Below are 115,343 nucleotides of genomic sequence, written 5' to 3' on the forward strand. Positions count from 1 at the left end.
ATTCTAGTAGATCAGGATCATCAACCATATCAACTTTGTTTAAGAACACTACCATTTTAGGTACGCCAACTTGCTTTGCTAATAATATATGTTCTCTAGTTTGTGGCATTGGACCATCAGCAGCAGAAACAACTAGTATAGCACCGTCCATTTGAGCAGCACCTGTGATCATGTTCTTTACATAGTCAGCATGTCCTGGGCAGTCTACGTGTGCATAGTGCCTACTCTTAGTCTCATATTCTACGTGAGCAGTTGATATTGTTATACCTCTTTCCTTTTCCTCAGGAGCGGCATCAATTTCATCATATTTTTTAACTTTGATATCTTTATTATCTTTTCCAAGCACCATTGTTATTGCTGCTGTCAAAGAAGTTTTCCCATGATCCACGTGACCGATAGTACCGATATTAACATGCGGTTTGGTTCTTTCAAACTTTGCTTTTGCCATATTTTTACTCTCTTACAATTTTTTAAGTTTAATACAAGTTAATTTAAAGTGCGTTTTTTGCTAAATTTATTTGTCACCACTATATTTAATGGAGCGGGTGATGGGAATCGAACCCACACAGCCAGCTTGGAAGGCTGGAACTCTACCATTGAGCTACACCCGCAACTAACACCAATTTTATTCAGACTTACAATTATACACGATTATATTTTATTTTTAAATATAATTTATAATATAAAATGATAAGTTTAAAAAATGATATGCTTCCCTGAACCATTCAAGTGGTGGAGGGAGAAGGATTCGAACCTTCGAACGCTTACGCGGGCAGATTTACAGTCTGCTGCCATTGACCACTCGACCACCCCTCCTAAAGAACTTTACTGTATTAAATAGACTAATTCACTTTAAAAGACAATATAAATTAGTATTAGGACTTAATAAAACTTCTCGCCGAATCATCAAATAAACAAATAGCAGCTTGCACATTTATTTAGTTGTAACTTTCTATAATAAATAGTAGTTTCTGTCAAGAACAAATTACCAAAGGTTTTCAATAACATGCAAAATAAAAAGCTGGATTCTAAAAATTACTACTATATTTATGGCAAACATCCTGTATTTTCAGCTCTTAACAATCCAAAACGTCAAATTGAGGATATTTTATGCACTCAAATGATCTTTGATACAAATAAAAAATTAATAAGCTCCAAGCCTTATAAAATTGTTAATAATGATGTTTTATCTAAATTGTTAGAAAACCAAACCCATCAAGGAATAGCTGCTAAAGTTAAGCCAATTTTTTCCTATAATATAGAAGATATCAACATAAAAAATCCAAAATGTAAGATTGCAATTCTTGATCAAATAACTGATCCACAAAATATTGGGGCAATTATTCGAAGTGCAGCAGCTTTTAATATAGATGCTATAATCTTACCACTAGATAATTCACCTAATGAAAATGGCACTATAGCTAAAGCAGCTTGTGGAACTTTAGAATTAATAAAAATTATTAAAGTAACCAATCTAAACTCTTGTATAAATTACCTAAAAAAACATGGTTTTTGGGTTATAGGGCTAACTGGGGAAGCCAATGATTATTTTACCGATAAATTAATTTCAGATAAAATAGCTTTAATATTCGGCTCGGAAGATAAAGGCATGCGAAGATTGGTTCAAGAAAATTGTGATCATTTAGCCAAAATTCCTATTTCTGATAAAGTAGAAAGCCTTAATGTATCAAATGCCGCTTCTATAATTTTTCACTCACTATGGGATCATTAACAAAGTTGAAATATTTTTAACAAATCAAATATTGTTTTTTATTTACTTCCTTATAAATATTTAGTCTACTTAAATATATGTTTATTAAAATGATAACGTAAACTACTATTTGCGTTATCATTGTTCTTTATTTTTTCAGTATTAGATAAGATTTATTCTATCACGTTACTATTATTAATTTAGTTCTAATCGGTAGCGTTATGTCACAAAATATATTACAAAACAAACAAATTATTAAGAGCTTTGAAAAGCAACTTAATATATTCTTAGATGAGTATAAAGAAAGAGAAATTACAAATATTGTTCTAAGTAATTTTCTCGACAAAGTAATTAATAATTTAAAACATGAAAAATTAATTAGTGATACACTATTTGAAGTATATCAAGGCAAAGCAGTAATTGCTAAACCGTTACATACAGATTACCCTCAATCACCCGAACAAGCACATGACGAAAATTGGCAAAAATTTTATAGTTTTAATCATGATAGAAAACACAATCGGTTTTATTGCCAAAAATTTAAAAAAAGCTTCCATTAAAGACAAATTATACTATAGTTTTGCTAAATTATCCGAGCAATTAGATTTAAATGCCATCAGTGATCATTTTATGAATAAAATAAATAATTATATAACATTTAACGATTTATGACAAACTATAGAACAGAAAGCGACTCTTTTGGGGAAATTCAAATAGAAGACAAATTTTATTGGGGAGCACAAACACAAAGATCATTAGAAAATTTCAAAATAGGCAAACAAAAAATGCCAGAAATTCTAATCCGCTCCCTTGCTATATTAAAAAAATGTGCTGCAAAAGTTAACCTCGAATTTGGTGATCTAGAACCTAAAATAGCTGAAAGTATAGATAAAGCTGCAAGCAGAATTTTGAATGGTGAATTTAGCAATAATTTTCCTTTAGTAGTTTGGCAAACAGGCTCTGGAACGCAAACAAATATGAATATGAATGAGGTAATCGCCTCTATTGCAAATGAGGAGTTAACCGGCATGAAAGGTGGTAAATCTCCTGTACATCCTAATGATCATGTCAATAAAGGACAATCATCAAATGATTCATTCCCAACGGCTATGCATATAGCAACCGTGCTTGCAACTAAAGAAAAGCTAATACCGGCTTTAAATAATTTACTCACAGCTTTACAAGATAAATCGAAAGATTGGGACAGCATTATAAAAATTGGACGCACCCATTTACAAGACGCAACTCCTCTAACACTTAAGCAAGAATTTTCCGGATATATTACACAAATAGAATATGCTTTAGAAAGAATAGAAGACGCATTAAAAAAAGTTTATCTACTTGCCCAAGGAGGAACAGCAGTTGGAACAGGCATCAATTCACGTAAAGGATTCGATATAAAATTTGCTGAAAAAGTAGCAGAATTTACAAAACAACCTTTTAAAACAGCACCTAATAAATTTGAAAGCTTGGCTAGCCATGATGCACTTGTAGAATTTTCTGGCACTCTTAATACTATAGCCGTTAGTTTGATGAAAATAGCCAATGATATAAGATTGCTCGGATCAGGTCCAAGATGTGGTCTTGGTGAGTTGCATTTACCAGAAAATGAGCCTGGTTCTTCAATTATGCCAGGTAAGGTAAACCCTACACAAGTCGAAGCTTTAACAATGGTTTGCACTCAAGTTATGGGAAATCATGTTACAGTTACTATTGCCGGCTCAAACGGACATCTTGAACTTAACGTCTTTAAACCAGTAATAATATATAATATTTTGCAATCTATCGAGCTACTATCGGATGCCGCAAATAGCTTTGTCACTCACTGTGTGGACGGGATAGAGCCTAATATAACCCGTATTAACGATTTACGTGATAAATCTTTAATGCTTGTCACCGCTCTTAATCCGCATATTGGCTATGATAATGCCGCCAAAATTGCTAAAGAAGCTCATAAGCACGAAATTACTTTAAAAGAAGCCGCAAAAAAACTTAATCTTTTATCGGAAGAAGAATTTAACAAAATAGTAGTACCTGAAAAAATGGTTAGACAATCTTAGGTTGTATAAACAACATTAATTTCTCTTTACAAGGTATCATAAATAGGCTAGTATAAGCTAGTCTATTTATAATATCACTTATATGAAGCAAAATTTATCTAATCAAATTAATCTGTTAGAAGCAAAAACACATTTTTCTAATCTAATACAACGTGTATACTCGTTTTATTTGAAAAATTGGCTGAGTCGTCTTTGTAGCCCTTTCGGTACTCATGTACTTTTGTACACTCCGTTCCTCAGTCTACAGACTCCTAGCTCTTTTTCAAATAAAACTTCGTCTATTAACTTTTCATTTACTAGAAATATAAAAGGAAGAGAACAAATTACTATTTGTAAGCATAATACACCGGTTGCTGTACTTTCACCAATAACTAAAAAACCCAAAATAAAAACAGAAGATATAGTTGAACAAATAATGGAATTTAATAAAGATAAAACACTAGCACTATATACTATAAAAGAACTTAGAGACGAAAGTAGAAGATGAATTAAAAAAACTCAGAATATACTACAATAATGGTTATCTTTTTTATGGATCGAGAGTCGGCATTACAGCCCTGTCATCCCGTGATTTATTCACGGGATCCAGTTAAAAATATCAATAATATTGATATTTTTAGTTATTTTTCTGGACCTAGTTCCCAAGCCACGGCAGGCATTGTTGCGTGGATCGAGAGTCGTCATTGCGAGGAAATTACGAAGTAATTGACGAAGCAAGGAAGTAAAAAAATGCTAACTTTATAACATTTTTTATTATTTTTTCTGGATTGTCACGCTCCTTGCAGTCGCGTAGCTCAGACGATTTGGTATCCACGCAAGCAAGACTCACTCTGGAATGACATAGTGGGTATTTTTCAAGCCATACAACAACGCTAAATTGAAGACGACTTTCGATCCACACAATAACATCATAATGGTGTTCCACCATTAAACATTTCAAACAAAAGTTGCTAATCTAAATAAAACCTATTACATTAAAGATATAATGTTATATGGAGTTAATTAATGACAGATCCTTATGTTGAATATGCGATAGCTATCTTACCAAGCTCTGAAGTAGCACAAAAATTTACAGATATAAATACAAAACTTGCTAAACAACTAGGACCGCAAGGTCTTGAGCATAAACATAATAAATGCCATGTTACATTGTACCATGGTGTATATAACTTTCTGGATTTACCAAAAATCTCCGCTAAATTAGCAGATATAGCTTATAACACAAAAAATATCACATTAAATTTTAAGAATGAAATAGTAGTTACCGGACCTGATAGATGGATTGATATAAATATTAAGCGTTTTGATGAAAATGATAAGGTCAAGAAAGATTATGAAGCAATATGTGATTTGCACAATAAAGTAGTTGATACATTTAATGAATATCACAAGCATCCACTTGAAAGAGCAAGCAATACTCTCGAAACACTTAAGCCCAAAATTGAAGCACAAGACGAAAATGCCTTGAAAATAGCTAAGCAAATTGAAAAATATGGCGTTTCAGGTGTTAAAGAATTATATAACCCACATACTACAATATGGTATCAATGGCCTACAAATCTCGCCCTTAACGATGCTGCGAATAGCGTAAAAGGTGAGGCTAGTGATTTTTCTTGTGATGCATCAGCTTTAGTTTTAGGAGAACTAGGATTTAACGGAAATATAGAAAATCCTTATGCTGTTTTTCCTTTAGGTCAAGATTTTACTATAGAACAAGCGATAGAACTTGCTGCAAAAACTAATCTTGACTGGTAGCATTCATAAATTTTCTTAAAAGATTATGGAAATTTCTAAATCTTCTATTATACTTAAATCATAATAATATAAATAAACGATTATCATGGCTTTAATAAACATAAAAGCACCAGAAAATATAATATTAAAACCGCGTATTACAGTTTTTGGCGTTGGGGGTGCAGGTAGTAATGCAGTAAATAATATGATTGGTGCTAACCTACAAGGAGCTAATTTTGTAGTAGCTAATACTGATGCACAATCATTAGAATATTCTCGCTGTGAAAACAAAATACAGCTGGGCGTCTCCACAACTAGAGGTCTTGGTGCTGGAGCTGCCCCTGAAGTTGGAGCAGCAGCTGCACAAGAATCAGAAAACGAAATTCGCAATTATCTAGAAAATAGTAACATGGTGTTTATTACGGCAGGTATGGGCGGCGGTACTGGTACTGGCTCTGCACCAGTTATTGCACGAATTGCTAAGGAACTTGGAATTTTAACAGTTGGAGTAGTAACTAAGCCTTTTCATTTTGAGGGCGGGCATCGTATGAAAACTGCCGATAAAGGAATTATAGATTTACAACAATTTGTTGATACTTTAATCGTGATACCAAATCAAAACTTATTTCGTATTGCCAACGAGCAAACTACTTTTGCTGATGCTTTTAAAATGGCAGATGATGTACTGCACGCAGGGGTCAGAGGTGTCACGGATTTAATGATTATGCCAGGTCTTATCAACCTTGACTTTGCTGATATTAAAGCTGTTATGAGTGAAATGGGCAAAGCTATGATGGGTACAGGCGAGGCTAGTGGTGAAGATAGAGCTACTAAAGCAGCAGAATCTGCAATCTCTAATCCATTACTTGATCATAGTTCAATGTGCGGTGCTAGAGGTGTATTAATTAATATTACAGGCGGACCAGATATGACTTTATTTGAAGTCGATAACGCTGCTAATAGAATTAGAGAAGAAGTAAATAATAAAGATGCTAATATTATTTTTGGTTCAACATTTAATCCTGAGCTAAAAGGGATTATTAGAGTTTCAGTTGTTGCAACAGGCATTGATGCAGATAAAATACCACTTTATAAACCTGTTAATTCTAGTGCTACCGATTTATCTACCGAAGAAGATGAGGATACAAAACTTAGAGCTCAATCTACTCAAGGAGATCAACCTGTTCATATTGAAGAAATTCCTAATTTTAACAGCTATAGTAACGACGAAGCAGAAATTGCTGACTCTCTAGACCAAAATCCTAATCCAACCAACGATGATATGGAACCAAGGGTAAGTCTTACTAATGATGTTGGAGAAACTCCTAAATCATCTTTCTTTGTAAGGATGTGGGGATCTCTGCGAACACAGAATAATAATCAAATCCCGGAACGAAAAAATGTTGTAGTTGGTATGTCCGATGAAGAGACTAAAGAATCTGACATTCACGATATACCAGCTTTCCTAAGAAAGAAAAGGGATTAAAACTAAAACTAATTGGAATGAAAGGTACATCTAATTTTACATTAATTTCATTATTTGCAGGTGCGGGTGGGATGGATATAGGCTTTAAAACTATTTGGGCAAATGAATATGATAAAACTATTACTCCGTCTTATCAAAACTATTTTCCTGATACTCAACTTGACAAACGTTCTATTTTAAATGTACCAAACCAAGAAATACCTAATAAAATCACAGGAGTGATCGGTGGTCCACCTTGTCAATCATGGTCAGAAGCAGGAGCAAAACGTGGATTACAAGATCCCAGAGGCATGTTATTTCATGAACAAATTATAGTCATCCGTCATACAAGACCTAAATTCTTTGTGGCAGAAAATGTTCACGGCATAATTCATTCAAGAAATATAAAATCTTTTATGAATATAATAGAAATGTTCCAAAAAGAAGGGTATGAAATAAGCTGGAAATTATTAAAAGCAAGTGATTATGGAGTACCACAAGATCGGGAACGAGTTTTTATTGTTGGTTATCATCAATCATTAAATAAAAAATTTCAATTTCCCGAAACTCTAAAAACTAAAATTACGTTAGATCAAGCTATAGGTGATTTAGCTCATTTAGAAATTGGAGCGGTTAATACAATAGATAATCATGAATTTTTAGAACTAGGTTACTCTCCTATTTTTATGTCAAGAAACCGTATTAGAAATTGGGACGAGCAATCTTTTACAATTCTTGCTACTTATAGACATATTCCTTTTCATCCACAAGCACCAAAAATGATTAAAATTGCCGGTCAAGAAAAACGAGAATTTGTTAAAGGACAAGAACATAAATATCGTCGTTTGACCATACGTGAATGTGCAAGAATCCAAACATTCCCTGATGATTATAAATTTATTTATACTAATATTAAAGATGGTTATAAGATGATAGGCAATGCTGTTCCGGTTGAACTTGCATATCATATAGCTAAAGCAATAAAAAAAGATTTAGTTACTATTAGAAACGATTAAACTTTGAGTTGTATTTTTGTATTATCTTTGTAATATAATTATTTACTTTAAATAATTATATATAATTGATGTCAATACAAACTAATAATGGATTAGCCTTTGAATGGGCAGTTATATCTGAAATATCTAAATTAACAGGATTTACAATTAAAAATGATACTGCTTCAAATGTCGCTCAAAAAGCTTATAATTCCATTAGCTTTAAAAAACAATTAGAGTTTATCAAAGCAGCTCAAATATCTATTGATCACATTATAAAAAAGAAACAAAGTCTTTAACAATTGAATATGGTGGAATAATTGAATTTAATAATGGTTCAGCGGGAGCAAAAGGAGATGTTAGAGATATTCTGATTAAAGCTAAAAATATTACTATAGGAATATCTTGTAAAACAAACCATCAAGCATTAAAGCATTCTAGACTTTCTGGTTCAATTGACTTTGTAAAAAGATGGGGTCTTGATGATAATGGATGTAGTACTGAATATTGGAAAATTATAAAGCCGTTGTTTGAAGATTTAAGGCAAATTAGAACTTTTTCAAATAAGACTGCTTTATGGGAAGATTTACCTGATAAGGTTGACAAATATTATTGGCCTATACTTAACGCTTGGTCTAATGAGATCATAAGGCTTTGCTCTATTAATGAAGAAAAAACTAGAAATGTTTGTAAAGATTTAGTATCTTATTTAATAGGACGATATGATTTTTATAAAATAATATCTTACAACTCAAATAAAACTATTATTCAAGCATATAATTTTAATAATACCCTTAGCACTAAAAAAACTAACTATCCTAGTTGTATTAATACTATAAATACTAAAAATGGAGGAATTTATTCTAAAACTATAGTGTTTAATCGGGGTTTCAGTATTAATTTTAGAATTCATAATGCAAGCAGTAAAGTTGAACCGTCACTTAAATTTGATATTAATGCTATAGGTCTCCCAATTAATGAAATTTATCAGCATACTTTTGACATCATAGATTGAGGTACTAACCATGACAAATAAAATTGCACTATTCTTTATATTATGTTTTTTCAGCATTAATTTATTAGCCGATAATAATAGATCACTAAAGGATATTGTACCCTACCCTGAACCTCTCAGCGATCAAAAACGTTATGTAATTCATTTACCTAACAAGTCTAATGAGGAAAATTTAAAAGTAAAATTACAAGCTACAAAAGAGGCAATGAAAGATTGTAATAATATGAGGTTTGGCGGTAAGCTAGAGGAAAAAACTTTAGATGGATGGGGATATAATTATTACGTAATAGATCAAGTTGGTGACCATCCTATTACTACATTAATGGGATGCCCGGGTGTGTAAAAGCAACTATGCAGCCTGTAAATGTATATTTGGGTGATAAAGCATTTATAAGGTATAACAGCAAATTACCTATCGTAGTTTATGCTCCAAAAGATGTTAAGTTACAGTACGTTATTTGGAGTCAAGATGATACAATTAATAACGCAAAAGAAGAATAGATAAAACTAAATTTATATTCAAGGTGGGAACCGCTTTCCACCTTGAATATTCATTATTTTAAAGTTTCTTTGAAGAATCGTATAAATACGATTCTTCAAAGAAAAGAAATTTACTCCTCTTCAACAGCTTCAACTTCTATAACTTCCGGTACGAAATGTTTCAGCATCGATTCAATACCGTTTTTTAAGGTAATAGTAGAGCTAGGGCAGCCAAGACATGCACCACGTAATGCTAACTTTACTACACCATTTTCAAAACCTTTATAAATTATATCACCCCCATCTTGTGCAACAGAGGGACGAACTCTTGTCTCAATAATCTCGATAATTTGCTTCTCTATGTCTGAAAACCCCTCAAGGTTTACATCATCTACTTTAGCACTTTCTTCAAATACTGGAAAGCCCGCAACGAAATGATCCATAATAACCATTAAAACTTCTGGCTTTATCACTTGCCAATCACTTTCAGCTTCTTTAGTAACAGTTATAAAATCACTACCAAAAAATATTGATTTAACATTATTGATATTAAATAGCGATTCTGCAAGTTTGCTTTTTCCTTTTACTTCAGCACGCTCACTAAAAAATATAGGCTGAGTACTTATTTCCTGTCCAGGAAAAAACTTTATCGCATCAGGATTTGGGGTATCTTCAGTTTGAATAAACATAGTAAAATTACTTTAATAAATTTGCTTGTTATTATAACTTACTAGGGCTATTTTTACAATATAATATGTGAGCAATAAATTTTAAGTATTGACAAAGTATTTACATAATATAAAATGATAATATATATAAGTAGGGTAAATATATGAGCAGTAAATTAGATTCTTACGAACAAGATATTGAAGATAATTTTGAAAAGCATCAAAAATTTGATGATAAAAATGAAATAGCTTTGCTTCGAAAAGCTGCAAAGGCACATCTTAATAACAAGCGATCTATTACTATTAGGGTTGCAGAACATGATATCGAAGCAATAAAAATCAAAGCTTCTAAGCACGGCTTGCCTTATCAAACTTATCTTAACATGCTAATTCACTCAGACGCTACTAAACTCTAAAATACTATGCCCAAATTTAGATATAATCATGAAAAAAATGCTAAATTATTACTTGAGCGGAATATAGGTTTTGACGAGATAATTCAGTCACTTAATGACGGTAACCTGTTAGGAATTAGATTACATTATAATCAAGCTAAATATAAGGGACAAAAAATTTTCTATGTTAGAATAACTGATCAAGTATATGTAGTACCTTATGTAAAAGAAGATGACGGTACTATTTTCCTTAAAACTTTATACCCTAGTAGAAAAGCAAAAAAAGAATTTTTAACAAAGTTATACTCTAGGTAAATATCTGATTAGAATATATGCCGGTATAAAGCAGAAGCCTGCAATAGCAAAAAAGTATCCCCAACCTAAATAAGTAGCGGCGTAACCGGAAATACTACCAAACAATACAGTGCTAATATAAGCAATAGAAGTAATCAAGGCGAACTGCGTTATGCAATATTTAGAGCTACAACATCTTAATTGGTAAGAAAAAAACGGCGACATAGTTAACCCTTTGGTAAATTCCTGAAGAAACACTGCTATATAAAGAGTTGTAATAGTTTGACTATAAGAATAGAGCAATAAAAAAGTTATACTAGATAAAGCATGATAAACTAATACTCTTCTAAAGATATAAGCATATTCATATTTTCGGATAGAAAACCACCTATAAATCCTCCAGCTATAGTAGCACACATACCAAAAGCCTTATATCCAAGAGCTAAATCTTTTTTCGTATAGCCGATATCAAGATAAAACATATTTGGCATAACCGAAAGAAAGTTATCCTGCAAGCGATATAGAAGCATAAAGCCAACAATTATTAGCCATTTAGGTTTTTTGATAAAATCATAAAAAGCGTGCCAAAATCTATCAAAATCATTAACGGCTATTTTTTCTTTAAACTTTAGCGGATAGAAAATAATTAGTAATAATGATGGTACACATAAAATCGCCATTACACGATAAACTTCTTGCCAAGATATGATAGTTGATAAATATAATGCACCAGAACCTGATATGAGTATGCCGATTCTGAACCCACTAGTGCAAGCTGCCTCACTTATTCCCCAATTTTTATTATTAATAAGTAGCATTTGGGAAGATTGTAAAAGCATGTCATAAATAGAGGAAAAAAATGCCAGAATTATCAAACACAAAGAGAAAGATATAAAATTAGTAGTGAGATTAAAGCCAGTTAGAATATATACGCAACAAATACAGCTAAGCAGTGAAAAGATTAAACAATATTTATATCCACGACTATTTGAGGGTATAAAGCTTATTTTTTCAAGTAGCGGTCTCCATAGAAATTTAAATATGTGAATGAAGTTAACCAGACTAAAAAGACCGATGGTAATTTTATCAAAACCGGATTCTCGAAGCCAAAAAGAAAGCGTCGAACCGGTAAGTAAATAAATTAAACCACCAGGGAGCGAAATAAATAATATAAATAAAATACTATATATATTTTGTAATCGTGAAAAATTAGAAATTATGAATTTATCCTCCTATAATTATGTGCCATTGCATTGATTGGAAACGTCATGCTCATTCCTTGATCACAGCATCTCATGGTCTGCAAGATCCCGCAAACAAGTCGCGGGATGACATACTTTCCTCTTAAGATACTTTACTTCTTTTTTGACTGTAATTATTACTATTACTCTCAGAACTTCTTTTATTGCCAGCACCGAATCTTTTATTAGAGTTATCGCCTCTTCTATTATTACCAAATGATCTTTTACGATTATTTTTGTTACTTCTAAAGCTTTCTCTAGTAGTAGATTCGCCTTGATTTATTAAACGATCAATAGCACGCCATCTAACAACATCATCAGGTGAAATAAATGATAATGCATTACCTTTAGCACCAGCTCTACCAGTTCTACCTATTCTGTGCAGGTAATCTTCCGGACACATCGGTAAATCATAATTAATTACGTGTTGAGTATGCGGAATATCAAGCCCACGAGCAGCCACATCAGTTGCTACCATTATTCTATGGTTTGACTTACGGAATGATAAAATTACTCTATCACGTTGACGCTGACTTAAATCGCCATGTATAGCTTCTGCTTTATGATTTTCATATCTTAACATTTTAGCTAATTGATCAGCAGAACGTTTTGTTTTTACAAAAATAATTACCGATCCCTCTCTATCACCAAGCTGCTTATTTAATTCAGTAAATTTTTCTTTATCTGTAATATGTACTGACTCTTGTTTTATTTCTGCTGCTGCTTTATTAGTAGCACCAACTGTAATACGTACAGGATTATTTAAATATTTTTGTGAAAGAGAAATAATATGTTTTGGCATAGTAGCAGAAAACATTAAAACTTGTCTTTTTTCGGGCAAGAATTTATTGATTTCTTCTAACTGCTCTTTCATGCCCATGTCTAGCATTCTATCCATTTCGTCAAGCACAGTTATACCTATACGATCAATTTTTAAGCTTCCACGATTTAAATGATCAATAATACGCCCAGGAGTTCCTATAATTACTTTAGGATTTTTCTTTAATTGCGTAAATTGCTTAGGCATAGGTTCACCACCTATCAAAACTGCATTATTTATTTTGAAAGATGTAGTTACTTTATTTAAGGTAGAACAGATTTGTGTTGCAAGCTCTCTTGTCGGTACTAATATTAAAGTAGTAGTTTTATCTTTAATAAATGCATTAATTACTGGTAACAAGTAAGCTAAAGTCTTGCCTGAACCAGTTTGGCTAGAAGCAAGTATATCAGAACCTGCAATAGCAACCGGAATCGATTGCTTTTGTATTTCGGTTGGCTCTGTTATCTTCATCGCTTCAAGCGTAGTAGTTAATTCTTCAGGTAAATTAAAATTTTTCATTATATAATCCAATAAAGTTTAAGTTAAAATATGCACATTATTGATTGTATAAAAATAACTCACAGCAAAAAATAATGACTTTACTATTTTTGTATTATAAGAATACACTAATAGCAGCCATTAAATTATCTATAGCATATTAACAAAATAGCCTTAATTGATTTGAAGTAATAGCGAACCTATTTCAAAAAAATCTTATAATTTACAGCAAATAAAGATTTTAATTAGCTTTAAAATTATTTGTTAATATTACCATAATTATGATATTTTTTTACTTTTAAGCATTAAACCATTCCAATGCTTAAGACATGTATAAGGTTATTATAAGACAAAACAAAATATCTAATATTTTGTTGTAAAAGGTGACGAGGCTATCCAAAATTTGAAAACTTTGGATAGCTGTTTTTGGTACAAATATATTTATTTAATTCTGAGGTTAACTGCAGAAATTTTACCATTCTTGTCTTCAAGATCAAAAATTACATCTTGTCCTTCGTTAAGACCTGCAAGACCTGCTGCATCTACGGCAGATCTGTGTACAAACACATCTTTGCCGCCATTTTCCTGTTCAATAAATCCAAAATTTTTCGTCGGATTAAACCATTTAACTTTACCTACTATATTTGTAGTCATAAAAACCTTTTTAGATAGAAATTGCTTATTGGAATTTAAATTATGCTTAATAAAAAATTCACTATGCAAAACTATCTTACCTTGCGGCATTTGTCAATAACATGCAAAAGAAAGTATTACTTTCTAAGGTTAATTATATCATATTATTACTATTTTGTCACTATTTTAGTTAATATATTATAGGCAGAATTTGATTTGCCTACATTAGACTTTTATTATTATGTAATTAATAAATAAAAGTGCTTGCTTTTTTTTCTTTTTTTCATTAATCTGTCCACTTAGCAAAATACAGTATTGTATTTTTAATTGCCCGCGTGATGGAATGGTAGACATAACGGACTTAAAATCCGTGGAGCGTAAGCTCTTGCCGGTTCAAGTCCGGCCGCGGGTACCACATATTAAAGTATATAGAAGATCTCCACTTTTAACTTGTAAACTTCCCCCTAAATTCTTTATTTGTAAGTCTTTTTTAGTTTCCTGTTTTATCTCACTATTTATAAGATAATTTATAATTTTTGATATTCTATTCAACTGTAAACCAAAAGTAGAAAAAATTATATTAATATCATTGCAAATACAATATAAATAGCTATAATAGCTTCAAGAATAGGAATTTAACGGATGCAATTTAAAATTTAAATTAATAACAAAAAAGATGTAAATATAATAATATAACTCAAAATATATGGATAATTTAATAAAGTTTTTAGAAGAAAAAGATTTTACAGAAGAAGCAATAAATTTAAAAAAAGGCGGTGATATTCTTAATCTTTCGAAAAAAATATTAACTGATAAAGATGTTAAAGAAATCTCTAAATTGCTAGCAAGCGATAATAATATTATCCAGCTCGATTTGTTTGGTAATAATATAAGTACAGACGGAGCTATAGAGCTTGCGAAACTGCTTAAGCTTAATAAAACTCTTATTGGTCTTGACCTTGGGAATAACGATATAGATAAAACAGGAGCAAGCGAGATTGAGAAAGCTTTAAAAGCAAATACAACTCTTATTTTTCTTAATTTGACATGGAATTCAGTAGAATCAGCAAAATATAAAAATATCAAAAAATATTTAGTTAGAAATGCCAATTTAACAAACGAGCAAGAATTAGTAAAAATGGCAAAAAAATTTAATGAAATAGACGAAGAAAAATTATTAAAGAAATTAGATATAATCTAAAAGGCAATATTCCCCTTAAATTTATGCCGCTTGTTGCATAAAAAAAATATTACTATCTATTTTCTAAGGCTTGTTAAAGTTACTAATTTAGATATTTGGGAATATTACATTTAAAGTGTGCAGACCTCTACTTTCAATTGTAATCCCAAAACACTCAATAAAGTTCCAACATTATCAAAACTTGGGTTTCCTTTACTAGATAACATTTTATATAAATGCTGCCTATTTATATGAGCCTCTCTAGATATTTTGGCGACTCCTCCTTTTGCTATAATAGCTTCTTTTAAAGTAACAAGAAATAACTCCTTATTATGGTCTAGAGAATATTGCTCTAAAGCCTCATTAATATAAGCTACCAATGTTTCTTCATTTTGTAATTTTTCTTTTAAATAATCTGTAAATTTTTCCATCTAAACCCTTTATTTATAAATCTCTTCCATTATTTCTAAGGCTTTTTTAATATCTTTACTTTGTGTATCTTTATCACCTGCATTTAACAAAAGTATAATTTCGTTATTTTTTTCAGTAAAATATATTCTATAACCCCTGCCAAAGAAAAATCTTAGCTCATATAATTTTCCTTGTATATTTTTATAATCACCATAAATTCCATATTCTAAACGAACTAATCTATTAATAACTCTACTGTATGTTTTGATATCTAACTTTTCTAACTAATTTTTAATATAAGATTTACCGTTTTTTGTGATAAAAAATTGTACTTGTTTAGTTTTTTGCATGATAAGAAAAAATAGGTGATTATATTGTCGCATAAATACGACTTAAAGTCTAGAGAAAATTATTTCTAGAATAGCTTTATATCATAAATTTTTATATTATTCTACTTTTAATTGAAAAGATACTTATTTCTATATATTAATATATTATTGATGGGATTAGAACTATTAAGGCAAAACATAGACCTATTTAGATATTTTTATAATGGCATGAAAGCCTATATATTAATAATGATTTTTATAGCAAGTTAAAAGATATATTACAAAATAGTAAACATTAATTGTAGAATATATTTACTATTTCTACTACTCTTGACAAAACATATTCCTTTCATTTATAAGTTAATATATTAAAAAAAAATAAGATTATGTTTAAAAAATATTTCCTGGGTTTATTTATTCTTCTAATTTTATCAGCTGCAATGTATGGCACTGAAGGAAATTTAAAATTAAAAGAGCTGTTAGACGTGATGCCGCAAATAGCAAATTCTACCTCCTCTTCTTCTGCTCATCCTGAAATTTGCAGCTCGAAAGTAACTATTAACAGTGTTAATTATGAAGTTAGGTATTTTAGTTTTGAAGATACTAGCAAAAAATTACCTCCAAATATGACTTTCAAAGAATATGCTGAAAAGAATAATTTATTAGACATAAAAAGCAGTCATTCAAACCCCCTACCCCCAATAGATTTTGAGTCTTTTGATTTCCGTAGCGTAAATCTCGGTGACGGGGTATATTTTAGTATGGCTTTAAGGAAAATTGAATAATATGAAAAATATAATGCAATTTGTAATACATTGTGTTACAATAAAGCTAATATTATAAAATAGTAGTAACATGGCAAAAAGTATTACAACCAGTATACGTTTAGAATTAAGTTTAAATAAAAAACTAGAAAAAGCAGCTTATGATTTACATCGTGGTAAAAACTGGTTAATTACTGAAGCAATACTTATGTATCTTAAACAATTAGAAAATTCAAGCCTAGCTGAAGAAGCTAAACAGCAATCTTTGTTAGTTAGTAAAATGGAAAAGTCTGATAATGATTTATGGGAAACAAATAGCGATCAAACAAATTGGACTTTTTAATGGAAAAGGGAGATATTATAATTTGTGTATTAAGTGGTGATTATGGTAAGCCAAGACTTGCAGTTATTGTTCAATCTGATTTATTTAATGAAACTCATGCAAGTATAACAATCTGCCCTATAACAACATATTTGTTAGAAGCTCCATTATTTCGCCTTTCATTAATACCTTCAAAGCTAACAGGTCTTATTTCAGAATCTCAAATTATGATTGATAAAATCGTTACTATTAAGTCTGAAAAAATTGACAGAAAAATTGGAAAATTATCATCTAATGAGATGATTAAATTGGATAATGCTCTTAAGTTATGGTTAAACTTAAGTTAAGGAAAATATAAGAAATATTAAAGGTATATTTTCCTCACTATAAAATTGAACCATAATTTATCTTTACTTGCGGAGATTCTACCGTCTTCGCTTGTCCACATTTTAATTATATCAAAAAGTCCATCAAAATAAGGCTTTACTATATCTTCATTCATATTATAAAAATCTCGGTCATCAGCTTGCACTAAATCATCCCCATGAGTATAACAAGCATAAAAAATTCCATCTGGTTTTAATGCACGGTGAATTTTTTTATAAATATCTTTTGTTTCACTATAAGGAACATGGAGTAACGAGGCTTGAGCCAAAACTCCATCAAATATATTTTCAAAATCCATATCCTGAAAACTTAAATGCAGAATATCAATTCCAGTTGCTTTTGAAGCTAATTTTACCATTTCGCTTGAGCCATCAAAAGCAGTTACTTGATAATTTTGACTTAGAAAATATTTTGTATCACGCCCTGCTCCGCACCCTGCATCTAGAATATGAGCTTTCTCAGGTAAATAACTAATAAACTCTTTATAGCTATCAGATAAATCTAGATTAATCGTTTTATCATAAAACGACTGTGCATTATTATCATAATATTGTATATTTTTTGTTATCATAATTTCATATATTGAATACAACTAATAGTATAGTTATACTTATCAAACAACAAAATACAAGTAGGAATATGAATATATAAACATTATAGCGAACGCTAAACAATTTTTAACGAATCAGTCGCTGTAGATAGATATCAAGTGCCACGTTTTAGCTTTTTAAGTTAGAAAACTTAGTTAACACTATTTTTTTGATTATCATCATCGATGATTAATTAAAAATATTACTTCAATGCTTGCCCTACAACTTGCTAAAGTCTTAATTAAACAATTTGAATCTCTACAACTAACTCCTTATTATTGCCCAGCAGGACTTAAAACAATTGGTTATGGTCATGTAATAAAACCTCATGAAATGTCATATTTAGATAATAAAATAACCCTAGAAGATGCTGAAAAATTACTTAATGCAGATATAGCAGAAGTAAATTGTGTTTTATATAAATACTGCCACAGTTCTTTAAACATTAATCAACAAGTAGCATTAATTTCTTTCATCTTCAATTGTGGTAGCACAGCATTTAAAAATTCTACATTGCTTAAAAAACTCAACCAAAATAAGTATCTAGAAGCTGCCGATGAATTCCTTAAATGGATTCATGTTAAAGGTAAAAAATTGAAAGGTCTTGTTAAACGTAGACAAATTGAGAGAGCTATATTCTTAGGTAAAAATACAACCAAAAATTAAAATTATTGACTTATTTTAATTCTTGCTATAGCTTTTTCATGATCGTTTAAACTAAATTACTAAAGGATTAGCATATGAACAATACAGAAGAAGAGCAAATTTTAACGTCTGAGTATCAGTTTGATGAAGAAGAAGAAAAACGATTAAAGTCTGAAAATTCAAAAAAAGAGCTTAAACTAATATTATTAACTTTTGCAATAATTTTAACCAGTTTTTTAACTTTCTGTTATTTCTTTTTCAGCTATGTAGAAGAAAAAGCAGCAGAGTATAAATTACAATAAGAAGCAGAATCTAAGGAAGCTAATAACAAAATATAATAAATATAACGCATTGTTTAGAATAAGATTTTTTGTAGAATCTTATTCTAAATTGGTATTATAGTAAAACACGTTGAATTATGGTATACTTCTGACAAATAAAGAATTGGTAGACAAGTTTTATTTGGAAAAGAGGAATCGATCTTGAAGCTTATACTAGCTGCGTATATACTATATTATTTCAGGATACTTACCTATTACTTCTGGCATATATTTTTCTCTCATATCTACAGAAATATATGTAGGATTTGGTTCGACACTTAAAGTTCCCTCTAAGGCACTTACTACCTTAAATAACATATTCTGTTTTTTACAAGGCGTAGACTCTACGCTCAGGGCTAAAATATATTGATATGCAGCCTCTTCATCTTGTTTTTGAGAAATTAGATAATCTCCTTTTTGACGATATGGAGTTACATTATCAATATCATCATTTGAAATACTATCTAAGGTTTTTAATATGTGAAAAAACTTGTTATTGGGTTTATAAAATTCAACAGCTGCTTGTTTTTTTCCTAATTTATGTAATATATCAGCCATTTCATTATATATTGTTTTACAATTCTCATTATATTTAAGAGCATAATGATAATTAACCAATGCTTCCTCATAATTTTCTGCTTTACTAAGAAGATTAGCGATTTTTAAGTAACATGTAGCTTTAGTTTTTTCAATTTCTTTAGGTTCATTATATCTATTCAGCCATTTTATGGCTTCTCTATAATATTCTATAGATTTATTATCTTGAGGCTGAATATTTTTTATGGAAGAAAGATAATTATCTTTTATAAATGACTTACAGATTTCTAATTTATAAGATTTATTAGAATTTAATGCTTCTTTGAAAAATAGTACTTCTCTAATTTGCTGATCTAATACATAATAATAATCCTCCATTTTATCATGTATTGCTTTATCATTAACAAATTTTTTTAAAATACTTAAAACTTTAAGCCCTGTCGGTAGTTTATCATTATCTTGTTGATTTAAAACTTCTTCAAGTTCAAATAATTGCTGTAATCCTGGAAAATGAGATGGATTTGTTTCCAAAGCTGGATAATTTAATTTTTTGGAAAATGGTTGAATAAAATTACTATACTTAAACGGATCACAAAATTTTGAGCAATCAAGCGTTGTATATATATTAAAGCCTTTTTCCGTAAAAATTAATCTAATAACATCATATATTCTAGATATATTTGACTCTCTACTATCATATAAATTTTGTACTAATTGTAAATGAGCTGCATTATCATGATCTATTGTAAAAAGTGAATTTAATTTCTTTATATTTATTTTTTTCTCACTGTTGTTAATATTTTCTAATTTTAAAGTTATCTCTTCATTTTGTGTGTTAGAAGCATATAAATAATATAAATCTTCAAATAATTGCGGAAAATATTCTAATATAACTTCTTGATTTTCTAATAATTGTACAAATGATTCTTGGGTATTTTTATTAAATTTTGTTACTACGAATGTAACATTTTCTTTTAAATTTTCACGATTTGCTTCATGGAATATATCTATAAAATCGTCTATAATTGCAATAAAGTTCTCAACAGTTTCATTAACTGTTGTTTTTTGTGGTGCTACTACAATAAACCCTACTTTATCTGAATTTTGCAATATATTTTTTAAGAAAAATCTATTAACTAGTGCTTGAAGAATAGACTCTTTATCAGTTGTATTAGTCTTTATTTTATTAGAACATTCCCAAAGTACTTTATCATTAACTTTTAAACCTTTTGGTAAATTTATGTTTGATGCATATTGCGAACTGAATTGTTCAGAATTTTCATTAGCTAGAGTTTTTAAAACATCAACCCTACCACTATCAGACGGTCCTATTACTATAACATTTTCTTTACCTGCTTTTTTAAGTAAATAATTAACTTCAGGAAGAAGCTTTAAAGCTTGTTCTTTTAAAAAATTAAAATTATGAACATCATCTGATAAAGGTTCAAAATACTCTTCTTCATCCTCACTTTCGCTTTCTATTATGACTTCTATTGTTTTTGACATTGAAGTTACCATTTAATATTTGATATAAATTTTTACGCTATCACTTTGACCACTATCATTAATGGCTCTAATAACAAACTCGCCAATTTTTGCTTTCCACTTTACTGCTTCATTTGGCTTAGCAACTGCTATTAGTTCATTATTAACAAACCAGAAAATATTATTAGTTTTATTATCACCAATTGCGTTTAAAATTATATTATCACTATTTTTGATTGAGTATATGGAATTTTTTAACGGATGCGTAATTTTAGGTTTCTGATGATACCAATTTATCAAACTATTACAATAATTCGCTGGCACAGGCTTTGGTAATATATGTATACCGGCTTTTTGGTAAACCGATAATACATCAGTTGGCCATAAATTTACGATTTTATATTCTGTCTGTCCTTCGATAAAATTACAAGCCGGCATACCAGTTTTTAAATCTATCAACATTTTTCTATAAATGCCTGATTGTTTTATCGGCGATTTACCTTTAATAAATAAGGTCTCGGTTTTTACCGGACACATATCATTATCAAGATCACCCGTATCAGCACAAACTTTTACCTTAGTAATATTTAAATCATTTATCTTGGCAACTATTAAATCTTTGTCTTTATTTGGATCAATTATTGATTCTATAATATTAAAAAATAAAGGTGCAGCAGAACCATTACCAGTAAATGATCCATGAGTTTGACCTTTAAAATCTCCAACCCAAACAGCAAGTACATATTTCCCAAATATTCCAACACTAACCCCATCTCTAAACGAGCTGGAAGTTCCCGTTTTCCAATAAACCGGTATATTTATTTTTGTATTATAATTAAGCGGTCTTGTAGTATCTTTGATAATATCAAGCGTTAAGTAACTTGCTTCAGGTGATAAAGTCATTGCGAGCATTTGCTCGGAGCGTGGCAATCTATTTTCTAAGTTAACTTGTTCTAGATTGCCGCGTCGAGGCTTTGCCTCTCCTCGCAATGACGTAGCCTCGGATAGCACTTTCCTAACTGGCTCGTAAACCCCCAAATTAGCCAGCATAGCATAAAGAGTAGTAAGTTCTTCAAGCGTAACTTCTACAGTGCCAAGTACTATAGACAAGCCATAAGTTTCAGGTTTTCTTAAGTTACTGATTTTAGTTTGTTGTAAGAATTCATAAAAATTCGGATTCTTTAATTTAGATGCTAGGAATATAACGGGTACATTACGGCTTTTTATTAATGACTCTCTAGCACTTAAACCACCAGCAAATCTACTATCAAAATTTTCTGGTTTATAATTATCATAGTAAGTAGGAGTATCTTTTAGCAAGGTTAATGGGTGTATTAATGATTGATCAAAACTAAGTGCATATACAAAAGGCTTTAAGCTAGAACCAGGAGACCGAGAGCTTTTAACACCATTAATCTGCCCGCAAATATCGTTATTAAAAAAATTGCTAGAGCCAACACTTGCAAGCACCTCCATTGTGGTAAAATCAACAAGCATAACAGCAGCATTATTTATGCCGTATTTTTTCTGATCATTAACATATAGCTGCACCTGCTTTTCTAAAATAGTCTGTAGGCTTTTATCAATAGTGGTATAAATTACTGGACTATCATTATTTGCTAATATATCTAAAGTAAAATGTGGTGCAATAAAAGGTAGGTTTTTACTTTGACTAAACTTAATAGGTAAATTTATCAATTCTTTATAAATAATATCTTGCGGATGAGTTTCCAGCCATTTAGTAAATAAATATTTTTGCATCTCTAAAATATTTAGATTATTACCACCTCGTTTCAGCGGATTTTGCGGGATAACAGCTAAACTTAATATATCAATTAAGTTTAAACTTTTTAGGTCACGATTAAAATAAATATAGCTACTCGCCGATATCCCTTCAATATTACCACCATAAGGTACTAAATTTAGATAAGCCGTTAAAATCTCATCTTTTGAATAATGTAATTCTATATGAATAGCTTTGATAATTTGATAAATTTTACCAAAAAGTAGTAGAGGAATTTATCCCATATTTTAGACGAGCTACCTGCATTGTTATAGTAGAGCCGCCTATTTTACGATTATTTTTTAGATAAGTAGAGTAAAAAGCTTTGATTAAAGAGCTGGGATTAATACCGAAATGTTTATAAAAATGCTTATCCTCATATAATAAAACTGCTTCTATAAAGCTTTGCGGTACTTCACCAAGCGGAGTAAATATCCGATATTTATCATCTTTAGAAAGCGAGATACGCATTAATTCGCCATTTCTATCAAATACTCTTTGCGAGAAACTCACCTTTTCAAGCAGAGGAGTAGGAGGAATAGCAAAGTATAATATTATACTGCTGATTATTGTAATAAGGAATAACTTAATTTTAAGGGACAAGGTGATAGCCTATATAAAAATACGTCATTGTAAGGATTTGTAAGATTTGCCACATGGATCGAGAGTCGTCATTGCGAGGAAAAACTGTAAGTTTTGACGAAGCAATCCAGTTGAAAAATGCTAACTTTTAGCATTTTTATTATTTTTTCTGGATTGCCACGCTCCTTACAGTCGCTCGCAATGACGCCCCTCGATCCACGCAACAAAGCCGCCACGGGAATGACACCGAGGATGCTTTTCGACCTATACAAACAAATCTTAAGCAAGGATGACATAACAATAACTATACAACACTATAAAGCATTTTTTCAAGTTCCTCTAAACGTTGTTCTATTCTTTCAATATCTTTTTCTGTTGCGGGGTTTTCTAATAAATATGCAATTTCGTCTCTTAGCTTATTTACTTCTTTTTCAGTAAAGTCTAATACGATCTCATAAGTAGATTTTCTGTTTTGATTTGACATTTGATGACTCCCGATTAATTAAAACCACCAAACTATATAATTTTGGTGGTCGGGGCGTTCAAAAAACTGCCTAAGATCAGTCATAATAGCTTTTAGGTTTAAGGTTTACACCTTAAACCTTGAACATGACTATTATCACCCCGACCATAGAAGCCGAGGTTTGTATCATTTTATGGTTGATACTGTCCATCTTAAGTTTGGATTTTTGAAGTCCCAGAATAGCATTAACTATTCCGGTTACGATTCTATATATGACTATTAAAAAGTCAATAAGTTTATAGGTTGAATGTAATTTCTGCTTCTGTCATACTGTGGCTTGGGAACTAGGTTGTTGCACCCTTTATGTCATTCCTGCGTGAGGCTTTGCCTGCGTGGATCATTTTCTCCTGTCATCCCGTGGCTTGTCCACGGTATCCAGAAAAACAACTTTTAATACTAATAATTTTAGTATTTTAAGCTGGATCCCGCGATCAAGTCACGGGATGACAGTATTAGTTATTATTTAGCTCTTCTTCCTGCTGTTTATACCATAGTTCTGCATAATAGCCTTTTTGTTTCAGCAAGGTTTTATGGTTGCCACGCTCGACTATATAGCCATTATCTAAAACAATAATCTCATCAGCGTCGATTATTGTTGATAAACGATGAGCAATAATTAAGGTGGTATAATGCTCTGATATTTCTTTAAGACTTGCCTGAATTAGCTTTTCAGTTTTAGTATCAAGTGAGCTTGTTGCTTCATCAAACACATATATAGATGGATTTTTGAGTAACGTCCTTGCTATGGCAATGCGTTGTTTCTCGCCGCCTGAAAGCTTTAAACCACGCTCACCTACTTGGGTTTCATACCCCTCCGGCAGGCTAGTAATAAACTCATGAATATGGGCGTTCTTTGAAGCAGCTATAACCTCATCATAGCTAGCCGAATTATCACCATAAGCGATATTGTAATATATCGTATCATTGAACAAGACAGTATCTTGCGGTACGATTCCAATAGCTTTGCGAAGCGAGCTTTGCGTGACCTTTCTTATGTCCTGCCCGTCTATAGTAATACTGCCACTATTAATATCATAAAACCTAAAAAGCAAACGTGAGATGGTTGACTTACCGGCCCCGCTACTCCCGACTATCGCAAGCGTCTTACCACTATCTATAGTAAAGCTGATATTATGTAAAATTGGACGTTCTTGATTATAAGCAAAATTCACCTCTTTAAAAGCGACTTCGCCTTTTAATATAGTAAGCTCTTTAGCGTCTTTAGCATCCTCTACTTCTTCTGGTATGTCTAAAAGATTAAACATATCCTCCATACCAACTAAGGCATTCTTAATTTCCCTATAAGCAAATCCAAGTATTGAAAGTGGGATTGATAGCTGGAAAAGATAAGTATTAACCATGATTAAATCGCCGACAGTCATTTTACCTTGATTTATTTTAGTCGCCGATAGTATCATAAGAGCGACAAGCCCAAGGGATATTATAACATCCTGCCCTATATTTAAAATGGATAGGCTATTAGTTGTCTTCGTTGCTGATTTTTCATAAATTTGTAGTGCCTCATTAAATTTAGAGGCTTCATATTCCTCATTACTAAAATATTTAACAGTCTCAAAATTCAGCAGGCTATCGATTGCCCTATTATTTGCGGTATTGTCGCTTTGATTCATCTCTCGTGCAAACGAAATCCGCCAGGTACTAATTAGAAAAGTGTACAGAACGTAAATTGACATGGTTACTAAAATAGTGAAAGAAAACCAAATGCCATATACATACCATAATATCCCGCTTACAAGTATGATTTCTACACTTGTCGGAAGAATATTAAATAGTGAATAACGCAGCACCGCTTCTATGCCTTTAGTGCCACGCTCTATTGACCTACTTAAGCCGCCGGTTTTTCGTGTAATATGAAAACGCATGCTTAAATTATGCATATGTTTAAAGACATTAAGAGCAATAAGCCTAGTTGCCTGATGCCCTACTTTAGAGAAAATAATATTGCGTAACTCATTAAATATCTGAACAAATATTTTAGTCCCACCATATACCATAATCATGCCGATAATAACCGAAATGGCTAGATTTTTATTCAAGCCATCTATTACGTATTTATAAACTATTGGTACGAAAATATTTATTACTTTAGCAAGCAACAAACAAATAAGCGAAGTAACAATCCGCAAGCGTATGTTAAACTCTTTCGACCATAAATAAGGCAGAAGTGAATAGAATGAATTTTTATGTTGATTTTGATTAGGCATTGTTTGATGTATTGTTACGTGGATTAGTTTTGTTCTTGTCATCTCGCGAGCTTGTCCAGCAGTGTTTCATGACTTTTATGTCATTCCCGCGTAGGCGGGAATCCAGAAATACATTCGCCTAAATCGTTCCATTTAGGATTAATACTTTCTATCAATTTTATTTTCCAGCTACGATTCCATTTTTTTAAAGCTTTTTCTCTAGCAAGAGCTTCTTTGATATCAGCAAATTCTTCTGTATAAACAAGTTTTATAATATTATATTTTGATGTAAATCTTTTAATCACTTTTTGCTTATGTTCATAAGCACGACGCAATATATTATTAGTAACACCAATATATAAAGTACCATTGCGATCGGAACACAATATATATACCCAATACATTTTTATTGCTATAGTTTTATTTTTTTCTGGATTCCCGCCTACAGGCTTTGTTGCATGGCTTAAAAAGCAAGTACAATGTCATCCCTAGCTAAAGGCGGGGATCCAGCATAAAGCGAGACAAAGCGAGCTTTTAGCTTTAGAAACTTGCTGCTTTTATGTTTATTTTTCTGGATTCCCGCCTACGCGGGAATGACATAAATGATCGGTGCAGTAGAGTCGACGCTACGCCTCTCCTCGCAATGACGATAGGTTTTAAGCACCGGCAGCAGCTGAATCTTTCTTGGGCTGTCCTTCTAGCAACTTATCTAATCTTCCCTCTTTGTCAAGATCATATAAATCATCACAACCACCTATATGCATATTATCTATAAATATCTGCGGAAATGTTAATCTATCAGGATTATTTAACTTCTTTCTTAATTCTGCTACGTTTGGATCTTGAGAGTTTTGAACTTCGATTTCTTCATAAGCAACTTCTTTTTTATCAAGTAGTGCTTTAGCTTTCATGCAATAGGGACAACCAGCAAGGGTATAAATAATAATAGCGTGTAATATAGCTTTATTCATAATGTTGTACTCTTTTATTTAATTTTAATATATTATCTTAAACTATAATTATTAAAGCAAGAAAAAAGCGATGAGTAACTTTTCTATTATATCAGATTATAAACCAGCGGGTGATCAGCCAAAAGCAATTGATGAAATTATCAAAGGCTTAAACAACAAAAAGCGTTCGCAGATGTTACTTGGTATTACAGGCTCAGGTAAAACCTTTACTATGGCAAATATCATAGAAAGAACCAACCGACCGACGCTTATTATGGCACATAATAAAACACTAGCTGCACAAATTTATTCCGAAATGAAATCGATTTTTCCCAAAAATGCAGTTGAATATTTTGTCTCATATTATGATTATTACCAACCAGAAGCTTATATCCTGAAAACCGATGTTTTTATAGAAAAAGACTCCTCAATTAACGAGCAGATTGACTTAATGAGGCACTCAGCTACAAGATCGTTATTAGAGCGACGTGATGTTATAGTCGTGTCCTCTGTTTCTTGCATTTATGGTCTTGGTTCGCCGGATTTATACTATCAAATGACAGTCAATTTAGAGCCTGGTAAAAGCTACCCTCGTGATAAGCTACTTAATGATTTAGTGAATTTACAATATGAGCGTAATGATATTGGTTTTGAACGTGGTTGCTTTCGGGTTAAGGGGGATAATGTTGATGTTTTTCCATCACACTATAGCGATAAGGCTTGGCGTTTGTCATTTTTCGGTAACGAACTTGAGTATATTCACGAATTCGATCCGCTAACCGGTGAAAAGCTTGCTAAACTTGATAAAGCTATAATATATGGTAATTCTCATTTCGTAATGCCAAAAGAAACAGTAAATAAAGCAATATCGGAAATTGAAGAGGAATTGCAAAAACGTATTGCATTCTTAAAATCGCAAGACAAATTACTGGAAACACAAAGGATCAATCAACGCACTCAATACGATCTTGAAATGCTAACCGAAACAGGCAGCTGTAAAGGTGTAGAAAATTACTCCCGCTTTTTCACAGGTCGTAAAGCTGGAGAGCCACCACCCACTTTATTTGAATATCTCCCAAAAGATGCGTTATTATTTGTTGATGAAAGCCACGTATCCGTACCGCAAATTAGAGCTATGTATAACGGTGATAGAGCAAGGAAAGAAGTGCTGGTAGAGCATGGATTTCGTCTACCGTCAGCTCTTGATAACAGACCACTAAAATTTGAAGAATGGGAGAATTTTAGACCGCAAACTGTTTTCGTATCAGCAACTCCATCACCTTTTGAGTTAAATGAAACTGGCGGCGAAGTTGTAGAGTTAATAATTAGACCTACTGGGCTGCTTGATCCAGAATGTATTATTAAGCCTGCTACTAATCAGGTTGAGGATTTAGTAGGCGAAATCCAAAGCACGATTGCCAAAGGTTTCCGTGTGTTAGTTACAACTCTTACCAAAAAAATGGCAGAAGATTTAACCAATTATTTACAGGAACTTAAATATAAAACCTCTTATTTGCATTCTAACGTTCATACATTAGAGCGTATCGAAATATTAAGGGATTTAAGGCAAGGAACAATTGATATTTTAGTCGGAATTAACTTGCTACGTGAGGGTTTAGACATTCCCGAATGCGGTTTAGTTGCCATACTTGATGCTGACAAAGAAGGGTTTTTGCATTCGGAAGTATCGCTGATACAAACAATTGGTAGAGCTGCAAGAAATAGCGAGGGAAGAGTTATTCTCTATGCCGATAAAATGACTAAGTCCATTGACAAAGCTATTAGCGAAACGATGCGTAGACGGACAATTCAGCAAGAACATAACGAAAAATATGGCATAATTTCAAAAACCATCAACCGTACTATCCATGCTTTAGCAGAGCTTGAGAAAGTAGATAGTAAGCTTGATAAAAAACAAACGCATAATTTATTTGAAAATCCAGCTAAGCTAAAAGCTCATATTGATAAACTAAGAAAAGAAATACTTAAAGCTGCAAGCAATCTTGAATTTGAACAAGCAGCAAAACTTCGTGATCAACTAAAAACTTTAGAAGAGGCAGCATTAGAATTGAGCTAAATTTATGACAAGTAAACCTCTTTATCTAATGTCCCTTCGCTATTATCAACAAGCATAGTAATTGTTGCATCACCTGTTATATTAATGGTAGTGCGTAACATATCAAGAATTCTATCTATTCCGGCAATAATTGCTACACCCTCAATCGGTAAATGTACAGATGAAAGCACCATAGGCAGCATGATTAACGAAGCTCCAGGAATACCAGCACCGCCAATTGAGCCAAGGGTTGAGGTTAAGATAATCACTAAATAATCATGCGGAGCAAGCGTTACGCCCATCATTTGAGCAAAAAAGATAGTAGTAAGCGATAAATTTATAGCAAACCCATCCATATTAATTGAAGCACCTATCGGCAATACAAACGAGGTACTAGACTCTGAGATCCCAAGTTTCTCACGACAAACTTGCATAGTAGTTGAAAGAGTTGCTTTGCTACTTGAGGTAGAAAAAGCAAGTATTTGATACTCAAAGCTTTTCTTATAAAAAGGTATAGGAGATACACGACAAAATATATATATAAGCAAACCGAATACTAGATATTGAAATGTCATTGCCACAACAACTGCTATAACAAGCTTTGAAAGGCTTATCATTACTTCTATACCTTGCGTGCCTATAATCCAAGCTGTTAAAGCAAAAGCACCATAAGGTGATAATTGAATAACAAAAGATATCATTTTTAGTACTAATTTTGACATTAAATGTACTAAATCAGTAATAGGTTCTGCTGCTGCTTTCATTTTATTTAAGGTAATACCAACAAAGACGGCAAAAAATACTACTTGCAAAACATCACCATTTGCAAAAGCACCGACAGCATTATCAGGTACTATATTTACAAAGAAATCTATTATATTAAAGGATGTTCTCTCAACCTTGCCAGAGCCAGAAGGAGAAAAATCTATATGCATGCCTACGCCAGGTTTCAATATTGCAGCAACAGCAAGACCAAAAACCGTAGCAAAAAAAGTAGTTCCTAAAAAGGCTACTACCGCTTTCATGCCTACCCTGCCAAGTGCAGAAGTATCATTCATACTAGTAATGCCTGAAACCAAGCTAAAGAAAATTAGTGGTGCAATGATCATTTTTATCAAACGTAAAAATATGTCACCGACTGGCTTAATATAATCAACATATTGCGGTAGGTAAATACCGAATATAATACCGAAGATTAGACCTAAGGTAACTTTTTGCCATAATTTCATTTTTTACTCCACGTATACTTACTTTATTTTTCGATTTAAATTATTCAACCATAGGTTTACTTGCTATTTTGATTAATCCATTCTAAGTATTTTTGAAGACCGCAGTCAATATTTATTTTTATTATTTGTGGTAATTCATAATTATGAACTTCAAGGATTTTATTTTCAATCTTTTTATAATTAGAAGATTTTGCTTTAATTATAATTCTGTATTCTTTTTCAAAGTTTACTTTTTTTTCCCATTTAAAGTAACTTTTCACATCATCAATTTGTATGCAAGCAGCAAGATCTAGCTCTAATAATAGAAAGGCTATTTTTTCAGCAATTTGTAAATCATTAGTCGTAGTTAAGATCAAGGCATAATCCTGCATGCTTAGACCTCAATAAAGCAATTAGGTGTCTCGAATAGTTTTATGCTAGTAACAAAGAATTTTTGACTTTCAAAAAGCTTAGGGAAAATCTCATTTTTTAAATGCAGAACAATATTTTCTGCCGTCGGATTATTCTTTAAATAATATACTTTCTGACCTGTGTGACTTTCAATTTTCTGCCCGATTTCTTTATCATCCTGATGCAAGATTAGGCTATGGTCAAAATTTTTATCAACCCAGCCTTTAGCTAAATCTTTAATCAAGCCAAAATCCACTACCATACCAAGTTCATCAGTATTTTTTGCTGCTATAGTTATCTCGAGAACATAACGATGACCGTGCAGATATTGACATTTATTTTTATGACCGATAATTCTATGCCCTGCATCGAACTCAATACGACGAGTACATTTTATCATTAATTATAACTCCAAGCAAACTATAAGTTTAGCAGTAGCTTTTCAGGACTTTCTATTAGCTCTTTAATTTTTACTAAGAATGAAACAGCTTCCTTTCCATCAATTATGCGGTGATCGTATGATAGAGCTATATACATCATCGGACGTATTTCAATTTTACCATCTATAGCCACTACTCTTTCCTCAGTTTTATGTAGTCCTAAAATACCAGATTGAGGCGGATTAATAATAGGAGTAGATAAAAGCGAACCATATACACCACCATTAGAAATCGAGAATGTGCCACCTGATAAATCAGCCATAGAAAGCTTACCATCTCTTGCTTTTTTAGCGAGTCCCCCTATTGTCTTTTCAATATCAGCAAATCCCATTTTGTCAGCATCTCTAACAACCGGTACGACAAGACCTTGCTCTGTTCCAACTGCTACACCTATATCGTAATAATTTTTATATACTAAATCATCACCATCTATCTCAGCATTTACTGACGGAATAAGCTTTAACGCTTCGATAGTTGCTCTAACAAAGAATGACATAAAGCCAAGCTTTACGCCGTGCTTTTTCTCAAACTCATCTTTATACTTACCACGCAGAGCTATCACTTTTGACATATCAATTTCATTAAAGGTAGTCAAAATAGCAGCTGTATTTTGCGAGTCTTTTAAACGCTGTGCAATGGTTTTACGCAAACGTGACATACGCACACGCTCTACTCTTTCTTCACTAGTTTTAGCTGAAGAAGTGGTAGGAGTAGTGGCAGGAATAGGAGCGTTCATAGTCTCTAATACATCGCCTTTGGTAATTCTACCATCTTTGCCTGTTCCTTTTATATTATTTGGATCAAGCTTATTTTCAGTAACTAATTTCTGCACAGATGGAGCAAGGGTATTATTAGCAACTGCTGGCTTTTCTGGTACTTTTTCTGGAACAGGCTGGGAAGCTGTTTGAGGTTTTGCTGCTTCGTTACTATTTGTTGCTACAGCTTCCCCCTCATTTATATCGCCTATTTCTTCACCAACTGCAACATTTGCTCCGTCAGCTTTTATTATTTTACCTATAGTACCATTGCACGGGGAATTAACTTCTAATGTTACTTTCTCAGTTTCAATTTCCAATAATAATTCATCGGTTTTAACAGCGTCGCCCTCTTTCTTATACCATTTGGCAATAGTAGCTTCTGTTACCGATTCACCGAGAGACGGCACTATAATTTTAACACCCATATTTGTTTCCTTATTTTTATCCTAAATTATTATATAGTTTATGACTTTGGTGCGTGGCTTCAATGTCGTCATTGCGAGTGACTGCAAGGAACGTGGCAATCTCAGGACTTTTTTACTAGATTGCTTCGTCAATTACTTCGTAATTTCCTCGCAATGACGGTAAAACTGATACACACTGGTAAAATCGCCACGGAATGACACCAAATTTCAAAGCTATCTCTTAATTTAATGCTTTTTTTAGTATTTCTTCTTGTTGCTTATTATGTGCTTGTAATGAGCCAACTGCTGGAGATGCTGATTCTTCTCTACCTATATATTTGAATTCATTATTAATTCCTGCTTCTTTTAAAGCATTATTTAGGTGAGAGGTTATATATCTCCAAGCTCCCATATTCATTGGCTCTTCCTGACACCAAATAAATTCACTTGCTTTATTATATTTTTTTAACAGCTCTACTACAACCTTTTTTTCAAATGGGTATAATTGTTCAAGCCTAATAATTGCTATATTACTATTACTGCCACGCATTTCGAATAAATCATAATATACCTTACCACTGCATAAAATTACTTTAGTAACATTGCTTGCTTCCAGTTTATTTACTTCATCTAAAACCGGCGAAAAAGTAGTATTACCACCTAATTCATCAAGTTTAGAAACCACATTCTTATGACGCAACAAGGATTTCGGCGACATCACGATCAATGGTTTTCTAACATTATCAATTATTTGACGACGAAGCAGATGGAAAATTGAAGCAGGCGTAGTAGGATATGTAATATACATATTATCCTCTGCTGCTAGCTGCAGGAATCTCTCAAGCCTTGCTGAACTATGTTCCGGTCCTTGACCCTCAAAGCCATGCGGTAGTAAAACTACTAGTCCGCTCATGCGAAGCCATTTTGTTTCACTGCTTGAAATGAATTGATCGAAAATAATCTGAGCTCCGTTAGCAAAATCACCAAATTGAGCTTCCCATAAAACTAGATTTTTTGGGTTTGCGAGTGAATAACCATATTCAAAACCAAGCACAGCATATTCGGATAAATTACTATCTGCTACTTCATATGTTGCTTGCTCTTTGGACAAGTTATTTAAAGGTATATAGGTAGTATCATCAACTTGGCTATGTAACACTGAATGACGATGTGAGAAAGTACCACGTCCGCAGTCTTGCCCTGTTAATCTTATATTAGTACCGGATGTAAGCAGGCTTGCAAAAGCGAGCTGCTCAGCTGTTGCCCAGTCAATAGGCTGATCTGCTGTTAAAGCAACTTTTCTAGCATCAAATAACTTAACCAATTTTGGATTAACAGCAAAATTTTTCGGCATTTCGCATAGCTTAATCCCTAGATTTTGCAAAGTCTTTTTATCTACCCCAGTTACTGCTGCTTGTGTGCGAGTGCGGGTAATACCTTGCCATAAACCACCTAAGAAATGAGCCTCTGCCTTATAATTTTTAGCCTGCTCATATTCCTTATCCAGTTTTGCTTTAAACTGTTCTTTTAATTTAGCAAAATAATTATTATCGATTACGCCATTTTTCACTAGCTCATTTGCATAAATATTTCCAGGCGTTAGCTTACTCTTGATGATGTTATACATTTTACCTTGTGTATACATCGGCTCATCACCCTCATTATGCCCATATTTTCGGTAGCAAATGATTTCCACAATAACATCTTTACCGAATTTCTGCCTATATTCCACCGCAATATTTGTAGCTTTTAAGACTGCTTCTATATCATCACCATTAACATGCAAAATCGGTGCTGCTATTATTTTTGCAAATTCTGTAGAATATCTGCTGGCTCTGGTATCGGCAGCATTCGCTGTAAAACCTAGTTGGTTGTTAATTACGAAATGTAGAACTCCACCAATATTATAAGCAGCTAGGGGTGACATAGATAAGCTTTCTGCCACAACTCCTTGACCGCAAAAAGCAGCATCACCATGGACTAAAATAGCTTTGACTTTACTGCGTTTAGGATCTTTAAGTATGTCCTGTTTTGCTCTTACTTTACCTGCAACTATTGGGTTTACAGCTTCTAAATGTGACGGGTTATCAGCTAGCGACAAATGTATCTTCTTATCACCTATGACCCTGTCCGATGAATAGCCTAAATGATATTTTACGTCACCTGAAACATTTAGCTCGTCAGGGAATACGCTACCACTTATAAAGCCTGCGATAACCGCTCTATAAGGTTTACCGACTACTTTAGTTAGCGTGTTTAATCTTCCACGATGAGCCATTCCTATGACGATCTCTTCCACACCTTGATGCAGAGATAAATCAATAGCTTTATTCATGGCAACTATGGAAGCATCACCGCCCTCTACCGAGAAACGCTTAGCCCCTGGGAATTTTGTATGTAGATATTGCTCAAATCCTTCTACTTCCACTAAGTCATTTAGGATATTTTTCTTTTCTTCCGAGGAAAATGAAATAACACCTGATTCTAATTTAGAATATAACCAATTTTTTTCCTCTTCATTTTCTACCTGCTCAAATTCAGTTCCAATAGAACCTGCATAAGTTTTATCAAGAAAATTAACCAACTCACCTAAGCTATACGTTTTATCTAAAAATTTATGCTCTATTACTTTACCAAGCTGATCATTTGTAAAACCAAAATTCTCTATACCAAGCTTTAAATCCTCTTTAGTTTTAGTAACTTCAAGCCCTAGAGGGTCTAGCTTTGCAAGATAATGGGCATATTTACGATAATTTTTTATCATCGCACCGACATTAAAATTATTTGGGGTGGATGTAGGATTTTCTGAAGTTTTGGACTCTTCTGCGGCAACGGCTTTTAAAATTATTTTAGCAGTACTTTTATTAAGAAGCTGATTGCTATCCTTAACGCCTACAAAAAACTCTTGCCAAGTTTGATCAACTGAAGCAGGATTTTCTAAATATTGTTTATATAGTTCTTCAATAAAAACAGCGTTCCCACCGAATAAAAAACCTGTCTTTTTTAAATTTTCTTCCATATTATTTTTATGATAATTTAATTTTTTAACGTCATTGCGAGTAGATGTTCTATGTCATTTCCACATAGGCATCGTTGCGTGAATACTAAGTCGTCATTGCGAGCGAATGAAATGAGCGTGGCAATCCAGAAAAAATAATAAAAAATGCTATAAGTTAGCATTTTTTTTACTAGATTGCTTCGTCAATTACCTCGTAATTTCCTCGCAATGACGGAAAAACTAATCCACGCAACAATGCCGCCACGGCATGACACCTCATTTATTACAAATACTTCTCTTCCAAGTACTTAATAAACACTTCAGGATTTATATTCTCCTCACCGCTAGCACTTTTTAGCAAATCAGGCGAATTTTTTAGTGAACCGAAACTTCTGAAATTTTTATTCAAATAATTATTTAAGTTACTAAAGTCACCTTTTAAAATATCATCTTTTACGTTTTTGTTTATCTCTTTTACTTTCTTCATTACCATTGATGCAATAATTGCCCCGTTTGTGTAAGCTGGAAAGTAACCGAACCATCCGCTAGACCAATGAATATCTTGCAAACATCCTTCGCTAAAACTTCTAGGTTTTATTCCTAAATATTCCTGCATCTTACTATCCCAAAAATTTGGCAATTCATCAAGATTTAATTCACCGCTAATAAGCAATTCTTCTATTTCAAAACGCAATATTACATGCATTGGGTAAGTTACCTCATCAGCGTTAACTCTGATAAAATCCGGCTCAACTTTCGTAATTGCCCTATATAAATTATCTGCCGAATATTCTTCCGACTTAAGGTTAAATTCATCACGAAGTAATTTTGCTAAAAACTCCGTAAACTCTCTTGACCTACCTACTTGCATCTCCATAAATAAAGACTGACTTTCGTGAAAAGCCATGCCTTTAGCACGTCCGACCGGCTGCCCCCCCTTGTACATTTCTGGTAAGTTCTGCTCATATAAAGCATGTCCAGTTTCGTGAATAATCCCCATTAAGCCGCTTATGAAATTATCTTTATCATATCTGGTAGTTAAGCGTATATCATTTGGTGTTCCACCGCAAAAAGGATGAGTAGATTCATCAAGCCGCCCTCTGCTCCCATCAAACTGCATAATTTCCATTATACGCTTGCCGATATTTTTTTGTATTTCAGGGCTTAATTCAGTACTTTTTACCAGTTCTTTTTGACTTTTCTGCTTTTCTAAAACCTTACCAATAAGCTCAGAAAGATTTTCTTTAACATATGAAAAAACTTTTTTAATCTCGCTGCTTGTTCTACTTGGATCATACATATCAATTAATGCATCGTAAGGACTGCAATTAAATACACCTGCACGTACTTTAGCAACTTCTCTTGTATAATCTAAAACTTTCTGCAAATGAGGCTTAAATAAATTATAATCATTAGTCTTTCTCACTTTTCGCCAAACAAGTTCAGATTTAGTAGTTGCAGCTACTAATCTCTTTTGTAGCTCCTCATCGATACAATTTGCATCTAATATCTTCCGCTCAATTTCTCTTATATTAGCATTCTGCCATTCATCAAGATTTTTTGCCTCTTCCTTTGCTCTGCTAACTAACTCTTTAAGCAACGGGGATTTAACCAGAGAATGAACTAGCGAAGTTAAAGATACCATCTCGTTTGTCCTACTTTCCCCTGATCCTATAGGCATATTTACCGCTATATCCCAATATAATATGCTTAAGATATTTTCAAAATTTGAGATGGTTGAAAGTTCATTTTCTAGTTTTTTGTAATTGTTCATATATTCCTTGTTTTTTGTCATTGCGAGCGAATGAAGCAATAAAAAAACTCCTGAGATTGCTTCGTCAAATTACTTTGTAATTCTCCTCGCAATGACGTTTGTCATGAACGCAGTAGTTCCTTAGCCGCCTTTAAGCTTGCCTCAGTAATTGTTTTGCCTGAAATCATGCGGGCAAGTTCCTGCTGTCTTTCGGCTAAATTTAAAGCTTTTACTGTTACCTTTGTTTCTTTTTCTAATTGCATTTTCTCAATTTTTATATGCAAATCTGCTTTTCCCGCTACTTGAGGCTGGTGCGTTATAACTATCACTTGCGTAGCTGAGCTAAGCTTTTTGAGCCTTTCACCAACTTTATCTGCAACCTCACCGCCAATTCCCACATCTATTTCATCGAATATAATAGCAGGTTTAACCATTTTATTAAATAAGGAAGTTTTTAAAGCAAGCATAAATCTTGATAATTCACCGCCCGAAGCGATTTTATTAATTGCCTCTGGAGACATCCCCGGGTTGGTGGAAGCTTTAAAAACTATATCATCTATGCCATATGCTGCCGCTTCTTTTCTTTCTGCTATATTAACATGAAAAGTAGCTTTTTCCATTTTTAATTGCTTTAATTCATAGTGCAGCACCTCTTCTAAACGCTTTGCTGCCGCAAGACGTTTGCCCGATAAATCCTTACCAAGCTTATAATATTCTGTACTTAATTTTGCTTCTTGCACTTGCAATTCTGCTTGATTTGCTATTTTCCCTTTCAAGCTATTTAGCTGATTTAAAGATTCCTCTAAAAATGTCTTAAGTGTGTCAGCAGAAACATTATATTTCCGACTAATCGCTTTTATTGCAAATAATCTTTCTTCTATTTCTTCAAGGTTATAATCTAACTTGTTAAAATTTTCTAGAAGATTCGATAAATTTTGTCTCGCCTCTTCCAAATTATTATAAGCTTCTTCAAGATTTGTCGAAATATTTACGAATTCTTCATTTTGACTTTGCTTTGCTAATAGTTTCTCCGCTTTACTAATTGAGCTATTTATTTCAGGATTATTAACCTGCTCTAGAATATCTTTGATTAGCTGCAAATCCTTATCTTTATTTTGCAAATCTTTTCGTATATTTGTTAGCTGCTCTTCTTCACCTATTTGAACATTAAGCTTAGTCAGCTCTTCGGTTACGAAGTTTAAATAATCAATTTCTTGTTCTATAGAATTTTGTTTAAGTGCTATTTCGGCTATTTCATTACGGATATTCTGCCACGCTTGATAACACTTGGCAAGCTGCATACGAAGTTCTAAAAGATCTCCAAAATTATCTAAAATATCACGCTGCGTATTGATTTCTAAAAGGGAAATATTATTGTTTTGTCCGTGAAGTTCAAATAAATAAGTAGCTAATTGTTGCATAATAGCTTTATTAACTACTTGATTATTGATAAAGAAATTTTTGCGTCCCTCTGCTTTTTGGACGCATTTTATAAACAGTGATTCTTCTAATTCAATAAAATTTTGAGTTAGGAAATTTTTTATTTCATCATTTAATGAAAAGACTATATTAACGGCTGCATAATCTTTTCCATGCTTTATTATACCGGCACTTGAAGTTTTATAGCCTAAACAAAATAAAATAGCATCAAGTAAAATAGACTTACCGGCACCGGTTTCGCCGGTAATAACGCATAAACCATTAATAAATTCGATTTCTAACTCGTCTATCAGGATAAAGTTTCTAACTGAAAGACTATGAAACATAGTCTACTCGATGAATTTCAAAAATTGGCTTCGTCGTCCTACAAGTACTCCGGTACTCACGTATTAATATACGCTCCGTTCCTCGTCTTGTGGATTCCTTGCTCTTTTTGAAATTGATCTTCGTATACATACTATTTATTTACCAATATTGTATCCTTTAATTAATTTATAAGCATAGCTATACCATTTACTATCTGGATAGTTATGACCAAGAACCGAAGCATATTTCATTGCCTCATCCGGTAATCCAAGCATCATATAGCTTTCTGTCAAACGATATAAAGCTTCTACGCAATGAGAGGTAGTTTGATAATTTTCGACTACTTCTTCAAATCGATTAATTGCTGCCATTGGATTCTTTTTCTTTAAATAGAATCTACCAATTGTTAACTCTTTACCAGCTAAATGATCATTTACTAAATCAATTTTTAAAGAGGAATCAATAGCATATTTAGTATTTGGGAATTTTGTAATTAGATCTTCAAAACTATCTTTAGCCAAGAAAGTTCTAGATTGATCATGATTCACATCAGAAATTAGCATATAATATGAAAGAGCTTTAAGGTAATATGCATAAGCAATATCAACATTTGCAGGATGTAGATTAATGAAAATATCGAGTACATCAACTGCCTCTTCATATTGAGCAGCAAGGAATAATGAGTAAGCCTGCATCAACTCTGCTTGCGGCGTAAATTCATTACCCGGATGCTGATAAAATATTTTTCCAAATTCTTCAGCAGCATTTTTATACTTCTTTTTCTCAAGCAGAGTAACACCCTCATTATAAAGAGTAGAAATAGGAGTAACTAAATCATCGTTACTTTTTTTGCTTTTACATCCGTTTAGAATTAGCCCTAGGCATAAAAGGGCACTTAATATTTTTGCTAATTTCATAAGAACTTAAATTCAGTTAATACCTAAATATACATATAGGTTTAAAGGATTTCAAGAATTCAATTTCTAAAATTTTGTAAACTTATATATTTTTGCTAGGTTTTGTGTGTTTTTGATAAGGGTTTTTATTATTTTAATAGAAACTAGAATTTATAATGTTTGAGCTTTTAAATCTTAAAAAAAGAAAAAGTACCCATAAGAGCAAATCTTATGAGTACTTTATCTTTAGAACTTAAATGTTAACAATTACGAAGTAACGCTGGTGGTACCACAATTAGCATTACCAGTACTACCTGATACCATAGATACTATGTCTGGAGCTTTAAATAATATTATAATTGCCGCAACTATAACTAAAGCTACTTCCCATTGTAGTTTTCCTCTAAGTGTTTGAATACCTAACACGATTATACCAACAACAGCTATACCTCTTGCTGTATTACCTCTAAATATTAAAATTACATTACATAATGCCGCACCTACTGGATCACCAACGCTACCTGTAGCTAAACTATCCATGGACATTGTTATAATAGCTAAACCAAGTACCATAAATAATAGACGTAGCGACATGTTGTAATCAATTAATTCTTCATTTAATTTACGCAAATTCATATTTTTTACCTCAATTATGATTAGTTATTTAAAGATTAATGTATATTCTATTTACATATAAATCAACCTATAAATATATGTAATTTAGATTAATATACCAAAATATTGCAAAAATACTTGTTTTAAGTAACATTATAATCACATATTATGGTCTATAGTCTATGACTAACTACCAAATATATATACAAAAGTAAATAAAAATAACCATACTACATCAACAAAATGCCAATACCATGCTGCAAATTCAAATCCTAAATGCCCATTATTTTTAATAGCAAAGTCACCTCTTCTCGCCCTGAAATAGCATACTATTAAAAATATAGTACCTATAATTACATGTGCACCATGAAAGCCAGTTGCTAAATAAAAATTAGACGGATATATACCATTAGTAAATTTAAAAGCAGCATGGTAATATTCATATGCTTGCATACAAGTGAAGAATATTCCAAGAATTATAGTAAGACCAAGAGCCGTTACACAATCTTTTTGATTACGTTCTTCTAAGGCATAATGAGCCCAAGTAACAGTAGTACCAGATAAAAGTAATATTAAAGTATTAATAAAAGGAATATCAAATGGATCAAAAACTTTAATGTTAGGTGGCGGCCATACGCCTTGTTTTATTACCCATACACCATCTAAAAGACCAACAGGTGATAAACTTGATTTAAAGAAAGATGCAAAAAATACTCCAAAAAACATTATTTCAGTTAAAATAAATAAAGCCATCCCAATTCTTAGACCATGTCTAACAGGCTCGGTATGACTATGATCTATTATTCCCTCTTTTATTACATCTCTCCACCAAGAATATAAGCAATAAGCTACTGAAATAACTCCAAAAGCTAGTATGTAATGGTTAAATTTATAGCTATGCATAAATGAAACGCCACCCGCAACTAAAATAAGTAAAGCAAATGAAGTTAAAATAGGCCAAGGGCTTGGATCAACTATATGAAATAAATGAGATTTAGTATTAGGATGAGAGTTATTCATTTTTATTTTTTTATTTCTGATTACACATGTAAATATAAATTATTATTTATTTAAAAGCAAATTTTACTACAAAATATCACCCAAAAAATATAAAAAATAGTACTTATTAACTGAAAATTACATTTTTTATCAATATAACAACTAAAACCTCTTGACTATTTATATTATTCAACTAATATATGAAACGCTAATGATGTTTAAGCTCCATTGTTGCAAGACCAATCTGTCAAAAACTTATAAGTCAAGTTTATGCCAGGGGTCTGTTATTATAAGTGAGTAAAATCATGAAGTATAATGGAGGTTGTTATATTGTAACAACGGAGCTTAACCCCTGGCACCCTATTTTTTCTTAATTCCTAATACATGAAAAGTAAAAAACACGATTTAAGCAATTTAGAGTCATATACTGATGAAGATGCTAACGTAATTTTAGGCTTAACTCTACAAGAAATTGAAATAATTAAATTTTTTGGTAGCGATAACTATTGCTGCGATATGAAAGAAGCTCTCTCTAAGATTGGGTATTGCTATAAAAAACTTGGGAATATTGAAGAAAGTAAGAAATATTTTGAACAAGCAGAGTTGTATAAACAGCCTACCCAAGACATAGAAAATATATATTCAGAACTTCTTGGATATGATAGCATTGAGGATTAAATCTTTTTGCTTAGTTTAATAGCAATTCTACAAATCGCTTTTACTACACTACTTGTTGCTTTCGCAAATATTGCTTGCTCGCTATCATTTATTATAGCCGTGTCTTTATGTTCAATCTCATCTAACCGAAATTTTACAATATTATCTAATAATTCTGGTTCAATGTTTTTATTTTCCAAATAATTTATTTGCTGTGCATAATGCTTCTCTATTACTTCTTCTACACTCTCCGTAACTAACATTGCTGTTTTTGTACCAATTTTAGAAGATACAGCCCCAAGTAAAAATCCATAATGATGCCAAAAAGATAATAAGGCAGTAGGTCTTACTTTCTTCTCTAATAATTTTTTCTCAAAATAATTTAGATGCACTTCTTCTTGCTCTAGCATCTCTTTAATTAATACATAGTCATTTTGAGATTTAGTATACTTTAACTGTCCTTGATAAATCCTTTTTGCTCCATACTCACCAGCATGGTTAACTCTAATTATCTCTTGAATTTGTTTATCAGGATCAGAAAAATCAGGTCTTGGCATAATGATATATTCCTTTAATGTCATTCGTAGCTAAAAGCAGGGATGACATCAACGATTTTTTGTAAAAGATCAAACCCAGCAGGATTTAATTTATAATCCACTTCCGCTTGTTGCAATATTCTTAAAGTCTTCAAGCACTCAGCTAGACTAAGGCTATTTGCTATTTTGGTAAAATCATTAATATACTGATAAAAAATAGGCGGTGATAGCGATTTTATTGCAGAATCAACACGCTCCCCATTTTTTACTTTCGACAACACTATATATAAATTTAGATAATGCCTTATTAAGGCTCTAATCATCAGCACTTCATTTATATTTTGCTTTTTTAATATATCTAGTTCTTTTAAAAAACTGACGTAATTTTTTTGTGAAAAGTACATTGCTAAATCGCTACCATTAGCTATGATCTCACTACTTAGCACCTCTTTAATGTCATTTAAGGTAACTTCTTGTTTATCATGCACAAAATATATCAACTTATTTATCTCGTTGGAAACTAACTCATGATCCCCTTTTAAATGATTTTTTAAATAAATGAGTGCTTCCCTATCTATAATTTTATTACATTTAGCTAATTTTTCTAAAACTATCTTCTCAATTTTTGCTTCATCATCATGATAACAAGCAAGCGAAGCTAGTGATTCTTCAGTTTCAAAAAATTTTCTAAAGCTGCTGCTTGAGGTAATATCTTCACCAATAAATACAGGAAAATTAATATAATTATCATTTAGAATTACTTTTAAATTCTTATCAATTGAATTTCCCACACCTTTAATTCTAATTAATTCTTTCTGATTGAAGAAATTAGGCGAATTAAGTAATATCTCTAAAGAAGAAATATTAAGGTCACTATATTCTATAGAAGTTTGCAGCATGTTAAACTTTTTCACTAAGTGACGGTAAATTTTATCTATATAACCTTTATCAGGACCATATAATAATAGAGCCTTAACCTTACCACTGGCTATTAATTCAAATAAACGATTAATTTGCAAAAAATAGAATTTCATAAATTATTATTTCGAGTAAAGTATAAAATTAGTCTGCTGCGAATTTCTTCAGCTGCCGCATAGGCAAGGTCTATTCCTGTTTCATCTCTCTCAACACTTGAAGCATAAGGGGTAAAAATAGAATTATATGATGTTGATTGATAAAATTTTTCTTTGATTAATATTTTTTGGCTTTCTATATCAACTAATTGATATTTGACTAACTGATTAATATACTCCCTTAAAACATTCGAGTTTTTTTCTATGGTAGCAGGCGTAGTAGCTCCTGCTAATTCTGCCTTAAGAATATATTTTGCTTTTGTTTTTTGTGGCAAGATACTTGTTAATCGGTGATAAAATTCAGACCCTTCTATTGTTTTAATAGGCTCTACCTCAATAGATTCTAAATTTTTAACTACCTCACTATTACTATATTCTGTATTATAAACAGGTTTTAAATTACAACCATTTACAAATACGAGTAGGAAAACAATAAATAAATAACGCATAATTTTTTAGACTTTTTTTGATTATAAGATGCTGGTTGGATTATAAGTGTCATTACGAGCGAATGAAATGAGCGTGGCAATCTCATGAGGTAGTATAATATTCCTGAGATTGCCTCTGCCCTCGGCATTGCCTCTCCTCACAATGACGATTCCCAATTCACGGGCAACTCTGCTCCAGGATAACAAATAATCCCCTAACATCTTTTTATATTAATATCAGTTTATTTTGCTTTTGTGAAAGGAAATTATGATAATTACTTTTTATTAATATTTAATATAAGATTTATTAATTTATGTTGACATACTTAAACAAGATTTGTATATTGCCGACTCGAAATAAATTTAGAGAAACATATGCACTTAAGATCATAATAATATGGTAAAAACCTTTAACACAACAGGAAAATGGCTTTTTAAGGCTATTAAAAATCTTACTAAACCAAATGATGAAATAAAGCTAGTAAATTATAAATTTCAATACGAAAAATTATTTGAAACAAAAAATTCAACAAATAAATTTGAGCTACCGTCATTACCAAAAGAAACAGCAAAGTTAGTAGTAACAGCAAAACAAGAATTATTGAAAGCACAACAATTAATGGGCTTTGACGCTGATGGTAAGCTCATATATTTTGATGAAATTCAAAATTATGCATATGAAGCAAATAGTGAAATAATTAAAATAACTGCTGCTAGCGGAGGTAAAAAAGTAGAAGTAATACAAGATTTTCCTCTACAAACAGCAACTAATATAGATTTTATTTCGGAGAGAGTAAAGTTAGTAAAAGAGGCAATGAAGCAGCCAGAAAATTTAATACGAACTGAATCTCATGACGGATATGAAACAAAATTTTATCAAGTTGAAAATTTAGGCGAAATGCCAGTCACCGAATTATAAATCTACGTATATCATTCCTGTTCTCACAGGAATGATATACGAACAACCACGATTTACCTTAGCCGAACTTCAACATATCAGCTATCCACTCCCATAGGCAGGACATAATAATTATTATCATCCATAAAACCTTTTTTATACATATAATTTTCTAAATCAGGTACTAGTTTTATCATTTCATCAAGTAATACATACTCTTCATTTTTAATTGCTAAACTTAATACCTTATCTAATATTAATTTCTCACTATACTTTAATTTATCCCTACTATTCTTGGTCATAGAGCATATATAATGCTTACAAAGATACAGTTTATCTTTAAAAAATTGTAACGTATTTTCAACTGTTATCCCATCATCACTATTATTTATGTTATATTGCTGTCCCATTAATCCCTCCTAAATCATCTATTTTATTATTCCCTAGTAATTCGTCCTCACAATCTACCATTTTTTCATTAGGCGAATCAGACAAATACGAATTATAACTAATAGCATCTCTCCCATAGTCATTCAGTATTACTTTTATTTTACTAATTTCTTTCTTTGATAGCACTTTACTAAAGCCATATTTTTCTCCAAACATAAGAGGAGTCAAATTTTCCTTATTCTTTTCTGTTATTAGTTTAGGTTTACATTGCAGTAATATTTCTATCATTTCTGCATCTGCTTTTGCTTTATTTTTAAGTGCTATATGCAGTACATTATGACCTTCCGAATTAGTATAATCTATATATTCAGGATCATAATTTAATATTGTTTTTACTAACTTTTTTTTATTTGACATCACTGCTTGATGAAAAACATCTTTATTCTGTTTTAAATTAACAGCTATATAAAATTTTAAATTTTCTTCATTTCCTTTATCATATAAATATTGCAAAAACTTTAAACTATCTGGAGTTTCTTTAGTATCTTTAATAAATAATGATTTTGATTCTCTAATAGGTACTTTACCGCTAGCAACTTTTTTCTCATAACGTTTTATTACTTTTTTAATTTTACTATTTTGTTCATTTTGAGCTTCTATGCCAAAACCATATATTTCACCGAACATATAAGGATTTAGACTTTGATTGTCTATTCTTTCTACTAAATAAGGTTCATTTTCCAATAATATTTTTACCATTTCTGCATCTACTATACCAGCAAGAGCTTTATGCAGAATATTATGTCCCTCTAATTTAGTTTTTACGTCTATTAAATCAGAATTTATTGCCAATATATCTTTTACTAATTCTTTCTTATTTTGTTCTACTGCTTGACAAAAAATACTTTGATTATGTTCATTGATAGACTTAAAATATTTTTTTAATTCATTTTTATTTAAATTTTCACAATCTTTTAAATCTAATTCTTTACAATCTGAAAGAATTGGTGCTGAAGTAGGTGTAGTTATTCTATCTTCTTCAGAATTAGGTGGAGGTGGTAAATCTTCTGATTTGCTTTTTTTTGTAACACTTAAATCTAAACTAGGTACGGATAATTGTTTTTTTTGCTTCTTCATTTTTTTTCCTAAATTATAATAATTAGAGCTTAAAATAATAAATTATAATGGTTTAGGCTTTTTTAAACTTGATCTTGCGGGGGTTGGTCATCTCCTACTAATTCGAGTTCTTGTTTTTGGCAAAATCTTACTAATTTAGGTTCTATTTCCAACATCTTTGCTACTAAATCCTTTTCGCCATTATCATGTGCTTAACGAAAAATATTTTCAATGATTTCTTTATCATAACTAGTAACATAGTGTTTTAGCATGTTAGAACTTTCAGAATTTTCTTTTTTAAGAAGACTTGCTGTTTTAAGAAATTGTAAATCTAATGGCTGAAATTTTTCTTGTAAAATTAAAGATTCTATAATTGCTTCTTCTTTTCTAGGAGTAATTGAATTATAGATATCATTTATATTACTATTGGGGGGTATGTTTAAGTTAGTTATATATTTAGTCATCATTTCTCCTAAATTGATAAAAATTAAATTCTTAGTAATTTAAAGTTTATAAATTTAGAAGAAACAACACAATAACCAGAGTTGAATTTGATATTATTTAATTGATTAACGATTGTTAATTTATCACAACTAAATTAGTTACTGAAGCTTTATATTTTCTGTATTCCATTCATGAGAAACATTATTATATTTAAGTATATACGGCTTAGTGTCTATGGAATCTAAAGTTATGTCTGCACTCATTTCATCATGAGACGAAATAATTTCATTGTAACCAAAATGAGCATAATATGGTTGGTAATTTTTAAACCTTATAGTTATAAATTTATCTTTAGTAATATTCGGCATAAGCTTTATTAAATCATCAAGATTATTTAGCTTTAAATCTTTCATCTCAAAAATTTGTAGTCTGTAAACATTTTTATAGTCTTTAGTAAAAAATGTTGGTATAGAGCTAAAACTACTACCGGACTGAACAGAAGCTATAGCTAGGGATTTAAGTGGAATGCCTGATTTATTACTAAAATAATCATCTACTTCAAAAAATATAGCACCGCCAAAATTTACCATTCTACTGATTTTATTATTATTGACGTTATATAGATTTACTGTTTGCTCAAGCTTTTTCCCATCACGGAATATAACAAGTTTCGTAACGGCGTTTTTAGAATTGTCCATTTCTCTATCAAACATCGCTAAATTACCACCTAGCTCTTTATCATTAATAGCCCAAATAATATCACCGGCTTTCAAGACTTTTTCAGCAGGCGAACCGGCTAAAACCGTCTTAACGCTTATAACTCTATTTCTACTATCGGGAAATTTCTTTATATATTTATCCATTTCTTCTTTAGGGAAATTATTATGTCTAACAGCTTTATTTAATGAATATAGATCGCTTATTATTCCCATATGCTGTCTTATCGGTTCTTTATTATTCTTTAAGCTTTCTAAAGTGCGGATTACATAATCGCCGTGCAACGCTAAAGAGTGGGTCTTACCACCACCATATAATACGCCTATAGCCTCAATTTTATCATTAAGCACTGGTGAGCCACTAGCACCACCAGTAATATTTAAATTAATTATATAAGTACCTTGCGGCATCATACCATCAATATTATATAGATCAGATAAATAACCTGTATGGAAAGAAAAACCTTGTGCTTCGGTGTTACCGACTACAAAAATTTTCTGATTTAATTTCGGAGATTCGCTAGAAAATGGTATTTCCATTGCCGACTCCGGTATATCGTTACTAACCACTTTTAAAACGGCATAATCTTGCCAAATATCATAATATATTAATTTTGCCTCAGCTTGCTCACCATTATAAAAGGTAACAAAATAAGTACCGATTGCACTAAGCCCAATAACGTGAGTGTTAGTAATTATATAACCATTTTTCTTATCATTAATAAATCCGGTTCCTGTCCAGCTATTTGTATCTTCATAAGCTGATACAGCAATTCTAGTATCAATCGTTACAATCGCTTTCTTAGCTTTTTCAAATATAGTACTACTTATTTCCGACGACGCTAAAACTATATTATTTAATAAAAATAGATTAACGATAAATAAAATTTTTGGTAAAATTAATAATTTTTTCATTCCCACCTCTTGTAAAATCATTAGATCAGCACTATATCAAATAAAAAGCAATAAACAAAATAAAAAATTAATAGAGGATTTATGGGAAAAGTAATAGGTATAGATCTTGGAACTACCAACTCTTGCGTTGCAGTGATGGAAGGTAAGGAGCCAAAAGTAATAGAAAACTCTGAAGGTGAGAGAACTACGCCATCGATTATAGCTTTCGCAAATGGTGAAAAGTTAGTTGGGCAGTCCGCTAAAAGACAGGCTGTAACTAACCCACGTAATACTGTATATGCAGTAAAAAGATTAATCGGTAGAAATTTTACCGATCCAATGGTTAAAAAAGATCAAGAAATAGTGCCATATAATATAGTTAAAGCTGATAATGGTGATGCATGGGTTGAAGTTGAAGGGAAAAAACATTCACCTAGCCAAATTAGTGCTTTCATTTTACAAAAAATGAAAGAAACAGCTGAAAATTATTTAGGTGAAAAAGTAACACAAGCAGTTATTACTGTGCCTGCTTATTTTAATGATGCACAGCGTCAAGCAACAAAAGATGCTGGTAAAATCGCTGGGCTTGAAGTACTTCGAATAATCAACGAACCAACTGCGGCAGCTCTTGCTTATGGTTTTGATAAATCAGCAAGCAAAACTATTGCGGTTTATGATCTTGGTGGTGGAACATTCGACGTTTCAATCCTTGAAATTGGTGATGGTGTTTTTGAAGTAAAATCAACTAACGGCGATACATTCCTTGGTGGTGAAGATTTTGATACAAGAGTATTAGAGCATTTAATAAATACATTCAAAAAAGAAAGTGGGATTGATTTACGTAACGATCCACTTGCACTTCAGCGTTTAAAAGAAGCAGCTGAGAAAGCTAAAAAAGAATTGTCATCTGCATTAACTACTGATATTAATTTGCCTTATATCACAGCTGATAGTAGCGGTCCAAAACATTTAAATATTAAATTTACTAGAGCAGAACTTGAAAAATTAGTCGATGATTTAATTGAGAAAACCATAGAACCTTGCCGCAAAGCTTTAAAGGATGCAGGCTTAAAAGCTGCCGATATTCAAGAAGTAGTGCTAGTTGGTGGTATGACTAGAATGCCGAAAGTACAAGAAGCGGTGGAAAAATTCTTCGGGCGTGCTCCACATAAAGGCGTGAATCCTGATGAGGTTGTAGCTCTTGGTGCAGCGATCCAAGGCGGAGTATTAAACAAAGAAGTAACTGATATATTATTATTAGACGTTACACCTCTATCTCTTGGTATTGAAACTTTAGGCGGCGTATTTACAAGATTAATCGATCGTAACACCACAATCCCAAGTAAGAAAAGCCAAGTATTTTCTACTGCCGATGATAATCAGCATGCAGTAACTATTAGGGTATTCCAAGGTGAGCGTGAAATGGCAAAAGATAATAAAATGCTTGGTCAGTTTAATCTAGAAGGAATCCCTCCTGCTCCACGTGGCGTGCCGCAAATAGAAGTGACTTTTGATATTGATGCAAACGGCATAGTCCATGTTTCGGCTAAAGATAAAGCTAGCGGTAAAGAGCAAAGAGTAACAATACAGGCTTCCGGCGGTCTTAGCGATGCGGAAATCGAGCAAATGGTTAAAGATGCTGAGAAAAATGCCGATGAGGATAAAAAACGTAAAGAGCTTATTGAAGCAAAAAATGCTGCTGATAGCTTAATTTATTCTACTGAAAAAACCTTAACAGATTATAGCGATAAATTATCGTCTGAAGATAAAGGAGCGGTAGAAGATGCTTTATCTGCTTTAAAAGCTGTTTTAGATTCAGAAGATGCTGCATTAATTAAAGAAAAAACCGAAAGCTTAACCGCTGCTAGTATGAAAATCGGCGAAGCGATGTATAAAGCACAAAGCGATGCTGGTGCTGCTGGTAGTGCTTCTGAAGAAAATACTGCTAGCAACGAAAAAGTAGTAGACGCAGACTTTGAAGATGTAGAGAAGAAGTAAAGTAGAACGTCATTGCGAGGAGCGTAGCTTTGTTGCAATCTCATTAAACATCCTGAGATTGCTTCGTCAATTACTTTGTAATTTCCTCGCAATGACGTTTTATTAGTTATACATAGCCCCAAACAACCATATAATATAATTTCATGTCACAAGATTATTATCAAATCCTTGGAGTTAGCAAAACAGCAAGCAGTGCTGATCTTAAAAAAGCCTATCACAAGTTAGCCAAACAATATCACCCTGATAATGCCGCAGCTGGTGATACAAACGCCGAGAAAAAATTTAAAGAAATCAATGCCGCTTATGAAGTTTTAAAAGACGAACAGAAAAGAGCAGCTTATGACCGATTTGGACATGATGCTTTCCAAAATCAACAAGCAAGAGGCGGAGCTGGCAGTCAGGGCGGTCATCCTTTCGGTGCTGATATCAACGATATATTTGGTGATTTCTTTAGCGACTTTATGGGCGGTGGTGGCAGAAGAAAGCCAACTTCAAGTAAGGTTAGAGGCTCTGATTTAAAATATAATCTTACTATTAATTTAGAAGAAGCATTTCATGGCGTAGAGAAAAATATCAGTTTTTCCAGTGAAGTAAAATGCGATACTTGTCATGGTAGCGGCTCTGAAAAAGGGGAAACTGCAACTACTTGCGATGCTTGTGGCGGCGTAGGTGCAACTAGAGTTCAGCAAGGCTTTTTTATGATTGAACAAACTTGTCATAAATGTCAAGGTAATGGTCAAATTATCAAGAACCCTTGTAAAAAATGCCACGGCTTGGGGCGTTACCACAAGCAGCGAAATTTATCTGTAAATATTCCCGCAGGTGTTGAAAATGACACTCGAATAAGACATCCAGGCGAAGGTGAAGCAGGTATTAGAGGCGGCAATAATGGCGATTTATATGTTGATATCGCAATAAAACCTCATGATATTTATAAGGTAGATGGAGCAAATTTACATTGCAAACTACCTATTAGTTTTGTAAATGCTGCCCTTGGCGGAGAAGTAGCGGTGCCGGTAATTGAAGGCGGCAAAGTAAATCTAACCATCCCAGCAGGAACACAAAACGGTGATCAGCTAAGATTACGCGGCAAAGGTATGTCTAAAATAAGGTCAACTATTAGAGGCGATATGCTTGCACATGTGCATGTTGAAGTGCCTAAAAATTTATCAAAAAGACAAAAAGAATTATTAGAAGAATTGAGAAAAGAATCCGTAAATGAAAAAGAAAATGATGGCAGCTTTTTTAACAAAATGAAAAGTTTATGGTCATAAAATTAAGTTTAACTTTTTTCTAGAAATAAAACCTTTGATGTTATAAGATATCTTATATGTCATTCCATTCCCGCTTGATGCTGGTCTTGTTGCATGGCTCAAAAAACGTCATTGCGAACGAACGAAGTGAGTGTGGCAATCCAGAGAAAATAATAAAAAATACTATAAGTTAGCATTTTTTTACTTCCTTGCTTCGTCAATTACTTCGTAATTTCCTTAGCTCAGACGGAAAAACTAATCCACACGGGCAAACCTCACGCTAGAATGACACCAAACAATACTATATATCAGAGGTTTTTATGCCTTACAAAAACAATACCGACCTACCCGATTCAGTCAAAAATCATCTTCCAAAGCACGCTCAAGATATTTATCGTGAAGCTTTTAACCATGCATTTGAACAATATAAATCTCCTGAAAAAAGACGGGATAACGATTCTAGAGAAACCGTTGCACATAAAGTAGCATGGTCAGCTGTGGAAAAGAAATATCATAAAAACGATAAGGGCGATTGGGTAAGTAATTAGATTTTAAATTATTTTTTTCACAGTCCCATAATAACATTTTAGATTAGATTCAATCATGCAAAGAAAAAAAGAAGAATATTCAAAATTAATCTATAACTCTTCCTTAATTTTTAAAATTAAAAAAGTAGCACTTCCTACTTTTAAAGTTTTTCAAAAAGAAGTAACTAAGAAATATCCTAATATTTCTATTAAAATTGATACTCAAACTATAATAAAAGAGATGGTTGACTCATTTTCAAAAGCTTTGTCTTCTTTATTTGAAGAAGATGATATAGAGTTTGATAATTTACGTTATGCCGGAGGATATGTTTTAGGTTTTTTTTCATCTAATTTATGGACTCATTGGAAAGGTGAATATCTCTATCCTAAAATTCCAGAATATCAAAATCTAATGTTTTTAAGATCAATGTATCTTTATAGTAAAATTGATTATATGCTTAATTACCAATATACTGATAAAATACAAAGAATTTATAATTATTTTACTCAATCCGATCAGAGTAATATTATCCATGCGAATGATTCTAAGGACAACCTAGTATCATTAGAAGATTTTAAAAAGCAAAAAAAAACTTATAATAATCAAAAATTTGCCGATTCGCTTACTAATTATTTAGAAAATTTACTTTTGCAAGAGCATTACAAAGCTTTTGATAAAATTAATATAGATAATAACTTAAATAACATAAGCAACCTTTTTGAAAGGAATGAGATAATGGAATTAATTAGTTCTATTAAATCATCAAATTGAACCGACTATAGTATACTCGTTTTATTTGAAAAATTGGCTATGTCGTCTTTGTAACCCTCAGATGCTCACGTACCTTTGTACGCTCCGCTCCTCGGCTTACAGACTTCATGCCCTTTTCCAAATAAAACTTCGTCTACCCAACTTTTCATTTATTAGCAGTATATCCTGAATTGAGAGCAGGTAGCTAGTTGTTCGCCAGTTTGCCTATTAGTTATAAGCGTTTGTATTAATGCATGTTGCCAAATCCAATTGAGTTTAATTATGTAGGATTGTTAATAATTCATCTTGTGTTTAACGGTGCCAATGTGGGGATTTGAACCCCAGACCTACGCATTACGAATGCGCCGCTCTACCAGCTGAGCTACATCGGCAAGAATTTAAAATAAGAAAATTATTTTGAAAGTATTATTGTGGAAGTACTAGGAAATTAATTTAATTTTTTGGTATTACTAACCAAGTATAGATATCGTCATAAGCTATGCAACTACAAGGAGCGTGGCAATCCAGGAAAAATAATAAAAATGCTATGCATTTCACTAGATTGCTTCGATGTCATTCCCGCATGAGGATTTGCTTGCGTGGATCGAAAAACGTCCTAAGGTAGTCATCTAGTTGCTTGGGAACTAGATACAGAAAAACAACTAAAAATATCAATATTATTAATATTTTTAACTGGATGCTGTGGTCAAGCAACTAGATGACACCGAGGGCGTTTTCCGATCTACGCAACAACGCCGCCACGGGATGACAAGGAAAAACTACTTCACGCAAGTACAACGACTACGTTAGGATGACATTTTACACTTTTTTCAAGCTATACAATAAAGCCTGAAGTAAACTAGATTACAATACCACTAAAGATGCGTAGAAAACCTTAAGTGGAAATGCTGCGTATCGTCGTATTTCTTCTTTTTAACCGCAAAACCCCAGTCCATTCTAATTGGTGCAAAGCGTGTTACCCAAATAAATCCGAAACCAACTGAAGCCCTAAGTGACTTATCATTATAGATACCATTTGGACTTTGATATTTTGCTTTATTTAAGCCTACTCCCCATAAGCTTCCTAAATCCATAAATACCGAACCAGTGAGGTTAAATTCTTCAGGTACTGGAGTTGGGAAGTTAAGTTCAGTAGAAAATGTATAATATCTTTTACCGCCTAAACCTTCATTAGTAACTTTTTCACGCGGTCCAACACCACCGCTAGCAAAACCTCTTAAGCTATAATCACCTAAATTAAAGCGATCTGAAATTCTAATAACTCGTCCACCAAGTGCTGCAATATCACCTCCAGAAGCAGATAGTTTTAAAGTAAGCTTATTTTGTATGAAAGATTTATAATATTTACCATCAACTTCATGTTTCAGATATTTATTATCACCTCCAATACCCGCATATTCTTGACTAATACTTACTAAATAACCATTCTTCGCAATAATTTTACTATCTCTTTGATCATAAGCAATAGTGTGACCAATAGCAGAAGTAATAAACTTACCCATTTGCTCCTGTAAAAATATTGAGCTTGATGGAGATGGAGCACTCAAGGTATCACGTTTAATTAAATAATCTATTTCGTGGCTTAAATCTTCTTTAATTTCATAACCTAAGGAAGTTTTACCACCTACAGAATGCTGTCTATAATTTTGATCTGTGTTGGAAAGTACACTCTGACCACGACCACTTTTATTTATAAATCCGCTTACACCTAGGGATAAATCACGATCTAAGAAATGTGGGTCAGTAATACCACCATAATAGCTAGTAGTATTTTTACTTACTTGCACACCAGCATTGAGTATTTTACCTGTACCTACTAAGTTACGCTCTAAGAAAGAGAAGCGTCCAAATACCCCACCTGTGGTGTTATACCCTAAATCAAAACCGACAGAAGAAGTAGATTTTTCATCAACCTCAACATTTAAGTCATATTTATCCTTGGTTTTTGCTTGAGCAAAAGTAATTCCTATCTTCTCAAAATAATCTAAGTTTCTAAGATTACGCTCTCCTTTTTCAATATAAGAACGGTTAAGTATATCATCTTCTTCAGATTTAAACTCTCTTCTTATAACATGATCTTCAGTTTTAAGATTATTAATAATATTAATTTTATTAATATAAACCTTATCGGCTTTTTCTATAATAAATTTAATATTAATTGTATGATCAGGGTTTTTTACAATATCAGGATAAACATTCACTGCTGGATAGCCTACTGCTGTAAAATATTCTCCAATTTTATCAGCAATATTTTCAACTGTTTTCATATTGAAAACACTACCTTGCTTAATATTGACAATTTTATTAACAGGAGTTATATCAATATTGGTTAATTTGTTTTCTATTGTAACATTACCGAAATTATATTTTTCACCCTCTTCAAGAGAATATGTAAGAACGAAATATTCTTTAGTATTATTTAACTCAGCTGATACCGAAATTACTCTAAAATCTGCAAAACCAACTGATTGATAGAATTCTTTTAATAATTCTTTATCATATTCAATACGATCAGGTTCATAAGTATCATTACTATCTAAGAAACGAAACCAACGAGATTCTTTAGTTAAAACAATAGATTTAAGCCCTGAATCGCTATAATTTTCATTACCACTAAAATAAATATATTTAATACCGGTTTTTGGTCCTTCTGCGATATCAAAAATAACCTTAACTCTGTTATTTTCTAAATCTTCAATTTTAGGTGTTACTATAGTAGCAAAACGACCGCTACGTTTATAGATTTCTGATATTTTTTTTACATCTAATTCAATTTTAGCTTGGCTTAAAGACTCACCTGCCATTGTATAAATCTCTTTAGATAGCATATTAGCTTTTATTTTAGAGTTACCTCTAAATACTACGCTACTTATAAATGGAGTTTCAGTAACGTTAACAATTAAATTACCATCGCTTGACATATCCATTTTGATGTTTCTAAAAAGTGAAGTAGCATATAAGCGTTTTATTGCTTCGTCTTCTTTTAAACTATTATAGCTTTCACCAGGTTTTAGCTTTAAATAGCTCTCAATAGTAGAGCGTTCAATTCTATGATTACCTTCTATAGTTATTTTACGAATAACTGAATCTGCTAAGGAAATGTTATAATAAAAAATTGTTACTGTTAAAATTGCTAATTTAATAATTGACCTGATTATCACCTAAAACCTTCTTATAAGATTTATTTAAAATTTTTGCGTTAAACGTACACTATAGTAAATAATATTAACTAGAGCAAGTAAATCTACCCACTTAAGAGAATAAATTTTTTATATCGTTAGAAAAAGAAATTACAGTAAGGAAAATTATTATCATTATACCTATTTGTAATAAAATATTTCTAGCTTTAATATTCGGTAATTTACCTGTAACTGCTTCATATAATATGAATAATAAATGACCACCATCAAGTACCGGTATAGGTAACAGATTAAGTAGTCCTAAATTTACTGAAAGCATTGCTATAAATAGTAAATACATCTCTATACTATGCTCTAAAGTTCTTCCTGATTCTTTTGCAATAGCTACCGGTCCACCTATTTCACTTACTGATCGCTTTCCTACAATCATTTGTGATGCTGCTTTTAAAGTTACCGCCGATACATCTATAGTATCAAATATTGCTTCCGATAAACTTGATAATATCCCTATTTTAGTATGAACAGGTTCATTTTTAGCCATAATACCAATACGCAGTATTTTTCTAGCTTTTTCTACAACTACTTCTTCAGGCATTATACTAACAGTAAATTCTTCACCTTTTCGCTCTATTAATAAAGTAGAAGAATTTAAACCATTAATTAGTATTTCTTTTTGTACATCACTAAAATCTTTAACTAATTTATTATTAACTTTAACAATTCTATCACCCTCTCGCAAATTAGCTTTTTCTGCTGGTGATTCAGCTATTACCTCCCCTATTACAGGCTGAACTTCTATTTTACCAAGACAAAAATAAAATCCAGCAAATATTATTATGGCAAGTAAATAATTAATTAAAGGTCCTGCTACAACTATTAAAAAACGCTCAAAACAGGATTTAGCATAAAACGCTACTTTTTCATTTATTTCTTGTGCTTTATCCATAATGTTTCGATCATAACCATAAATCTTAACATATCCCCCAAGCGGCAATAAACAAATTTTCCACCTAACCCCTTTTGAGTCTGTAATACCGATTAATTCTTTGCCGAAACCTATCGAAAATTCTTCGATTTTTACATTAAAGAATCTTGCAACTGCATAATGCCCTAGCTCGTGGATAAACACTAAGATACTAATTGTTATAATAAATCCGACTATAGATAACATAATTTTTTTATTATTAATATGTAGGTAGACGAAGTTTAATTTGAAAAAAGTAATCAGTCCATAAGTGCGAGACACGGAGCGTATACTTAAATACGTGAGTACCGCAGTATTTATAGAACGATGTAGCCAATTTTTCAAATTAAACGAGTATACAAATAAGTAGTTTTAAAGTATAGTATACTAAATTTAAAACTTTATTTCTTTTTATGAGTTCAAATAAAATCAATAAGAAGTCGATTGCACGTATTGCAGCAATACAAGCTATATATCAACATATGTTACGGAACAATGATAATATAGATGATATAATAGAAAATGTACTTTCTTTTTATCGCAACGATACTTCTATGACTGATTCACCCATAAAAATATCACTAACTATAAGCCATTTTAAAATGTTGGTAAAGTTGGTATTTGAAAATATTGATAAAATAGATGAAATTATAAGTAATCATCTGGTAAATGATAAAAACCAAAATCACATACCTATTTTGCTACAGGCTTTATTACGCAGTGGTATATGTGAATTATTATTTTTTCCAGATATACCTACTAAAGTAATAATTAATGAATACACAGATATAGCAAATGATATGCTAAATGATCACGAAATAGGCTTTGTTAATTCTATATTAGATAAAATAGCACACGAAAATAAAAGATTTTATGACAAATAATTTAAGTGGTTATAGAAATAAGTTTGTTAGAGTTAAGACTTCTAAAAAACGCACTGTTTCTTCTAGTAACTGGCTAAGGCGTCAGTTAAATGATCCTTATGTTGCAAAAGCACGTATTGAAGGCTTTAGATCAAGAGCTGCATATAAACTCCTTGAGATTCATGAAAAATTTAAAATTTTCACCCCAAATATGAAAGTAGTTGATTTAGGGGCAGCCCCAGGGGGATGGAGTCAAGTAGCTTCTAAGCTCATTAAAGCTACGGATGGTAATTTAAAAAATAAAATAATTTCAGTCGATTTACTTGAAATCGAACCAATTCCTGGAGTAGAGTCTTTTCAAAAAGATTTCTTTGAAAAAGATACTGAAGAATTGATTATACAAGCTTTAAAAGGCAAGGCTGATATAGTATTGAGTGATATGGCATCAAATACTATAGGTCACAAAACTACCGATCATATAAGAACTCTGCTTTTATGCGAGCAAGCTTTTGAGTTTGCTTTAAAAGTCTTAAACCCTTCCGGTCATTTTATTGCTAAAATCTTTCGTGGTGGGGCTGAAAATGAGCTTTTAAACAAAGTGAAACGTGAATTCTCTACTGTCAAACATTTTAAACCATCATCCAGCCGCAAAGAATCAACAGAAATTTACCTAGTTGCTCTAAATAAGAAATGAATTATTAATAATATTTAACTAAATGGTTGACATTTATTTACTTATGCTTTATGGTAGTTTTTACTTAAGCTCTAGAAACCATAAAATATGGTAATTCAACTTAACAATGGAGAAAGTTAATGTTTTCTAAAATGTTTAATTATTTTGCTAGTAATAGTAAAACGCACCTTGATAATACTCAAGAATCAGCTATAAATTGTGGTCAGCATTCTGCTGAAGCAGCAAGTTACGCCGTAAAAACTTTACCACAAATTCTTTTAGGTCTTATTACTTTTAAAGAAATATCTGGATCAGTAATGACAGGATATGCCTTTGGGTTTGCTTTACCAGAATTTGCAAAGGTAATAGTAAAAAGTCTTGCTAGTACAATATTTTTCCATCCTACAGCTAGTATGGTAGGTACTGTAGCAGTTACAGTAGCTGCTAATTCTGAAAATGTAGTAGAGTGCATAAAAAAGCATTATATGACGCAGGATCTACAGTTTATGAAGGTACTTTATGTGCAGTAAATGGAGCAGCCGCAGCTGTAACTTTTGCTTATGATAATGTTTATAGTACCGACGTGCAATTATCAGGAAATGCTATAGAAGCTGTATTATAAGTTTTCTATCAATTAAGTAAGGTAAAATTAAAGTTTCTTTACCTTACTTAATAATTCCTCTCGCCCTTTCCTCAAAAGCTATAATCGTTTTTTCGGTTATTTTAATAAAATAGCTACCAACTAATTTCTCAAGCATTCTAGACTTCATTTCGAAATCAATAAAAAATTTTAGCTCAGTCCCTATAGGATGAGAAGTAAATTGTCAAGTACTGTTTAAATACTTAAAAGGACCCGAAATAGCCAAGGTATTAATGAAATATTCTTTATCATCTATTATTTTATTAGTAACATGAGAACGATAACTTTCTGAAAAACCTTTTAACTGAATCACAAGATCCGCGACGATTTCTTCACTATTTTCTGAAATAACTCTGCTAGCTACACACCAAGGTAGAAATTTAGGATAAGATTTTATATCCCAAACTAAATTAAATAATTCCTGAGGTTTATAAGGTAAGATTTTTGTTTGTTCAAATGATGGCATTATGTAGTTCTTTTCTTTTAAAATAGCAATTTTATACTCTTTTTAAAAGAAAAGAATAAAAGGAAATGATAATATAAACTTCAATAGAAAAAATATTAATTAACTAATATTTTTTTTCTCGGCGGGATATATACGGTTTCATCATCTTCTGCATGTGAAATTTTTTCCAAAAGACCAATGAAACGTCCCTTATTAGGCACTAGTTTTACTATTGCCCAGCCTTCTTCTATTGCTTGTTTTATACGCTCTATATCAGCTTTATGTTCTGAAAAAGATATAAATTTTTGTGTTGGATTTTCCATCTTGATCAATGAATATGTTAATAAAAATTAATAGTATAATAAATTTTTCTTAATAAATCAAATTAATTTTATTATTTAGTTTGATTATACTTGAAATAAGAGCATGTTATTATGATTTAGTCAAGATAATCTAGTTGAAAATTAAAAGTTGCAGCATTAATTTTGTATCGTAATAAAATTTTATTGACTTTTGATCGAAAAAACCCTAAATATTTACATCTAAAAATTAGAATTAGCAAAGATTATGAAAAAATATATATTACTGACTATCATACTCTTAATGAGTAAGAATATATTCGCAAGAGAACAAATATCTAATCTTGTTACACCTGTTAGCTATTTTATAGATCATACATTACAAATAAAAAAGATCAAAAGTAACTTAATCAAATATAAACAATCGGGCATATTAGGTGTGAGTGGTATGGGTAAAACTCAGGTTGCTAGGATGTACGCTTATGATAATAAGGCTGATTATGATCTTATTTGGTTTATAGATTGTAATTTAGATATTGATGGACAGTTAATGAAGCTTGCTAAAGTTATTAATGCTCAAGCAAATTCTGCAATCATTTCAGATAATATTAGTATGGTAAGAAAGGAATTAATGACTTATCTAGCTAGTAAAGATAAATGGTTATTAGTGTTTGATAATTTAAAAGTAGGCGAGAATAAAAAAATAGCAGATTTTATTAATTGGGAACATAATGGCAATATTATATTTTGTTCACAGGACAGTGAATTATTACCAAATATCGTAAAAATTACTGCTTTTGAGGAAAAAGAATCTAAAATGCTTGTAGAAAATATTTTAGAAAGTAATAACCCGGAATCGATAGAATTTTTAGCCCAAGAATTTAAAGGATATCCGATTCTTATGGTTTAAGGATCACAAATATTAAATCAGGTACAGGGTTTAAGTTTAAATGAATATAAGAAGCAAATACAAGGAGCTAATGATAAAATTGAGCTAAATATTAGACTTGCTATTAAAGTGTTAAGCCCTTCTGCTCGAAAATTACTAAATGAAATAGCTTTAATTAACAATCAAAGTTTTTCAAAAGAATTTTTAAATTGTATCACTTCGGATAAGGATCATTTAGATGACGACATTTATAATATTTCCAAATTTGCTTTAATCACTAATATTGAGCCAAATGAAGATAATCCCACATTTGAAATGCATGATGTCATAGCTGAGAAAATACTAAAAATTAATGGATATACTAACAATAAAGAATCTATTGACCAGGTCGTTACTAACTATATAAGTTCTGTACCTTCAAGCGTGGTAAAGGCACGTATTTTTAGAAACGCTAAAACAGTATTAGGTAACATAGATATAATCACAAAAAATGCAGAAAAATATGATATACCCATAAATGTAATTTTAGGACTAAAAATAAATTTGATAACACAATATATAAATTCTTTAGATTTATATAGTGCTCAAAAATTAGTAGATTGGTTTAATGAAAATGATAGTAAAGGTAATTTTAAATTATCAAAAATGGATAATGATCAAAAATGCGATTATGCCTCATATTTAAGTCTTATAGGTGGATATTATAGGCATCTTGGAAACCATCATAAATCAATTGAATATGATATAAGAGCTAAAAAAGTTTATGAGGATATTCAAGGATATAATTCTTACCGATGTAATATAAATTATACTTTGGCACTGGCATATATTGAACTCGGTCAGCTTGAAGAAGCAAAAAATAATATTCAAATTATGGAGGATATGTTTAACGGTGGGTTGGTTGATAAAGCCGATATTATAACTTTATATTCTGCAAGAGCTAGATTGTTCGCCATGCAAGGTAAATATGATGACGCACTAGAACAAATTAATAATACTATAAATACAGCTGTAGAGAATGGAATAAATCCTCAAGATGTATTTCTAAGCAATATATATCTTATTAAAGCAGATATATTAAATAACCTTGGTAAATATGAAGAAGCTTATTCTCAAGCACAACAAATATATGATATGAATAAGTTAGTTAAGAAAGAAAATCATCTAATATTTGGGCGTGTTTTTACTCAAATTTCAAAAGCAAAACTTGGTCTTGGAAATGCTAAAGAAGCACTAGAATATGCAGAAAAAGCTAAAACAATTTTTATTAGCGATACAAATAGACCTAATAAGGAAATTATTACATCACCGGATACAAGCTTGGCTAAAGCATTTGTTGCTGAAGGTAATGCACTAGCTAGCCTTAATAAAAATGATGAAGCAGTAGAAGCTTATAGCACAGCAGAAAATATATATTGGAATAACTATGGAGAAAATATGAAAAATGTAGACGAGATAAGTATTATGTACTTAAACGCTGCTAAAGCAAGCTGCCATGTACCTCTTAGATCTTTCTATAAAAACTTTCGTGATCATCAAATAAAAAAATTCGGAGAGCAGCATCCAAAAAGTATAGAAATACTAAAGCTCAATTGCCATAATTTAAATAATTAAACTATTTGGTATTACTAACTAAATATAGAATCGTCATTGCGAGGAAAAACTATAAGTTTTGACGAAGCAATCTAGTAAAATGCATAGCATTTTTATTATTTTCCCTAGATTGCCACGCTCCTTACAGTCGTGTAGCTTATGACGATATCTATATACCGCGAATACTTCAAAAGTTGGTAAGTCAAACAAGCGGTGAGTCTGCACAAGCAGTAGATAAACTACGTGAGCACAGACGAATCCCGAAATTTGGCTTATACGAAGATCAGCTTCAAAAAGAGTAATCGGTTCATAAGACGAGGAGCGGCAGCAGTTACTTAATACGTGGCTACCTGCGTACTTATAGAACATTGTCACCAATTTTTGAAGTTCTATCTGAGTATTTACCAAATCTTGAAGTATTAAAGGTATACTTAGTTAGTAATGCCGACTATTTAGATAATTGTACAAATAGCTTTATTGCGTGGATTGTTTCCTTCTGTCATCCTATGGCTTTGTTGCGTAGATCAATTTTTCCTGTGTCATCCTGCGACTTGATCGCAGAATCCAGCTTAAAATACTAAAATTATTAATATTAAAAGTTGTTTTTCTGGATGCCTTAGGTACAAGCAACTAGATGACTACCTTAGGGCGTTTTTTGATCCACGAAACAATCCCTGCACAAGAATAATAATATAATCCTAATAAATGAAAAGTAGATGACGAAGTTTTGTTTTTATTATATTAATATCATAATAGTAGCAAAATAAAGCATGTAATTAAACTTTTTTATACAAATTTATATTTAAAAATTGACTTTTGATAGAAAAACTATAAAATTTTTCCCTAAAATGGATGCATTATTATATGATTTCGGTTTTTCCTTTATCATTAAAGGATTTAGTCGGCTTTGTTGAAAAGGTAGATTTCTCATTTCTAACTATGGCTCTATTGTGTGGATTAGTAGAACAACTGCGTCATACCATAACAACATTGTGGCATGGATACCTAATTTTCCTGAGCTTGACAAACGAAATGAGTGTGACAATCCAGTCAACTATAATATGTTATCTATTTATGGTATCTTGTGCCATAAGCTGCATCCTAATATAGAGGGCATTGCCCGTGTGGATCGAAAAGCACCCTAAGGTAGTCATCTAATTTCTTGTACCTAAGGCATCCAGAAAAATAATAAAAATACTAATAATATTAGTATTTTTCAGCTGGACCTAGTTCCCAAGCCACAGGGTAAGAAAATGATCCATGCGGACAATCCTAAAAGAGACCGCTACAACAAGTGAGCTAATGATATCAAGCGTTTTTTATAAATTGCCCCGTTCTTTTTAGCCGCTCGCAACAACACTACTCTAAAATAGATAAAGGTATTTAGTGAAACATACTATTATTAAGATAGTTTCTTGTATTATAGCATTTTTGATTTTTCTTATTTTTAATATTTCAGTTTATTATTGTTTAATATATTATCAAAAAAAAGAATATAAGGGATTACTCAAAGCTTATGCGAGTAGTATATCAAGCTTACTTACACAAGATCTAGAAAATGCTCTTAATAGCTCCATACCAAATAAAGAATTCTTCTTATTTAAAGGTTTTGAAGTTATTCCTAAATCTAAAACTACTGTGAATTTAATTACAGTAAGTGCCAATTCTATAAGAGTAAGAAATAAAAAAGAAGAATACATATTTAATTTACACAACTTAAAAGAAATCATAAATAAAATATTTCCTCCTTTTATAATTTATAAATTAAGCTTAAATAATCATGATATCTTTTCCGAAAGAATAAATATAGATCAATATTTAACTGAAAGTAAACTTGTAGAAGCAAATGGTATTTTAAATTTAAAATTGGGTATTAAGAAAGACTCACAATTTTATTTAGATGGAGCATATTTATTACGAAGAAATATGTTAATTTATAGTATCAGCTCATTTTTAACTCTTTCAATATTAGTCTCTATATATTTTAAAATATACAATACCATACAACAGAATTTTAGAATTTTACATCAAGAAATATATGAAGAAACTGAAATAAATACAGCATTGATAAATAATAATAAAGCCGATCATGAATTAAGAAAGCTCTTTATAAAAAAATTAACAGAAATATATTTAAAACAAGAATTAGGAGATACATACAATCCAAATGATTTTCCATTTAAGAATCAACTTTTTCCTATAAACTTAACTGATTTATCCCTTACTAAAATTAATATTGAAAATTTAATCAAGCTATTACAAGGATATTTCGCTCCTTATTTTGCTAAAATTGGTATTAGAACTACTAACAATATAAAAGAGATTGAAATTAACTGTTCTCTTGAAGTTTTTTATCAATTAATATTTAGCTTGGTATTTAATTTGGTAAAATTTATAGATAGGCAAAGCAATATTCCTCAAATAATTAAGATAGATTTTAACCAAGATAAAATTACTATTACTAACGATTGTTTTTCATTAGATGAAAAGAAAATGATTAAATTATCTGATATTATAATAGAAGAATATACAGATCTTTTTATTTTAAATTGTTACAAGATATTTAAATCGTTAAATGAACATAAATTTAAATATAATATCTTCTCGCATGATGGCTCACACTTAATAGAAATAGTGTATCCTCCATTAAATAACTCTAATTTAAATACAGGGAAGATATTAGATTTCACTAAATATTTAAACAATAAAAACTAAATATCATATTGAATATTTTTCTTGGACACGCTGATGTAATATCCATTCAATAATTTTATTATCAATAGATTCATCAGGTGTAGGACGGTAGTAATTAAATACTTCATTTAAGGTTTAAGAAAATTCTGTTTCAGAAACTACTAGATTTAATTTTTTTATTGTTTTTATTATCTCAGGCAAGATTTTTTGAAATAAGATATAATCATCTTGACCAAGGTAATCATTAACTTTAATATTAGGATTATATAAATCCTTAATTGAAACACCTAAAGTATCAGCTATTGTTTGTAGAATCTCTGCGGAAGGTTTTCTGGATATACCTTTAATAATGTTATAAACACTATTTTTCTTTAGCTCTGCCTTTCTCTCAAGTTCTGTAATTTGAATATTACGTTCCTTTATGAATTTATATAAATTCTTTTGCAATACTGTATCTGACATGAGTTTCAAATTATAGTTGTATTTTTATAACAAATTAAAACTAAAGAAATATTATAGTTGATATTTTATTTTAAAATTGGTTATTATAATTACATGTATGTAATTGAGAAACATTATTGCTAAACTATAATCAATTTAGATAAGTTTTAAACTAGCTATAAATTTAATAAGTAAAAGCTAGTATCATTATTTTAACTAAAATAATGTTGTTAGAACATATCATATGTCTTTTAAAAAAGGCAAGAAGATAATCATACCTAAATATACTCTAGGTATCAATATATTGCATTTTGTTACGAGAATATAGAAAAACAGAATATCTATACATCAAAATTCATCTCAACTTAATTACTTACTATTTTTTTATGCCTTAGTAATTTAAGCTCTTACTTTAAAGGCACCTAAATATAGATAATAAGGAGAATATTTTTGTGAATTTTATAAGAAAAAATTTTCTTGGGGTTGGAAAAAATATAGACGTAAATTTAAAAAATATTTTTAGACAAGTAAATGAAACAACCGAAATATTTAATACATTTCTTATAGATAGAAATTTTACTGATGAGTGGGATGATGAAGATGATTTTGATGATGGTGTATGGATAGAAGTTCCATTAATAGAATCAAAAGAAATCTAAATCAATATATACTTTTGAAGTATCCGCAGTATATTATCATGTCACTAGTTAATTTAATTTTTAAAGTAAATTTTTGAAAATTCCTTATGCGTTAATGATAATTTATAATATAATTTAGTTAAACTATATTATTTAATTATGTCAAACGATAATTCTCAAGCTACCCCTCCTCTTTCTAAGCAACAATTATTTACTTTTTTTGGTATGGTTGTTGGTATGTTTATGTCAGTGCTTGACATCCAAATTGTTGCAAGCTCACTATCCGTAATAGCAGCAGGACTTGCGGCTTCAAGTGATGAGCTTTCTTGGGTTCAAACATCTTATTTAATAGCTGAAGTTATCATAATTCCGATTACGGGATTCTTAGCAAGATTACTTTCCACTAGAATTTCTTACTTTGTTGCAGCTCTTGGCTTTACGATTATGAGCGTATTATGCTCACTTGCAACGAATATTGAATCAATGATTATCTTTAGAGCGTTACAAGGATTTTTTGGCGGTGCTATGATACCAACAGTTTTTAGTACTGTTTTTATAATTTTTCCACCATCACAACGCCCTAAAATTACTATATTAATTGGGCTTGTTGTAACAGTAGCACCAACTTTAGGTCCAACACTTGGAGGATATATTACAGAAATTTTATCATGGCATTTTATGTTTTTGTTGAATGTTATACCTGGTATTTTTGTATGTAGCGTAGTTTTTTTATATGGGCATTTTGATAAACCAAATTATAACTTATTGAAAAATTTTGATTTCCTTGGTATAGCAATTATGGTCTTGACTCTTGGTTTACTACAATATGTTTTAGAAGAAGGTAATAAAAAAGGCTGGCTGGAGGATAATTTAATATTATTTTTAAGTATTGCGGTAGCTTTAGGATTTATTTTGCTAATAATCAGAGAATTAACTTTTATAAACCCGATTTTAGATTTAAAAACATTTCTCTATAAAGATTTTACGTTTGGCTGTCTCTACTCTTTTGTTATGGGTATAGGATTATATGGAGCAGTATATATATTACCATTATTCTTATTTACCATAGCAGGTTATGATACGTTGCAGATCGGTGCTACTATGATGGTAACGGGAATAGCACAATTTTTATCAGCACCACTAGCTGGAAGAATGCTAGGAGCGGGCGTAGATTTACGGCTAATGCTGATTATAGGGCTTGGAGGCTTTGCACTTGGATGTCATTTAAATAGCTTTCTAACACCTGATTCTAAATTTGCCGAATTTGTATTACCGCAATTTGTCAGAGGGCTTTCTTTAATGTTTTGCTTCATACCAACTAATAATATTGCTCTTGGTAATATGCCAAGGGAAAAAGTAGGGAATGCAAGCGGTCTTTATAACCTCACTCGTAACCTTGGAGGAGCGGTAGGACTAGCAGTAATTAGTACTATACTAACTAATGATACTAAAATTTTTATGCAATATCTATCGGAAAACATCCCCTCCACTTCTATAATGGCAATGGAGCAATTAGATTCATACACCGCATTATTAAGCGGAAAAGTATTTAATCCAGAAAAAGCCTCATATTTATTATTGGCTAATAAAATAAATACGGATGCATTTGTAATTGCAATAAATAATATATTTAATATGATAGCGTTATTATTTATACTTATAATGCTGCTAATTCCTTTCACTTCAAATATCAAGCTATCAGGAAACACCAATGCCCACTAAAATTTCAATTATATTATATTTTCCTTGGTTATTTTGGGAAATATGCAAGTCAGCTTTTTCAGTTATTAAAATAATTTGGCAAAGAAATATAGTTGTAGAACCAGTTTTTGAATGGGTTGATGCAGAAGGATTAAAAGATATCGGTGAAATAATATATAGTAACTCAATTACTTTAACCCCTGGTACAGTGACATTAGATATAAATAATAATATGTTATTAGTGCATGCACTCGATAAATCATCGATTGATGATTTACACAATGGTAAAATGATTAAAAAAATTAAAAGAATTTTGAGGATATGACATCAAATTTAAAATATAAACGGGTTTTGTTGAAAGTTTCAGGTGAAGCTTTAATGGGTGATAAGCAATTTGGTCATGAATATGACACAATAAAAAAGATTGCTGGAGACATTAAAGAACTTATTGATTTAGGAGTAGAAGTTGCCATCGTAGTTGGCGGCGGAAATATTTATCGCGGGATTAATGCAGCATTAGTTGGTATGGATCGAGCATCAGCCGATTATATAGGTATGCTCGCAACTGTTATTAATGCTTTAACACTGCAAAATGTTATGGAAAGCCTAGACATCTATACAAGAGTTCTATCGGCTATTCCAATGATGAGCGTATGCGAGCCATATATTCGTCGCAGAGCTAAAAGACATATGGAAAAAGGTCGAGTAGTAATTTTTGCCGGTGGCACTGGTAATCCGTTTTGTACAACCGATAGTGCAGCAGTACTACGTGCAATAGAAATGAATTGCGATGTTTTGCTAAAAGCAACGCAAGTTGATGGGGTATATGATTCTGATCCGAAAAAAAATCCGAATGCTAAAAAATATTTCACTATTAACTATAAAAATGTTATAACTAACAACCTGCAAGTTATGGATTTAGCAGCTATAGCAGTTGCAAGAGAAAATAAGCTACCTATAAGGGTATTTTCAATAAAAGAAAAAGGTAACATTGCTAAGGTAGTTCAAGATCAAGGGGAATATACTACAATCGAAGAGTAGTATATTGCTCGTAAGAATTAACTGGAAAACGTCATTGCGAGGAGCGAAGCGACGCGGCAATCTTATCAAGCGTCCCGAGACTGCCTCCGCCCTCTACTATGCATATCCTCGCAATGACGATAATACCACAACTTATATAATAACATATGGATGAAAAATTATGGATAAAGTAACTCTTAAGAAAAATTTACAAGAAAAAATGGATAAGGCTTTAAAAGTTTTAGATCATGAGCTTAAAGGGCTTCGTACTGGTAGAGCTTCAGTTAATTTACTTGATAGCGTAACTGTAGAAGCTTATGGCGATAGAATGCCACTCTTACAAGTTGCCTCTCTGACAACTCCAGATGCACGAACAATTAACGTGCAGGTCTGGGATAAATCTATGGTATCATCAGTAGAAAAAGCAATTACAGTAGCAAATCTTGGTTTAACTCCATCATCAGATGGGCAATTAATTAGACTACCTATACCAGCTTTAACGGAAGAAAGACGTAAAGAACTTGCAAAACTTGCTCATAAATATGGTGAAGATACTAAAATTTCATTGCGTAATATTAGAAGAGACGGCAATGAAGAACTTAAAAAAATGGAAAAAGATAATATTATAGCAAAAGATGAACATCATAGTTTAGCAGAACAGGTACAAAAACTAACTGATGAATATAGTAGCAAAGTTGATTCGGCGATAAAGCAGAAAGAGCAAGAAATAATGACTGTGTAGTCCGATGAACTTCAAAAATTGGCTACGTCATCCTACAAGTACTGCGGTACTCACGTAGTTTATCTACGTTCCGTTCCTTGCACTTGTGGATTCCTTGCTCTTTTTGAAGTTGATCTTCGCCTACCCTAATTATTAAATGAGAATTAGAGACTAAAATATAAGAAAACAAAATAAATTATGATTACAAAAGAAGAAGTAAAAAAAATAGCAAAGCTTGCAAGGCTTAAATTTGAGGAAGATAAGGTAGAGGAATTCTCTAGCAGGCTTAGCTCTATAATGGATATGATCGATATTCTAAATGAAATAGATTGCACCGATGTTAAGCCTTTAACTTCTGTTTGTGATATGCAAGCAAGAATGCGACCTGATGAAGTTACAAGCAAAGACCATTCAAATGAATTATTTGATAATGTTCAAGGTGCTAGCCGGCAGCTTGCTAAAGAAGTGAAATATTTTATTACTCCAAAGGTTGTTGAATAATATGACGGAATTAAATAAGTTAAGTGTAGCAGATAGCCTAAAAGGCTTAAAAAATAAAGAATTTACCAGCAAAGAATTAGTTAATGCTCATATTAAGCAAATAGAAAAACATAAAAACCTAAATGCTTATGTTACAGAGACTTTTGATTTAGCTTTAAAGCAAGCAGAAGCAGCTGATCAAAATTATGCCAAGAATCAGCCGAGAACTCTTGAGGGAATACCTTTCGCTGCTAAAGATCTTTTTTGTACAAAAGGGATTAGAACCACTGCTTGTTCTAATATATTAAGAGAGTTTATTCCTAATTACGAGTCAGGTGTTACGCAGAATATTTTTAATAAAGGCGGCGTGATGCTCGGCAAAACTAATATGGACGAGTTCGCTATGGGATCAGCAAATATTACTAGCTGTTTTGGTAATGTAATTAGCCCATTGAAAGCAAACGACGATAATGCCGATTTAGTTCCAGGTGGTTCCTCGGGCGGATCAGCTGCGGCAGTAAGCGGCTTTATGGCTACCGCTGTTCTTGGTAGTGATACAGGCGGTTCGGTGCGTCAGCCAGCAAGCTTTACCGGTTTAGTTGGGTTCAAGCCTACATATGGACGCTGCTCAAGATATGGTATGGTATCGTTTGCAAGCTCTCTTGATCAAGCTGGTATATTTACTAGAAGCGTTTTAGATAGCACTATTATGCTTGAAGCAATGATGGGTTTTGACGAAAGAGATTCTACTTCTATTAAGGCAGAAGTACCGCAATTACAACCTGCTATCGGAAGTTCTATAAAAGGCATGAAAATAGGCGTACCTCTAAGTCTTGGAGAGGGCGGAATTATCGAACCTGATATTATGAAGATGTGGCACTCTACTATAGAGCTGCTTAAAAATGCTGGTGCTGAAATAATCGATATTTCTCTGCCGCATGCTAAATATGGCGTTGCTGTTTATTATGTTATAGCACCTGCTGAAGCCTCTTCAAACTTATCTAGATATGACGGCGTAAGATACGGGCTTAGAGTAGAGAAAGAAAATATGAGCCTAGACGAGATGTATGAAATAACGAGATCGTCCGGTTTTGGTGATGAAGTAAAACGCCGTATCATGATCGGGACATATGTACTTTCTTCTAGCTTTATGGATGCATATTATTTAAAAGCACAAAAAGTGCGTAGGCTTGTTGCTGATGATTTTAATAATGCTTTTGCAAAAGTAGATGCTATTTTACTGCCATCTGCTCCAACAGAAGCATTTAGAATCGGTGAAAAACAAAATGATCCAACTATTATGTATTTAAATGATCTATTTACCATTCCTGCAAGTTTGGCAGGGCTGCCTTGTGTTTCAGTACCGGCAGGCTTATCAAACAGAGGGCTACCGCTTGGTATGCAAGTTATAGGTAAGCAATTAGACGAATATAATGTTTTAAGAGTAGCATCTGCTATAGAGTCAGGTGTTAAACATATTAAATTTGAGCCGAAAGGATTTTAATTATGGCATATATTGAAGGTAGTAGCGGAAAATGGGAATATGTAATTGGGCTTGAAATTCATGCTCAAATTTCCTCAAAATCTAAGCTTTTTTCAGGCAGCGGTACAACATTTACAGCAAGCCCAAATTCACAAGTATCTTACGTTGATGCGGCAATGCCAGGTATGCTACCAGTGCTTAATGAGTATTGTGTTCATCAAGCGATTAAAACAGGTCTTGGACTTAAGGCAAAGGTAAATAAATATTCGGTATTTGACCGTAAAAATTATTTTTACGCTGATCTGCCGCAAGGTTACCAGATCTCTCAGTTTTATTATCCGATAGTGCAGGATGGTACTATGGAAATACCAACAAGTACTGGTGAGCTGAAAACTATCCGTATTAATCGCCTGCATTTAGAGCAAGATGCTGGCAAGTCTATGCATGATCAATCACCGCATTATAGCTTTATAGATTTAAACCGTGCAGGTATTGGACTTATGGAAATCGTAACTGAACCTGATATATCTTCACCCGATGAAGCAGCAGAGTTTGTTAAGAAGCTCAGAAGCTTGCTTCGTTATGTTGGTAGCTGTGATGGGGATATGGAAAAAGGTTCTATGCGTTGTGATGCTAATGTGTCGGTAAGACGCAAGGGAGAGCCGCTTGGGACGAGATGCGAAATTAAGAATATCAACTCAATACGTAATATTGTCAGAGCTATAGAGTTTGAAGCTAAAAGGCAAGTAGATTTGATTGAAAATGGTGAATCTGTAATTCAGGAAACACGTTTATTTAATGCTGATAGCGGTGAGACAAGAACTATGCGTTCGAAAGAAGAAGCAGCTGATTATCGCTATTTCCCTGATCCTGATTTATTGCCGGTTATTCTTTCTGATGAGCTGATAAATGAATTAAAAGCAAGCTTGCCTGAGCTACCGGATCAGAAAATAGATAAATATATAACCAAATTCGGTTTAAGCAAATATGATGCTGAAGTAATCGTAGCTGATGAGTCGGCTGCTAAATATTTCGAAGAAGCAGCAAATAAATGTGATCCTAAACTGCTTGCTAACTGGTTAATTAATGAATTGTTTGGACAGCTTAATAAAGCTTCGACCGAAATAAGCGAGTGTAAAATTACGCCTAACGATTTTGCAAAATTAATTAAATTGATAGAAGATAATACCATATCCGGTAAAATTGCTAAGACTGTTTTCGAAATTATGTTTGAAACCAGTAAAGCAGCTGATAAAATTGTAGAAGAACAAGGCTTAGTACAAGTTTCAGACTCTAATGTACTAAATGCTGTAATTGACGAAGTAATCAGCGAAAACCCTGATTCGGTTGAAGGATATAGAGGCGGTAAGGATAAATTATTCGGCTTTTTCGTTGGTCAAGTAATGAAAAAAACCGGCGGTAAGGCAAACCCTGGGCTTGTGAATGAGCTGTTGAAGGATAAGCTTGGTTAGCGTCATTGCGAGCGACTAAAAGGAGCGCGGCAATCTCATGAGACTTTCTGAGATTGCTTCGTCGCTACGCTCCTCGCAATGACAGGATACACGATAAAAAACATTCAAATTAAAATATTACTTTTTATGAATTTTCTTAAAGTACTTTTATTATCTTTATTATTAATTTCTTGTGAAAAAAAAGAGCAAGAAGCAACTTTAATCGTTGGAACTTCAGCAGACAATCCACCCTATGAATTTATTCAAAATGGTGAAATTGTTGGGATTGATATAGATATTATCAACGCAATAGGCGAGCGTTTAAATAAAAGAGTCATTATAAAAAACTTTGACTTTAATGGCTTACTTGCAGCTTTGGTAAGCGAAAATATCGATATTGCAGTTGCAGAACTTTCAGTAACACCAGAACGTGCGGAATATATCAGCTTTTCCGATAATTATGCTACAGCAAAATTTGCTGTATTATACAGGTTAGAGGACAATGTACAAAGTATTGGTGATTTAGATAACAAAATAATTGGTGTGCAATTAGGTAGTGTATTAGAAAAAAAAGCTGAAGAGCTTTCTAAAACAATGAATATTAAAGTTCATTCCTTAGCAAATAGTTTAATGTTAGTTGAAGAATTAAAAGCTAAAGTCGTAGATGTTATTATTTCCGAAGAGTTTCAAAATAAAAAGTTACAAGAAGCAAATCCAAATTTAGCAAGTTATACTTTAGAGGAATTTTCTTCGGAATTTGCTTTAGGCTTGTCTAAACATTCAGGGTTAATTAAAGAAATTAATGAAGCAATAGATTCATTGAAAAAAGATGGTACTATCAATAAAATTATGAAGAAATGGCTGGGACAGTAACAGAAAATCAATTTAAAGATGCTATGAGCTGTTTCCCTGCCGGAGTGACAATCATAACTACTAATTTAAATAATAAGTTTTTTGGCTTTACTGCTAGTTCTTTCACCTCTGTATCTTTAAAACCTCCATTAATATTATTTTGTCTCAATAAAAATTCTTTTAGCATAAAAGGTTTTGAAAACAGTAGTAAATTTGCCATTAGTATTTTAGCAGACAATCAAGTTGATATTTCAGAACATTTTGCAAAATCACATACTGATAAACTTGCAGCAATTTCCTATGAACTTGGACCTGCTACTTCTTGTCCTTTAATAAATGGAGCTATTTGTCATATAGAATGCCTAAAACATGCCACCTATGATGGCGGTGATCATGTTATATTTATTGGTAAAGTAATAAATACTGCTATTAAAAACGACTCAAAACCTTTAATATATCATCATAAATCTTACATAAAATTAATATGATTATAAATATAGGTCTTAGCGGTGCTACCGGTAAAATGGGTAGAACTATTTTAGAGAGAATAGATAACTTTAAAAATTGTAAAATTTCAGCAAAATTTAATAGCACCCGTGATTTACATGAGCTAAATGATTTATGTAAAAATTCTGACATAGTTATTGATTTCTCTACTCCTGAAATATTAGAAAAATTGGTTGATAGTGCTTTAAAATATGATACCAAATTAGTAATTGGAACTACCGGTCTTACTTCCTCACAGTTTAAACTTTTAGAAAAAGCAGCAAAAACCTTACCTATTTTATATTCTGCAAATATGAGTATAGGTGCTAATTTACTCGGTTATTTAGCAAAAGAAGCAACAAAAATATTGGATGATTACGATATCGAGATTTTAGAAGCTCATCATCGTGCTAAAAAAGATGCTCCTTCAGGCACTGCTATTATGCTTGCTGAAATGATTACAGCTGAAAAAGAACTAGATATAACATTTAACCGAGGTAATAAAACAAGAAGAAATAATGAAATTGGTATTTCTTCGCTTCGTGGTGGTAATGTACACGGCACTCATGAAATATTTTTCTTAGGCGATGATGAAACTATCACTTTGAAGCATGAAGCTCTTAACAAGAATTCTTTTGCCGATGGGGCAATAAGGGCGGCAATCTGGCTACAAGATAAACAAGCTGGTTTATATTCTATGCTCGATTTTTATAAAAATTTAATTAATTATCACTTGAAAAAGCCCATTTAAAGGACTATATTTATACTATATAAACATAATCTTAAGGTTTCTTATGATCGATTATACAAAAACTTTGACAGCTTCATCATCTAAAAACAAAACTTTTGATGAAGGTCTAAGAAAATATATGCTTAAAGTATATAATTATATGGCTTTAGCATTATTACTAACCGGCATAGCTGCGGTAACAACTATATCAGTTGAGCCTTTATATAATTTAATGTTTCAAACAGGTTTTGGAACGCTTATAATGTTTGCTCCTCTTGGCATCGCTTTATATTTCTTTATGGGATTTGGGCGTATGAACTTGCAAACAGCACAAATATTATTTTGGGTTTATGCCGCTTTAACAGGTATGTCTCTTGCATATTTAGCTCTTGTCTATACTGGTGAGTCAATAGCTCGTACTTTCTTTATTTGTGCTTCTGTTTTTGGAGCAATGAGTCTATATGGCTATAGCACAAGTAGAGATTTAACATCTATGGGTTCATTTTGTGCAATGGGTCTTATAGGTCTTATAATTGCTTCATTAGTTAATATGTTCCTAAAAAGTTCAGGTCTTTCTTTTGCTACTTCTCTCATAGGAATAGTTGTATTTATGGGTTTAATTGCTTGGGATACTCAAAAAATTAAATCTATGTATTACATGGCAGGAAATGATGAAACAGGACAAAAGCTTTCTATTATGGCAGCTTTTACATTATATCTAGACTTCATAAATCTTTTCTTATATCTAATGAGATTTTTAGGCAACAGAAGAGATTAATATATACTCATTTTATTTGACATTGTCTTTTGCTGATAATCTTCCCCCATGGCGACATTACTTGCGTGGATACCAAATCGTCATTGCGAGCGACTGTAAGGAGCGTGGCAATCTCATAAAGCAATATTTGACTCATGAGATTGCTTCGTCAATTACTTCGTAATTTCCTCGCAATGACGGAAAAATTAACCCACACAAGCAATGTCCTAGTTGCTTACTGACCTTAAGTCCAACTAAAAATCTGTTACTTTACCCTTATGCTGCCAATCACCATATCTTGTTGGCTCTAGACCTTTAGCCCCACCGATTTCCTTTGGCATTTCTTTTTCCTTTGGCAAATTTTCTTCTTCTAATATATTATCTTTTTTATTATCCATGATATCAATTTATGAAATTTAATCGTATCTATATTAATAACCATCTAGCTGAAAATATCAAGTTAGAATTAGGAAGTGATCACACTCATTATATTAAAACTGTATTACGTCTTAAGGTAAATGATCAATTTCAAATTTTTAATTGCACGGATGGAGAATTCCTTGCACAGATTGCTAAATTAGATAGGAATAACCTTGCTATTACAATTCAAGAATGCTTGAGAAAACCTTGTGCTGAATCTTCATTAACGCTTGCTATGTCTATAATAAAACAAGATAAGTTAATGCTTGCAATAAATATGGCTACGCAGCTTGGTGTAACTAAAATTGTTCCTCTAATTACTGAAAGATGTCAATTTAGATCAGTAAATATTGAGCGTTTGACAAAATGCGTTATTGAAGCAACTGAACAATCTGAGCGATTAAATCCTCCGGTAATAGAGCCTGCTATTTCTATACAAAATTATCTAAAAAAGAATAATAATTTTGTGTTATATGCAAACGAGCATGAAAAAGAAGAAAATTCTATATTAAAGCTTAAATCTTCTAACAAAGATATTACTGATATTTCGATTGTGATTGGACCATAAGGCGGATTTACTAATGACGAGATTGCTTTGCTTGCGTCGTATAAGAACGCACATTCTATAAGTTTAGGAAGAATATTTTACGAGCTGAAACAGCAGCCGTAGCAGCCCTTGCTCAAGTAAATTTAGTTAAAAGCATTCGGTGTCATTCCTTTGTGGTGGGAAACCAGAAAAAATAATAAAAATGCTATGCATTTTACTGGATTGCACGCGTACAAAATTTTCAATTTTTCCTCGCAATGACAAATCTATTCTAATAACAACCCAAGCTTATTTCCCACAGTAACATTGATATATTTTGCAGCAGCTGGAAGCCCTTTGATTTCCATTTCTACATACGTATCTTGCTTTGGAGGGATTTTTGCTTTGAGCTTTGTAATAGATACATATTCATCCAGAACTCTATTATTATGATCCATCGCCCTAACTTTAATTAAAGGATTAGATATTAAATAATCAGAGTTATTAGATATTTTATAAAACATTTTTATAGTACCAGCATTATGCGAACTTCCTAATTTAATTTCCTCTATTTTTAGCTGATCATACTTGCTCAAGGATTTAAAGCTATCTAGCAGTAATATAGCTAAACAAAAAATTATAAAGCTAGTCCACAAGAATGGAAAGACGTTATATTTTCGCTTAGGTGGAATATATGGCAAAATCACTGGTACGTTTGCAGAAAATTGATTACCATATCCATTTTTAACAGGTGTTTTAACGGCTTCGAATTTATCTTCATCAAAATCACTTAATTTACTGGTATTATAATCTAATTTTTGATACCAGATATGCCTACATTTAGAGCATTTAACACGTCGTCCGTTAATACCTATTTGATTATTTGAGACAATAAATTTTGTTTGACAATTAGGACAACTAATATACATAGTAAATTTTTTTATATTTGACTTCATGATAAAGTTATTTATGATTTTTAGCAATATAACAGTTAAAAATTATGCTCCCATATATCAAAGAAATTGAAGAAGCTTGGCAAATAAAGGACAAGCTATTACAAGACTCCGTAAAACTTTCAGCATTAAAAAAAATACTGCACGATGTTATAGAAAGCCTAAATAAAGGTACTATTCGTGTTTGTGAAAGACAAGAAAATAGTTGGCAAGTTACTGAATGGGTAAAAAAAGCAATTCTTTTATATTTTATGACGACTGAATCACAGCTTTATAATAATAATTATAATAGTTGGTATGACAAAGTTGCCCCTAAATTTCCTTTTGATGCTGAGCTTAACAAGTTTAAAGAAGCCGGCATACGCAAAGTCCCAGGATCGTTTGTTAGAACCGGCACATATATTGCTAAAAATGTTGTCATTATGCCGTCTTTTATCAATATCGGTGCTTATATAGATGAGGGAACAATGATTGATACATGGGCTACTATTGGTTCATGTGCTCAAATCGGTAAAAATTGCCATATTTCAGGCGGTACTGGAATCGGTGGCGTGCTTGAACCACTTCAAGCAAAGCCTGTTATTATTGAAGATAATTGTTTTATTGGGGCAAGATCGGAAATTGCTGAAGGGGTTATAGTAGAAGAAGGAGCGGTAGTTAGTATGGGTGTCTTTATCGGAGCTTCTACAAAAATAGTTTATAGAGATAGTGGTGAGATTATCTATGGTAGAGTACCTCCCTACTCTGTAGTAGTGCCAGGAGTATTACCTAATAAAGAAACAGATAAACCAGGACTTTATTGTGCTGTTATCGTAAAACAGGTTGATAAAAATACGAGAGCTAAAGTTAGTATTAATGAATTGTTAAGGAGTTGATATCTAAAAATATTATAAAAATAAATAATTATAAATCGTTATTATTATTAAATAAAAACTATTTTTTATTTACATATAAAAATTTTGTTTAACTGTTGTTTTTTAACCTTGACTTGAAAAATATTAAGGCGTAACCTTATAGTTGCAATAAAATAATTAAGGAGGATAAAATGACAACTTTAGTAGGAATCCAAAATAATTTTGTAGATGCAATAAAGGAACTGATTGAACTTGATTATGATGCTATAGAAGCATATGACCATTAATAGAATTACCGATGAGAATTATAAAATACAATTACAAAGGTTTAAGGAAGATCACGAAAGACATGTAAAAGAATTAAATGAACTGTTATTAAAACATAAAGAAGAAAAAGTAAATGGTCCTAGCAGTAAACAATGGCTAACAAAAGGCAAAGTAGTACTTGCTACACAGATTGGCGATAGAGCTATATTACATGCTATGCTTTCAAATGAAGAAGATACTAACACTGCTTATGAAAGGCTAAATAATCATGCTGATAAATGGCATGATGCAGAAAAGGTTTTAGAACAGGGTTTTAAGGATGAACAAAAACATAAAAAATGGATAGAAAAGCAACTTAACGATTAACTAAGAAAATAAGGAGAGTACAGAGTTAGTATATACCGCAAATACTTCAAAAGTTGGTAAGTCAAATAAGCGGTGAGTCTGCGGAACGTAGATAGACTACGTGAGCAAAGACGAATCCCGAAATTTGGCTTGCTAAATCTTGAAGTATTAAAGGTATACATCTAATAAATGAAGAGTTGGATAGACGATAGTATCAATTTGGAAAAGAGCATGGAGTCTGTAAGACGAGGAGCGGAGCATACAATAAGTACGTGAGCATCTGAGGATTTGCAAAGACTACATAGCCAATTTTTCAAATAAAACGAGTATACTCTCTATTTCAGATTTGTAAAAGCCTTGGAACTATATAACTATGCAGCATTAAACCCTTATAGGTTAGATAGATATTTTCATCTAACCTAATTAAATCTAATTCTTGATAGTGGTTAAGGCTGCTAATATCTAAAATATTCTCTAATTTTGCATCTATTTTCTGCTCCAATGCAGAAATATTTATGCCATTTTTAAGGCGTAATCCCATCATCAAAATTTCTTCAATTATCTCTTGCTTGGTTAACTTAGAATTAGTTTGAATACCATTATTTTTATTATTAACTGCTTCTAACCATTTTTCCGGCTTATGCCACATCATAATTGCCGATACTGAACTAGGATTTTCAATTATTCTACTGTGAGCACCAGGACCTATACCTAAATAATCATTATAATTCCAATAGGTTAAATTATGCACACATTCTTGTCCTTTTCTAGCATAATTAGATATTTCATATCTAAAATAATTTTGAGATTCTAGATAATCATTCGTCCACTCATACATTTCAGCTGCTATATCAGAACTTGGAAGGATCAAATTACCATCATGAAACAACTTATAAAACGGTGTACCTTTTTCAATGGTAAGCTGATAAAGAGAAATATGCCCCGTAACAAGTTCCATTGCTTGCTTTAGTTCTTGCTGCCAATCTTTTAATTCCTGACCGCTACGAGCATATATCAGATCAAACGAAACTCTAGAAAAAATTTTATTAGCGGATTCAATCGTTTTAATAGCCTGCAATGAATCATGAGTTCTGCCAAGCTTTTTTAAGTCATCCTCTCTTAAAGATTGTACTCCAATCGAAACACGATTAATACCGGCGGCTTTAAACGCCTTAAATTTTTCTGTCTCAAATGAAGTTGGGTTAGCCTCTAGTGTTATTTCAGTTTGCTTATCTATTCTTGCGAGTTCACTAATTTTATTTATTATTCCCTCAACAATTTTAGGATTCATCAAAGAAGGAGTGCCTCCGCCGAAAAAAATAGATTTTATATATTTATTTTGAATAATATCTTTAAAATATTCTATTTCTTTCTCATAAGATTTAAGCCAATTATCATCATCTATACTATTCGCTATATGGGAATTAAAATCACAATAAGGACATTTAGACAAACAAAAAGACCAATGAATATATATGCTTAAATCATTCGCCTTAACTTCTTTCATAAATATAACTTACTTTAACTACTCAATTTCTGCTTTAGATAATTTCGTAATTTTTATAACCGACTCTAAGGTAAGTCTTTCTTTCATCATTTCTTTTGCCATAATAATTTTTTCTTCTTTTCTACCTTGTTGTATCCAATGATGAGTTATGCTTCCCATAATGTTCTCTCTTTTTTTAGGATTTAATTTTGACGATTGGCTTATTTAAGTTTTTTGATTTCGTCTTCATTTAAACCAGTTGAGGTAGCAATTAAATCAATTTTTAGACCTGCTTTAATTAAATTTCTAGCTATAGCAATCTTCTCTTCCTGCATTTTCTCTGCCATAATAGCTTTTGCTTCTTCTCTTGCTTCTTCTTTACCTTGTTGCATCCAGTGGTGAGCTATACTTTTCATAACGTTTTCTCTTTTTTTAGGATTTAATTTTGATTTAAGTAGTTTTTCTACTTCTATTATATCACTTTGCTTAATCTTGGTCAAAGTGTAGTATAAAATTAGTTCTATATGATCAATACCGATATCAATTTTAGCGAATTTAGGCAAAAGATCAGCTGTATACTCGTTTTATTTGAAAAAGAGCTAGGAGTTTATAAGGCGAGGAACGGAAGCAGTTACTTAATACGTGAGTACCGCAGATCTTATAGAACGACAACGCCAATTTTTGAAGTTCATCGAGTATAAGTGCATCTCAAAAAATTCTTTGGCAACTATTGGATTCTCAAACGCACTTCGGATAATTTCGTCGTGCTTAGGCTTTGTAGACACTTAATTATTGATACACTGTTAATATAAAAGGAATTATATGTATTTCTACTAATAGTATAATAATATTATTTTTTTAATTAAAAGTGGTGATTTGCTTTTAGGAAAACAACTTTCCAAGTCCACTGCGAAGCAAGTTTTTAGGATTCATGTTGCTTGCTTTTTTCATCATGTCACTTATTTGCTTGAATTGTTTTAATAGAATATTTACTTTCTGTACTGTAGTTCCAGCACCCAAAGCTATACGTTTTCTGCGAGAAGCATTAATAATATCGGGATTTCTTCTTTCCTTTGGGGTCATAGATAAAATGATTGCTTCTTGATGCTCGATTATTTTACTGTTTAACTTCGATTGATCTATCTGATCCATAATCTTACCGCTACCAGGAAGCATACTAAGTATACTACCAAAACCACCCATCTTTTTTATAATTTTCATTTGTTGCAGGTAATCATTTAAATCAAACTTACCTTTTTTTAATTTAGCTGCTGTTTTTTCTGCTTGTTCTCTATCTACTATACTTGCTGCTTTTTCAACGAAAGAGATAATATCCCCCATATCAAGTATTCTAGACGCTATACGTTTAGCATTGAACTCTTCTAAATCGGTTAGTTTCTCGCCACTGCTTAAAAACTTAATTGGTCTTTGCGTAATATATTTTACGCTTAATGCCGCACCACCCTTAGAGTCACCATCAATTCTTGACAAAATTAATCCTGAAATTTCTAGCTGCTCATTAAAGCTACTAGCCGTAACTACCGCATCTTGCCCTGTCATGCTGTCGATTACTAACAACGTTTCGGTTGGCTCTACTAGCTTCTTAATAGCTATCGCCTCATTCATCATTTCTTGATCAATTTGCGTTCTTCCGGCAGTATCATAAATAACTACATCATATGCCGATAATCTGGCTTCAGCCATTGCTCTTTTAACTATATCAAGAGGCTTTTCACCTTTAATAATCGGCAGTGAATTAATTTTTACCGAATTTGCAAGTATTTCTAGCTGCTCTTGTGCTGCCGGTCTATAAGTATCAAGAGAGACTAATAAAACTTTTTTATTCTGATTTTTAAGACGCAACGCTAGCTTACCACTTGCTGTAGTTTTACCGCTACCTTGCAAGCCTACCATTAAAAGATTTACCGGCGGTTTTGCATTTAAATTTAGTTTTATCTCATCTTCACTAGAGGATAAAATATTTATCATCTCTTCATGAATAATTTTAATTATCATCTGCCCGGGTGAAACGGATTTGATAACTTCCTGTCCTAAGGCTTTTTGTTTAACTTCTGCTACGAAATTTTTTATTACAGGCAGAGCAACATCCGACTCTAAAAGAGCAACTCTTATATCTCTTAAAGCAGCATCTATTTGCTCTTCAGTTAAAAGCCCTGAGCTTACTAGCCGATCAAAAATCTTCGTTAAATTTTGTGTTAAAGTTTTAAACATAAAGATAAATAATTAAATAAAGTCTTTGTCTAATATATTTCTCTCTTTGCATTTTAGCAACAACAATATTTGTGACTTTTATACAACATATTAGTTTTATGCTAAAAAATATATATTTTAAAAAACCTTATAAATTAAAGCAATATTATGCAAAAATGTCTTAAAATGAGATAAAAATTTACAAAAATATTAAATTGCTGAAATTACCAAAAAACAAGAATCTAAAGAACTTGCAAATAACTAAGTAAAGAAAACTTATTAAAAATTTGAAAAAAATAATAAATCCCGAATCTAATCCTAAATCTATAAACGATCAAATAGCAAAGCTAGCTGTTCAAGATACAGTATTATTAATATGTGAATTACTTAACAATAATACCTCGGATATTATTAGTTGTACTAGGAATTTTAAAGTATCAATTGAAGTTACTACAGATGATATTAAATATATAGAAGTAATAGGTAACACTGTACTTAGTAACTCCATCTTTGATGAATGATCTTCTTAAGAAAACTCACTCATCACTAATATATAACTAGCTTTTAAATCTAAATCATAATCGATTGTATTATATATTAGCTTTTTTATGTCAGCAAATTTTTGAATTAGATAAGAAAGGTTACGATTCGGTAATGCATGAAATATTTTATTTTCTAAATCAGAAAACTCAACATCAATATTTGAAGATTTTTTTAGAATTCTATTCATTAATAAGAGTATATTATCAGTAAAATCTAACCATAACTCTCTATCTTTAGCATTAAATTGCTTAATAAACTCTAATTTAGAATTTAAGTTTTCATTATCTGCTATAGGCTGAATAAATTTATAATATAATTCTTCTTCAGAAATTCTTTCAGACGATTTAGTACTAATTTTAAAACATCTAGATCTGATGGTAGAAATTATACTTGAAGCTCTTGAAGTAATTAGAAATATATAACTATTTTTAGGGGTGTCTTCTAAAATCTTTAAACATGAATTTGCAGCATTCAGATTCATAAGATCTGCCGAATAAATTACGGCAACCTTACAGCCTGAAATTGCAGAGGTTTTACTTAAGAACTCCTGTAATTTTCTTATTTGCTCGATAGAGATATTCTTAGCATTAGACGTAGCAGAAACTTCTCTAGCAATAAGATGATAATCTGGATTATTTTCAAGAGGAATACTATTCTTTAAAAGCTTTGAACATATAAATTTCTCTATATCTTTTAAAGCTTGCTCTATATTTTCTGCTTCAATAAGCCAGCTATTATGTAGCTTTTTATGTTTTAAACTAAATTCTAGATGCTCAATTATCATATAAACTATATAGTTAAGGCTTCCTTTAATGCCATGATTCTTGAAGCATAATTATACTACTAAAGCTATAGGACTGCTAACAGTCCCACGACTGTACCTCAGGCTTAACTGCGGTACTATAGGAAAAAAATATAAGTTACTTATTATTACAAGCTTCTTTAAGTTTACTTCCAGCTTTAAATACAGGTTGCTTATAAGCAGGTATAGTCATTTTTGCTCCTGTTTTTGGATTACGACCTTCTCTTGATTTTCTGCTTTGTATTCCAAACGAACCAAAACCTGTGATATTAACACTATGTTGATGTTTAGTAGCAGAAATTATAGATTCAAGCACCCAATTAAGTGCCTTTTCTGCATCAGCTTTTGTAAATGATTTATGCCCCTGATGTTTATGGTGGTGACCATGCTCAGTCATAAAAGCAATAAATTCTGTCTTATTCATTTTTTTAGGTTGTGTACTCATAAAAAATCAACTCTCTATTTAATGGGTTAATACATTACTGTCGTAGTACAATATATACAACTAGCAATAATGCACATCAATATATTTTTTTATTTTTTAACTAGGTTATTTAATTATAACAAACTCTTAGTTTACTGCAAATATCCGTTATTTATAAAATTTTAAAGATATATATAATTGTATAATTGATAAAAAAATGTAGCCATTTTACATCAGTTATGCTTTTAAAGCTGGATATAATTAAATAATTCAAGTAAAAATTTACAATAAATATATCAAAGAGAACATCAAATCAAATGTTATTATCTGAAATTTGCATAAAACGTCCGGTATTTGCAACTGTTTTAAGTTTAGTTATTTTAGTTCTTGGAACAATTTTTTTCACTAAGCTACAAATTAGAGGTACGCCAGATATTTCAATTCCTATTATAAACGTCAATGCTTTTTATGCTGGTGCTGATGCTTTATATATGGAAAAAGAAATCACAACCCGAATAGAAAAGGCTTTAAAAACAGTTAAAAATCTAGATTATATAACCTCACAAAGTAGTACTGGGCAAAGTAGTATTACTTTATCTTTCTTATTATCTACAGATATTGAAGTAGCATTAAACGATGTACGCTCTAAAATATCAGATATAACTTATATGTTTCCACAGGATATGAAAGCACCTTCAGTTGCAAAGCTTGATGCTGATAGCTTTCCAAGTCTTTTTATAAGCGTTGAAAGTGAACAATATAATGATTTAGAGTTAACAAAAATTGTTGAAGATTATTTGCAAACTCCTTTAGATAAACTAGAAAGCGTAGGACAGTCACAAATTTATGGCGGCAATGAATATATAATGAGAATAGAGCCTGATCCTAAAAAATTATATCAACATAAAATTTCTTTATTAGATATTGAGGTTGCCATAAGAGAGCAGAATAAAGATTATCCTGCTGGTAACATTAAAACGGGAGTAAATAATTTTATAGTAACTCTTGAAGGTTCTTTATCTAAACCGGAAGAATTTGGCAATATTATAATAAAAGTCCAAGATAATAGTATAATCAAACTACAAGATATAGCTAAAGTATATTTAACTGCTCCAGATAGTGAAGTATTATTTAGGTATAATGGGAAAAATTCTATTGCTCTTGGGCTTATCAAAGAATCTAAAGCTAACGTTATAGATTTATCAAATGATGTTACAAAAGAGATTGAAAAAGTAAAAGAGTCACTTCCTAAAGTAATAAGCTTAAATATTGCGTATGATGGAGCAAAACCTGTTAGAGCTTCAATTTATGCAGTATTTCAAACCATTTTTGAAGCTTTAATATTAGTGATTTTAGTAACATATTTATTTCTTGCCTCTGCTAAAATTACCCTAATTCCATTTGTTACTATTCCTGTATCGTTAATAGGTACTTTCAGCGTAATGTATGCTATGGGGTTTTCTATCAATATCTTTACGCTACTTGCCATGATCCTTGCAATCGGGCTTGTGGTAGATGATGCAATAGTTATGCTTGAAAATATATTTAGATACAATGAAATGGGTCATAAACCTATGGAGGCGGCATTGCTCGCATCTAAAGAAATAGGGTTCGCAATTATTGCAATGACTATTACACTTGCTGCTGTATTTTTACCTGTTGGATTTATAGATGGGTTTGTTGGGAAATTATTCATAGAATTCGCATGGACTTTAGCATTCTGCGTTTTATTTTCGGGGTTTGTAGCCTTAACCTTAACACCCATGATGTCAAGCCGTATGATTACTAAGCATAACGCTCCGACTCTTAAATTTTTAGTTAAATTTAATGAGCTTTTACAATTAATACAGGATAGATATATTCATTACCTAAACCTAACTTTTGATAATAAAAAGAAATTTGTCCTAATTATTGCTGCGTCGTTTGTGGTATTAATAATCAGTTTTAAGTTTGTGCAAAAAACCTTTATACCTCAAGAAGATGATGGGTTCTTGCAATTATCTTTTAAAGGACCGGAAGGATCCAGCTTAGAGCATTCCACCGAAATAGTAATAGAAGCCGAGAAAATCCTTGCTAATTACAAAGATATAGCAGGTTACTTAATGGTAATAGGAGCAGGTGGTAGTGATAATGTCTTTTCTTTCGTACCATTAAAAGATTGGAAGCAGCGTTCTAGATCGCAAGAAACAATTAAGAATATGCTGAATAAGCAGTTCTCCGAGATAGTAGGTATGCAAGTTTTTGCTATGGATCCTCGCTCAATGGTCAGTAGTGGCGGAGGTAGCCCTATCGAATTTACTATTCAAACAAATCTTGAGTATGATGATCTAGATAAAATATCGCAGCAATTTATAGATATAATGAAAGCAAACCTGATTTTTTCTAACGTTAATAGGAACCTACAATCAGCAATGCCAACTATTGCTATCGAAATTAATCGTGATAAAGCTTATTTATATGGAATGAATATGGCAAATATTGGTAAAACAGTGCAATATTTGCTGGCAGGTCAACAAGTAGGTGATTTTAGAATGGGGAACGATTTATATGAAGTAATTCTGCAATTTAATCAAAAAGATCGTAGTAGCATTAGTGATTTTAGTAAAATTCTAATACCGACAAAGAATAATAATATGTTGCCCCTTGAATCAATAGCTAATATCACAGAAAAAATATCCGTAAAATCATATAGCCATTATAACAACTCAAAATCTGTTACCATCTCTTCCGACCTTAGCCCTGATAGCAAAATTGAAGATGCGATTAACGAAATTAATAAAATAGCAGCTAACTTACTTGATTCGAGTAACACTATACTCGAATATATCGGAGAAATTAAACAAATGAAAGAAACAGATAGTAATATGCTTATGACATTTGGCTTTGCTCTCATATTCATTTATTTGGTGCTTGCAGCACAATTTGAAAGCTTTGTTGATCCGTTATTAATATTGCTTGCTGTACCTTTTTCAATAACCGGTGGGGTGCTTACTCTTTGGATTTCAGGTAACAGCCTTAATATGTATAGTAATATCGGGCTTATTACTTTAATTGGGCTAATCACTAAGAACTCTATTATGATAGTAGAATTTGCTAACCAACTAAGGGAAAAAGGAGCAAATATTAGAAATGCTATAATAGAAGCTTGTACTCTTCGCCTGCGACCAATTTTAATGACTACACTTGCTGCTGTCGTAGGTAGTATACCACTAATTTTTGCAACAGGTGCGGGAGCTGCTGCCCGTAATTCTATTGGTCTTGTAATAGTTGGTGGCTTAAGCATTGGTACTATATTTACAATTTTTGTTATCCCTGTAATATACCAAACATTTAAGAAAAATTAATAACTTGTAAAATAATTTTACAAATATAAAAATTTAAATGGACATCTATCTAAAAATAGAAAATTATAATTATATGGTAAATTGTTTTGAAGTCTAGATTTACTTAAACATCAATAATATGGAGAGCAAAATATGCTAATAAATACTTCTAGTAATCCACTTATCACTACTATACATTTACTATCTTCTATAGGTGCTATAAATTGGGGGCTAATTGGATTATTCAATTTTAACCTAGTAACACTTTTATTCGGTTCATTTCCAATTATTGTTAAGTTACTTTATATAATTATTGGTTTTTGTAGGATATATTCATTTTTATGTTTAGGAAAATTATTCTGTAAACCAGGTGTGGAAAAGGGGAAATAATTAATAACTTTAGTATTATCCGTTGAGAAAAAAGCGGATAATACTATCTTTAGTCAGTATAACAAGACTCTATATCTTTTTTAATTAATAGCTGAATTTTGACGAAGCAATCTCAGGAATATCACTATGAGATTGCTTTTTAACCTTAAGCATTTTCTTCGTCAAGTTTTGCTGCTACTTTACGCATTTTATCCATAAAGAAACCTGTTCCTGCAGGTACTAAACGCCCAACTATAACATTCTCTTTCAGTCCTCGTAGCTTATCAACCTTACCAGCAATAGCAGCTTCAGTTAAAACCCTAGTAGTTTCTTGGAATGATGCAGCAGATATAAATGATCTAGTTTGCAGAGAAGACTTAGTAATACCTTGTAATATTAACTGAGCATCAGCAGGTCTTAAACCATTCTTAATTGCTTTTTCATTTATTTCATCAAATTCACGTCGATCTATCTTCTCGCCTACTAATAATGTAGTACCGCCTGAGTCTGTTATTTCTACTTTCTGTAACATCTGACGAATAATTACTTCTATGTGCTTATCATCAATTTTTACCCCTTGTAGACGATAAACAGCTTGAACCTCTTTAACAATATAGCTTGCAAGAAGCTCTACACCCATCACTTTTAAAATATCCTGAAGTACTGGATTACCATCAATTAATAAGTCACCTTTCTTAACAAAGTCTCCCTCATTAACCACAACATGCTTACCTTTCGGTACCATATACTCAAGACCCATTGAACCATCAACTGGGTGTATAATAATACGTCTCTTAGATTTATAATCTTTACCAAACTCTACTCTCCCATCTATCTCAGCAATCACTGCATGATCTTTTGGACGTCTTGCTTCGAAAAGCTCAGCTACTCTTGGTAAACCACCAGTAATATCCTTAGTAGTAGTTGACTCTTTAGGAATACGTGCAATTATATCACCTACTGATATTTGTACCCCATCTTCTACACTTAAAACCGCTCCAACTGGTAAATAATATCTTGCTTCTAAACCATTTGATAACATGATAATTTCACCCTTAGCGTCAAGAAGCTGGATTCGTGGTCTTAGTTCGGCTCCACGTGAATATTGTTTTGATTCGATGATAACTTTGCTTGGAATACCAGTTGCTTCATCAGTTACATCACGAACCGAAATCCCCTCAACCATATCTTTGAATAATACCTTACCAGATTTTTCAGTAATAATAGGTATGGTATATGGATCCCATTCTGCAAGCTTTTGCGTCTTAGTAACCATATCGCCCTCATCAACAAGTAATCTTGCACCATATGGGATTTTACTACGAGCTTTTTCATTGCCGTTATTATCAAGTAATAATAACTCACAGTTATGGCTCATAACAATTTTGCGTTCTTCGGAATTAATAACCACGTTACGGCTAAGAATTTTTACTTTTGCATCATATGAAGCTTCTACAGAAGATACTTCTGCTCCTTTCGTTGCTGCTCCTCCGATATGGAAAGTTCTCATTGTAAGCTGTGTACCTGGCTCACCGATAGATTGAGCAGCGATCACCCCTATAGCTTCCCCTTCGGAAACTAACGAACCAGTAGCAAGATCTCTACCATAACATATAGCACATATACCGGTGGAACTTTCACAGGTTAGTACTGACTTAATCATAATTCTATCTAAACCTGCAGACTCGATTTGCTCTAATTTAGACTCATTAATTAATTCACCTTTGGTGAGAATTAAATCATTAGTCACCGGATGATATATATTAATAGCTGCCGTACGACCTAAAATCATTTCAGCTAAAGGCACTATTACTTCACCACCTTCTATAATACTCTTTACTTCAATACCCTTATCGGTGTTACAATCTTTTTCAGTAATAATACAATCTTGTGCAACATCCACTAATTTTCTTGTTAAGTAACCTGAGCTTGCGGTTTTTAAAGCTGTATCTATTTGTCCTTTACGCATTCCGTTAGCAGAGTTAAAGCATTCAAATACTGTTAATCCTTCCTTAAAGTTAGCGATAATAGGTGTTGGTATAATTTGACCATTTGATTTAGTCATAAGTCCACGCATACCACCAAGCTGTTTAATCTGCTGGAAAGACCCTCTAGCACCTGAAATAGCCATCATATATATAGAGTTTATCTTCTGTTGATTTGAATCATCACTAACAGGTGGCTTAGCAATTTCTTTCATCATGTCATTAGCTACTCTATCAGTACATCTTGACCATGCATCAATTACCTTGTTATATTTTTCGCCGTAAGTAATTAAACCATTTGAATATTGCTGCTCAAATTCCTTAATCTCAAGCTGTGTTTCATCGATATGAACAATTTTAGATTTTGGTACAACCATATCATCCATACCAAAAGAAATGCCTGAAGAACAAGCATATTTGAAACCAAGTTTCATCAACTGATCAGCAAAAATTACTGTAGCTTTTTGACCGCAGTGACGATAGACTAAATCTATTACTAGAGATATATCCTTTTTAGTTAAAGGCTTATTAATAAACTTATATTCTATATTAGGATTAGAAGGCAACAACTCACCAACCATTAATCTTCCATAAGTAGTATCAACTATAACAGGAACTATTTTACCCTCAGCATTTAACTGATTACGACGATATTTTATCTTAGTATGAATCGTTATAAATTTGTTATATAAAGCATGCTCCATTTCAGTTAAGTCTGAGAACATCATACCCTCACCTACCTCATGATCAAAAGCAAGCGTTAAATAATATAAGCCGAGTACTATATCTTTATCTGGTACAATAATAGGACGTCCATTAGCAGGACTTAAGATATTATTAGTAGACATCATAAATACCCTAGCTTCAAGCTGGGCTTCAATCGATAAAGGAATATGTACAGCCATTTGGTCCCCGTCAAAGTCCGCATTAAAAGCAGCACAAACAAGCGGGTGAAGCTGTATTGCTTTACCTTCAATTAATAACGGCTCAAATGCCTGAATACCTAAACGGTGCAATGTCGGAGCTCTGTTAAGTAATACAGGGTGTTCTCTTATGACTTCCTCAAGCACATCCCAAACTTCAGGCTTTTCAGCCTCAACCATTCTTTTAGCTGCTTTAATAGTTGTAGCAATACCATATAATTCAAGTTTTGAATAAATGAACGGCTTGAACAATTCTAGAGCCATTTTTTTAGGTAAACCACACTGATGAAGTTTAAGCTCAGGTCCTACTACGATAACTGAACGTCCTGAGTAGTCCACCCTTTTACCAAGTAAGTTTTGACGGAAACGACCTTGCTTACCTTTTAGCATATCGCTTAATGACTTAAACGGACGCTTATTAGCATTTTTTGCTGCTCTACCACGGCGTCCATTATCAAATAACGCATCTACTGCTTCTTGCAGCATTCTTTTTTCATTTCTAACAATTATATAAGGTGCTTTTGACTCTATAAGCTTCTTTAAACGATTATTTCTATTAATTACTCTTCTATAAAGTTCATTAAGATCTGAAGTAGCAAATCTTCCGCCATCTAACATAACAAGCGGTCTAAGTTCAGGAGGCATGACCGGCAATACGTTCATAATCATCCATTCTGGCTTATTTTTAGATTCTAAAAAGTCTTCTACTAATTTTAAACGCTTTACTAACTTTTTCTTTTTTACTTCTGAAGTCGTATTTTGTAGTTCTTCGTATAGCTCTTGCTTTAATGTTGGGAAATCAAGCTCTTTTAGCATTTGTTGTACTACTTCTGCACCAATAGACGCAGTAAACGCATCTTCCCCGTATTTATCCTTTGCTTTTTGCAGTTCTTCTTCAGTTAAAAGCTCGCCTTTTTGTAGAATAGATAATCCAGGATCAACTACAACATAATTTTCAAAATATAGAATTTTTTCTATATCTCGCATCGTCATATCAAGAAGCGTACTAATTCTTGAAGGAAGAGATTTTAGAAACCAAATATGAGCAACGGGAGCAGCAAGTTCAATATGCCCCATTCTTTCACGTCTTACTCTAGAAACAGTAACCTCAACACCGCACTTTTCACAAGTAATACCACGATTTTTCATTCGCTTATACTTACCGCAAAGACATTCATAATCTTTTACTGGACCAAAAATTCTTGCACAAAATAAACCATCTTTTTCAGGTTTAAAAGTACGATAATTAATAGTTTCAGGTTTTATTACTTCACCAAAAGACCATGAACGTACTTGTTCTGGACTTGCTATATTAATTCTTATCTGATCAAATTGTTGAGTATTACTTAATTGTCCGTAAAAATTTACTACACTCATAAATACTTTTTCCTTAAAATTGCTCTTATATACCTTTGATGCTTCAAGATTTGAGGGCTTGTGCTCACGTAATTTTCTACGCCTCACCGCTTATTTGCTCCCAAATTTTGAAGTATCTGCATTATACTTCTTTATTAGAGTCGTTGTGTGAGTATACTTCTTTTCTTTCAAGAGCAGCATTATATACTCCTCCTAAAAGAAAATTTTAATAGTTTTATTTAATGATTCTTAAGATGTCACTTCAAGTTTTACATTAAGACATAAAGATCTAAATTCTTTTATCATCACGTTAAATGATTCAGGAATACCAGATTCAAAATTATTTTCACCACGCACTATAGAGTCATAAATCTTAATTCTACCATTTACGTCATCTGATTTAACAGTTAACATTTCTTGTAAAGTATAAGCAGCCCCATATGCTTGTAATGCCCAGCATTCCATTTCCCCAAAACGCTGACCACCAAAATACGATTTTCCTCCAAGAGGTTGCTGAGTCACTAAACTATAAGGACCTATAGAACGAGAGTGAATTTTATTATCTACTAAGTGATGTAGCTTTAATAAATATTTCTGCCCTACAGTTACTAGGCGATCAAAATACTCACCAGTTCTACCATCAATTAGCTTTACTTGCCCTGAAAGATCTTGACCTGCAAGCCTTAGCATATCCTTAACGTCTTCAACCTTTGCACCATCAAATACTGGAGTTGCAAAATATACTCCCTTAGCAGCTTCATTACAGAATGCAATAATTTCTTCGTCAGATTTTTCAAGTATATAATTAATATTCTCACCATATAGCTCGATTAAAAACTTCTTAATCTTCTCAATACTTGCATGTTTAGTTTTATGTTCTTCTACTAACCCTGCTATTTTTTTTGCTAGATTCACTGATGCCCAACCAAGATGAGTTTCAAGCACCTGCCCTATATTCATACGAGAAGGAAGACCTAAAGGATTGAGAACAATATCAACTACCGTCCCATCTTCTAAGAATGGCATATCCTCTTCTGGCACAATACGTGAAATAACACCTTTATTTCCGTGTCTTCCTGCCATCTTATCACCAGGTTGTAATTTATGCTTAGTTGCAATAAATACTTTTACAACTTTTAAAGCACCTTGAGGTAAATCATCTCCGCTTTGTAATTTTTCTACCTTAGTAGCGAACCTTTTATTAAGAGCTTCTTTTTTGCCATCATAATGACCTTTTAGCTGTTCTATTTCGTTCATTACATTTGCATCTTCAACAGTAAACTGCCAAAGTTGTCCTTTAGATAAACCTTTTAATATTTCGCTTGTAATAGTTTGCCCAGTCTTTACTGTCTTAGGACCATTAATACTTATCTGTCCTACTAAAAGCTTCTCAAGCCAACTAAATACAAAATGCTCGATAATTTCTAATTCATCATCACGGTCTTTTGCTAATTTCTCAATTTGTTGTTTTTCAATAGCAATAGCACGCTGATCTTTTTCAACACCTCGACGAGAGAATACTCTTACTTCTACTACCGTTCCGCTAACCCCGGAAGGAACATGCAGCGATGAATCTTTCACATCAAAAGCTTTTTCTCCAAAAATAGCTCTCAGTAATTTTTCCTCAGGAGTAATAGGTGATTCACTTTTCGGCGTTACTTTCCCTACTAAAATATCTCCTGCTTTTACTTCTGCACCTACGTAAATTATTCCGACTTCATCTAAATGACGCAGAGCTTCCTCGCTTACGTTCGGTATATCACGAGTAATTTCTTCCGGACCAAGGCGAGTATCTCTTGCTATTACTTCAAACTCTTCAATATGAACAGAAGTAAAGACATCTTCTTTTACTATTCGTTCTGATATTAGAATTGAATCTTCAAAATTGTATCCATTCCAAGGCAAGAAAGCGACTAAAACATTTCTGCCTAAAGCAATTTCACCATTATCGGTACTAGGTCCATCAGCTATAATATCATTCTTCTTAACATAATGACCAACCTTAACTAAAGGCTTTTGATTGATACAAGTATTATGGTTAGATTTTTGGAATTTTAATAAGTTATAAATATCAACTGAAGGGGCACTTTCGGTTTTTTGACCAATAGCTCTAATTACAATTCTATTTGAATCTACTTGTTCAACTATACCATCATTTAATGCAAGTACAGATGCTCCAGAATCTTTTGCTACCACTCCCTCAACTCCTGTACCTACAAAAGGTGCATCGGTTTTAATTAAAGGAACCGCTTGCCTTTGCATGTTTGATCCCATCAAAGCACGGTTAGCATCATCATTTTCTAAGAACGGTATAAGAGAAGCTGCAACAGATACAACCTGCATAGGCGTTACATCAATGAAGTCTACTTCATGTGGCTCTACCATTACAAAATTGCCACCTTCAACTCGGCAATTAATAAATTCGCCCTGCAATACTCCATCTTTATCAACCTTAGAATTTGCTTGACCGATCTTATACTTCCCTTCTTCAATAGCTGAAAGATATACTACTTCATCGGTTACATGTCCGTCTTTGACTTTTCTATATGGGCTTTCTATGAAACCATGCTTATTTATTCTAGCATAAGTTGCCATAGAGTTAATTAGTCCGATATTTTGACCTTCAGGTGTTTCAATAGGACAAATACGACCATAGTGAGTTGGGTGCACGTCACGCACTTCAAAACCTGCTCTATCACGACTAAGACCACCAGGACCTAATGCTGATAATCTTCTTTTATGAGTTATTTCAGACAATGGATTTGTTTGATCCATAAATTGGGATAATTGCGAAGTGCTGAAAAATTCCTTTATTACTGAAACCAAAATTTTAGAATTCACTAAATCGTGAGGCATTACTGTATCAATATCACCTGCCGACATTCTTTCAACCACTGACTTTTCCATCCGGACAAGACCTATTCTGAATTGATTTTCTATCAATTCACCAACCGATCTAACTCTTCTGTTACCTAAGTGATCAATATCGTCTATAATCCCTTTGCCATCTTTAAGCTCTACTAAAACTCTTAATATATTTTTTATATCATCTGTAGTTAAAACAGTAGTTTCATCAGAGATATTTAGTTCTAACCTTGAATTCATTTTTATTCGACCTACTTCTGAAAGATCATATCTTTCAGGGTCAAAGAATAAATTATAAAATAAACTTTCAGCAGCTTCAATATTAGCAGGTTCGCCAGGTCTTAATACTCTAAAAATATCAAATAATGCTGATTCACGATCCTGGTTTTTATCAGAAAATAAAGTATTTCTTATATATGGACCGGATTGAGGATTAATTACTAGTACGCTAATATTTTTAATTTTCAGATCACTAATTACACTAAGTAACTCAACAGTAACCATTTCGCCGATTTTTGCTAATACTTCACCGCTTTCAGGATCTTTTAAATCCTCAGATAAATATTTACCAATTAAAGCTTCATGAGATACTAAAATATTATTAAGCCCTTCCCCAGCATATTTTTTAGCTAAACGAGGAGTAATTTTTTGTCCTGCTTTAAGTAAAACATTTCCTGTATCAGCATCTATTAAATCACTTGTTAATCTATGTGCAGTAATATGGCTAGGCATAAATTTAACTGCCCATCCCTTATTTTTAACCACTTTATAATTTACTGAATCATAATAAAATTTTATAATTTCCTCTGTGCTCATGCCTATTGCTTTAAGCAAAGTAGTAGCATAAAGTTTTCTTTTTCTATCTATTCTAAAATAAATAATATCTTTAGTATCAAACTCTAAATCAAGCCATGATCCTCTATATGGAATAACACGTGCAGAATATAAAAGTTTTCTAGAAGAGTGAACTTTGCCCTCATCATGATAGAAAAACACCCCAGGTGAGCGATGCATTTGCGATACAACTACCCTTTCTGTACCATTAATAATAAAAGTACCATTTTTAGTCATTAATGGGATGTTACCCATATATACTTGTTGTTCTTTGATACCTTTAATCTCTCGGCTACCAGTATCTTCGTCTATATCCCAAATACTTAACCTTAAGGTTACCTTAAGAGAAGAATCATAACTTAAGCTTCTTTGAGTGCATTCCTCTACATCATATTTTGGAGTATCAAATTCATGTTTAACGAATTCTAAGTTAGCAATATTAGAAGGATCAGAGATAGGAAAAATTGAATTTAATATAGATTGTAAGCCTTTATTTTTTCTTTCGGAATCTTTTGTATCTAGCTGTAGAAAATTTTTTTCATATGAATTTTTTTGAATCTCAATTAAATTCGGTATATCTGCTACTAAATTTATATGACCAAAATTTTTTCTTACTCTTTTATTATGTGACAAGGGTTGTACTTCAATATTATCCCTTAATGAAACCATATAATCTCCTGACTGATAAAAAATTAACTATCAACATTGAAGTTAATAGTTAAAGAAACTTAAATAGACTTATTATTAAACTTTATTAACGCAAGCATTATGATAAGATTTTATAAAATCTTGTCTTAATACTGGAAAAACAAGGAAAATAATAGCTTAAGGTGGCTTTTGCTATCATTTTTATACTGTAAATCTTTTTAATATAACTTACGGTAAATCTTCACTTATAATTAAGGACAAGTCTTACTAGAGTCCTAATCTTTTTAGTCGAATTTAAGATTAAATTCTTATCTTAAATCTGCATCATTAACTTTTAATTTTTAATGCTTAGAGTTTAAGTTATTAACGTAAATACGGTTTTACAGTTTCATAACTTAACTACATTAACTAAAATTTTTGTTAAATGAAGATAATTTTGATAAAAATTTTTAATGGTAATTTTTAACTTAGCGTTAACTACTAGAAATTACTAACAAATCACTTTATAAAAAAGTAATTCATTAACAAAATAGCTAAAAGCCTTATTTAAATTTAACTACTAAAATAAGGCTTTTAAAAATTCTAATAAGCAATTTTAAATTTTATATTAACGTAAAAAATTTATTATAAAAATAAAATTACTTTAATTCTACTTTTGCTCCAGCAGCTTCTAATTTGCTTTTAATTTCTTCTGCTTCTGCTTTTTTCACATTACTCTTAATTGGCTTTGGAGCTTCATCAACTAATTTTTTAGCTTCAATTAAACCAAGACCTGTAATTTCTTTTACAATTTTAATTACTTCCACTTTTTTATCACCACTAGCAGCTAAAACTACTTCAAAATTAGTTTTTTCAGCAGCTGCTTCAGCAGCAGGAGCGGCGGCAGCGGCGGCAGCTGCTACAGCTACAGGTGCTGCTGCAGATACACCCCATTTTTCTTCTAACATTTTTACAAGCTCAGCTGCTTGCATTAATGTTAAAGATGATAATTGTTCTTCAATTTTAGCTAAATCTGCCATAATTTTTTCCTTTTTACTTTTATATATTATTATCTGAATTAATTTTTACTAGCATTTGCTTGTACTACCCTGGCTAAGCTTGAAGACGGTGCTTGTAAAACGCCTGCAATCTTAGTAGCCGGAGCTTGTAATAACCCAACAATTTTACTTCTAAGCTCATTTAATGAAGGTAACTTAGAAAGTTCTTTTATTGAATGTTCATTTAATACTTGTTTATCGACTATACCGCCAACAATCTTAAGATTTTCATTGCTTTTAGCAAAATTAACTACTAACTTTGCCATTTCAACCGGTTCTTTAGAATAAACAATAGCGGTAGGACCCGAAAATAAGCTTACGATATCATCAAGACCTGCTTTATTTGCTGCTATTTTTGCTAAAGTATTTTTTACAACTTTAAAACCTGCATCCTTAGACTTAAGAGACTCCCTAAGTGAATTGACTTCACTAACAGTTAATCCGTGATAATGAGCAACGATTACAGATGGTGAATCTTTATAAATACTTGCTATTTCTTCTACAACTTCCGGTTTTTCTGATCTTAACACTCTATTAATTCTCCTTGTTACAACACTTGAGATGTTTCTATATTTTTCTTAATAACTTATTATTTATTAAGATAGCTATTTTTTTATACTTTATTAGTCTACTTACAAAAATTTAGATTAATATTTGAAGTTTTACTTTAAGCTATATTTATAAAATTTAGTACAAATAAGTTTAATATATATTAGACTTTGCATAAATCAATAAGTTAGATAGCTAAAAAATATAGACTCAAATGTATTATGCTATACTAGCTAAATCTATTTGTACTGATGCACCCATAGTAGAAGATAAATATATTGCTTTTAAATAACTTCCTTTCACTCCAGTAGGTTTTGCTTTAACTACTGCATCAATAAACGCTTTCAAATTTTTTAATAAATCTTGATCTGGAAAAGATAATTTTCCAAGACCTGCGTGAATTATACCTGCTTTTTCTGCTCTATATTCTACTTGACCGCTTTTAGCATTCTTAACAGCACCCTTAATATCTAATGTCACAGTCCCGAGTTTAGGATTCGGCATTAAACCTTTTGGTCCTAAAATTCTTGCAACTGAACCTATAGCTGCCATCATATCGGGAGTAGCTATACATACATCGAAATTGATCTTACCAGCTTTAATTTCATCAATAATATTGCTTGAGCCTACTAAATCTGCACCAGCAGCTTTAGCTTCTTCTTCTCTTTCCTCTTTACAAATAACGGCAACTCTTACAGTCTTACCTGTTCCTGCTGGTAAATTCACTACACCACGTACCATTTGATCAGAATGTCTTGGATCAATTCCAAGCTTCATAACTATTTCTAAGGTTGGATCAAATTTAACATAAGAAGCGGATTTTAATCTCTCAACCGCAGTTGTTAAATTATATAAACTATCCGATCTTACTTTAACGCGTGCTTCTCTTATTTTCTTACCGCCGCTAGATTTTATAGCAACATCTTTGTTATTTGACATAATAATTAATTCCCTACAACTTCAATTCCCATGGATGCTGCACTACCACAAATAATCTTTGTTGCAGCTTTAATATCTTTTGTATTTAAATCAGGCATTTTTAACTTTGCAATCTCACGGCAATCATCCATAGTGATTTTACCTACCACAGCTTCCTTTTTAGTAGCCCCAGATCCTTTGGTGACTTTAGCATATTTCTTTATAAGATGAGATGCCGGCGGTGTTTTAACTATAAAAGTAAAACTCTTATCTGCATATATAGTAATAACAGTTGGAAGAGGCGTCCCTTTTTCAATACCTTGTGTAACAGCATTAAAAGCTTTACAAAATTCCATGATATTAACTTTTCTTTGTCCAAGCGTTGACCCTATAGGAGGAGCAGGGGTAGCTTCACCAGCCTTTACATAAAAGTTAATATGACCTTCTATTTTTTTTTGTGCCATTTACGAATATCCTTCTTTTCTCTCTTAATCATAGCCTTAAATTTTTTTATCTTTAAAGATAATCAAATAATAATTCTATTCATTTATTTACATTAGTCGTTTTTCTTTACTTGGGTAAAGCTCAACTCTATCGGAGTTGCTTTGCCAAATATTGATACTGAAACTTTTAATCTAGCTTTTTCTTGGTCTACTTCTTCTACAGTACCTGTAAAGGTTTCAAAAGGTCCTTCTGTAACAGTCACTATTTCGCCGACCTCGTATAATTTCGCATCTTTTGCTTCTTTAGCTTCGGTTTCTAATCTAATATTCTGTATTTCGCTTTCCGTAAGAGCTTTTGGAGTAGTTTTACTACCTAAAAAGCCTGTTACTCCTGGTATATTTTTTACTAAATGCCAAGATTTATCTGTCATATTCATTTTTATTAGAATATAACTAGGCATTAATTTTTTTTCTACCTTGACGTTTTTACCGCGTTTAACTTCGGAAACACCAAAAACCGGTACTAATATATCATCAAAAAAATCTGACATTTTTTGCTTGCTAATTCTCTCAAGCATCACTCGTTTTATACGATTTTCTGCTCCTGATGCAGTATGTATAACATACCACTTTTTTGTATCTTTTTCAGAATTTGACAATATATCATCTATATTTTGTTCTGCCACAATTTATTCCTTGATAACTTATTTACCGATGTTAAGTAAAATTTGTATTATATTATGTATACCATAATCGAGCACTAAACAAATTAGGCTAAAAACAAAAACCGCTAATATGACTACTAAAGTCGAAGCAGTTAACTCTTTTTTAGTGGGCCAAACTACTTTATAAGCTTCTTGTTTAACTTGTTCAAAAAACTTGTATATTTTATATTCTTTAAACATATTTATAAGTTATTTTATAGTAAAAACCCTATTACTTGTAATGGCAGGAGCGACAGGCATCGAACCCGCAACCTCCGGTTTTGGAGACCGGCGCTCTACCAATTGAGCTACACTCCTATCATATTTTAAATAAAAAATCAACAAAATTTATTGGAAACCTTTTTATTTAAATATAATATTTTTAATTTTAAGCTAATAATAAATATTATTTTTTAGCTTTAATAGTATCTGCAACTTGAGTTGGCACTTGATCATAATGATTAAATACCATACTATACTGAGCTCTACCTTGCGATAAAGATCTAAGCGTATTAACATAACTAAACATTTCAGCTAAAGGAACATATGCCTTGATCACTTGAGCATTACCTCTTGGCTCCATACCTTGAACTTGTCCTCTACGACTATTTAGATCACCAATAACATCACCCATATACTCATCTGGTGTAATCACCTCAACTTTCATAATAGGTTCAAGTAATTTAGGATTACCTTTAGGCATCCCCTCTCTAAATGCTGCTTTTGCTGCAATTTCAAACGCAAGTACACTAGAATCTACATCATGGAAAGCACCATCAATTAATGTAGCTTTAAAATCGATCATCGGATAACCTGCAATTACGCCTGTTTCCCTAATGTTATTTAATCCTTTTTCTACACCAGGAATATATTCTTTAGGTACAGCACCACCAACAATTTTACTTTCAAAAATAAAGCTCTTATTTTTATCTTCTTCTTTTAGAGGTTCAAAAATAATTTTTACACGTGCAAATTGACCTGCACCACCTGATTGCTTTTTATGGGTATAATCAATTTCGCAAGCTTTAGTAATTGTTTCACGATATGCAACTTGAGGAGCTCCAATATTTGCTTCAACTTTAAACTCTCTTCTCATACGATCGATGATGATCTCTAAATGAAGCTCACCCATTCCTTTAATAACAGTTTGCCCTGTTTCTTGATCAGTTGAAGTTCTAAATGAAGGATCTTCAGCTGCTAAACGAGAAAGAGCTAGTCCCATTTTTTCTTGATCGACCTTTGATTTAGGCTCTACCGCAAGCTCAATAACTGGCTCAGGGAATTCCATTCTTTCTAGAATTACTTTTTTATCTTCATCTGATAATGTATCACCAGTAGTGGTATCTTTAAGCCCTGCTAATGCTACTATATCACCTGCTGATGCTTCTTTTACATCCTCACGGTTATTAGCATGCATTAATAGCATTCTACCTATTTTCTCTCTTTTATTCTTTACAGTATTAATAACAGTTGTCCCGGAAGTAATCTTACCTGAATACACTCTAATAAAAGTTAATGAACCAACAAACGGATCATTCATAATTTTAAATGCTAAGGCAGAAAATGGCTCAGAAACAGAAATAGGGAAATCTTTTTCTTCACCTGTACTAACTTCAACGCCCTTTACTGTAGCAATATCAATAGGTGATGGTAAATAATCTACTACAGCATCAAGTAGAGGCTGTACGCCTTTATTTTTAAATGCACTACCACATAAAACTGGATAAAAAGCTGCCGTAATAGTACCTTTTCTAATTAATTTTTTAATCTCTTCTTCAGTTACTTCTTCACCAGACAAATATTTTTCCATGATTTTATCGTCTAGTTCAACAACCATATCAAGCAAATTAGCACGATATTCTTCTGCTTTTACTTTCAGATCATCAGGAATTTCTTGATAAGAATACTCAGCACTTAAAGACTCGTCTTTCCAAACTATTGCTTGCATTTTAACAAGATCAACAACTCCTTTGAAATTTTCTTCAATACCTATTGGAAGCTGAATAACTAAAGGTTTTGCTCCTAAACGATCCTTGATCATGTCAACGCATCTATAAAAATCCGCTCCCATTCTGTCCATTTTATTGACAAAACACATTCTAGGAACATTATATTTATCAGCTTGTCTCCATACTGTTTCAGATTGAGGTTCAACACCTGCAACGCCGTCAAATACTGCAACAGCACCATCAAGAACACGTAAAGAACGCTCTACTTCGATAGTAAAGTCAACGTGTCCAGGAGTATCAATAATATTAATTTGTTTATCTTGCCATCTACAAGTAGTAGCAGCCGAGGTAATTGTTATACCACGTTCTTGCTCCTGCTCCATCCAGTCCATGGTAGCACCGCCCTCATGAACTTCACCTATTTTATGGGATTTACCTGTATAATATAGAATACGTTCTGTAGTAGTAGTTTTACCTGCATCAATATGAGCACATATACCGATATTACGGATATTTTCAAGCTTTTTACTCATATTTAGTTACCCTGCTTTGTTTTTTTAGGGCTAAAGTGTGAGAAAGCTTTATTAGCTTCAGCCATTTTATGGGTGTCTTCTTTCTTCTTAATAGCAACACCTCTATTATTTGAAGCTTCAAATAATTCTTCAGCGAGTTTATCAATCATCATTTTTTCAGAACGTTTTGTTGCCGCTGTAATAATCCAACGAGATGCAAGAGCATAGCCTCTTCTTTCATCAACCGGAGTTGGAACTTGATAATTAGCTCCACCTACTCTTACAGAAGTTACTTCCAAATATGGCTTTACATTATTCATAGCATTATTGAAAGTCTGATACGGATCAGCTTTATGTTTCTTTTCAATTTTATCGAAAGCAGAATAAACTATTTTTTCTGCGAGAGCTTTTTTTCCCTCTTTCATAATATTATTGATAAACCTAGAAAGTAAAACACTGTTATACTTCATATCAGGTAAAATTACTCGCTTTTCTGCGGCGTGACGACGTGACATTTGACTTTTTCTCTCTAACTAATAATTATTTTTTTGTAGCTACAACTTGTTTACGAGGAGCACCATAACGTGAACGACCTTGTTTACGCCCTTTAACTCCGGCAATATCATAAGCACCGAGTACCACGTGATATTTTACCCCTGGAAGATCAGGAACCTGCCCGCCTCTTACTAATACTCTATCGTGCTCTTTCACACTATGCTTTTCACCAGGAATATAAACATTTACTGTTCTTTTATTACTTAAACGTACAGTTGCTACTTTACGAAGAGCTGAGTTAGGCTTTTTAGGAGTAACAGTTTTTACTACTAAACAAACTCCACTTTTAAAAGGATTAGCCTCTAACGCAGGAGATTTAGTTTTACGAACTTTTGATTTTCTTCCAAAACGTACTAATTGATTATATGTTGGCATTAAAAAAACACTCCAAAAAAACTTACATATACGATGATTAAAGGGCAAAAACTACTTTTGCCCTTTGAATTTTAAATGATTTTACAAATGCAAATAATATATTTACACTGTCAAATTAAATTACACTAAATTTAAATTATAATTACTTTTTCCATAAAAGCAAGTATGTTTTAACTAACAATTAGTTTTTTCTCTATTATTCTTGCTATAAAACTTATTAGCATCACTAAAATATAGTAACAACAAGCGGCAACAATCATGGGGAAAAAATAATTATACGTCTCAAGCGATACAATTTGTGCTCTTTTCATCAAGTCCATTTCTCCAAACATTGAAATAATGGCTGACTCTTTGATTAAATTGATAAGCTCATTGGTTAGCGATGGAAAAATATTTTTAATTGCTTGTGGCAAAATTATATCTTTCATAATCAAAAATTTGGGGATAGCAAGAGCTTCTGCCGCCTCAAACTGCCCTTTATCAACTGCATTAATTCCTGCTCTTATTACTTCCGAAACATAAGCACCTGAATTAAGAGAAAAAGAAATAGCACCTGCCATAAATACAGTAAATTTAATACCTATATAAGGTGAGGCAAAATATATAATACTTAATTGGATTAATAAAGGCGTACCTCTAAAAATAGAAGTATAAAAATCTGCAAAAAGTCTTAACGCACGATTTTTATTTACCTTACATAGTGCTAGCAATATTCCTATAACTAGACCAAATATAACAGCAATAACGCTATATTTCAAAGTAACCAAAGTCCCTTCTACGATAAAAAGAATTTTTGGAGAAAATTTTATTAAATATTCAAGCATGTTTTTTGTGTTGTTAGTTTGCCAGTGTAGATACTAAATTGTCATTGCGAGAAGCGGAGCGACGTGGCAATCTCAGGAATTTTATACTACTTCATGAGATTGCTTCGTCAAAACTTACAGTTTTTCCTCGCAATGACAATTTTTTAATACACCCTTTTCGCCAGTGGAATTGCTTTCACTTCATCACTCAAAGTAGTTAAAGTAACAGGTTTGTAATCAAGCACCACCTTGCCGGATTCATCAACCCCGCTAAGAGTGTGCTGCATCCAATCTTTATCATTACGATCGGGATAATCTTCTCTTGCATGTGCTCCTCTGCTTTCTTTTCTTGCAGCTGCTGAATATACAGTTACTAAAGCTTGATCAAGTAAGTTATCTAGCTCCAAGGCTTCAACTAAATCGCTGTTCCAAATTAAAGATTTATCATTAATTTTTATATCTTTATAACCGCTTCTTATCTCGCTAATCATTTCTGCCCCCTCATCTAGCACTTCTTGAGTTCTAAATACTGAAGCATGACTTTGCATAGTTCGTTGCATTTTGAGCCTTAAATCTGCAACCGAAATATTACCACTACTATGACGAATTTTATCAAATCTACTAATAATTTTTTCAAGTGATTCTTCTGATATAGGCTTATGCGGACTTGCTGGCTTAATAAGCTCAGCTGCTTTTAGTGCTGCACTTCTGCCAAATACTACTAAATCAAGCAAAGAATTTGATCCTAGACGATTAGCACCATGCACCGATACACAAGCAGCTTCACCGATCGAAATAAGACCTTTTACTACGCTATTATGGTTTTTGCCGTCTTTAATTATTACCTGACCATGATAATTAGTAGGTATTCCGCCCATATTATAATGCACTGTAGGAAGTACTGGTATCGGCTCTTTGGTTACATCAACACCAGCAAAAATTTTAGCTGTTTCAGAAATACCAGGTAAACGACTATGTAAAATTTCAGGTGATAAATGATTTAAATGCAGGAATACATGATCTTTATGCTCTCCAACTCCTCGTCCCTCACGGATTTCGATAGTCATCGCTCTTGAAACCACATCCCTTGAGGCTAAATCCTTTGCAGCCGGTGCATAACGTTCCATGAAACGCTCACCATTAGCGTTAACAAGATAACCACCCTCACCTCTAGCTCCCTCTGTTATAAGACAACCAGCTGAATATATTCCGGTCGGATGGAACTGGACAAACTCCATATCTTGCAGCGGCAAGCCTGCTCTAATCGCCATACCACCCCCGTCACCCGTGCAAGTATGAGCCGAAGTTGCTGAAAAATAAGCACGCCCATATCCGCCCGTTGCAAGTACTACATTATGTGCTCTGAAACAATGCAGACTACCATCATCTAAATTCCATGCAACTACCCCTCTACATTCACCATCTTCCATTAATAAATCAATAGCGAAATATTCGATAAAAAACTGTACTTTATGCTTTAATGATTGTTGATATAAAGTATGAAGTATAGCATGTCCAGTACGATCTGCTGCTGCACATGTACGTTGTGCTGCCTTGCCTTTGCCGTACTCGGTAGTCATACCGCCAAAAGGACGCTGATAAATTTTTCCCTCTTCGGTTCTTGAAAAAGGTACGCCGTAATGCTCAAGCTCTAAAATCGCATCCGGAGCATTCTTGCACATATATTCGATTGCATCCTGATCACCTAACCAATCAGAACCTTTAACTGTATCATACATATGCCAACGCCAATCATCCGCTCCCATATTACCAAGAGCTGCACTAATACCGCCTTGTGCTGCAACAGTATGGCTACGAGTAGGAAAAAGCTTTGATATACAAGCCGTATTAAGACCCTCTTTAGCCATACCGAACGCAGCACGTAAACCTGCCCCGCCTGCACCTACGACTATTACGTCAAATTTATGATGAATTATATTATACGATTTGGTCATTAAGTTAATTTTCTATTTTTAAATGTTTGTATGGGTTTCTTCCACTATTGTCACCCCGTGGCTTGTCCACGGGGTCCAGCTAAAAATACTAATAATATTAGTATTTTTTATTATTTTCTGGATGCCGTGGTCAAGCCACGGCATGACACATTTATTAATTATCCTTTATAAAACACAGCTACTATAAAAGCTATGATAGTTAGAATACTAAATAGCTTCACTGCTATAATTAATGTATTCCGTAACTTGTTGCAGCTTATATAATCCTCTATTACTACCTGCATTCCAAGCATGGCATGATATAAAGAAGTAATTACTGCGATTAATAAAGGTATTAAATTAATAGGTCTTTTCAGTTCCCAAATAATAATATTTACATCACTGTTTTTATGGGCTAGCGTAAAATATAGTAACCATAAAGAACACAACACTAATATAATAGCGGTAATTCTTTGTAGCAACCAATGATGTGAACCACTTTTAGCAGAACCAGTATTTTTTGCTTTTACAATCTCTGCTCTAAAATCATATGTCATTAATTTTCTCTAAACACATTTTTTTTGTTATTAAGTATGTCATCCCGCGAGCTTGTAGCGGGATCCAAAAAACGCCCTCGGTGTCATCCCGTGGCTTGTCCACGGGATCCAGTAAAAATATAAACGCAATAACTTCTTAAAATTAAAAGCTCGATTTATCTCGCTTTAGGCTGGATCCCGTGGACAAGCCACGGGATGACAAGCCCCATCAACAACACCAGCAAACCATGAGATGACAAATAATATTACTACACCCACAACAATATCGTAAATAAGACAGAACAAATAACCACGCTCCAGCCTGTTAAATTAACTGCTTTTATAGAAAAGCCTAATCCAATATCCCAAAATAAATGCCTGATGCCGTTACATAAATGATAAAACCAAGCAAAGCTAGTTAGGATCAAACATATTTTTATAATGCAACAACAATTAGCTAGCTGTATATAATTACTATTAAATTTACTGAGAATAAACCACCATGCCAAAATTGAAACTGCAAAAAATAAAGCTACCCCTGTCATACGATGCAAAATCGATAAGGTAGAACTTATTTGCGGCTTATATATAGTTAAATGCGGCGAAATCGGACGCTTATTATAAATTTCTTGTTTGGTCTTAGTCATATTATATTATTGGTTTGTATTATACTTTTAAGACGAAGCTTTATTTGGAAAAGAGCAAGGCGTTTTGAAGCTTTTAACCGCAGCGTACATATAGTACGTGAGGATTAAAAGCAAAAAACAACGTAGCCAATTTTTCAAATAAAGCGAGTATTACTTTCTCTCGAGCCAGTACCCTTCAGCAGGTGCTAGATCATCCGCCACCGCTCTTCTATCATCAAAAACAAAGCACTCACCTTGCCATAAATTATTCTTATTTTGTGTATCTTCTAGATATTGCAATATACCACCTTTTAAGTGATATACCTCTTCATGTCCCATACTTTTCAGTAAGCTAGTAGATTTCTCACAACGTATGCCGCCGGTACAGAACATTGCAATTTTCTTACCTTTAAGTAATTCAGCATTTTGCTCAGCCCATGCCGGAAATTGTTTAAATGTTTCAGTATAAGGATTAATTGCCGATTTAAATGTACCGACTTCCACTTCATAGTCGTTACGTGTATCCACTACTATAACATCTTGTTTCGTAATGAATTCATCCCAATCTTTTGTCTCTATATACTCGCCTTTAAACAGATTAACATTTAAATTGTCAACATTCATCGCAACGATTTCTTTTTTAAGCCTGACTTTTAACTTTTGAAAAGGATGTATTTCACTGTAATTTATTTTAACATTCACGTCTTTCGCATTAGTTAGTTTTTTTAATTCCTCAAGTACAAGATTTACACTTTCATATGAACCTGAAAAAGAACCATTAAAACCCTCTTTCGATAATAAGATAGTACCTTTAACATATTTTCTTTTACCGACAAATAATAGTTTCGGTATTAAGCTTTCCGGCTCTTCTATATTTACAAAACTATATGCACTTAAAATTGCAATTTTTTCACTCATAAATTATGGTATTGGTTGTTTTTATTGTCATTGCGAGGAGCAAAGCGACGTGGCAATCTCATAAAAATCTCCTAAGATTGCCACGCTCCTTACAGTCGCTCGCAATAACGTATTTGGTATCCACGCAGATAACACCGCCACGACATGATACTTAATTAGTAACCGATAATGGCACGAACATACTACTATCACCTCTCTCAATCAAATTTTTTAGCATTTTCATATAATTCTTCTAGTTTATTTATATCGCTTATGCTTTCTTGGTTAACATTACTTACTAAATCACCAACTCTAAAGCTACTATCTTCTTCATCAACATTCGTAATAACTAATCCTACCTTATCATCAGATATAGCAAATTTTTGCTTTAACTCCTCAGTCAAGTTACTAAAAGTGATATTACTTTTTACAATAGACGTGCCATTATCTTCTTTCTTGGTAACTTTTTCTATATTTTCTTCTACAGCTTCTTGTTTAACTTCCTCATTATCTGAAGTCATTTTTATTGGTAGTTCTATTGTTTCTCCGTCTCTTAATACTTTTACTTTCACTTCTTGATCGACAGGAATATCAGCAACAATTACACGTAATCTTTTAGTATTTTTAACTGTCTGCCCTGCAAATTCTAATATTATATCACCTGTTTTGATGCCTGCTTTATCACCTGGATCATCTTTTTGGATTTTAGCAACCAACACACCATTAGTGTCTTTTAGCCCTAATCCTTCTGATATTTCTTCGGTCAAATCTTGTATTGTTACACCAAGACGACCTCTATTTATTTTACCATCTTTTTTAAGACGCTCAATTATAGGCTTTGCAGTATTTGAAGGAATAGCAAAACCAATACCTATATTAGTGCCAAGCGGTGAAAAAATTGCCGTATTTACACCAATTACTTTTTGATCCAGATTAAACATAGGACCACCAGAATTGCCGTTATTAATTGCCGCATCTGTTTGGATAAAATTATCGACTATATTGTTAGTGTCAATATCAATATCCCGTCCTTTTGAAGAAATAATACCCGCAGTAACAGTACCACCAAGATTACCGAAAGGATTACCGATTGCAATAACCCAGTCCCCTACTCTTGCATCATTTGAATCACCAAATTCGACGAAAGGCAGCGGTTCCTCAACATCTATTTTTAAAAGAGCTAAATCAGTTTTAGTATCACTACCTATTAGTTTAGCTGGTAATTCAGTGTTATCAGCTAATTTTACATTAATTTTACTAACATTAGCAATCACGTGATAATTTGTAACTATCAAACCATTAGGTTCAATAATAAAGCCAGAACCGAGCGGCATCGCTTTTGGAGTAGGGTCAACTTCTTCAAGGTTAAGAGGTATGTTAAGACGTTCTAGAAAATCATTAATGAAATCCAGAGGTTTTTTTTCTTGTAAAGGATCTTTTTCTGCAGCTTCTGCCTTACTATTAACATATTCTATAGTAGAAATATTAACAACAGCAGGGATTAAAGGCTCAACTATATCAGCAAAACTATAACGTGATGCATTATTTACTTTTAGAGGTATGGAATTTATTTCAGTAAACTCACTTTCCTCCTCCAAATCTATTGCTTTTGAAGATTTATTATTTTCTTTCGCTAAAACATTGTTATTAAATATTAAAATTATTATAACAAAAAATATTTTCAGATTCATATACTACTTAGCTAAATTAAGATATTTTAAAACTTCAGCATCGGGCGAAATGATAAAATTAGTATCTTCTTTCTTTAAAGAATTTTTATATACTAAAAGCGACTTATAAAATTTGTAAAATTCCGGATCGGCAGAATAAGCAGAATTATATATTTTAGCCGCTTTCTCGTCACCATCACCTTTGATAATTTGGGCATCTTTGTAAGCTTTAGCAAGTATTATCTTACTTTCCTTATCGGCTTTTGAGCGAATACGAACACTTTCTTCTTGCCCTTCTGCCCTAATTTGTGTCGCTTCTTTTTCACGAGCAGTTTGCATACGACGATAAATAGCCGCACTATTTTCCTTTGGTAAGTCAGCTCTTAGAATTCTAACATCAACCACATCAATACCGAAGCTTTTAGCTTCGCCGTCTACTTGATTTAAAATATTAAGCATTACATTACTACGCTCTTGCGATAATAAACTACTTAGTGAAATCTTACCTATTACTTTCCGCATTGAAGATTCAAGGTTACGAGTCAGCCTAATTTTGACTCCCTGATAATCATGAACAGTTTTATAAAACATTACAGGATTATTAATTTGAAACTTAGCATAAGCATCAACAATAACTCTTTTACCATCAGCAGCCGTTAACTCTTTTGCTTCAACTTCAACATCTAAAAGACGCTTATCAAAAAATTCAACATTTTGAATTAACGGAACTTTAATATGTAGTCCAGGTTTTTCTATGGTTCTTACTGCTTCACCAAATTGGAATACTACAGCAGAGTGACGTTGATCAACTGAAAATAGTGAGCTAGAAATTAATATCAGCCCAAAAATAGCTGTAAAAATTATATAGTAAATCTTTTGCATTTAATTTAACATTTTTTATTGTTTAATTAGCTTCGTCATTGCGAGGAGATTCGTAGAATCGACGTGGCAATCTCATGAAACAATGCGATACTCCTGAGATTGCTTCGTTAATTACTTCGTAATTTCCTCGCAATGACTGGATGACACTACATCATCACTTAATAGACATATGCGGTAATAGAGCATTATTAATAATAGTCTTACTTGAACCACTTAATACTTCTTCAGCTACTTCTAAATATAGCCTGTCTCTAGTTACTTGCTTATTTGCAGCATATTGGTTATAAATTGCACTAAATCTTTGGCTATCTCCTTCGGCCTTTGATATTATTTCCTCTCTATAGGCTTCTGCTTCTTCTATAATTCTAGCTGCTGCCCCTCTAGCTTCCGGTAATACTTTATTATTATAGGCTTGAGCTTGATTTATTTCTTTTTCTTTATCTGCTTTTGAAGTTTGCACATCTCTATAAGCATCTATTACCTCAGCAGGTGGCTCAGCTTTTAATAATTGCACCTTTTCAATCATTACTCCAACGTTATAACTATCTAGAATTTTTTGTGCTAATGTTTCTATTTTATGAGTAATTTCCTGCTTCTGATCAGATAATACCCAAGAAATAGGCGTGTTCCCTATCACTTCTCTAACGGCACTTTCTACTGTTGACTTAACTGTTTCTTCAGGCTTTTGTACGTTAAACATAAAATCCTCAAGATTACTAATATGCCACATTACGTCACAATTTAAAGCAACAATATTCTCATCACCAGTTAACATAATACTTTCACCGGCAATATTTTTGGTATCACCACCACTACGCACAGAATTATTTGTACGATATCCAATCTCAATTCGTCTTGATTGTTTAACTTTCTCGACTATTTCTTTTTCAAATGGAGCAGGTAAACGATAATTAAGACCAGCGTAACCTTTACGAACAAAACGTCCAAACCTTGTTACAGCCGCTTCTTCACCCTCTTTTACTTCATAAATACCTGAGGCAAGCCACAAAACAAAAGATGCTAGAGCAACTAAAATTATTGTTTTTGTACTGAAATTAAATTGATTTTTTCTTGGTCTTGTGAATATATTATCATCTTTATCGTTATCAAAATCTTTCCACGGAGATTTTTTAAAAATTGGGATATATTTTTTACTAAGCATTTGCTTTTTATATTAATTTTGAAATTTGAAGATTTAGTGATTATATATATTATAGTATTTAACGTCAAGTTGCGAACTTATAGCAGACTTAAAAAGGAAATTTAATTATGGCTGATTTACACCAAAACCAAATTATCGATAAACTGCATAATATTGCTTTTAAAGACGGTACTTTTTTAAAACAAGTTATATCAAATATTATAATTAAACATAATAATGTTGGTTTTTCAATAGATATATCAGGCATTGACAAATTAGAAGCAGAAGAAATAAAGAATGAAGCAATTAAAAAGCTTAATGAAATAGTCGGCATAGGTAAAATAACTATTGTTTTTACTGAAAGTAGAATAGTGGAAAAAAAACCTCAAAAACCCAAACATTTTGTAGAGAATGTTAAAAAGATTATCCTAGTCGCTTCAGGTAAAGGAGGAGTCGGCAAATCTACTATTTCAGCTCTTATTGCTCAGCAATTAAGTTTAGAGAATTACCGAGTTGGCATAGTTGATGCTGATATTTATGGACCTTCAATTCCCCATATATTTGGTATTAATGAAGTGCCGCAAACAGTCAATGGGCGAATAATACCGGTAAGAGCAAAAAATATCGAAGTAATATCTATAGGCTTCTTCGTTAAAGATTATTCCGCAATTATTTGGCGTGGTCCTATGGCTAGTAAAACTATTTATCAATTATTATCAGTGACAAAATGGGATAGCCTTGATTATTTAATTATTGATATGCCACCAGGGACAGGGGACATTCATTTAAGTATGCTGGAGAATTATCATTTAAACGGCGTGGTAATCGTTACTACTCCGCAAAAAATGTCGGAAATAGATGTCGTACGCTCGATAGATTTATATCAAAAATTAAATTTACCGATACTCGGAATAATCGAGAATATGAGCGATTTATTTGATGGTAATAGTGGAAGTCATTTATCACAAAAATATAACATACCTTTAATAGCCCAAATTCCTGTTATGTCAAAAATAGCCTATGCTTGCGATAAATCACTCCCGCTTACCGACTTACTAACATTACCTTTAAAGGAATATTTATGATCTGGGTGTTTACAGATAGTAGAACGGGAAATAACCACCAAGCAATTGCACTTGCTGAAAAATTAGCAGAAGAATATACAGTCATTAGGCTTGAATATAATTGCTTAGCCAAGTTGCCGAATTTTTTACTTAAATATTATCCTATTCATATAAAAAAAGAGATATTACAAGATATTACGGCGAAACCTTTGCCTAGCATAATTATTACTGCTGGAAGAAGAACGGCAGCTTTAGCATTTTATTTAAAAAACAAGTTAAAAAAAGAAATTAAACTGATTCAAATAATGCAACCTAATTTATCTTATGAAGTGTTTGAGGCGGTGATCTTGCCTTATCATGATCAAGATCATTGCGAGCGACTGCAAGGAGCGTGGCAATCTCAGGACTTTTTCACTAGATTGCTTCGTCAATGCTATGCATTTCCTCGCAATGACGATTTCATCATCCCAATAAACGGAGCTATCAATAACGTAACTGCTAAATTTGCTACAGCAGAGGCAGAACTACAAAAACATTATCCTAAGCTTAAAGAATTTATTGCCATAATAATTGGCGGGAATAATAAAAAATTTAATTTTACCGAAAAAGAAGCTATTCATTTTTCTTCATTGTTAAAAAGAATATATGATAATCAAAAAACTCCTTTTTTCATTAGTTTTAGCAGACGCACACCTGACACAGTAAAATCAATTATTAAAAATAACATGCCGATTTCAACAATTATATATGATCCAACTACTGATACAGGGTTTAACCCATATATCGCTATGCTCGCTAAAGCAAAATATATAATCTCTACAGCCGATTCTATATCAATGTGCAGCGAGGCAGCTTCAAGCGGCAAACCTCTTTATATATTCTGCCCTTCAAATTTTAATTCTGCAAAGCACAAAATTTTTGTAAAAAAACTGGTTGAGCTGAAAATAGCAAAAATGTTTGATGAGTCTGTAACGAAATTAGAAGAGTATAGCTATCCACCTTTAGATGAAGCTGAAAGAGTTGCTGAGATTATTAAACCTTTAATATAAAAGCTGGTAATTAAATGAATAAAGATATACAATCCTACATATTTATCAAAAAGCTAAAATCTTTACCATTTATCGAAGAAATATGGCTTTTTGGTTCTCGTGCTAGAGGCGATAACAACGAGCGTTCCGATATTGATCTTGCTATCATTTGCCCTAATATTACAGATCAAGAATGGTTAAAAGTTGTAGATATTATAAATGATGCTGATACGCTTTTAAAAATAGATTGTGTCAGGTTCGATAACACGAAAATAAGCCGTGAGCTTTATGAAAATATAATAAGAAATAAAAAGATTTTATATGTTAAAAATAAATATTAAACTTAAAACAAAACTTGAAAACTTTCGTAAAGCTTTTATAGCACTTGAAGCTATTTATTTAAAACCAATCACAGAAGATCGTGCTTATATAGACGCAACAATTCAAAGATTTGAATTTACTTTTGAACTTGCTTGGAAATTTTTAAAAGAGTATTTTGCTCAAATGGGTATAGTTCTTAATTATCCCAAAGAAGTCATTAAAGAAGCTTACGCAGTGGGCATTATAAATGATGAAGATTTATGGATTCACATGCTTCTTGATCGTAATATGACCTCAC

General features: G+C 32.2%; 109 protein-coding genes, 5 tRNA genes and 11 pseudogenes (2 of these 125 only partly in view). 57 read left to right on the top strand and 68 right to left on the bottom strand.

Translation table 11 applies throughout. The annotated features are described in order from the left end of the window. From tuf to AAGD49_RS05710, 3 genes are all read right to left on the bottom strand, one after another. A protein-coding gene (tuf, locus tag AAGD49_RS05700; RefSeq protein WP_341788298.1) for an elongation factor Tu crosses the window boundary here: on the bottom strand, window positions 1-448 show its beginning. It extends 740 nt beyond the left edge of the window; 448 of the gene's 1,188 nt are visible here — the first part of the coding sequence; it begins with the start codon at window positions 446-448; its stop codon lies off the left edge, out of view. Window positions 449-537: 89 nt separating this feature from the next. Next, window positions 538-611, bottom strand: a tRNA-Gly gene (locus AAGD49_RS05705). A 119-nt stretch (window positions 612-730) separates the two neighbouring features. Next, window positions 731-816 (bottom strand) — tRNA-Tyr (locus tag AAGD49_RS05710). 190 nt (window positions 817-1,006) lie between these two features. Between AAGD49_RS05710 and rlmB the strand changes: the two genes are divergently transcribed. The 13 genes and pseudogenes from rlmB (at window position 1,007) to AAGD49_RS05770 (ending at window position 9,481) form a co-directional block, all read left to right on the top strand. Next, window positions 1,007-1,732 (top strand): 23S rRNA (guanosine(2251)-2'-O)-methyltransferase RlmB, encoded by a 726-nt coding sequence (gene rlmB / locus AAGD49_RS05715; RefSeq protein WP_341788299.1) that lies wholly within the window; start codon window positions 1,007-1,009, stop codon window positions 1,730-1,732. 200 nt (window positions 1,733-1,932) lie between these two features. After that, window positions 1,933-2,383 (top strand): annotated as a pseudogene (locus AAGD49_RS05720) (hypothetical protein). Next, entirely contained in the window at window positions 2,380-3,771 is a 1,392-nt protein-coding gene (fumC, locus tag AAGD49_RS05725) for a class II fumarate hydratase (RefSeq protein ID WP_341788300.1), read from the top strand. Before AAGD49_RS05720 ends, fumC begins: the two are co-directional and overlap by 4 nt. An 82-nt stretch (window positions 3,772-3,853) precedes the next feature. After that, window positions 3,854-3,928: pseudogene (locus AAGD49_RS05730) on the top strand (type II toxin-antitoxin system Phd/YefM family antitoxin); the annotation flags it as partial. A 150-nt stretch (window positions 3,929-4,078) separates the two neighbouring features. Further along, a pseudogene (locus AAGD49_RS05735) lies at window positions 4,079-4,258 on the top strand (type II toxin-antitoxin system Phd/YefM family antitoxin); the annotation flags it as partial. A gap of 518 nt (window positions 4,259-4,776) precedes the next feature. Further along, window positions 4,777-5,526: a hypothetical protein gene (locus AAGD49_RS05740; protein WP_341788301.1), complete on the top strand. Its 750-nt coding sequence runs from the start codon at window positions 4,777-4,779 to the stop codon at window positions 5,524-5,526. A gap of 85 nt (window positions 5,527-5,611) precedes the next feature. Continuing rightward, a pseudogene (gene ftsZ / locus AAGD49_RS05745) lies at window positions 5,612-6,608 on the top strand (cell division protein FtsZ); the annotation flags it as partial. A 239-nt stretch (window positions 6,609-6,847) separates the two neighbouring features. Then, window positions 6,848-6,991: pseudogene (locus tag AAGD49_RS07605) on the top strand (cell division protein FtsZ); the annotation flags it as partial. Window positions 6,992-7,008: 17 nt separating this feature from the next. Continuing rightward, window positions 7,009-7,986, top strand: a complete 978-nt coding sequence (locus tag AAGD49_RS05750; protein ID WP_341788303.1) for a DNA cytosine methyltransferase — start codon at window positions 7,009-7,011, stop codon at window positions 7,984-7,986. Window positions 7,987-8,054: 68 nt separating this feature from the next. After that, window positions 8,055-8,264 (top strand): hypothetical protein, encoded by a 210-nt coding sequence (locus tag AAGD49_RS05755; protein ID WP_341788304.1) that lies wholly within the window; start codon window positions 8,055-8,057, stop codon window positions 8,262-8,264. Window positions 8,265-8,338: 74 nt separating this feature from the next. Continuing rightward, window positions 8,339-8,980, top strand: a complete 642-nt coding sequence (locus tag AAGD49_RS05760) for a HaeIII family restriction endonuclease (RefSeq protein ID WP_341789238.1) — start codon at window positions 8,339-8,341, stop codon at window positions 8,978-8,980. 10 nt (window positions 8,981-8,990) lie between these two features. Then, a complete protein-coding gene (locus AAGD49_RS05765) occupies window positions 8,991-9,323 on the top strand; it encodes an ecotin family protein (protein ID WP_341788305.1) in 333 nt (110 codons plus the stop codon). Then, window positions 9,308-9,481 (top strand): ecotin family protein, encoded by a 174-nt coding sequence (locus tag AAGD49_RS05770; RefSeq protein WP_341788306.1) that lies wholly within the window; start codon window positions 9,308-9,310, stop codon window positions 9,479-9,481. Before AAGD49_RS05765 ends, AAGD49_RS05770 begins: the two co-directional genes overlap by 16 nt. Window positions 9,482-9,591: 110 nt before the next feature. Here AAGD49_RS05770 and AAGD49_RS05775 read toward each other — a convergent pair whose 3' ends face one another. Further along, the gene (locus tag AAGD49_RS05775) at window positions 9,592-10,149 is read right to left on the bottom strand and encodes a NifU family protein (RefSeq protein WP_341788307.1); all 558 of its coding nucleotides are present in this window, start codon (window positions 10,147-10,149) and stop codon (window positions 9,592-9,594) included. A gap of 143 nt (window positions 10,150-10,292) precedes the next feature. Between AAGD49_RS05775 and AAGD49_RS05780 the strand changes: the two genes are divergently transcribed. Together AAGD49_RS05780 and AAGD49_RS05785 are read left to right on the top strand one after the other, a co-directional pair. Further along, window positions 10,293-10,544, top strand: a complete 252-nt coding sequence (locus AAGD49_RS05780) for a CopG family antitoxin (RefSeq protein ID WP_016947847.1) — start codon at window positions 10,293-10,295, stop codon at window positions 10,542-10,544. 6 nt (window positions 10,545-10,550) lie between these two features. Further along, on the top strand, window positions 10,551-10,838 hold the full coding sequence (locus AAGD49_RS05785; RefSeq protein ID WP_341788308.1) for a hypothetical protein: 288 nt from the start codon (window positions 10,551-10,553) through the stop codon (window positions 10,836-10,838). On the opposite strand, the pseudogene AAGD49_RS05790 reads toward AAGD49_RS05785, so the two are convergent. The 3 genes and pseudogenes from AAGD49_RS05790 to AAGD49_RS05800 all read right to left on the bottom strand — a co-directional run bounded on the left by AAGD49_RS05790 (window position 10,824) and on the right by AAGD49_RS05800 (window position 14,030). Further along, window positions 10,824-12,037: pseudogene (locus AAGD49_RS05790) on the bottom strand (MFS transporter). The gene AAGD49_RS05785 and the pseudogene AAGD49_RS05790 sit on opposite strands and share 15 nt — an antisense overlap. A 124-nt stretch (window positions 12,038-12,161) precedes the next feature. Beyond that, window positions 12,162-13,397 carry a DEAD/DEAH box helicase gene (locus tag AAGD49_RS05795; RefSeq protein ID WP_341788309.1) on the bottom strand — a complete coding sequence of 412 codons (1,236 nt, stop codon included), beginning with the start codon at window positions 13,395-13,397 and terminating at the stop codon, window positions 12,162-12,164. 420 nt (window positions 13,398-13,817) lie between these two features. After that, the gene (locus tag AAGD49_RS05800) at window positions 13,818-14,030 is read right to left on the bottom strand and encodes a cold-shock protein (RefSeq protein ID WP_016948370.1); all 213 of its coding nucleotides are present in this window, start codon (window positions 14,028-14,030) and stop codon (window positions 13,818-13,820) included. Window positions 14,031-14,338: 308 nt separating this feature from the next. On the opposite strand from AAGD49_RS05800, the gene AAGD49_RS05805 reads away from it, so the two are divergent. Further along, window positions 14,339-14,424: transfer RNA gene (locus AAGD49_RS05805), tRNA-Leu, on the top strand. A gap of 291 nt (window positions 14,425-14,715) precedes the next feature. Further along, window positions 14,716-15,210 (top strand): hypothetical protein, encoded by a 495-nt coding sequence (locus AAGD49_RS05810; RefSeq protein WP_341788310.1) that lies wholly within the window; start codon window positions 14,716-14,718, stop codon window positions 15,208-15,210. Window positions 15,211-15,320: 110 nt separating this feature from the next. On the opposite strand, the gene AAGD49_RS05815 is transcribed toward AAGD49_RS05810, so the two are convergent. After that, window positions 15,321-15,620, bottom strand: a complete 300-nt coding sequence (locus tag AAGD49_RS05815; RefSeq protein WP_341788311.1) for a transcriptional regulator — start codon at window positions 15,618-15,620, stop codon at window positions 15,321-15,323. Window positions 15,621-15,629: 9 nt separating this feature from the next. Then, the gene (locus tag AAGD49_RS05820; protein WP_341789239.1) at window positions 15,630-15,869 is read right to left on the bottom strand and encodes a type II toxin-antitoxin system RelE/ParE family toxin; all 240 of its coding nucleotides are present in this window, start codon (window positions 15,867-15,869) and stop codon (window positions 15,630-15,632) included. A gap of 446 nt (window positions 15,870-16,315) precedes the next feature. Between AAGD49_RS05820 and AAGD49_RS05825 the strand changes: the two genes are divergently transcribed. From AAGD49_RS05825 to AAGD49_RS05835, 3 genes are all read left to right on the top strand, one after another. After that, on the top strand, window positions 16,316-16,714 hold the full coding sequence (locus AAGD49_RS05825) for a hypothetical protein (protein WP_341788312.1): 399 nt from the start codon (window positions 16,316-16,318) through the stop codon (window positions 16,712-16,714). A 70-nt stretch (window positions 16,715-16,784) separates the two neighbouring features. Continuing rightward, the gene (locus tag AAGD49_RS05830; RefSeq protein ID WP_341788313.1) at window positions 16,785-17,036 is read left to right on the top strand and encodes a ribbon-helix-helix protein, CopG family; all 252 of its coding nucleotides are present in this window, start codon (window positions 16,785-16,787) and stop codon (window positions 17,034-17,036) included. Next, entirely contained in the window at window positions 17,036-17,362 is a 327-nt protein-coding gene (locus tag AAGD49_RS05835) for a type II toxin-antitoxin system PemK/MazF family toxin (protein WP_341788314.1), read from the top strand. The genes AAGD49_RS05830 and AAGD49_RS05835 overlap by 1 nt, the downstream gene beginning before the upstream one ends. 17 nt (window positions 17,363-17,379) lie before the next feature. Here AAGD49_RS05835 and AAGD49_RS05840 read toward each other — a convergent pair whose 3' ends face one another. Beyond that, on the bottom strand, window positions 17,380-17,973 hold the full coding sequence (locus AAGD49_RS05840) for a class I SAM-dependent methyltransferase (protein WP_341788315.1): 594 nt from the start codon (window positions 17,971-17,973) through the stop codon (window positions 17,380-17,382). 229 nt (window positions 17,974-18,202) lie between these two features. On the opposite strand from AAGD49_RS05840, the gene AAGD49_RS05845 reads away from it, so the two are divergent. Together AAGD49_RS05845 and AAGD49_RS05850 are read left to right on the top strand one after the other, a co-directional pair. After that, window positions 18,203-18,658 (top strand): lysozyme, encoded by a 456-nt coding sequence (locus AAGD49_RS05845; protein ID WP_341788316.1) that lies wholly within the window; start codon window positions 18,203-18,205, stop codon window positions 18,656-18,658. A 74-nt stretch (window positions 18,659-18,732) separates the two neighbouring features. Continuing rightward, window positions 18,733-18,939 (top strand): hypothetical protein, encoded by a 207-nt coding sequence (locus tag AAGD49_RS05850; protein WP_341788317.1) that lies wholly within the window; start codon window positions 18,733-18,735, stop codon window positions 18,937-18,939. Between the two features lie 207 nt (window positions 18,940-19,146). Here the strand turns inward: AAGD49_RS05850 and AAGD49_RS05855 are convergent, their stop codons facing one another. The 7 genes from AAGD49_RS05855 to grxC form a co-directional block, all read right to left on the bottom strand. Then, complete coding sequence (locus AAGD49_RS05855) at window positions 19,147-21,000, bottom strand: tetratricopeptide repeat protein (RefSeq protein ID WP_341788318.1); 1,854 nt, start codon at window positions 20,998-21,000, stop codon at window positions 19,147-19,149. 12 nt (window positions 21,001-21,012) lie between these two features. Then, on the bottom strand, window positions 21,013-22,998 hold the full coding sequence (pbpC, locus tag AAGD49_RS05860) for a penicillin-binding protein 1C (protein WP_410525919.1): 1,986 nt from the start codon (window positions 22,996-22,998) through the stop codon (window positions 21,013-21,015). After that, entirely contained in the window at window positions 22,976-23,365 is a 390-nt protein-coding gene (locus AAGD49_RS07610) for a transglycosylase domain-containing protein (RefSeq protein ID WP_410525911.1), read from the bottom strand. The genes pbpC and AAGD49_RS07610 overlap by 23 nt, the downstream gene beginning before the upstream one ends. 283 nt (window positions 23,366-23,648) lie before the next feature. After that, the gene (locus AAGD49_RS05865; RefSeq protein ID WP_341788319.1) at window positions 23,649-23,828 is read right to left on the bottom strand and encodes a hypothetical protein; all 180 of its coding nucleotides are present in this window, start codon (window positions 23,826-23,828) and stop codon (window positions 23,649-23,651) included. 491 nt (window positions 23,829-24,319) lie between these two features. After that, window positions 24,320-26,092 carry an ABC transporter ATP-binding protein/permease gene (locus AAGD49_RS05870; protein ID WP_341789240.1) on the bottom strand — a complete coding sequence of 591 codons (1,773 nt, stop codon included), beginning with the start codon at window positions 26,090-26,092 and terminating at the stop codon, window positions 24,320-24,322. A gap of 80 nt (window positions 26,093-26,172) precedes the next feature. Next, window positions 26,173-26,475 (bottom strand): GIY-YIG nuclease family protein, encoded by a 303-nt coding sequence (locus tag AAGD49_RS05875; protein WP_341788320.1) that lies wholly within the window; start codon window positions 26,473-26,475, stop codon window positions 26,173-26,175. Window positions 26,476-26,727: 252 nt separating this feature from the next. Then, window positions 26,728-27,042, bottom strand: a complete 315-nt coding sequence (grxC, locus tag AAGD49_RS05880; RefSeq protein WP_341788321.1) for a glutaredoxin 3 — start codon at window positions 27,040-27,042, stop codon at window positions 26,728-26,730. Window positions 27,043-27,112: 70 nt separating this feature from the next. Here grxC and uvrB point away from each other — a divergent pair, with 70 nt between their 5' ends. After that, on the top strand, window positions 27,113-29,098 hold the full coding sequence (uvrB, locus tag AAGD49_RS05885) for an excinuclease ABC subunit UvrB (protein WP_341788322.1): 1,986 nt from the start codon (window positions 27,113-27,115) through the stop codon (window positions 29,096-29,098). 2 nt (window positions 29,099-29,100) lie between these two features. Here uvrB and AAGD49_RS05890 read toward each other — a convergent pair whose 3' ends face one another. From AAGD49_RS05890 to AAGD49_RS05935, 10 genes are all read right to left on the bottom strand, one after another. After that, window positions 29,101-30,306 carry a dicarboxylate/amino acid:cation symporter gene (locus AAGD49_RS05890; protein ID WP_341788323.1) on the bottom strand — a complete coding sequence of 402 codons (1,206 nt, stop codon included), beginning with the start codon at window positions 30,304-30,306 and terminating at the stop codon, window positions 29,101-29,103. Between the two features lie 56 nt (window positions 30,307-30,362). Continuing rightward, window positions 30,363-30,677: a divalent-cation tolerance protein CutA gene (gene cutA / locus AAGD49_RS05895; RefSeq protein WP_341788324.1), complete on the bottom strand. Its 315-nt coding sequence runs from the start codon at window positions 30,675-30,677 to the stop codon at window positions 30,363-30,365. A 2-nt stretch (window positions 30,678-30,679) separates the two neighbouring features. Beyond that, the gene (locus AAGD49_RS05900; protein ID WP_341788325.1) at window positions 30,680-31,096 is read right to left on the bottom strand and encodes a 6-pyruvoyl tetrahydropterin synthase family protein; all 417 of its coding nucleotides are present in this window, start codon (window positions 31,094-31,096) and stop codon (window positions 30,680-30,682) included. 20 nt (window positions 31,097-31,116) lie between these two features. Next, window positions 31,117-32,319 (bottom strand): 2-oxoglutarate dehydrogenase complex dihydrolipoyllysine-residue succinyltransferase, encoded by a 1,203-nt coding sequence (odhB, locus tag AAGD49_RS05905; RefSeq protein ID WP_341788326.1) that lies wholly within the window; start codon window positions 32,317-32,319, stop codon window positions 31,117-31,119. A gap of 220 nt (window positions 32,320-32,539) precedes the next feature. Next, window positions 32,540-35,317, bottom strand: coding sequence for a 2-oxoglutarate dehydrogenase E1 component (locus AAGD49_RS05910; protein WP_341788327.1), 2,778 nt, complete (start codon window positions 35,315-35,317; stop codon window positions 32,540-32,542). Window positions 35,318-35,579: 262 nt separating this feature from the next. Next, complete coding sequence (locus tag AAGD49_RS05915; RefSeq protein WP_341788328.1) at window positions 35,580-37,070, bottom strand: carboxypeptidase M32; 1,491 nt, start codon at window positions 37,068-37,070, stop codon at window positions 35,580-35,582. A gap of 101 nt (window positions 37,071-37,171) precedes the next feature. After that, the gene (gene recN, locus AAGD49_RS05920) at window positions 37,172-38,815 is read right to left on the bottom strand and encodes a DNA repair protein RecN (RefSeq protein ID WP_341788329.1); all 1,644 of its coding nucleotides are present in this window, start codon (window positions 38,813-38,815) and stop codon (window positions 37,172-37,174) included. Between the two features lie 135 nt (window positions 38,816-38,950). After that, window positions 38,951-39,712 carry an outer membrane protein assembly factor BamD gene (locus AAGD49_RS05925; protein WP_341788330.1) on the bottom strand — a complete coding sequence of 254 codons (762 nt, stop codon included), beginning with the start codon at window positions 39,710-39,712 and terminating at the stop codon, window positions 38,951-38,953. 246 nt (window positions 39,713-39,958) lie between these two features. After that, window positions 39,959-40,327, bottom strand: coding sequence for a TrbC/VirB2 family protein (locus AAGD49_RS05930; RefSeq protein WP_341788331.1), 369 nt, complete (start codon window positions 40,325-40,327; stop codon window positions 39,959-39,961). 165 nt (window positions 40,328-40,492) lie between these two features. Further along, entirely contained in the window at window positions 40,493-41,326 is an 834-nt protein-coding gene (locus AAGD49_RS05935) for a cytochrome c oxidase subunit 3 (protein WP_341788332.1), read from the bottom strand. A gap of 363 nt (window positions 41,327-41,689) precedes the next feature. Here AAGD49_RS05935 and AAGD49_RS05940 point away from each other — a divergent pair, with 363 nt between their 5' ends. Then, a complete protein-coding gene (locus tag AAGD49_RS05940; protein ID WP_341788333.1) occupies window positions 41,690-41,983 on the top strand; it encodes a tetratricopeptide repeat protein in 294 nt (97 codons plus the stop codon). On the opposite strand, the gene AAGD49_RS05945 is transcribed toward AAGD49_RS05940, so the two are convergent. From AAGD49_RS05945 to AAGD49_RS05955, 3 genes are read right to left on the bottom strand one after another with little or no spacing between them, the layout of a single operon-like run. Continuing rightward, window positions 41,980-42,519: a demethoxyubiquinone hydroxylase family protein gene (locus AAGD49_RS05945; protein WP_341789241.1), complete on the bottom strand. Its 540-nt coding sequence runs from the start codon at window positions 42,517-42,519 to the stop codon at window positions 41,980-41,982. The two genes, AAGD49_RS05940 and AAGD49_RS05945, sit on opposite strands and share 4 nt — an antisense overlap. 20 nt (window positions 42,520-42,539) lie before the next feature. Continuing rightward, window positions 42,540-43,532, bottom strand: coding sequence for a DNA polymerase III subunit delta (gene holA / locus AAGD49_RS05950; protein WP_341788334.1), 993 nt, complete (start codon window positions 43,530-43,532; stop codon window positions 42,540-42,542). After that, window positions 43,529-44,020 (bottom strand): hypothetical protein, encoded by a 492-nt coding sequence (locus AAGD49_RS05955; protein ID WP_341788335.1) that lies wholly within the window; start codon window positions 44,018-44,020, stop codon window positions 43,529-43,531. The genes holA and AAGD49_RS05955 overlap by 4 nt, the downstream gene beginning before the upstream one ends. Before the next feature lie 376 nt (window positions 44,021-44,396). Here AAGD49_RS05955 and AAGD49_RS05960 point away from each other — a divergent pair, with 376 nt between their 5' ends. After that, window positions 44,397-44,918: a hypothetical protein gene (locus AAGD49_RS05960; RefSeq protein ID WP_341788336.1), complete on the top strand. Its 522-nt coding sequence runs from the start codon at window positions 44,397-44,399 to the stop codon at window positions 44,916-44,918. 77 nt (window positions 44,919-44,995) lie between these two features. Here AAGD49_RS05960 and AAGD49_RS05965 read toward each other — a convergent pair whose 3' ends face one another. The 4 genes from AAGD49_RS05965 to AAGD49_RS05980 form a co-directional block, all read right to left on the bottom strand. Next, window positions 44,996-45,307, bottom strand: a complete 312-nt coding sequence (locus tag AAGD49_RS05965; protein ID WP_341788337.1) for a hypothetical protein — start codon at window positions 45,305-45,307, stop codon at window positions 44,996-44,998. Beyond that, window positions 45,291-46,424, bottom strand: a complete 1,134-nt coding sequence (locus tag AAGD49_RS05970) for an ankyrin repeat domain-containing protein (protein ID WP_341788338.1) — start codon at window positions 46,422-46,424, stop codon at window positions 45,291-45,293. The genes AAGD49_RS05965 and AAGD49_RS05970 overlap by 17 nt, the downstream gene beginning before the upstream one ends. A gap of 191 nt (window positions 46,425-46,615) precedes the next feature. Next, entirely contained in the window at window positions 46,616-46,867 is a 252-nt protein-coding gene (locus tag AAGD49_RS05975) for a hypothetical protein (RefSeq protein WP_341788339.1), read from the bottom strand. A gap of 138 nt (window positions 46,868-47,005) precedes the next feature. After that, complete coding sequence (locus AAGD49_RS05980) at window positions 47,006-48,499, bottom strand: S1C family serine protease (RefSeq protein WP_341788340.1); 1,494 nt, start codon at window positions 48,497-48,499, stop codon at window positions 47,006-47,008. A gap of 60 nt (window positions 48,500-48,559) precedes the next feature. On the opposite strand from AAGD49_RS05980, the gene dnaK reads away from it, so the two are divergent. The 4 genes from dnaK to AAGD49_RS06000 all read left to right on the top strand — a co-directional run bounded on the left by dnaK (window position 48,560) and on the right by AAGD49_RS06000 (window position 53,007). Further along, on the top strand, window positions 48,560-50,455 hold the full coding sequence (dnaK, locus tag AAGD49_RS05985) for a molecular chaperone DnaK (protein ID WP_341788341.1): 1,896 nt from the start codon (window positions 48,560-48,562) through the stop codon (window positions 50,453-50,455). 143 nt (window positions 50,456-50,598) lie between these two features. Continuing rightward, on the top strand, window positions 50,599-51,729 hold the full coding sequence (gene dnaJ / locus AAGD49_RS05990) for a molecular chaperone DnaJ (protein ID WP_341788342.1): 1,131 nt from the start codon (window positions 50,599-50,601) through the stop codon (window positions 51,727-51,729). A 299-nt stretch (window positions 51,730-52,028) separates the two neighbouring features. Continuing rightward, window positions 52,029-52,256: a ChaB family protein gene (locus tag AAGD49_RS05995; protein ID WP_341788343.1), complete on the top strand. Its 228-nt coding sequence runs from the start codon at window positions 52,029-52,031 to the stop codon at window positions 52,254-52,256. A 55-nt stretch (window positions 52,257-52,311) separates the two neighbouring features. Beyond that, window positions 52,312-53,007: a hypothetical protein gene (locus AAGD49_RS06000; RefSeq protein WP_341788344.1), complete on the top strand. Its 696-nt coding sequence runs from the start codon at window positions 52,312-52,314 to the stop codon at window positions 53,005-53,007. Window positions 53,008-53,305: 298 nt separating this feature from the next. Here AAGD49_RS06000 and AAGD49_RS06005 read toward each other — a convergent pair. From AAGD49_RS06005 to rseP, 3 genes are all read right to left on the bottom strand, one after another. Continuing rightward, a tRNA-Thr gene (locus AAGD49_RS06005) sits at window positions 53,306-53,378 on the bottom strand. A gap of 483 nt (window positions 53,379-53,861) precedes the next feature. Then, entirely contained in the window at window positions 53,862-56,168 is a 2,307-nt protein-coding gene (gene bamA / locus AAGD49_RS06010) for an outer membrane protein assembly factor BamA (protein WP_341788345.1), read from the bottom strand. A gap of 91 nt (window positions 56,169-56,259) precedes the next feature. After that, entirely contained in the window at window positions 56,260-57,318 is a 1,059-nt protein-coding gene (gene rseP, locus AAGD49_RS06015) for an RIP metalloprotease RseP (protein WP_341788346.1), read from the bottom strand. A 206-nt stretch (window positions 57,319-57,524) separates the two neighbouring features. On the opposite strand from rseP, the gene nusB reads away from it, so the two are divergent. From nusB to AAGD49_RS06030, 3 genes are all read left to right on the top strand, one after another. Next, window positions 57,525-57,995: a transcription antitermination factor NusB gene (gene nusB / locus AAGD49_RS06020; RefSeq protein WP_011477778.1), complete on the top strand. Its 471-nt coding sequence runs from the start codon at window positions 57,525-57,527 to the stop codon at window positions 57,993-57,995. Continuing rightward, window positions 57,985-58,668: an RlmE family RNA methyltransferase gene (locus AAGD49_RS06025; protein ID WP_341788347.1), complete on the top strand. Its 684-nt coding sequence runs from the start codon at window positions 57,985-57,987 to the stop codon at window positions 58,666-58,668. The genes nusB and AAGD49_RS06025 overlap by 11 nt, the downstream gene beginning before the upstream one ends. A 119-nt stretch (window positions 58,669-58,787) precedes the next feature. Then, a complete protein-coding gene (locus AAGD49_RS06030) occupies window positions 58,788-59,177 on the top strand; it encodes a hypothetical protein (protein ID WP_341788348.1) in 390 nt (129 codons plus the stop codon). A gap of 135 nt (window positions 59,178-59,312) precedes the next feature. Here the strand turns inward: AAGD49_RS06030 and AAGD49_RS06035 are convergent. Both AAGD49_RS06035 and AAGD49_RS06040 read right to left on the bottom strand, forming a co-directional pair. Beyond that, a pseudogene (locus AAGD49_RS06035) lies at window positions 59,313-59,753 on the bottom strand (type II toxin-antitoxin system RatA family toxin). 95 nt (window positions 59,754-59,848) lie between these two features. Continuing rightward, on the bottom strand, window positions 59,849-60,055 hold the full coding sequence (locus AAGD49_RS06040; RefSeq protein WP_011477782.1) for a DUF2674 domain-containing protein: 207 nt from the start codon (window positions 60,053-60,055) through the stop codon (window positions 59,849-59,851). A 244-nt stretch (window positions 60,056-60,299) separates the two neighbouring features. Here AAGD49_RS06040 and AAGD49_RS06045 point away from each other — a divergent pair, with 244 nt between their 5' ends. The 3 genes from AAGD49_RS06045 (at window position 60,300) to AAGD49_RS06055 (ending at window position 65,228) form a co-directional block, all read left to right on the top strand. Continuing rightward, window positions 60,300-60,941 (top strand): hypothetical protein, encoded by a 642-nt coding sequence (locus AAGD49_RS06045; protein WP_341788349.1) that lies wholly within the window; start codon window positions 60,300-60,302, stop codon window positions 60,939-60,941. A 108-nt stretch (window positions 60,942-61,049) separates the two neighbouring features. Continuing rightward, window positions 61,050-62,534 carry a tetratricopeptide repeat protein gene (locus tag AAGD49_RS06050; protein WP_341788350.1) on the top strand — a complete coding sequence of 495 codons (1,485 nt, stop codon included), beginning with the start codon at window positions 61,050-61,052 and terminating at the stop codon, window positions 62,532-62,534. Between the two features lie 1,365 nt (window positions 62,535-63,899). Further along, window positions 63,900-65,228 (top strand): hypothetical protein, encoded by a 1,329-nt coding sequence (locus tag AAGD49_RS06055; protein ID WP_341788351.1) that lies wholly within the window; start codon window positions 63,900-63,902, stop codon window positions 65,226-65,228. 114 nt (window positions 65,229-65,342) lie between these two features. Here AAGD49_RS06055 and AAGD49_RS06060 read toward each other — a convergent pair whose 3' ends face one another. After that, window positions 65,343-65,669: a helix-turn-helix transcriptional regulator gene (locus AAGD49_RS06060; RefSeq protein WP_341788352.1), complete on the bottom strand. Its 327-nt coding sequence runs from the start codon at window positions 65,667-65,669 to the stop codon at window positions 65,343-65,345. Window positions 65,670-66,100: 431 nt separating this feature from the next. On the opposite strand from AAGD49_RS06060, the gene AAGD49_RS06065 reads away from it, so the two are divergent. The 12 genes from AAGD49_RS06065 to AAGD49_RS06120 all read left to right on the top strand — a co-directional run bounded on the left by AAGD49_RS06065 (window position 66,101) and on the right by AAGD49_RS06120 (window position 75,988). After that, the gene (locus AAGD49_RS06065) at window positions 66,101-66,307 is read left to right on the top strand and encodes a hypothetical protein (protein ID WP_341788353.1); all 207 of its coding nucleotides are present in this window, start codon (window positions 66,101-66,103) and stop codon (window positions 66,305-66,307) included. Between the two features lie 138 nt (window positions 66,308-66,445). Next, complete coding sequence (locus AAGD49_RS06070; RefSeq protein WP_341788354.1) at window positions 66,446-68,008, top strand: DHA2 family efflux MFS transporter permease subunit; 1,563 nt, start codon at window positions 66,446-66,448, stop codon at window positions 68,006-68,008. Further along, complete coding sequence (locus AAGD49_RS06075) at window positions 67,998-68,312, top strand: monovalent cation/H+ antiporter subunit E (RefSeq protein WP_341788355.1); 315 nt, start codon at window positions 67,998-68,000, stop codon at window positions 68,310-68,312. The genes AAGD49_RS06070 and AAGD49_RS06075 overlap by 11 nt, the downstream gene beginning before the upstream one ends. After that, on the top strand, window positions 68,309-69,028 hold the full coding sequence (gene pyrH / locus AAGD49_RS06080; RefSeq protein WP_341788356.1) for a UMP kinase: 720 nt from the start codon (window positions 68,309-68,311) through the stop codon (window positions 69,026-69,028). The genes AAGD49_RS06075 and pyrH overlap by 4 nt, the downstream gene beginning before the upstream one ends. A 160-nt stretch (window positions 69,029-69,188) precedes the next feature. Then, the gene (frr, locus tag AAGD49_RS06085) at window positions 69,189-69,749 is read left to right on the top strand and encodes a ribosome recycling factor (RefSeq protein WP_341788357.1); all 561 of its coding nucleotides are present in this window, start codon (window positions 69,189-69,191) and stop codon (window positions 69,747-69,749) included. A 177-nt stretch (window positions 69,750-69,926) separates the two neighbouring features. Next, a complete protein-coding gene (gene gatC, locus AAGD49_RS06090; protein WP_341788358.1) occupies window positions 69,927-70,229 on the top strand; it encodes an Asp-tRNA(Asn)/Glu-tRNA(Gln) amidotransferase subunit GatC in 303 nt (100 codons plus the stop codon). A 1-nt stretch (window position 70,230) separates the two neighbouring features. Further along, window positions 70,231-71,712, top strand: coding sequence for an Asp-tRNA(Asn)/Glu-tRNA(Gln) amidotransferase subunit GatA (gatA, locus tag AAGD49_RS06095; protein ID WP_341788359.1), 1,482 nt, complete (start codon window positions 70,231-70,233; stop codon window positions 71,710-71,712). Window positions 71,713-71,714: 2 nt separating this feature from the next. Continuing rightward, window positions 71,715-73,163 (top strand): Asp-tRNA(Asn)/Glu-tRNA(Gln) amidotransferase subunit GatB, encoded by a 1,449-nt coding sequence (gene gatB, locus AAGD49_RS06100; protein WP_341788360.1) that lies wholly within the window; start codon window positions 71,715-71,717, stop codon window positions 73,161-73,163. A gap of 126 nt (window positions 73,164-73,289) precedes the next feature. Further along, window positions 73,290-74,015 (top strand): ABC transporter substrate-binding protein, encoded by a 726-nt coding sequence (locus tag AAGD49_RS06105; RefSeq protein ID WP_341788361.1) that lies wholly within the window; start codon window positions 73,290-73,292, stop codon window positions 74,013-74,015. Next, window positions 74,000-74,482: a flavin reductase family protein gene (locus AAGD49_RS06110; RefSeq protein WP_341788362.1), complete on the top strand. Its 483-nt coding sequence runs from the start codon at window positions 74,000-74,002 to the stop codon at window positions 74,480-74,482. Before AAGD49_RS06105 ends, AAGD49_RS06110 begins: the two co-directional genes overlap by 16 nt. Beyond that, window positions 74,482-75,231, top strand: coding sequence for a 4-hydroxy-tetrahydrodipicolinate reductase (gene dapB / locus AAGD49_RS06115; RefSeq protein WP_341789242.1), 750 nt, complete (start codon window positions 74,482-74,484; stop codon window positions 75,229-75,231). The genes AAGD49_RS06110 and dapB overlap by 1 nt, the downstream gene beginning before the upstream one ends. Before the next feature lie 43 nt (window positions 75,232-75,274). Then, window positions 75,275-75,988, top strand: coding sequence for a Bax inhibitor-1/YccA family protein (locus tag AAGD49_RS06120; protein ID WP_341788363.1), 714 nt, complete (start codon window positions 75,275-75,277; stop codon window positions 75,986-75,988). A gap of 233 nt (window positions 75,989-76,221) precedes the next feature. Here AAGD49_RS06120 and AAGD49_RS06125 read toward each other — a convergent pair. Then, a pseudogene (locus AAGD49_RS06125) lies at window positions 76,222-76,347 on the bottom strand (DUF1674 domain-containing protein); the annotation flags it as partial. Between the two features lie 29 nt (window positions 76,348-76,376). Between AAGD49_RS06125 and AAGD49_RS06130 the strand changes: the two are divergent. Next, window positions 76,377-77,131, top strand: a pseudogene (locus tag AAGD49_RS06130) (16S rRNA (uracil(1498)-N(3))-methyltransferase). 69 nt (window positions 77,132-77,200) lie between these two features. On the opposite strand, the gene AAGD49_RS06135 reads toward AAGD49_RS06130, so the two are convergent. Next, the gene (locus AAGD49_RS06135) at window positions 77,201-77,842 is read right to left on the bottom strand and encodes an MJ0042-type zinc finger domain-containing protein (protein ID WP_341789243.1); all 642 of its coding nucleotides are present in this window, start codon (window positions 77,840-77,842) and stop codon (window positions 77,201-77,203) included. Between the two features lie 71 nt (window positions 77,843-77,913). On the opposite strand from AAGD49_RS06135, the gene dapD reads away from it, so the two are divergent. After that, window positions 77,914-78,741 (top strand): 2,3,4,5-tetrahydropyridine-2,6-dicarboxylate N-succinyltransferase, encoded by an 828-nt coding sequence (dapD, locus tag AAGD49_RS06140; protein ID WP_341788364.1) that lies wholly within the window; start codon window positions 77,914-77,916, stop codon window positions 78,739-78,741. 255 nt (window positions 78,742-78,996) lie between these two features. Then, entirely contained in the window at window positions 78,997-79,353 is a 357-nt protein-coding gene (locus tag AAGD49_RS06145; protein WP_341788365.1) for a ferritin-like domain-containing protein, read from the top strand. Window positions 79,354-79,672: 319 nt separating this feature from the next. On the opposite strand, the gene hemW is transcribed toward AAGD49_RS06145, so the two are convergent. From hemW to ffh, 4 genes are all read right to left on the bottom strand, one after another. Further along, window positions 79,673-80,839, bottom strand: coding sequence for a radical SAM family heme chaperone HemW (hemW, locus tag AAGD49_RS06150; protein ID WP_341788366.1), 1,167 nt, complete (start codon window positions 80,837-80,839; stop codon window positions 79,673-79,675). Window positions 80,840-80,857: 18 nt separating this feature from the next. Further along, on the bottom strand, window positions 80,858-80,998 hold the full coding sequence (locus AAGD49_RS06155) for a hypothetical protein (protein WP_341788367.1): 141 nt from the start codon (window positions 80,996-80,998) through the stop codon (window positions 80,858-80,860). Window positions 80,999-81,039: 41 nt separating this feature from the next. After that, entirely contained in the window at window positions 81,040-81,381 is a 342-nt protein-coding gene (locus AAGD49_RS06160) for a transposase (RefSeq protein ID WP_341788368.1), read from the bottom strand. 319 nt (window positions 81,382-81,700) lie between these two features. Continuing rightward, window positions 81,701-83,050 carry a signal recognition particle protein gene (gene ffh, locus AAGD49_RS06165; protein ID WP_341788369.1) on the bottom strand — a complete coding sequence of 450 codons (1,350 nt, stop codon included), beginning with the start codon at window positions 83,048-83,050 and terminating at the stop codon, window positions 81,701-81,703. A 266-nt stretch (window positions 83,051-83,316) separates the two neighbouring features. Between ffh and AAGD49_RS06170 the strand changes: the two genes are divergently transcribed. Beyond that, window positions 83,317-83,550, top strand: a complete 234-nt coding sequence (locus AAGD49_RS06170; protein WP_341788370.1) for a hypothetical protein — start codon at window positions 83,317-83,319, stop codon at window positions 83,548-83,550. Between the two features lie 5 nt (window positions 83,551-83,555). Here AAGD49_RS06170 and AAGD49_RS06175 read toward each other — a convergent pair whose 3' ends face one another. Together AAGD49_RS06175 and AAGD49_RS06180 are read right to left on the bottom strand one after the other, a co-directional pair. Continuing rightward, entirely contained in the window at window positions 83,556-84,356 is an 801-nt protein-coding gene (locus tag AAGD49_RS06175) for a DNA polymerase III subunit delta' (RefSeq protein WP_341788371.1), read from the bottom strand. 136 nt (window positions 84,357-84,492) lie between these two features. Continuing rightward, window positions 84,493-84,798 carry an HU family DNA-binding protein gene (locus AAGD49_RS06180; protein ID WP_179852190.1) on the bottom strand — a complete coding sequence of 102 codons (306 nt, stop codon included), beginning with the start codon at window positions 84,796-84,798 and terminating at the stop codon, window positions 84,493-84,495. A 317-nt stretch (window positions 84,799-85,115) separates the two neighbouring features. On the opposite strand from AAGD49_RS06180, the gene AAGD49_RS06185 reads away from it, so the two are divergent. Together AAGD49_RS06185 and AAGD49_RS06190 are read left to right on the top strand one after the other, a co-directional pair. Beyond that, window positions 85,116-88,142, top strand: a complete 3,027-nt coding sequence (locus AAGD49_RS06185) for an efflux RND transporter permease subunit (RefSeq protein ID WP_341788372.1) — start codon at window positions 85,116-85,118, stop codon at window positions 88,140-88,142. A gap of 132 nt (window positions 88,143-88,274) precedes the next feature. Beyond that, on the top strand, window positions 88,275-88,511 hold the full coding sequence (locus AAGD49_RS06190) for a DUF378 domain-containing protein (protein ID WP_341788373.1): 237 nt from the start codon (window positions 88,275-88,277) through the stop codon (window positions 88,509-88,511). Between the two features lie 145 nt (window positions 88,512-88,656). Here the strand turns inward: AAGD49_RS06190 and rpoC are convergent, their stop codons facing one another. From rpoC to hflK, 20 genes and pseudogenes are all read right to left on the bottom strand, one after another. Further along, window positions 88,657-92,775 carry a DNA-directed RNA polymerase subunit beta' gene (rpoC, locus tag AAGD49_RS06195; RefSeq protein WP_341788374.1) on the bottom strand — a complete coding sequence of 1,373 codons (4,119 nt, stop codon included), beginning with the start codon at window positions 92,773-92,775 and terminating at the stop codon, window positions 88,657-88,659. Window positions 92,776-93,003: 228 nt separating this feature from the next. Continuing rightward, window positions 93,004-97,122 (bottom strand): DNA-directed RNA polymerase subunit beta, encoded by a 4,119-nt coding sequence (rpoB, locus tag AAGD49_RS06200; RefSeq protein ID WP_341788375.1) that lies wholly within the window; start codon window positions 97,120-97,122, stop codon window positions 93,004-93,006. Window positions 97,123-97,739: 617 nt separating this feature from the next. Continuing rightward, on the bottom strand, window positions 97,740-98,120 hold the full coding sequence (gene rplL / locus AAGD49_RS06205) for a 50S ribosomal protein L7/L12 (RefSeq protein WP_341788376.1): 381 nt from the start codon (window positions 98,118-98,120) through the stop codon (window positions 97,740-97,742). A gap of 38 nt (window positions 98,121-98,158) precedes the next feature. Beyond that, window positions 98,159-98,668 (bottom strand): 50S ribosomal protein L10, encoded by a 510-nt coding sequence (gene rplJ / locus AAGD49_RS06210; protein ID WP_341788377.1) that lies wholly within the window; start codon window positions 98,666-98,668, stop codon window positions 98,159-98,161. A 238-nt stretch (window positions 98,669-98,906) separates the two neighbouring features. Further along, window positions 98,907-99,626: a 50S ribosomal protein L1 gene (rplA, locus tag AAGD49_RS06215; RefSeq protein WP_341788378.1), complete on the bottom strand. Its 720-nt coding sequence runs from the start codon at window positions 99,624-99,626 to the stop codon at window positions 98,907-98,909. Window positions 99,627-99,631: 5 nt separating this feature from the next. After that, on the bottom strand, window positions 99,632-100,069 hold the full coding sequence (rplK, locus tag AAGD49_RS06220) for a 50S ribosomal protein L11 (RefSeq protein WP_341788379.1): 438 nt from the start codon (window positions 100,067-100,069) through the stop codon (window positions 99,632-99,634). Window positions 100,070-100,161: 92 nt separating this feature from the next. Then, on the bottom strand, window positions 100,162-100,734 hold the full coding sequence (gene nusG / locus AAGD49_RS06225; protein ID WP_341788380.1) for a transcription termination/antitermination protein NusG: 573 nt from the start codon (window positions 100,732-100,734) through the stop codon (window positions 100,162-100,164). 18 nt (window positions 100,735-100,752) lie between these two features. Then, a complete protein-coding gene (gene secE, locus AAGD49_RS06230) occupies window positions 100,753-100,953 on the bottom strand; it encodes a preprotein translocase subunit SecE (RefSeq protein ID WP_341788381.1) in 201 nt (66 codons plus the stop codon). Between the two features lie 41 nt (window positions 100,954-100,994). Further along, window positions 100,995-101,070 (bottom strand) — tRNA-Trp (locus AAGD49_RS06235). An 88-nt stretch (window positions 101,071-101,158) separates the two neighbouring features. Further along, window positions 101,159-103,234, bottom strand: a complete 2,076-nt coding sequence (fusA, locus tag AAGD49_RS06240) for an elongation factor G (protein ID WP_341788382.1) — start codon at window positions 103,232-103,234, stop codon at window positions 101,159-101,161. A gap of 2 nt (window positions 103,235-103,236) precedes the next feature. Next, window positions 103,237-103,728 carry a 30S ribosomal protein S7 gene (gene rpsG, locus AAGD49_RS06245; RefSeq protein WP_341788383.1) on the bottom strand — a complete coding sequence of 164 codons (492 nt, stop codon included), beginning with the start codon at window positions 103,726-103,728 and terminating at the stop codon, window positions 103,237-103,239. 25 nt (window positions 103,729-103,753) lie between these two features. Then, on the bottom strand, window positions 103,754-104,143 hold the full coding sequence (rpsL, locus tag AAGD49_RS06250) for a 30S ribosomal protein S12 (RefSeq protein ID WP_341788384.1): 390 nt from the start codon (window positions 104,141-104,143) through the stop codon (window positions 103,754-103,756). 170 nt (window positions 104,144-104,313) lie between these two features. Beyond that, window positions 104,314-104,967 carry an amino acid ABC transporter permease gene (locus AAGD49_RS06255; protein ID WP_341788385.1) on the bottom strand — a complete coding sequence of 218 codons (654 nt, stop codon included), beginning with the start codon at window positions 104,965-104,967 and terminating at the stop codon, window positions 104,314-104,316. Between the two features lie 143 nt (window positions 104,968-105,110). Then, window positions 105,111-106,901, bottom strand: a complete 1,791-nt coding sequence (sdhA, locus tag AAGD49_RS06260; RefSeq protein WP_341788386.1) for a succinate dehydrogenase flavoprotein subunit — start codon at window positions 106,899-106,901, stop codon at window positions 105,111-105,113. 158 nt (window positions 106,902-107,059) lie between these two features. Then, a complete protein-coding gene (sdhD, locus tag AAGD49_RS06265) occupies window positions 107,060-107,437 on the bottom strand; it encodes a succinate dehydrogenase, hydrophobic membrane anchor protein (protein ID WP_341788387.1) in 378 nt (125 codons plus the stop codon). 248 nt (window positions 107,438-107,685) lie between these two features. Beyond that, complete coding sequence (gene sdhC, locus AAGD49_RS06270; RefSeq protein ID WP_341788388.1) at window positions 107,686-108,063, bottom strand: succinate dehydrogenase, cytochrome b556 subunit; 378 nt, start codon at window positions 108,061-108,063, stop codon at window positions 107,686-107,688. Between the two features lie 150 nt (window positions 108,064-108,213). Further along, window positions 108,214-108,960, bottom strand: coding sequence for a rhodanese domain-containing protein (locus AAGD49_RS06275; protein ID WP_341788389.1), 747 nt, complete (start codon window positions 108,958-108,960; stop codon window positions 108,214-108,216). A gap of 151 nt (window positions 108,961-109,111) precedes the next feature. Further along, a pseudogene (locus AAGD49_RS06280) lies at window positions 109,112-110,630 on the bottom strand (Do family serine endopeptidase). Between the two features lie 3 nt (window positions 110,631-110,633). Next, window positions 110,634-111,491, bottom strand: a complete 858-nt coding sequence (gene hflC / locus AAGD49_RS06285; RefSeq protein ID WP_341788390.1) for a protease modulator HflC — start codon at window positions 111,489-111,491, stop codon at window positions 110,634-110,636. A 154-nt stretch (window positions 111,492-111,645) separates the two neighbouring features. Then, window positions 111,646-112,653 (bottom strand): FtsH protease activity modulator HflK, encoded by a 1,008-nt coding sequence (hflK, locus tag AAGD49_RS06290; protein WP_341788391.1) that lies wholly within the window; start codon window positions 112,651-112,653, stop codon window positions 111,646-111,648. Between the two features lie 107 nt (window positions 112,654-112,760). Between hflK and AAGD49_RS06295 the strand changes: the two genes are divergently transcribed. The 4 genes and pseudogenes from AAGD49_RS06295 to AAGD49_RS06310 all read left to right on the top strand — a co-directional run. Then, entirely contained in the window at window positions 112,761-113,717 is a 957-nt protein-coding gene (locus tag AAGD49_RS06295; protein WP_341788392.1) for an Mrp/NBP35 family ATP-binding protein, read from the top strand. Continuing rightward, window positions 113,714-114,755, top strand: a pseudogene (locus AAGD49_RS06300) (mitochondrial fission ELM1 family protein). Before AAGD49_RS06295 ends, AAGD49_RS06300 begins: the two are co-directional and overlap by 4 nt. Window positions 114,756-114,759: 4 nt before the next feature. Further along, a complete protein-coding gene (locus tag AAGD49_RS06305; protein ID WP_341788394.1) occupies window positions 114,760-115,065 on the top strand; it encodes a nucleotidyltransferase domain-containing protein in 306 nt (101 codons plus the stop codon). Further along, on the top strand, window positions 115,046-115,343 hold the 5' portion of the coding sequence (locus AAGD49_RS06310; RefSeq protein ID WP_341788395.1) for an HI0074 family nucleotidyltransferase substrate-binding subunit. 104 nt of this gene lie beyond the right edge of the window; 298 of the gene's 402 nt are visible here — the first part of the coding sequence; the start codon lies at window positions 115,046-115,048; the stop codon falls past the right edge of the window. The genes AAGD49_RS06305 and AAGD49_RS06310 overlap by 20 nt, the downstream gene beginning before the upstream one ends.

This window comes from Rickettsia endosymbiont of Lasioglossum villosulum, assembly GCF_964026455.1.
Lineage (GTDB): Bacteria > Pseudomonadota > Alphaproteobacteria > Rickettsiales > Rickettsiaceae > Rickettsia.

Bases quoted from the DNA above. Each gene is read 5' to 3' on its own strand.
- rlmB (WP_341788299.1), top strand. From the start codon at position 1,007: ATGCAAAATAAAAAGCTGGATTCTAAAAATTACTACTATATTTATGGC.
- fumC (WP_341788300.1), top strand. From the start codon at position 2,380: ATGACAAACTATAGAACAGAAAGCGACTCTTTTGGGGAAATTCAAATA.
- AAGD49_RS05740 (WP_341788301.1), top strand. From the start codon at position 4,777: ATGACAGATCCTTATGTTGAATATGCGATAGCTATCTTACCAAGCTCT.
- AAGD49_RS05750 (WP_341788303.1), top strand. From the start codon at position 7,009: ATGAAAGGTACATCTAATTTTACATTAATTTCATTATTTGCAGGTGCG.
- AAGD49_RS05755 (WP_341788304.1), top strand. From the start codon at position 8,055: ATGTCAATACAAACTAATAATGGATTAGCCTTTGAATGGGCAGTTATA.
- AAGD49_RS05765 (WP_341788305.1), top strand. From the start codon at position 8,991: ATGACAAATAAAATTGCACTATTCTTTATATTATGTTTTTTCAGCATT.
- AAGD49_RS05770 (WP_341788306.1), top strand. From the start codon at position 9,308: ATGCCCGGGTGTGTAAAAGCAACTATGCAGCCTGTAAATGTATATTTG.
- AAGD49_RS05775 (WP_341788307.1), bottom strand. From the start codon at position 10,149: ATGTTTATTCAAACTGAAGATACCCCAAATCCTGATGCGATAAAGTTT.
- AAGD49_RS05780 (WP_016947847.1), top strand. From the start codon at position 10,293: ATGAGCAGTAAATTAGATTCTTACGAACAAGATATTGAAGATAATTTT.
- AAGD49_RS05785 (WP_341788308.1), top strand. From the start codon at position 10,551: ATGCCCAAATTTAGATATAATCATGAAAAAAATGCTAAATTATTACTT.
- AAGD49_RS05795 (WP_341788309.1), bottom strand. From the start codon at position 13,397: ATGAAAAATTTTAATTTACCTGAAGAATTAACTACTACGCTTGAAGCG.
- AAGD49_RS05800 (WP_016948370.1), bottom strand. From the start codon at position 14,030: ATGACTACAAATATAGTAGGTAAAGTTAAATGGTTTAATCCGACGAAA.
- AAGD49_RS05810 (WP_341788310.1), top strand. From the start codon at position 14,716: ATGGATAATTTAATAAAGTTTTTAGAAGAAAAAGATTTTACAGAAGAA.
- AAGD49_RS05815 (WP_341788311.1), bottom strand. From the start codon at position 15,620: ATGGAAAAATTTACAGATTATTTAAAAGAAAAATTACAAAATGAAGAA.
- AAGD49_RS05825 (WP_341788312.1), top strand. From the start codon at position 16,316: ATGTTTAAAAAATATTTCCTGGGTTTATTTATTCTTCTAATTTTATCA.
- AAGD49_RS05830 (WP_341788313.1), top strand. From the start codon at position 16,785: ATGGCAAAAAGTATTACAACCAGTATACGTTTAGAATTAAGTTTAAAT.
- AAGD49_RS05835 (WP_341788314.1), top strand. From the start codon at position 17,036: ATGGAAAAGGGAGATATTATAATTTGTGTATTAAGTGGTGATTATGGT.
- AAGD49_RS05840 (WP_341788315.1), bottom strand. From the start codon at position 17,973: ATGATAACAAAAAATATACAATATTATGATAATAATGCACAGTCGTTT.
- AAGD49_RS05845 (WP_341788316.1), top strand. From the start codon at position 18,203: ATGCTTGCCCTACAACTTGCTAAAGTCTTAATTAAACAATTTGAATCT.
- AAGD49_RS05850 (WP_341788317.1), top strand. From the start codon at position 18,733: ATGAACAATACAGAAGAAGAGCAAATTTTAACGTCTGAGTATCAGTTT.
- AAGD49_RS05855 (WP_341788318.1), bottom strand. From the start codon at position 21,000: ATGTCAAAAACAATAGAAGTCATAATAGAAAGCGAAAGTGAGGATGAA.
- AAGD49_RS05865 (WP_341788319.1), bottom strand. From the start codon at position 23,828: ATGTCAAATCAAAACAGAAAATCTACTTATGAGATCGTATTAGACTTT.
- AAGD49_RS05870 (WP_341789240.1), bottom strand. From the start codon at position 26,092: ATGCCTAATCAAAATCAACATAAAAATTCATTCTATTCACTTCTGCCT.
- AAGD49_RS05875 (WP_341788320.1), bottom strand. From the start codon at position 26,475: ATGTATTGGGTATATATATTGTGTTCCGATCGCAATGGTACTTTATAT.
- grxC (WP_341788321.1), bottom strand. From the start codon at position 27,042: ATGAATAAAGCTATATTACACGCTATTATTATTTATACCCTTGCTGGT.
- uvrB (WP_341788322.1), top strand. From the start codon at position 27,113: ATGAGTAACTTTTCTATTATATCAGATTATAAACCAGCGGGTGATCAG.
- AAGD49_RS05890 (WP_341788323.1), bottom strand. From the start codon at position 30,306: ATGAAATTATGGCAAAAAGTTACCTTAGGTCTAATCTTCGGTATTATA.
- cutA (WP_341788324.1), bottom strand. From the start codon at position 30,677: ATGCAGGATTATGCCTTGATCTTAACTACGACTAATGATTTACAAATT.
- AAGD49_RS05900 (WP_341788325.1), bottom strand. From the start codon at position 31,096: ATGATAAAATGTACTCGTCGTATTGAGTTCGATGCAGGGCATAGAATT.
- odhB (WP_341788326.1), bottom strand. From the start codon at position 32,319: ATGGGTGTTAAAATTATAGTGCCGTCTCTCGGTGAATCGGTAACAGAA.
- AAGD49_RS05910 (WP_341788327.1), bottom strand. From the start codon at position 35,317: ATGGAAGAAAATTTAAAAAAGACAGGTTTTTTATTCGGTGGGAACGCT.
- AAGD49_RS05915 (WP_341788328.1), bottom strand. From the start codon at position 37,070: ATGAACAATTACAAAAAACTAGAAAATGAACTTTCAACCATCTCAAAT.
- recN (WP_341788329.1), bottom strand. From the start codon at position 38,815: ATGTTTCATAGTCTTTCAGTTAGAAACTTTATCCTGATAGACGAGTTA.
- AAGD49_RS05925 (WP_341788330.1), bottom strand. From the start codon at position 39,712: ATGAAATTAGCAAAAATATTAAGTGCCCTTTTATGCCTAGGGCTAATT.
- AAGD49_RS05930 (WP_341788331.1), bottom strand. From the start codon at position 40,327: ATGAATTTGCGTAAATTAAATGAAGAATTAATTGATTACAACATGTCG.
- AAGD49_RS05935 (WP_341788332.1), bottom strand. From the start codon at position 41,326: ATGAATAACTCTCATCCTAATACTAAATCTCATTTATTTCATATAGTT.
- AAGD49_RS05940 (WP_341788333.1), top strand. From the start codon at position 41,690: ATGAAAAGTAAAAAACACGATTTAAGCAATTTAGAGTCATATACTGAT.
- AAGD49_RS05945 (WP_341789241.1), bottom strand. From the start codon at position 42,519: ATGCCAAGACCTGATTTTTCTGATCCTGATAAACAAATTCAAGAGATA.
- holA (WP_341788334.1), bottom strand. From the start codon at position 43,532: ATGAAATTCTATTTTTTGCAAATTAATCGTTTATTTGAATTAATAGCC.
- AAGD49_RS05955 (WP_341788335.1), bottom strand. From the start codon at position 44,020: ATGCGTTATTTATTTATTGTTTTCCTACTCGTATTTGTAAATGGTTGT.
- AAGD49_RS05960 (WP_341788336.1), top strand. From the start codon at position 44,397: ATGGTAAAAACCTTTAACACAACAGGAAAATGGCTTTTTAAGGCTATT.
- AAGD49_RS05965 (WP_341788337.1), bottom strand. From the start codon at position 45,307: ATGGGACAGCAATATAACATAAATAATAGTGATGATGGGATAACAGTT.
- AAGD49_RS05970 (WP_341788338.1), bottom strand. From the start codon at position 46,424: ATGAAGAAGCAAAAAAAACAATTATCCGTACCTAGTTTAGATTTAAGT.
- AAGD49_RS05975 (WP_341788339.1), bottom strand. From the start codon at position 46,867: ATGACTAAATATATAACTAACTTAAACATACCCCCCAATAGTAATATA.
- AAGD49_RS05980 (WP_341788340.1), bottom strand. From the start codon at position 48,499: ATGATTTTACAAGAGGTGGGAATGAAAAAATTATTAATTTTACCAAAA.
- dnaK (WP_341788341.1), top strand. From the start codon at position 48,560: ATGGGAAAAGTAATAGGTATAGATCTTGGAACTACCAACTCTTGCGTT.
- dnaJ (WP_341788342.1), top strand. From the start codon at position 50,599: ATGTCACAAGATTATTATCAAATCCTTGGAGTTAGCAAAACAGCAAGC.
- AAGD49_RS05995 (WP_341788343.1), top strand. From the start codon at position 52,029: ATGCCTTACAAAAACAATACCGACCTACCCGATTCAGTCAAAAATCAT.
- AAGD49_RS06000 (WP_341788344.1), top strand. From the start codon at position 52,312: ATGCAAAGAAAAAAAGAAGAATATTCAAAATTAATCTATAACTCTTCC.
- rseP (WP_341788346.1), bottom strand. From the start codon at position 57,318: ATGTTATCTATAGTCGGATTTATTATAACAATTAGTATCTTAGTGTTT.
- nusB (WP_011477778.1), top strand. From the start codon at position 57,525: ATGAGTTCAAATAAAATCAATAAGAAGTCGATTGCACGTATTGCAGCA.
- AAGD49_RS06025 (WP_341788347.1), top strand. From the start codon at position 57,985: ATGACAAATAATTTAAGTGGTTATAGAAATAAGTTTGTTAGAGTTAAG.
- AAGD49_RS06030 (WP_341788348.1), top strand. From the start codon at position 58,788: ATGTTTTCTAAAATGTTTAATTATTTTGCTAGTAATAGTAAAACGCAC.
- AAGD49_RS06040 (WP_011477782.1), bottom strand. From the start codon at position 60,055: ATGGAAAATCCAACACAAAAATTTATATCTTTTTCAGAACATAAAGCT.
- AAGD49_RS06045 (WP_341788349.1), top strand. From the start codon at position 60,300: ATGAAAAAATATATATTACTGACTATCATACTCTTAATGAGTAAGAAT.
- AAGD49_RS06060 (WP_341788352.1), bottom strand. From the start codon at position 65,669: ATGTCAGATACAGTATTGCAAAAGAATTTATATAAATTCATAAAGGAA.
- AAGD49_RS06070 (WP_341788354.1), top strand. From the start codon at position 66,446: ATGTCAAACGATAATTCTCAAGCTACCCCTCCTCTTTCTAAGCAACAA.
- AAGD49_RS06075 (WP_341788355.1), top strand. From the start codon at position 67,998: ATGCCCACTAAAATTTCAATTATATTATATTTTCCTTGGTTATTTTGG.
- pyrH (WP_341788356.1), top strand. From the start codon at position 68,309: ATGACATCAAATTTAAAATATAAACGGGTTTTGTTGAAAGTTTCAGGT.
- frr (WP_341788357.1), top strand. From the start codon at position 69,189: ATGGATAAAGTAACTCTTAAGAAAAATTTACAAGAAAAAATGGATAAG.
- gatC (WP_341788358.1), top strand. From the start codon at position 69,927: ATGATTACAAAAGAAGAAGTAAAAAAAATAGCAAAGCTTGCAAGGCTT.
- gatA (WP_341788359.1), top strand. From the start codon at position 70,231: ATGACGGAATTAAATAAGTTAAGTGTAGCAGATAGCCTAAAAGGCTTA.
- gatB (WP_341788360.1), top strand. From the start codon at position 71,715: ATGGCATATATTGAAGGTAGTAGCGGAAAATGGGAATATGTAATTGGG.
- AAGD49_RS06105 (WP_341788361.1), top strand. From the start codon at position 73,290: ATGAATTTTCTTAAAGTACTTTTATTATCTTTATTATTAATTTCTTGT.
- AAGD49_RS06110 (WP_341788362.1), top strand. From the start codon at position 74,000: ATGGCTGGGACAGTAACAGAAAATCAATTTAAAGATGCTATGAGCTGT.
- AAGD49_RS06120 (WP_341788363.1), top strand. From the start codon at position 75,275: ATGATCGATTATACAAAAACTTTGACAGCTTCATCATCTAAAAACAAA.
- AAGD49_RS06135 (WP_341789243.1), bottom strand. From the start codon at position 77,842: ATGTATATTAGTTGTCCTAATTGTCAAACAAAATTTATTGTCTCAAAT.
- dapD (WP_341788364.1), top strand. From the start codon at position 77,914: ATGCTCCCATATATCAAAGAAATTGAAGAAGCTTGGCAAATAAAGGAC.
- AAGD49_RS06145 (WP_341788365.1), top strand. From the start codon at position 78,997: ATGACCATTAATAGAATTACCGATGAGAATTATAAAATACAATTACAA.
- hemW (WP_341788366.1), bottom strand. From the start codon at position 80,839: ATGAAAGAAGTTAAGGCGAATGATTTAAGCATATATATTCATTGGTCT.
- AAGD49_RS06155 (WP_341788367.1), bottom strand. From the start codon at position 80,998: ATGGGAAGCATAACTCATCATTGGATACAACAAGGTAGAAAAGAAGAA.
- ffh (WP_341788369.1), bottom strand. From the start codon at position 83,050: ATGTTTAAAACTTTAACACAAAATTTAACGAAGATTTTTGATCGGCTA.
- AAGD49_RS06175 (WP_341788371.1), bottom strand. From the start codon at position 84,356: ATGATAATTGAGCATCTAGAATTTAGTTTAAAACATAAAAAGCTACAT.
- AAGD49_RS06180 (WP_179852190.1), bottom strand. From the start codon at position 84,798: ATGAATAAGACAGAATTTATTGCTTTTATGACTGAGCATGGTCACCAC.
- AAGD49_RS06185 (WP_341788372.1), top strand. From the start codon at position 85,116: ATGTTATTATCTGAAATTTGCATAAAACGTCCGGTATTTGCAACTGTT.
- AAGD49_RS06190 (WP_341788373.1), top strand. From the start codon at position 88,275: ATGCTAATAAATACTTCTAGTAATCCACTTATCACTACTATACATTTA.
- rpoC (WP_341788374.1), bottom strand. From the start codon at position 92,775: ATGAGTGTAGTAAATTTTTACGGACAATTAAGTAATACTCAACAATTT.
- rpoB (WP_341788375.1), bottom strand. From the start codon at position 97,122: ATGGTTTCATTAAGGGATAATATTGAAGTACAACCCTTGTCACATAAT.
- rplL (WP_341788376.1), bottom strand. From the start codon at position 98,120: ATGGCAGATTTAGCTAAAATTGAAGAACAATTATCATCTTTAACATTA.
- rplA (WP_341788378.1), bottom strand. From the start codon at position 99,626: ATGTCAAATAACAAAGATGTTGCTATAAAATCTAGCGGCGGTAAGAAA.
- rplK (WP_341788379.1), bottom strand. From the start codon at position 100,069: ATGGCACAAAAAAAAATAGAAGGTCATATTAACTTTTATGTAAAGGCT.
- secE (WP_341788381.1), bottom strand. From the start codon at position 100,953: ATGTTTAAAGAATATAAAATATACAAGTTTTTTGAACAAGTTAAACAA.
- fusA (WP_341788382.1), bottom strand. From the start codon at position 103,234: ATGAGTAAAAAGCTTGAAAATATCCGTAATATCGGTATATGTGCTCAT.
- rpsG (WP_341788383.1), bottom strand. From the start codon at position 103,728: ATGTCACGTCGTCACGCCGCAGAAAAGCGAGTAATTTTACCTGATATG.
- rpsL (WP_341788384.1), bottom strand. From the start codon at position 104,143: ATGCCAACATATAATCAATTAGTACGTTTTGGAAGAAAATCAAAAGTT.
- AAGD49_RS06255 (WP_341788385.1), bottom strand. From the start codon at position 104,967: ATGCTTGAATATTTAATAAAATTTTCTCCAAAAATTCTTTTTATCGTA.
- sdhA (WP_341788386.1), bottom strand. From the start codon at position 106,901: ATGACCAAATCGTATAATATAATTCATCATAAATTTGACGTAATAGTC.
- sdhD (WP_341788387.1), bottom strand. From the start codon at position 107,437: ATGACATATGATTTTAGAGCAGAGATTGTAAAAGCAAAAAATACTGGT.
- sdhC (WP_341788388.1), bottom strand. From the start codon at position 108,063: ATGACTAAGACCAAACAAGAAATTTATAATAAGCGTCCGATTTCGCCG.
- AAGD49_RS06275 (WP_341788389.1), bottom strand. From the start codon at position 108,960: ATGAGTGAAAAAATTGCAATTTTAAGTGCATATAGTTTTGTAAATATA.
- hflC (WP_341788390.1), bottom strand. From the start codon at position 111,491: ATGCAAAAGATTTACTATATAATTTTTACAGCTATTTTTGGGCTGATA.
- hflK (WP_341788391.1), bottom strand. From the start codon at position 112,653: ATGCTTAGTAAAAAATATATCCCAATTTTTAAAAAATCTCCGTGGAAA.
- AAGD49_RS06295 (WP_341788392.1), top strand. From the start codon at position 112,761: ATGGCTGATTTACACCAAAACCAAATTATCGATAAACTGCATAATATT.
- AAGD49_RS06305 (WP_341788394.1), top strand. From the start codon at position 114,760: ATGAATAAAGATATACAATCCTACATATTTATCAAAAAGCTAAAATCT.